At 66.7% G+C, this 113,436-nt stretch carries 98 protein-coding genes and 1 tRNA gene; 36 read left to right on the forward strand and 63 right to left on the reverse strand.

What is annotated here, in order from left to right; translation table 11 throughout:
- Nucleotides 1-661: 661 nt before the first annotated feature.
- Both rpsA and DSM100685_RS03860 read right to left on the reverse strand, forming a co-directional pair.
- Nucleotides 662-2,143: a 30S ribosomal protein S1 gene (rpsA, locus tag DSM100685_RS03855; RefSeq protein ID WP_152350046.1), complete on the reverse strand. Its 1,482-nt coding sequence runs from the start codon at nucleotides 2,141-2,143 to the stop codon at nucleotides 662-664.
- A gap of 175 nt (nucleotides 2,144-2,318) precedes the next feature.
- Complete coding sequence (locus tag DSM100685_RS03860) at nucleotides 2,319-3,197, reverse strand: bifunctional methylenetetrahydrofolate dehydrogenase/methenyltetrahydrofolate cyclohydrolase (protein ID WP_152350047.1); 879 nt, start codon at nucleotides 3,195-3,197, stop codon at nucleotides 2,319-2,321.
- Nucleotides 3,198-3,312: 115 nt separating this feature from the next.
- Between DSM100685_RS03860 and DSM100685_RS03865 the strand changes: the two genes are divergently transcribed.
- From DSM100685_RS03865 to DSM100685_RS03875, 3 genes are all read left to right on the forward strand, one after another.
- Nucleotides 3,313-4,323 carry a metal ABC transporter solute-binding protein, Zn/Mn family gene (locus tag DSM100685_RS03865; RefSeq protein ID WP_152350048.1) on the forward strand — a complete coding sequence of 337 codons (1,011 nt, stop codon included), beginning with the start codon at nucleotides 3,313-3,315 and terminating at the stop codon, nucleotides 4,321-4,323.
- A 229-nt stretch (nucleotides 4,324-4,552) separates the two neighbouring features.
- Nucleotides 4,553-5,479: an ABC transporter ATP-binding protein gene (locus DSM100685_RS03870; RefSeq protein ID WP_152350049.1), complete on the forward strand. Its 927-nt coding sequence runs from the start codon at nucleotides 4,553-4,555 to the stop codon at nucleotides 5,477-5,479.
- The gene (locus tag DSM100685_RS03875) at nucleotides 5,476-6,303 is read left to right on the forward strand and encodes a metal ABC transporter permease (RefSeq protein ID WP_152350050.1); all 828 of its coding nucleotides are present in this window, start codon (nucleotides 5,476-5,478) and stop codon (nucleotides 6,301-6,303) included. Before DSM100685_RS03870 ends, DSM100685_RS03875 begins: the two co-directional genes overlap by 4 nt.
- 37 nt (nucleotides 6,304-6,340) lie before the next feature.
- Here the strand turns inward: DSM100685_RS03875 and ispF are convergent, their stop codons facing one another.
- Together ispF and DSM100685_RS03885 are read right to left on the reverse strand one after the other, a co-directional pair.
- Nucleotides 6,341-6,826, reverse strand: coding sequence for a 2-C-methyl-D-erythritol 2,4-cyclodiphosphate synthase (ispF, locus tag DSM100685_RS03880; RefSeq protein WP_163200926.1), 486 nt, complete (start codon nucleotides 6,824-6,826; stop codon nucleotides 6,341-6,343).
- A gap of 44 nt (nucleotides 6,827-6,870) precedes the next feature.
- Nucleotides 6,871-7,458: a CarD family transcriptional regulator gene (locus DSM100685_RS03885; protein ID WP_152350051.1), complete on the reverse strand. Its 588-nt coding sequence runs from the start codon at nucleotides 7,456-7,458 to the stop codon at nucleotides 6,871-6,873.
- A 168-nt stretch (nucleotides 7,459-7,626) separates the two neighbouring features.
- Here DSM100685_RS03885 and glgB point away from each other — a divergent pair, with 168 nt between their 5' ends.
- Genes glgB through DSM100685_RS03900 form a run of 3 tightly spaced genes read left to right on the forward strand, consistent with a single transcriptional unit; the run spans nucleotide 7,627 to nucleotide 11,672 of the window.
- Complete coding sequence (gene glgB / locus DSM100685_RS03890; protein WP_152350052.1) at nucleotides 7,627-9,852, forward strand: 1,4-alpha-glucan branching protein GlgB; 2,226 nt, start codon at nucleotides 7,627-7,629, stop codon at nucleotides 9,850-9,852.
- A 30-nt stretch (nucleotides 9,853-9,882) separates the two neighbouring features.
- On the forward strand, nucleotides 9,883-10,614 hold the full coding sequence (locus DSM100685_RS03895) for a response regulator transcription factor (protein ID WP_152350053.1): 732 nt from the start codon (nucleotides 9,883-9,885) through the stop codon (nucleotides 10,612-10,614).
- Nucleotides 10,615-10,646: 32 nt separating this feature from the next.
- The gene (locus DSM100685_RS03900) at nucleotides 10,647-11,672 is read left to right on the forward strand and encodes a sensor histidine kinase (RefSeq protein ID WP_152350169.1); all 1,026 of its coding nucleotides are present in this window, start codon (nucleotides 10,647-10,649) and stop codon (nucleotides 11,670-11,672) included.
- On the opposite strand, the gene DSM100685_RS03905 is transcribed toward DSM100685_RS03900, so the two are convergent.
- Together DSM100685_RS03905 and DSM100685_RS03910 are read right to left on the reverse strand one after the other, a co-directional pair.
- Entirely contained in the window at nucleotides 11,650-12,405 is a 756-nt protein-coding gene (locus DSM100685_RS03905) for a ComF family protein (RefSeq protein ID WP_152350054.1), read from the reverse strand. The two genes, DSM100685_RS03900 and DSM100685_RS03905, sit on opposite strands and share 23 nt — an antisense overlap.
- A gap of 2 nt (nucleotides 12,406-12,407) precedes the next feature.
- Entirely contained in the window at nucleotides 12,408-13,220 is an 813-nt protein-coding gene (locus DSM100685_RS03910; RefSeq protein WP_152350055.1) for an HAD-IIB family hydrolase, read from the reverse strand.
- Nucleotides 13,221-13,306: 86 nt separating this feature from the next.
- Between DSM100685_RS03910 and DSM100685_RS03915 the strand changes: the two genes are divergently transcribed.
- Entirely contained in the window at nucleotides 13,307-13,747 is a 441-nt protein-coding gene (locus DSM100685_RS03915; protein ID WP_152350056.1) for a metallopeptidase family protein, read from the forward strand.
- 121 nt (nucleotides 13,748-13,868) lie between these two features.
- Here the strand turns inward: DSM100685_RS03915 and DSM100685_RS03920 are convergent, their stop codons facing one another.
- The 4 genes from DSM100685_RS03920 to DSM100685_RS03935 all read right to left on the reverse strand — a co-directional run bounded on the left by DSM100685_RS03920 (nucleotide 13,869) and on the right by DSM100685_RS03935 (nucleotide 20,745).
- Nucleotides 13,869-15,107 (reverse strand): Fic family protein, encoded by a 1,239-nt coding sequence (locus DSM100685_RS03920; protein ID WP_152350057.1) that lies wholly within the window; start codon nucleotides 15,105-15,107, stop codon nucleotides 13,869-13,871.
- Between the two features lie 627 nt (nucleotides 15,108-15,734).
- Entirely contained in the window at nucleotides 15,735-17,282 is a 1,548-nt protein-coding gene (locus DSM100685_RS03925) for a DUF5719 family protein (RefSeq protein WP_152350058.1), read from the reverse strand.
- Complete coding sequence (locus DSM100685_RS03930) at nucleotides 17,279-20,410, reverse strand: glycosyltransferase family 2 protein (protein ID WP_152350059.1); 3,132 nt, start codon at nucleotides 20,408-20,410, stop codon at nucleotides 17,279-17,281. The genes DSM100685_RS03925 and DSM100685_RS03930 overlap by 4 nt, the downstream gene beginning before the upstream one ends.
- A gap of 35 nt (nucleotides 20,411-20,445) precedes the next feature.
- Nucleotides 20,446-20,745, reverse strand: coding sequence for a WhiB family transcriptional regulator (locus tag DSM100685_RS03935; protein ID WP_152350060.1), 300 nt, complete (start codon nucleotides 20,743-20,745; stop codon nucleotides 20,446-20,448).
- 264 nt (nucleotides 20,746-21,009) lie between these two features.
- Here DSM100685_RS03935 and DSM100685_RS03940 point away from each other — a divergent pair, with 264 nt between their 5' ends.
- From DSM100685_RS03940 to DSM100685_RS03950, 3 genes are all read left to right on the forward strand, one after another.
- Nucleotides 21,010-22,425 (forward strand): LCP family protein, encoded by a 1,416-nt coding sequence (locus DSM100685_RS03940; protein ID WP_152350061.1) that lies wholly within the window; start codon nucleotides 21,010-21,012, stop codon nucleotides 22,423-22,425.
- Between the two features lie 76 nt (nucleotides 22,426-22,501).
- A complete protein-coding gene (locus tag DSM100685_RS03945; RefSeq protein WP_152350062.1) occupies nucleotides 22,502-24,274 on the forward strand; it encodes an FtsK/SpoIIIE domain-containing protein in 1,773 nt (590 codons plus the stop codon).
- Between the two features lie 118 nt (nucleotides 24,275-24,392).
- A complete protein-coding gene (locus tag DSM100685_RS03950; protein ID WP_033495370.1) occupies nucleotides 24,393-24,671 on the forward strand; it encodes a WhiB family transcriptional regulator in 279 nt (92 codons plus the stop codon).
- A 123-nt stretch (nucleotides 24,672-24,794) separates the two neighbouring features.
- On the opposite strand, the gene DSM100685_RS03955 is transcribed toward DSM100685_RS03950, so the two are convergent.
- Nucleotides 24,795-26,279, reverse strand: coding sequence for a sensor histidine kinase (locus tag DSM100685_RS03955; protein WP_152350063.1), 1,485 nt, complete (start codon nucleotides 26,277-26,279; stop codon nucleotides 24,795-24,797).
- A 124-nt stretch (nucleotides 26,280-26,403) separates the two neighbouring features.
- Between DSM100685_RS03955 and trhA the strand changes: the two genes are divergently transcribed.
- Nucleotides 26,404-27,288, forward strand: coding sequence for a PAQR family membrane homeostasis protein TrhA (gene trhA / locus DSM100685_RS03960; RefSeq protein ID WP_152350064.1), 885 nt, complete (start codon nucleotides 26,404-26,406; stop codon nucleotides 27,286-27,288).
- Between the two features lie 143 nt (nucleotides 27,289-27,431).
- On the opposite strand, the gene DSM100685_RS03965 is transcribed toward trhA, so the two are convergent.
- From DSM100685_RS03965 to eno, 10 genes are all read right to left on the reverse strand, one after another.
- On the reverse strand, nucleotides 27,432-27,917 hold the full coding sequence (locus DSM100685_RS03965) for a GreA/GreB family elongation factor (RefSeq protein ID WP_152350065.1): 486 nt from the start codon (nucleotides 27,915-27,917) through the stop codon (nucleotides 27,432-27,434).
- Nucleotides 27,918-28,042: 125 nt separating this feature from the next.
- Nucleotides 28,043-28,453, reverse strand: a complete 411-nt coding sequence (locus tag DSM100685_RS03970) for an FKBP-type peptidyl-prolyl cis-trans isomerase (RefSeq protein ID WP_152350066.1) — start codon at nucleotides 28,451-28,453, stop codon at nucleotides 28,043-28,045.
- 141 nt (nucleotides 28,454-28,594) lie between these two features.
- Nucleotides 28,595-29,197 carry a 4-hydroxybenzoate polyprenyltransferase gene (locus tag DSM100685_RS03975; RefSeq protein WP_152350067.1) on the reverse strand — a complete coding sequence of 201 codons (603 nt, stop codon included), beginning with the start codon at nucleotides 29,195-29,197 and terminating at the stop codon, nucleotides 28,595-28,597.
- Nucleotides 29,198-29,335: 138 nt separating this feature from the next.
- Nucleotides 29,336-29,605, reverse strand: coding sequence for a hypothetical protein (locus DSM100685_RS03980; RefSeq protein ID WP_152350068.1), 270 nt, complete (start codon nucleotides 29,603-29,605; stop codon nucleotides 29,336-29,338).
- Between the two features lie 12 nt (nucleotides 29,606-29,617).
- A complete protein-coding gene (locus DSM100685_RS03985) occupies nucleotides 29,618-29,884 on the reverse strand; it encodes a hypothetical protein (RefSeq protein ID WP_152350069.1) in 267 nt (88 codons plus the stop codon).
- A gap of 233 nt (nucleotides 29,885-30,117) precedes the next feature.
- Nucleotides 30,118-30,197, reverse strand: a tRNA-Leu gene (locus DSM100685_RS03990).
- 97 nt (nucleotides 30,198-30,294) lie between these two features.
- A complete protein-coding gene (locus DSM100685_RS03995; protein WP_152350070.1) occupies nucleotides 30,295-31,350 on the reverse strand; it encodes a Ppx/GppA phosphatase family protein in 1,056 nt (351 codons plus the stop codon).
- Complete coding sequence (locus tag DSM100685_RS04000) at nucleotides 31,350-31,973, reverse strand: DUF501 domain-containing protein (protein ID WP_152350071.1); 624 nt, start codon at nucleotides 31,971-31,973, stop codon at nucleotides 31,350-31,352. Before DSM100685_RS04000 ends, DSM100685_RS03995 begins: the two co-directional genes overlap by 1 nt.
- On the reverse strand, nucleotides 31,970-32,491 hold the full coding sequence (locus DSM100685_RS04005; protein WP_152350072.1) for an FtsB family cell division protein: 522 nt from the start codon (nucleotides 32,489-32,491) through the stop codon (nucleotides 31,970-31,972). Before DSM100685_RS04005 ends, DSM100685_RS04000 begins: the two co-directional genes overlap by 4 nt.
- Before the next feature lie 91 nt (nucleotides 32,492-32,582).
- Nucleotides 32,583-33,881, reverse strand: coding sequence for a phosphopyruvate hydratase (eno, locus tag DSM100685_RS04010; RefSeq protein WP_152350073.1), 1,299 nt, complete (start codon nucleotides 33,879-33,881; stop codon nucleotides 32,583-32,585).
- A 340-nt stretch (nucleotides 33,882-34,221) separates the two neighbouring features.
- On the opposite strand from eno, the gene DSM100685_RS04015 reads away from it, so the two are divergent.
- The 3 genes from DSM100685_RS04015 (at nucleotide 34,222) to DSM100685_RS04025 (ending at nucleotide 36,955) form a co-directional block, all read left to right on the forward strand.
- Nucleotides 34,222-35,085, forward strand: a complete 864-nt coding sequence (locus DSM100685_RS04015) for an ABC transporter permease (protein ID WP_152350074.1) — start codon at nucleotides 34,222-34,224, stop codon at nucleotides 35,083-35,085.
- A gap of 95 nt (nucleotides 35,086-35,180) precedes the next feature.
- A complete protein-coding gene (locus DSM100685_RS04020; RefSeq protein WP_152350075.1) occupies nucleotides 35,181-36,179 on the forward strand; it encodes an ABC transporter substrate-binding protein in 999 nt (332 codons plus the stop codon).
- 11 nt (nucleotides 36,180-36,190) lie between these two features.
- Nucleotides 36,191-36,955 carry an ABC transporter ATP-binding protein gene (locus DSM100685_RS04025; protein WP_152350076.1) on the forward strand — a complete coding sequence of 255 codons (765 nt, stop codon included), beginning with the start codon at nucleotides 36,191-36,193 and terminating at the stop codon, nucleotides 36,953-36,955.
- Between the two features lie 116 nt (nucleotides 36,956-37,071).
- Here DSM100685_RS04025 and DSM100685_RS04030 read toward each other — a convergent pair whose 3' ends face one another.
- The 8 genes from DSM100685_RS04030 to DSM100685_RS04065 form a co-directional block, all read right to left on the reverse strand.
- Nucleotides 37,072-37,584 carry a GNAT family N-acetyltransferase gene (locus tag DSM100685_RS04030; RefSeq protein ID WP_152350077.1) on the reverse strand — a complete coding sequence of 171 codons (513 nt, stop codon included), beginning with the start codon at nucleotides 37,582-37,584 and terminating at the stop codon, nucleotides 37,072-37,074.
- 140 nt (nucleotides 37,585-37,724) lie between these two features.
- Nucleotides 37,725-38,738: an AEC family transporter gene (locus tag DSM100685_RS04035; RefSeq protein WP_152350078.1), complete on the reverse strand. Its 1,014-nt coding sequence runs from the start codon at nucleotides 38,736-38,738 to the stop codon at nucleotides 37,725-37,727.
- Between the two features lie 58 nt (nucleotides 38,739-38,796).
- A complete protein-coding gene (gene mfd, locus DSM100685_RS04040; RefSeq protein WP_152350079.1) occupies nucleotides 38,797-42,381 on the reverse strand; it encodes a transcription-repair coupling factor in 3,585 nt (1,194 codons plus the stop codon).
- On the reverse strand, nucleotides 42,371-42,970 hold the full coding sequence (gene pth / locus DSM100685_RS04045) for an aminoacyl-tRNA hydrolase (protein ID WP_152350080.1): 600 nt from the start codon (nucleotides 42,968-42,970) through the stop codon (nucleotides 42,371-42,373). The genes mfd and pth overlap by 11 nt, the downstream gene beginning before the upstream one ends.
- 126 nt (nucleotides 42,971-43,096) lie before the next feature.
- A complete protein-coding gene (locus DSM100685_RS04050; protein ID WP_152350081.1) occupies nucleotides 43,097-44,164 on the reverse strand; it encodes a PDDEXK nuclease domain-containing protein in 1,068 nt (355 codons plus the stop codon).
- 236 nt (nucleotides 44,165-44,400) lie between these two features.
- Nucleotides 44,401-45,333: a hypothetical protein gene (locus DSM100685_RS04055; RefSeq protein WP_152350082.1), complete on the reverse strand. Its 933-nt coding sequence runs from the start codon at nucleotides 45,331-45,333 to the stop codon at nucleotides 44,401-44,403.
- A gap of 19 nt (nucleotides 45,334-45,352) precedes the next feature.
- On the reverse strand, nucleotides 45,353-45,880 hold the full coding sequence (locus DSM100685_RS04060; protein ID WP_152350083.1) for a GNAT family N-acetyltransferase: 528 nt from the start codon (nucleotides 45,878-45,880) through the stop codon (nucleotides 45,353-45,355).
- 459 nt (nucleotides 45,881-46,339) lie between these two features.
- Nucleotides 46,340-49,627 carry a UPF0182 family membrane protein gene (locus DSM100685_RS04065; protein ID WP_152350084.1) on the reverse strand — a complete coding sequence of 1,096 codons (3,288 nt, stop codon included), beginning with the start codon at nucleotides 49,625-49,627 and terminating at the stop codon, nucleotides 46,340-46,342.
- A gap of 553 nt (nucleotides 49,628-50,180) precedes the next feature.
- Between DSM100685_RS04065 and DSM100685_RS04070 the strand changes: the two genes are divergently transcribed.
- Nucleotides 50,181-51,413, forward strand: a complete 1,233-nt coding sequence (locus DSM100685_RS04070) for a glycoside hydrolase family 3 N-terminal domain-containing protein (RefSeq protein WP_204314275.1) — start codon at nucleotides 50,181-50,183, stop codon at nucleotides 51,411-51,413.
- Between the two features lie 34 nt (nucleotides 51,414-51,447).
- Here DSM100685_RS04070 and DSM100685_RS04075 read toward each other — a convergent pair whose 3' ends face one another.
- A complete protein-coding gene (locus DSM100685_RS04075) occupies nucleotides 51,448-52,299 on the reverse strand; it encodes an alpha/beta hydrolase (protein WP_152350085.1) in 852 nt (283 codons plus the stop codon).
- 193 nt (nucleotides 52,300-52,492) lie between these two features.
- On the opposite strand from DSM100685_RS04075, the gene DSM100685_RS04080 reads away from it, so the two are divergent.
- Nucleotides 52,493-54,085: an L-serine ammonia-lyase gene (locus tag DSM100685_RS04080; RefSeq protein WP_152350086.1), complete on the forward strand. Its 1,593-nt coding sequence runs from the start codon at nucleotides 52,493-52,495 to the stop codon at nucleotides 54,083-54,085.
- A gap of 89 nt (nucleotides 54,086-54,174) precedes the next feature.
- Here DSM100685_RS04080 and DSM100685_RS04085 read toward each other — a convergent pair whose 3' ends face one another.
- Nucleotides 54,175-54,771, reverse strand: a complete 597-nt coding sequence (locus tag DSM100685_RS04085; RefSeq protein ID WP_152350087.1) for a hypothetical protein — start codon at nucleotides 54,769-54,771, stop codon at nucleotides 54,175-54,177.
- A gap of 155 nt (nucleotides 54,772-54,926) precedes the next feature.
- Here DSM100685_RS04085 and DSM100685_RS04090 point away from each other — a divergent pair, with 155 nt between their 5' ends.
- Nucleotides 54,927-56,636 (forward strand): acetolactate synthase large subunit, encoded by a 1,710-nt coding sequence (locus tag DSM100685_RS04090; RefSeq protein ID WP_163200917.1) that lies wholly within the window; start codon nucleotides 54,927-54,929, stop codon nucleotides 56,634-56,636.
- Between the two features lie 512 nt (nucleotides 56,637-57,148).
- On the opposite strand, the gene DSM100685_RS11125 is transcribed toward DSM100685_RS04090, so the two are convergent.
- Both DSM100685_RS11125 and DSM100685_RS04100 read right to left on the reverse strand, forming a co-directional pair.
- The gene (locus tag DSM100685_RS11125; RefSeq protein ID WP_170284987.1) at nucleotides 57,149-57,391 is read right to left on the reverse strand and encodes a CstA-like transporter-associated (seleno)protein; all 243 of its coding nucleotides are present in this window, start codon (nucleotides 57,389-57,391) and stop codon (nucleotides 57,149-57,151) included.
- A gap of 170 nt (nucleotides 57,392-57,561) precedes the next feature.
- A complete protein-coding gene (locus tag DSM100685_RS04100) occupies nucleotides 57,562-59,937 on the reverse strand; it encodes a carbon starvation CstA family protein (protein WP_152350089.1) in 2,376 nt (791 codons plus the stop codon).
- Nucleotides 59,938-60,273: 336 nt separating this feature from the next.
- On the opposite strand from DSM100685_RS04100, the gene DSM100685_RS04105 reads away from it, so the two are divergent.
- Entirely contained in the window at nucleotides 60,274-61,359 is a 1,086-nt protein-coding gene (locus tag DSM100685_RS04105; protein ID WP_152350090.1) for a class C sortase, read from the forward strand.
- Between the two features lie 169 nt (nucleotides 61,360-61,528).
- Nucleotides 61,529-62,815, forward strand: coding sequence for an alpha-amylase family protein (locus DSM100685_RS04110; RefSeq protein WP_152350091.1), 1,287 nt, complete (start codon nucleotides 61,529-61,531; stop codon nucleotides 62,813-62,815).
- Nucleotides 62,816-62,881: 66 nt separating this feature from the next.
- Here DSM100685_RS04110 and DSM100685_RS04115 read toward each other — a convergent pair whose 3' ends face one another.
- Nucleotides 62,882-63,745 (reverse strand): DMT family transporter, encoded by an 864-nt coding sequence (locus DSM100685_RS04115; RefSeq protein ID WP_239512645.1) that lies wholly within the window; start codon nucleotides 63,743-63,745, stop codon nucleotides 62,882-62,884.
- Between the two features lie 330 nt (nucleotides 63,746-64,075).
- On the opposite strand from DSM100685_RS04115, the gene DSM100685_RS04120 reads away from it, so the two are divergent.
- The 3 genes from DSM100685_RS04120 (at nucleotide 64,076) to DSM100685_RS04130 (ending at nucleotide 66,529) form a co-directional block, all read left to right on the forward strand.
- On the forward strand, nucleotides 64,076-65,011 hold the full coding sequence (locus DSM100685_RS04120) for an isoaspartyl peptidase/L-asparaginase family protein (protein ID WP_152350093.1): 936 nt from the start codon (nucleotides 64,076-64,078) through the stop codon (nucleotides 65,009-65,011).
- A gap of 8 nt (nucleotides 65,012-65,019) precedes the next feature.
- Nucleotides 65,020-65,811, forward strand: coding sequence for an SDR family NAD(P)-dependent oxidoreductase (locus DSM100685_RS04125; protein ID WP_152350094.1), 792 nt, complete (start codon nucleotides 65,020-65,022; stop codon nucleotides 65,809-65,811).
- A 73-nt stretch (nucleotides 65,812-65,884) separates the two neighbouring features.
- Entirely contained in the window at nucleotides 65,885-66,529 is a 645-nt protein-coding gene (locus tag DSM100685_RS04130; protein WP_152350095.1) for an SGNH/GDSL hydrolase family protein, read from the forward strand.
- Between the two features lie 288 nt (nucleotides 66,530-66,817).
- On the opposite strand, the gene DSM100685_RS04135 is transcribed toward DSM100685_RS04130, so the two are convergent.
- From DSM100685_RS04135 to DSM100685_RS10705, 3 genes are all read right to left on the reverse strand, one after another.
- Nucleotides 66,818-68,782 (reverse strand): DEAD/DEAH box helicase, encoded by a 1,965-nt coding sequence (locus tag DSM100685_RS04135; protein WP_204314277.1) that lies wholly within the window; start codon nucleotides 68,780-68,782, stop codon nucleotides 66,818-66,820.
- A gap of 342 nt (nucleotides 68,783-69,124) precedes the next feature.
- Entirely contained in the window at nucleotides 69,125-69,835 is a 711-nt protein-coding gene (locus DSM100685_RS04140) for an SDR family oxidoreductase (RefSeq protein WP_152350097.1), read from the reverse strand.
- Nucleotides 69,836-69,923: 88 nt separating this feature from the next.
- Nucleotides 69,924-70,097: a hypothetical protein gene (locus DSM100685_RS10705; RefSeq protein ID WP_163200918.1), complete on the reverse strand. Its 174-nt coding sequence runs from the start codon at nucleotides 70,095-70,097 to the stop codon at nucleotides 69,924-69,926.
- Between the two features lie 185 nt (nucleotides 70,098-70,282).
- Here DSM100685_RS10705 and DSM100685_RS04145 point away from each other — a divergent pair, with 185 nt between their 5' ends.
- A complete protein-coding gene (locus tag DSM100685_RS04145) occupies nucleotides 70,283-71,245 on the forward strand; it encodes an AraC family transcriptional regulator (protein WP_152350098.1) in 963 nt (320 codons plus the stop codon).
- Nucleotides 71,246-71,379: 134 nt separating this feature from the next.
- Here DSM100685_RS04145 and DSM100685_RS04150 read toward each other — a convergent pair whose 3' ends face one another.
- From DSM100685_RS04150 to DSM100685_RS04160, 3 genes are all read right to left on the reverse strand, one after another.
- On the reverse strand, nucleotides 71,380-72,669 hold the full coding sequence (locus tag DSM100685_RS04150; protein WP_152350099.1) for a uracil-xanthine permease family protein: 1,290 nt from the start codon (nucleotides 72,667-72,669) through the stop codon (nucleotides 71,380-71,382).
- A gap of 175 nt (nucleotides 72,670-72,844) precedes the next feature.
- Nucleotides 72,845-73,663, reverse strand: a complete 819-nt coding sequence (locus tag DSM100685_RS04155; protein WP_152350100.1) for a histidine phosphatase family protein — start codon at nucleotides 73,661-73,663, stop codon at nucleotides 72,845-72,847.
- A gap of 271 nt (nucleotides 73,664-73,934) precedes the next feature.
- Nucleotides 73,935-74,681, reverse strand: a complete 747-nt coding sequence (locus tag DSM100685_RS04160) for an AraC family transcriptional regulator (protein WP_152350101.1) — start codon at nucleotides 74,679-74,681, stop codon at nucleotides 73,935-73,937.
- 151 nt (nucleotides 74,682-74,832) lie between these two features.
- Between DSM100685_RS04160 and DSM100685_RS11080 the strand changes: the two genes are divergently transcribed.
- Nucleotides 74,833-74,958, forward strand: a complete 126-nt coding sequence (locus DSM100685_RS11080; protein WP_275576224.1) for a hypothetical protein — start codon at nucleotides 74,833-74,835, stop codon at nucleotides 74,956-74,958.
- A gap of 249 nt (nucleotides 74,959-75,207) precedes the next feature.
- On the opposite strand, the gene DSM100685_RS04165 is transcribed toward DSM100685_RS11080, so the two are convergent.
- Nucleotides 75,208-75,879 carry a L,D-transpeptidase gene (locus tag DSM100685_RS04165; protein ID WP_239512639.1) on the reverse strand — a complete coding sequence of 224 codons (672 nt, stop codon included), beginning with the start codon at nucleotides 75,877-75,879 and terminating at the stop codon, nucleotides 75,208-75,210.
- Nucleotides 75,880-76,246: 367 nt separating this feature from the next.
- Between DSM100685_RS04165 and DSM100685_RS04170 the strand changes: the two genes are divergently transcribed.
- Nucleotides 76,247-77,092, forward strand: coding sequence for a sulfite exporter TauE/SafE family protein (locus DSM100685_RS04170; protein WP_152350102.1), 846 nt, complete (start codon nucleotides 76,247-76,249; stop codon nucleotides 77,090-77,092).
- A 308-nt stretch (nucleotides 77,093-77,400) separates the two neighbouring features.
- Here DSM100685_RS04170 and DSM100685_RS04175 read toward each other — a convergent pair whose 3' ends face one another.
- The 7 genes from DSM100685_RS04175 to DSM100685_RS04205 all read right to left on the reverse strand — a co-directional run bounded on the left by DSM100685_RS04175 (nucleotide 77,401) and on the right by DSM100685_RS04205 (nucleotide 83,235).
- The gene (locus DSM100685_RS04175) at nucleotides 77,401-77,817 is read right to left on the reverse strand and encodes a peptide deformylase (RefSeq protein ID WP_152350103.1); all 417 of its coding nucleotides are present in this window, start codon (nucleotides 77,815-77,817) and stop codon (nucleotides 77,401-77,403) included.
- 161 nt (nucleotides 77,818-77,978) lie between these two features.
- On the reverse strand, nucleotides 77,979-78,464 hold the full coding sequence (locus tag DSM100685_RS04180; protein WP_240811885.1) for a GNAT family N-acetyltransferase: 486 nt from the start codon (nucleotides 78,462-78,464) through the stop codon (nucleotides 77,979-77,981).
- Between the two features lie 5 nt (nucleotides 78,465-78,469).
- The gene (locus tag DSM100685_RS04185; RefSeq protein WP_152350104.1) at nucleotides 78,470-78,691 is read right to left on the reverse strand and encodes a zinc ribbon domain-containing protein; all 222 of its coding nucleotides are present in this window, start codon (nucleotides 78,689-78,691) and stop codon (nucleotides 78,470-78,472) included.
- Nucleotides 78,692-78,982: 291 nt separating this feature from the next.
- Nucleotides 78,983-79,324: a hypothetical protein gene (locus DSM100685_RS04190; protein ID WP_152350105.1), complete on the reverse strand. Its 342-nt coding sequence runs from the start codon at nucleotides 79,322-79,324 to the stop codon at nucleotides 78,983-78,985.
- A gap of 142 nt (nucleotides 79,325-79,466) precedes the next feature.
- Nucleotides 79,467-81,152, reverse strand: coding sequence for an aminopeptidase P N-terminal domain-containing protein (locus DSM100685_RS04195; protein ID WP_152350106.1), 1,686 nt, complete (start codon nucleotides 81,150-81,152; stop codon nucleotides 79,467-79,469).
- Between the two features lie 720 nt (nucleotides 81,153-81,872).
- Nucleotides 81,873-82,469: a GNAT family N-acetyltransferase gene (locus tag DSM100685_RS04200; RefSeq protein ID WP_152350107.1), complete on the reverse strand. Its 597-nt coding sequence runs from the start codon at nucleotides 82,467-82,469 to the stop codon at nucleotides 81,873-81,875.
- A 109-nt stretch (nucleotides 82,470-82,578) separates the two neighbouring features.
- Nucleotides 82,579-83,235, reverse strand: a complete 657-nt coding sequence (locus DSM100685_RS04205) for a TetR/AcrR family transcriptional regulator (RefSeq protein ID WP_152350108.1) — start codon at nucleotides 83,233-83,235, stop codon at nucleotides 82,579-82,581.
- Nucleotides 83,236-83,386: 151 nt separating this feature from the next.
- Between DSM100685_RS04205 and DSM100685_RS04210 the strand changes: the two genes are divergently transcribed.
- Nucleotides 83,387-84,904, forward strand: coding sequence for an MFS transporter (locus DSM100685_RS04210; RefSeq protein WP_152350109.1), 1,518 nt, complete (start codon nucleotides 83,387-83,389; stop codon nucleotides 84,902-84,904).
- Nucleotides 84,905-84,946: 42 nt separating this feature from the next.
- Here DSM100685_RS04210 and DSM100685_RS04215 read toward each other — a convergent pair whose 3' ends face one another.
- Together DSM100685_RS04215 and DSM100685_RS04220 are read right to left on the reverse strand one after the other, a co-directional pair.
- Nucleotides 84,947-85,258, reverse strand: a complete 312-nt coding sequence (locus tag DSM100685_RS04215) for a DUF2442 domain-containing protein (RefSeq protein WP_152350110.1) — start codon at nucleotides 85,256-85,258, stop codon at nucleotides 84,947-84,949.
- Nucleotides 85,259-85,328: 70 nt separating this feature from the next.
- A complete protein-coding gene (locus tag DSM100685_RS04220; protein WP_152350111.1) occupies nucleotides 85,329-86,183 on the reverse strand; it encodes an HAD family hydrolase in 855 nt (284 codons plus the stop codon).
- A gap of 339 nt (nucleotides 86,184-86,522) precedes the next feature.
- On the opposite strand from DSM100685_RS04220, the gene DSM100685_RS04225 reads away from it, so the two are divergent.
- The 3 genes from DSM100685_RS04225 (at nucleotide 86,523) to DSM100685_RS04235 (ending at nucleotide 88,539) form a co-directional block, all read left to right on the forward strand.
- Complete coding sequence (locus tag DSM100685_RS04225; RefSeq protein WP_152350112.1) at nucleotides 86,523-86,798, forward strand: AbrB/MazE/SpoVT family DNA-binding domain-containing protein; 276 nt, start codon at nucleotides 86,523-86,525, stop codon at nucleotides 86,796-86,798.
- Nucleotides 86,799-86,811: 13 nt separating this feature from the next.
- Nucleotides 86,812-87,207, forward strand: a complete 396-nt coding sequence (locus DSM100685_RS04230) for a putative toxin-antitoxin system toxin component, PIN family (protein ID WP_163200920.1) — start codon at nucleotides 86,812-86,814, stop codon at nucleotides 87,205-87,207.
- Between the two features lie 69 nt (nucleotides 87,208-87,276).
- Nucleotides 87,277-88,539: a 3'-5' exonuclease gene (locus tag DSM100685_RS04235; RefSeq protein WP_152350114.1), complete on the forward strand. Its 1,263-nt coding sequence runs from the start codon at nucleotides 87,277-87,279 to the stop codon at nucleotides 88,537-88,539.
- Nucleotides 88,540-88,547: 8 nt separating this feature from the next.
- Here DSM100685_RS04235 and DSM100685_RS10940 read toward each other — a convergent pair whose 3' ends face one another.
- Nucleotides 88,548-88,823, reverse strand: coding sequence for a hypothetical protein (locus DSM100685_RS10940; protein WP_239512640.1), 276 nt, complete (start codon nucleotides 88,821-88,823; stop codon nucleotides 88,548-88,550).
- A gap of 509 nt (nucleotides 88,824-89,332) precedes the next feature.
- Here DSM100685_RS10940 and DSM100685_RS04245 point away from each other — a divergent pair.
- Entirely contained in the window at nucleotides 89,333-89,995 is a 663-nt protein-coding gene (locus DSM100685_RS04245) for a TetR/AcrR family transcriptional regulator (protein WP_152350115.1), read from the forward strand.
- Nucleotides 89,996-90,144: 149 nt separating this feature from the next.
- Nucleotides 90,145-91,416, forward strand: a complete 1,272-nt coding sequence (locus tag DSM100685_RS04250; RefSeq protein ID WP_152350116.1) for an MFS transporter — start codon at nucleotides 90,145-90,147, stop codon at nucleotides 91,414-91,416.
- A 74-nt stretch (nucleotides 91,417-91,490) separates the two neighbouring features.
- Here DSM100685_RS04250 and DSM100685_RS04255 read toward each other — a convergent pair whose 3' ends face one another.
- The 3 genes from DSM100685_RS04255 to DSM100685_RS04265 form a co-directional block, all read right to left on the reverse strand.
- Nucleotides 91,491-92,753 carry a HipA family kinase gene (locus DSM100685_RS04255; protein WP_152350117.1) on the reverse strand — a complete coding sequence of 421 codons (1,263 nt, stop codon included), beginning with the start codon at nucleotides 92,751-92,753 and terminating at the stop codon, nucleotides 91,491-91,493.
- Between the two features lie 219 nt (nucleotides 92,754-92,972).
- Nucleotides 92,973-94,061 (reverse strand): glycerol dehydrogenase, encoded by a 1,089-nt coding sequence (locus tag DSM100685_RS04260; RefSeq protein ID WP_152350118.1) that lies wholly within the window; start codon nucleotides 94,059-94,061, stop codon nucleotides 92,973-92,975.
- A gap of 53 nt (nucleotides 94,062-94,114) precedes the next feature.
- Nucleotides 94,115-95,338 carry an MFS transporter gene (locus tag DSM100685_RS04265; protein ID WP_152350119.1) on the reverse strand — a complete coding sequence of 408 codons (1,224 nt, stop codon included), beginning with the start codon at nucleotides 95,336-95,338 and terminating at the stop codon, nucleotides 94,115-94,117.
- A 166-nt stretch (nucleotides 95,339-95,504) separates the two neighbouring features.
- On the opposite strand from DSM100685_RS04265, the gene DSM100685_RS04270 reads away from it, so the two are divergent.
- Nucleotides 95,505-96,518, forward strand: a complete 1,014-nt coding sequence (locus tag DSM100685_RS04270; RefSeq protein WP_152350120.1) for an AraC family transcriptional regulator — start codon at nucleotides 95,505-95,507, stop codon at nucleotides 96,516-96,518.
- A gap of 270 nt (nucleotides 96,519-96,788) precedes the next feature.
- On the opposite strand, the gene DSM100685_RS04275 is transcribed toward DSM100685_RS04270, so the two are convergent.
- Together DSM100685_RS04275 and DSM100685_RS04280 are read right to left on the reverse strand one after the other, a co-directional pair.
- Nucleotides 96,789-97,205, reverse strand: coding sequence for a tautomerase family protein (locus tag DSM100685_RS04275; protein ID WP_152350121.1), 417 nt, complete (start codon nucleotides 97,203-97,205; stop codon nucleotides 96,789-96,791).
- A 127-nt stretch (nucleotides 97,206-97,332) separates the two neighbouring features.
- Nucleotides 97,333-97,623: a hypothetical protein gene (locus tag DSM100685_RS04280; protein ID WP_152350122.1), complete on the reverse strand. Its 291-nt coding sequence runs from the start codon at nucleotides 97,621-97,623 to the stop codon at nucleotides 97,333-97,335.
- Nucleotides 97,624-98,074: 451 nt separating this feature from the next.
- Here DSM100685_RS04280 and DSM100685_RS04285 point away from each other — a divergent pair, with 451 nt between their 5' ends.
- On the forward strand, nucleotides 98,075-98,731 hold the full coding sequence (locus tag DSM100685_RS04285; protein ID WP_152350123.1) for a hypothetical protein: 657 nt from the start codon (nucleotides 98,075-98,077) through the stop codon (nucleotides 98,729-98,731).
- A gap of 11 nt (nucleotides 98,732-98,742) precedes the next feature.
- Here DSM100685_RS04285 and DSM100685_RS04290 read toward each other — a convergent pair whose 3' ends face one another.
- From DSM100685_RS04290 to DSM100685_RS04310, 6 genes are all read right to left on the reverse strand, one after another.
- Nucleotides 98,743-99,489 carry an N-acyl homoserine lactonase family protein gene (locus tag DSM100685_RS04290; protein WP_240811886.1) on the reverse strand — a complete coding sequence of 249 codons (747 nt, stop codon included), beginning with the start codon at nucleotides 99,487-99,489 and terminating at the stop codon, nucleotides 98,743-98,745.
- Between the two features lie 363 nt (nucleotides 99,490-99,852).
- Nucleotides 99,853-100,950 carry a redox-regulated ATPase YchF gene (ychF, locus tag DSM100685_RS04295; RefSeq protein WP_152350125.1) on the reverse strand — a complete coding sequence of 366 codons (1,098 nt, stop codon included), beginning with the start codon at nucleotides 100,948-100,950 and terminating at the stop codon, nucleotides 99,853-99,855.
- 202 nt (nucleotides 100,951-101,152) lie between these two features.
- Nucleotides 101,153-101,839, reverse strand: a complete 687-nt coding sequence (locus DSM100685_RS11085; RefSeq protein WP_204314271.1) for an MFS transporter — start codon at nucleotides 101,837-101,839, stop codon at nucleotides 101,153-101,155.
- A gap of 2 nt (nucleotides 101,840-101,841) precedes the next feature.
- A complete protein-coding gene (locus tag DSM100685_RS11090; RefSeq protein ID WP_204314272.1) occupies nucleotides 101,842-102,606 on the reverse strand; it encodes an MFS transporter in 765 nt (254 codons plus the stop codon).
- Nucleotides 102,607-102,984: 378 nt separating this feature from the next.
- Nucleotides 102,985-103,794, reverse strand: a complete 810-nt coding sequence (gene proC / locus DSM100685_RS04305) for a pyrroline-5-carboxylate reductase (protein WP_152350126.1) — start codon at nucleotides 103,792-103,794, stop codon at nucleotides 102,985-102,987.
- Between the two features lie 40 nt (nucleotides 103,795-103,834).
- Nucleotides 103,835-105,175, reverse strand: a complete 1,341-nt coding sequence (locus tag DSM100685_RS04310) for an alpha/beta fold hydrolase (RefSeq protein WP_152350127.1) — start codon at nucleotides 105,173-105,175, stop codon at nucleotides 103,835-103,837.
- Between the two features lie 135 nt (nucleotides 105,176-105,310).
- On the opposite strand from DSM100685_RS04310, the gene DSM100685_RS04315 reads away from it, so the two are divergent.
- From DSM100685_RS04315 to DSM100685_RS04325, 3 genes are all read left to right on the forward strand, one after another.
- The gene (locus DSM100685_RS04315; RefSeq protein ID WP_152350128.1) at nucleotides 105,311-107,824 is read left to right on the forward strand and encodes a sensor histidine kinase; all 2,514 of its coding nucleotides are present in this window, start codon (nucleotides 105,311-105,313) and stop codon (nucleotides 107,822-107,824) included.
- Between the two features lie 51 nt (nucleotides 107,825-107,875).
- Complete coding sequence (locus DSM100685_RS04320) at nucleotides 107,876-108,604, forward strand: response regulator (RefSeq protein ID WP_152350129.1); 729 nt, start codon at nucleotides 107,876-107,878, stop codon at nucleotides 108,602-108,604.
- Nucleotides 108,605-108,998: 394 nt separating this feature from the next.
- Nucleotides 108,999-110,033, forward strand: coding sequence for a bile acid:sodium symporter family protein (locus DSM100685_RS04325; protein ID WP_152350130.1), 1,035 nt, complete (start codon nucleotides 108,999-109,001; stop codon nucleotides 110,031-110,033).
- A 249-nt stretch (nucleotides 110,034-110,282) separates the two neighbouring features.
- Here DSM100685_RS04325 and DSM100685_RS04330 read toward each other — a convergent pair whose 3' ends face one another.
- A complete protein-coding gene (locus tag DSM100685_RS04330; protein WP_163200922.1) occupies nucleotides 110,283-112,976 on the reverse strand; it encodes a glycoside hydrolase family 28 protein in 2,694 nt (897 codons plus the stop codon).
- Nucleotides 112,977-113,436 lie beyond the last annotated feature (460 nt).

The raw sequence follows: 113,436 nt of genomic DNA on the forward strand, positions 1-113,436 counted from the left end.
ATGATCTCGGGCGCGTTGATGCGGTCGTCGTAGAACAGGCCGACGACCATGCGCTTGACGTCCTTGCGGTACATTGCGGACTCCAATCCGGACGCCAAAGCGTCCAACTTTTCGTCCGCACCCCCATTGCACCCTCCTGCGCACTGGATCCACTCAATCTGCCGACCCCGATGTACGGATTGAGCGAATCCGATGCGTGACGGCGAAAATCCGCCCGTCACAAACTGGATTCGCTCAATCCGTCATATTGGGTCCGCAAATTGAGCGAATCGGATGCCTTGGCGCACGAGGACTACGATTCCGCCCAATCCGTTCCCATAAATTGCAATATTGGGCAGAAACGGACGATAAGCCGGTCACACAACCCTCTCAGCCCATGTCTTTGCCCAATCCCGCACAATCGAAGCCCAGATTGGGCAAAGACGGCTTGCAGCGAGAACGCCGGCCAACGCGCGGCAGCGGCAACATGCACTCACCAGACGGCGCGTAGGCAACGGTCGGTAATGGGCCCCACACGCCATAAACACGCGAAAAGGCCCGCCCCGCATGGTAATCATGCGGAACGGGCCCTTTCAGCCGTTAGAGCTGAGCCGTTAGAGCTGGCAACCGACAGTCGTCAGTCAGCCGTCAGCCAGCGAGCCGACAAGTCAGCGAGCGAGGCTCACTTCTTGTTCTGGCCGAGCAGCTGGTCGCGCAGGGCGGCGAGCTGATCGGAGTCGGCGAGGGTGCCGGTGGAAGTGTTCTCGGAGGAGTAGTTGGACACCTCTTCGACCTTCTCTTCCTTCGGAGCCTGGCCATCCTCGGCGGCGGAGGCGGCGGCGTTCTCGAGCTCCTTGGCCACGAACTCCTTGTGCTGCTCCCACAGGTCGTGGGCGGCGGCGTACTGGGCTTCCCATTCCTCGCGCTGCTTCTCGAAGCCGGGGATCCACTCGTTGGTCTCCGGGTCGAAGCCTTCGGGGTACTTGTAGTTGCCCTGCTCGTCGTACTCGGCCGGCATGCCGTAGAGGGCCGGATCGAAGTCCTCGGAGGCCGGGTCGACGGAGTCGTTGGCCTGCTTGAGGGACAGGGAGATGCGGCGACGATCGAGATCGACGTCGATCACCTTGACGAACACCTCTTCGCCCGGCTTGACGACGGTCTCCGGGTTCTCGACGTGACGGTTGGCGAGCTCGGAGATGTGCACCAGGCCCTCGATGCCGTCCTCGACGGAGATGAACACGCCGAACTGCACGATCTTGGTGACCTTGCCCTTGACGATCTGGCCGGGGACGTGGGTGCGGGCGAAGCGCTGCCACGGATCCTCCTGAGTGGCCTTGAGCGACAGGGAGATGCGCTCGCGGTCCAGATCGACGTCCAGCACCTCGACGGTGACCTTGTCGCCGACCTTGACGACCTCGGACGGGTGGTCGATGTGCTTCCAGGACAGCTCGGAGACGTGGATGAGGCCGTCGACGCCGCCAAGGTCGACGAACGCGCCGAAGTTGACGATGGAAGACACGACGCCCTCGCGGATCTGGCCCTTCTTGAGCTGGGACAGGAAGGTCTCGCGGACCTCGGACTGGGTCTCCTCGAGGTACTGGCGACGGGAGAGGACCACGTTGTTGCGGTTCTTGTCGAGCTCGAGGATCTTGGCCTTGATCTTCTGGCCGATGTACGGGGACAGGTCGCGCACGCGACGCATCTCGACCAGGGAGGCCGGCAGGAAGCCGCGCAGACCGATGTCGACGATGAGGCCGCCCTTGACGGCTTCGATGACGGTGCCCTCAACAACGCCGTCGGCGTCCTTGATCTTCTCGATCTCGCCCCAGGCGCGCTCGTACTGGGCACGCTTCTTGGAAAGAATCAGACGGCCTTCCTTGTCCTCCTTGGTGACGACAAGGGCCTCGATGGTGTCGCCGACCTCGACGACCTCGTCCGGATCAACGTCCTTCTTGATGGAAAGCTCGCGGGAGGGGATGACGCCCTCGGTCTTGTAGCCGATATCCAGGAGGACCTCGTCGTGATCGATCTTGACGACGGTACCCTCGACCAGATCACCATCGTCGAAGTTCTTGATGGTGGAATCGACTGCCTTGATGAAGTCCTCCTCGGTGCCGATGTCGTTGATCGCGACCTTGGTGACTTCAGTGTTGTTCTCTGCCATGTAAATATATGGTTTCTCAATAGATGGATGGATATTACTCGATATTCAGTTATACGCATGCCAATATGCACGCAAAGGTCAAGAATACCGGAGGGCGTGGCCAAACCCGCTGCCCACGACACGCCCGGAATTTGCGTGCCGCGGGCGACGGACGACGGGCGACGGACGGGCCGGCTCAGCCCAGCTGGCGCTCGGCGATGCCGACGACGTTGCCCAGGAGCATGGCGCGGGTCATGGGGCCCACTCCCCCGGGGTTCGGCGTGTAGGCGGAGGCCACGTCGTAGCACGCCTTGTCCACGTCGCCCTTGATGCGGTAGCGACCGGCCCCCTCGTCCCACACGCGGCTGACGCCCACGTCCACGAGCACGGCGCCCGGCTTGACGTCCTCCGGCTTGACGAACCCGGCGGAGCCCATCGCGGCGACGATCACGTCCGCGCGGCGCATGTGCTCCTCGATGTTCCTCGTGCGCGTGTGGCACAGCGTCACGGTGGCGTTGACCTCGCGGCGCGTGAGCAGCAGGCCGATCGTGCGGCCCACGGTGATGCCGCGGCCGAGCACGCACACCTCCTTGCCCTTCAGGTCGATGTCGTAGTGGTCCAGCAGCGTGAGGACGCCGTTGGGCGTGCACGGCAGCGGCGTGGCGATTTCGCCGTGCGGGTGGAGCACCAGTTCGCCGAGGTTGTACGGGTGCATGCCGTCGGCGTCCTTCTTCGGGTCGATGAGGTCGATGATCGCGTTCTCGTCGATGCCCTCGGGCAGCGGCAGCTGGACGATGTACCCGGTGCATGCCGGATCCTCGTTGAGCCCGCGCACCGCGTCGGCGATGTCGTCGAAGCTCGCGTCCGCCGGCAGCTCGCGCCTGATCGAGGCGATGCCTACCTCCTCGCAGTCGGCGTGCTTGCCGGCCACGTACTTGACGGACCCGGGGTCGCTGCCGACCAGCAGGGTGCCGAGGCCCGGGACGATCCCCCTCGCCTTGAGCCGCTCCACGCGCCGGGCGAGATCGGACTTGATCCGCGCCGCCGTCTGCTTGCCGTCGAGTTTCAAAGACATGCTGTTTGCTCCCATTCGCTTTGCTACGCGCTATAGGCTATCGTGAAATACAGTCAATGGGGAACGCCGTTCCACATACCAAAGACGAGAAGACAACGAAACAAGAGGGAACCTTATGAAGCCAGCATTGCATCGCATCGTCCGGGTCGCCGCCGCCGTGACGGGCGTCGTGGCCCTGTCGCTCGCATCCGCCTGCGGTTCGGGTTCCGGCGGCACGGCGAGCCCCTCCCAGACGACCGATGCGACCGGCACGGGCGCCTCAAGCGAGCCGATCAGCGTCGTCGCCTCGATCAACCAGTGGGGCTCGCTGGCCAAGCAGATCGGCGGCGACTACGTGGACATCACCTCCATCCTCGCCTCCAGCAACGTCGAGGCGCACGACTTCGAGGCGCAGACCGCGGACGTCGCCAAGCTGTCCAAGGCGCAGGTCGTGGTGGCTAACGGCGCGGGCTACGACGCGTGGGCCACCAAGTCGGTCACCAAGCAGACCGCGCTCGTCACGGCGGCCGGCAACGTGGGCGCCTCGGACGGCGACAACCCGCACCTGTGGTTCTCCAAGGACGCGCGCAACGCCGTCGCGCAGGATCTGGCGGACACCTACGCCAAGCTCCAGCCGGACCACCGCGACTACTTCGACGAGCAGCTCGCCAAGTGGCAGGAGCAGGAGAAGACGCTCGAGCAGCAAATGAAGGAGTTCGCCTCCGAACACAAGGACGCCACGTACGCGGCCACCGAGTCCGTGGCCTACTACCTGCTCGCGGACCTCGGGATGAAGGACGTGACGCCGAAGGGCTACGCGCAGGCCGTGGCGAACGACAGCGAGCCGGCGCCGGCGGACCTGAGCGCCATGCAGCAGGTCCTCGAGGGGCAGCAGGCGGACGTGCTGGTGAACAACCCGCAGGAGGCGTCCGACACGACGAACATGGTCACGGGCGTGGCGCACAAGTCCGACGTGCCGGTGATCGACGTGACCGAGCAGATGCCGGAGGGGTACGACACGCTCACCGACTGGATCGGCGCGCTGGTGAAGACGTTCGGCGATTCGCTCGGCGGGTCCGCGTCGGCTTCGTCGTCCGCGCCGGCATCGCCGTCGGCGTCATCATCCGCTTCCTCGTCCGCCAGCTGAACGACGGTCGCCCGACCAACCGCAGCGGCTTTTTCATCGGCCGCCCATCGGAATTTCCGGTGGGCGGCCGACGCCGTTCAGGTGGTTTCGCGGACTCCGCGACGGTTCACGCGGCCATGACGCATGACCGATCACCCGGCCGCATTCTCAATAGCCATCCGCAATTGATAACGGTTGTCATCACCACCTGTCACAATCCCTGAGGACTTCACACGTAAGGAGCGCATGGATGACGGCAAGCATCATCTTCGACCACGCGGCGGTGACGCGCGGCGGCAGGACGATATGGCGCAACGGCTGCTTCGCCATCGAGCAGGGCACGGTGACCGCGATCGTCGGCACCAACGGCACCGGCAAGACCACCATGATGCAGGCGGAACTGGGCCTGCTCCCCCTGTCGGAGGGCAGCGTGACCGTGCTCGGCGAGCCGGCCGGCAAGGCCAACGCGCGCATCGGATACGTGCCGCAGAGCTACACCAACGACATCGACTCCAACCTCACCGCCGAGCAGTCCGTGCTGCTGGGGCTCACGGGCACGCGCTTCGGCATCCACCCGGTCACCAAGGCGCAGCGGGCCAAGGCTCGCGAGGCGCTGCGGTTCGTGAACGTGGAGGACAAGGCGTCGCTGCGCCTGAGCCAGCTGTCCGGCGGCCTGCGGCAGCGCGTGGCCATCGCGCAGGCCCTCGTGTGCGACCCGGAGCTGCTCATGCTCGACGAGCCGCTCGCCAATCTGGACCTCGCCAGCCAGCGGTCGGTGGTGCACGTGCTCTCCCGGCTCAACCGCGAGCTCGGCATGACCATCCAGGTGGTGGCGCACGACCTCAACATGCTGCTGCCCATCCTCACCGGCGCGGTGTACCTGCTCGACGGTCACCCGCACTACGCGGCCATGGACGCCGTGCTCGACTCCACGCTGCTCACCCACCTGTACGGCACCAAGGTGCAGGTGGTCACCACGCCGCAGGGCGACATGTTCGTCACCCCGAACGCACTGGACGAACGCGACGGGACCACGCCGGACACCCACGACGTGGAGGAGGTGGCGGAGTTCCACGACCACGCCGCCCATGGCCACGGCCACGCCGCAGGCGACACCGCCAACACCAGCAATGCCAACACCGCCAGCAACACCAACACCGCCAAGGAGACCGCATGATCCGCTTCGCCTTCGATCCCGACTGGATGATCACGGTCACCGCGCCGTTCATGCTCAACGCCTTCGCCGCGGGCGTGTGCATCGCCGTCGCGGCCGGCGTGATGGGCTACTTCACCATCGCGCGCCATTCCACGTTCGCGGCCCACGCGCTGGCGCACATCGGACTGCCGGGCGCCACCGGCGCGGTGCTGCTCGGTCTGCCCGTGGCCGCGGGCCTCGGCACGTTCGCGCTCGGCGGGGCGCTGGTGATCGGAGCGCTGGGCAAACGCGCCTCGCAGCGCGAGATCGCCACCGGCACCGTGCTCGCCTTCGCCACCGGTCTGGGCCTGTTCTTCGCGCGCATGTCCACGCAGGCGTCGCAGCAGATGCAGTCGATCCTCTTCGGCTCGATCATCACCATCATGGACGCGCAGATCAAGGGGTTCGCGGTCTTCGACGTGGTGCTGCTCGCGGTGCTGGCGATCGTCTACCGCCCGCTGCTGTTCAGCTCCCTCGACGAGCAGGTGGCCCGCGCCAAGGGCGTGCCCGTGGGCGCGATGAATCTGGTGTTCATGGCCATGATGGCCGGCGTAATCACCATCGCCGTGCCGGCGGTGGGCACGCTGCTCATCTTCGCGCTGGTCATCACGCCGGCCGCCACGGCGAACATCCTCACCGCGTCGCCGTTCGCCGCCATGGTGACGGCCACGCTCATCTGCCTCGTCTCGATCTGGGGCGGCCTGGTGCTGGCGGCCATGTTCCCCGTGCCGCCGAGCTTCGTAATCGTCACGCTGTCCACGCTGTTCTGGGCCGTGGCCAAGGGCGTGGACGCGCTGCGCAAGTAAGGGCGCAGGTAGCAGGCAAAGGCCGCGCGGGCCGCGATCACCGCGGACGGAACCCGACCAATGCGTTGGCGATGGCGGCGATGCCCTCGCCCGAACCGGTGAAGCCCATGCGGTCGGTGGTGGTGGCCGTGACGGACACCGGGCATCCGACCGCCCGGGACAGCGCCGCCTCGGCCTCGGCCCGGCGCTTTCCGATCTTGGGACGGTTGCCGATCACCACCACGGACGCGGAGGACGGTTCGACGCCGTGCGCGCGCAGGTGGGCGACGGTATGTTCGAGCATGGGCAGACCGTGCTGGCCGGCGCCGGCGGAATCCGATCCCACGCCGAACAGCGTGCCGATGTCCCCCAGCCGGGCCGCGGACAGCAGCGCGTCGATGAGGGCGTGCGCGGCAACGTCGCCGTCTGAGTCACCTTCGATACCCTCGCCCTGACCGTCCCATTTGAGGCCGGCCACCCACAGCTCGCGGCCGGAGCCGTCCGGCGCGAAGCGGTGGGCGTCGAAGCCCTGGCCGATGTTCATGCGGCCGATGCCGGCCACGTCGGTTGCGCCGGTCACGGACGGGCTCACTTCTTTTTCTTGGAGCTCTCGATGCGGGCAAGCGTCTCCGCCGCCGGCTCCTCGGGGGCCTGCGTGTGGTGCTTCTCGTCGCCGGGCTGCGGGGCCTCGTAGCCGAGGTTCACGTCCAGCAGGCGCTGGGCGGTCGGCTCGTCGAGGTCCTCGGACAGGGCGATCTCGGAGGTGAGGATGCTGCGCGCCTTGGTGAGCATGCGCTTCTCGCCGGCGGACAGGCCGTGCTCGTCCACGTCGCGCTGGGCGAGGTCGCGCACCACCTCGGCGATCTTGTTGACGTCGCCGGTCGCGATCTTCTCCACGTTCAGCTTGTAGCGGCGCGACCAGTTCATTTCCTTCTCGATGATCGGCGTGCGCAGGATCTCGAAGACCTTGGCCACCTCGTTGGCGTCCACGATGTCCCTGACGCCCACCTTCTTGGCGTTCTCCACCGGGACGTTGATGACCAGACCGTCGCTGGACAGGACGGACAGCTGCAGGTATTCCCGCGTCACGCCCTTGACGGTCCTTTCGGTGATGGCCTCCACCTTCGCAGCGCCGTGTCGAGGATAGACGACCATATCGCCGACTTTGTAATCCATGAGCCCTCCGCAAATACGCAATCACATGCACACAAAAACTCGAATAATTATGCCATCCGCCATGGACTTGTCCTCTTGCCTCACATATGCCGCGGGAATGCCGGCCGAATGTCCGAAAAAGGCGCGCGACTGGGCGAAATCTTACGTGTCGAGATGTAAACTCGATTTATGAGCACAACAATTCACCCTGCCAACACGAACCCGCTCCCCGTGGACTACGCCGTCCTCGATCAGGTGAGCAACGCGAAACACTACAACCCGCACGAGGTGCTGGGCGGCCATCTTATGGAAGGCAAAGACGCCGGCCAGGTGACCATCCGCGTCCTGCGTCCCATGGCCAAATCCGTCATCATCACCACGCTGGACGGCGACTGGGCCACCTACCACGAGTTCAACGGCATCTTCACCACCGTCATCCCCGCCGAGAAGACGGACGACGGCTGGACGGTGCCCGACTACCGCGTCTTCGCCGACTACGGCGACGGCCGCAGCGCCACCGAGGACGACCCGTACCGCTACCTGCCCACGCTGGGGGATCTGGACATCTACCTGTTCGGCGAGGGCCGCCACGAGCGCCTGTGGGAGATGCTCGGCGCCCGCGTGCTGCACTACGACGACCCGATGGGCGACGTGACCGGCACCGCGTTCTCCGTCTGGGCCCCGAACGCCCACGCCGTGCGCGTGGTGGGCGACTTCAACGACTGGGACGGCCGCCGCCACGCCATGCGCGAGCTGGGCACGTCCGGCGTCTGGGAGCTGTTCGTCCCCGGCGTGGGCGACGGCGCCCGCTACAAGTTCGAGATCCTCAACGCGAACAACGAGTGGAAGCAGAAGGCCGATCCGATGGAGCGCTCCCACGAGATCCCGCCGGCCACCGCGTCCATCGTCGTCGAGTCCGTGCACGAGTGGGAGGACGGCGCGTGGATGGACCGCCGCGTCAAGACCGACCCGCACGCCGGCCCGGTCTCCATCTACGAGGTGCACGCCGGCAGCTGGAAGCAGGGCCTGAGCTACCTCGACATGGCCGACGAGCTCGTGCCGTACGTCAAGAAGATGGGCTTCACGCACGTGGAGTTCCTGCCGCTCGAGGAGCACCCGTTCACCGGCTCGTGGGGATACCAGGTCACCGGCTACTACGGCGCCGACTCCCGCTTCGGCACCCCGGACGACTTCAAGGCCCTCGTGGACGCCTTCCACCGCGCCGGCATCGGCGTGATCATGGACTGGGTGCCCGCCCACTTCCCCAAGGACGACTTCGCGCTGGGCCGCTTCGACGGCACCCCGCTGTACGAGGACCCGGACCCGCTGCGCGGCGAGCACCCGGACTGGGGCACCTACGTGTTCAACTTCGGGCGCAACGAGGTGCGCAACTTCCTCGTCGCCAACGCGAGCTTCTGGCTGGACGAGTACCACATCGACGCCCTGCGCGTGGACGCCGTCTCCTCCATGCTCTACCTCGACTACAGCCGCGAGCCCGGCCAGTGGCGCCCGAACATCTACGGCGGGCGCGAGAACCTCGAGGCCATCGACTTCCTCAAGGAGGCCACGGCCACCGCGTACAAGAACAACCCGGGCATCATGATGATCGCCGAGGAGTCCACCGCGTGGCCGGGCGTCACCGCCCCCACCGACGCCGGCGGCCTCGGCTTCGGCCTCAAGTGGAACATGGGCTGGATGCACGACACGCTCGAGTACCTCCACGAGACGCCCATCAACCGCCAGTACCACCACAACGAGATCACGTTCTCCATGGTGTACGCGTACTCGGAGCACTACGTGCTGCCCATCAGCCACGACGAGGTCGTGTACGGCAAGGGCTCGCTCTACGGCAAGATGCCGGGCGACGGCTGGCAGAAGTACGCCGGCGTGCGCGCCCTGTTCGCCTACCAGTGGGCGCACCCGGGCAAGAACCTCACGTTCATGGGCAACGAGATCGCGCAGTGGGGCGAGTGGAACTACAACGAGTCCATCGACTGGGACGCGCTCAACTGGGACGACCACAAGGGCGTGCAGCATCTGGTGGCGGACCTCAACGCGTTCTACCGCGAATCGCCGGCCCTGTGGAGCCAGGACTTCGACCCGGCGGGCTTCCAGTGGCTCACCTCCGACGACAACGAGCACGACACGCTGAGCTTCATGCGCATCGGCAAGGACGGCGAGGAGCTGGTCGTGGTCGTCAACTTCGCCGGCACCGCGTGGCAGGACTATCAGGTCCCGCTGCCCAAGGGCGGCAAGTGGGTCGAGGCGCTGACCACCGACGACGAGCGCTACGGCGGCTCGGGCATCCACAATACGGACATCACCGCGGTCAAGGGCGAATACCATTCCCGCGACTGGTCCGCGAAAATCACCGTCCCGGCGCTCGGCGCACTATTCTTGAAGCCGGAACAGTGATTTCACGGAACAAGATAGGGCATCACAGGAATGATCAATAGCGCGAACACGCACCGCGACACGTACACCGTGCTGGTGGTGGAGGATGAGCCGACCCTGGCGACGGCCGTCGCCCAGCGACTGACCGCCGAAGGATGGACCGCCCGCGTGGCCTCCGACGGCGCCAGCGCCGTGCAGGCGGCCTCGACGCTCAAGCCGGATCTGGTGATCATGGACATCATGCTGCCGGTGATGGACGGGCTCGAGGCCACCAAGCGCATCGTGGCCGAGCGCCCGGTGCCGGTGCTCATCCTCACCGCGCGCGACGACGAGGCGGACAAGGTGATCGGCCTCGGCGCCGGCGCGGACGACTACATGACCAAGCCGTTCTCCATGCGCGAGCTCATCGCCCGATGCAAGGCGCTGCTGCGCCGCGTGGAGAGGGCCAAGGTGATCGCGAAGAACGCGGAGAACGAGAAGCTGCTCGACTTCGGCACCCTCGTGATCGACCCGGCGCAGCGCATGGTCACGCTGGACGGCAAGGAGATCCACCTGACGCCCACCGAGTTCGACCTGCTGGCCACTCTCGCGCGCAAGCCCAAGTCGGTGCTCACGCGTGAGAAGCTGCTCGAGGAGGTCTGGGACTGGGTGGACGCCTCCGGCACCCGCACCGTCGACTCGCACGTCAAGGCGCTGCGCCACAAGCTCGGCTCGGAAATGATCCGCACCGTGCACGGCGTGGGCTACGCGTTCGAGCCGCCGAGCGGGGCCGGCGCGCAGTGAGGAGGAACCCGGCGACCGGCGTGCGGCACGGCATGCAGGGCGAGGAGAGGCCGATCGGACGCTTCTCCTCGCTCAAGGTCGAATTGTGTCTGGTCATCGTCGTCGCCACCGCCATCGCGTTCGTCATGGCGTGGTTCCTGCTCAAGGTGGGCTGGAGCGGATGGATCGCCATGCCGCTCACGCTCGCGGTGGCGCTCGGCATCACGTACCTGTTCTCGCGCGGCATGACCGCCCCCCTGCGCCAGATCCGCGACGCGGCCAAGGCCATGGCGGACGGCGACTACACCGTGCGCGTGGACGGCACCGCCACGGAGCGCAACGACGAGATCGGCCAGCTGGCCCGGTCCTTCAACGAGATGGCGGGCGAACTGCAGCACGCCGAGCAGATGCGCCTCGACATGGTGGCCAACGTGAGCCACGAGCTGCGCACGCCGGTCTCCGCACTACAGGCCATGGTCGAGAACATGGCGGACGGCGTGACCGAGCCGACCCCGGCGAACCTCGAAAGCATCCTCAACCAGACCCACCGGCTGAGCGACCTCATCGCCTTTCTGCTCGACCTGAGCCGCATGGAGGCGGGCGCGGCCAGCCTCAACATCGAGTCCTTCAACTTCGCCGACTTCATCGACGAGACCGTCGAGCCGCTGGAGATCGCCGACGCGGGCCACGCGCACGAAATCACCATGGACATCCCCGACGGCATCGTGATGGAGGGCGACCAGGACCGTCTGCGCCAGCTGTTCACCAACATCATCGCCAACGCGCTCAAGCACTCCCCCGACGGCACGGCGGTGCTCATCGAGGCGCACGAGAACGAACAGCAGGGCACGGTCGTGACCAACGTGGTGAACTTCGGCTCGCAGATCGAGCCCTCGGCGCGCTCCGACATCTTCCGCCGCTTCGTCAAGGGCAAGACCGGGCCGGGCACCGAGTCGGGCGGCACCGGGCTGGGCCTGTCGATCGCGCGCTGGGCCGCGCAGCTGCACGGCGGCACCGTGAAGGTCGTGGACGACGAGCGCGGCGCCGACTTCGAGATCACCCTGCCGAAATACCACTGAGGGTTGGCCCGCACTCCCCCGGCGCCGGCGTGCGGGCCAAGGCGAACGCCGCCACGACCACACCGCCGGCCGCCCGCACGGCGAGCGCGCAATGCGCCAGCGTGGCGCCCGTAGTGACGATGTCGTCCACCAGCGCCACACGCCGGCCCCTCAGCGTCTCGGATCCCCTTCCTCCCCCGGCCACACGCACCCTGTCGTCCAATCGATGCGCGCGACCGCGCACGCCGCCCACCGCCACGGATTTCGCCCCCGCGCCGCCGATGCGCAGCACGTCCGCAATGCGGGGACCGGTCCCCGCGCCGCACGGCTTCAGCCCCGCCGCGACGCCCTTCGCAAGGGGACGGACGTGCGCGCGGCCGCGACGGCGTCGAGAAGCCGCGGAGGACGGCACGGGAACCACCGCGTCGACGTCCACGGCACCCACGACGCTTCCACAAGCCGCCGCGCCCAATGCCCGCATCGCATCGGCGAAGTCGGCGTCCAATTCCACGTCGTCGTGGTCCTTCCACGCCAGCACGGCGTTGCGCGCAGCACCGCGGTAGTCGGCGCACGCGAAGCACGGGACGGCGATCCCGTCGCGCCGCAGGGTCCACGCGCGTCCCGTCAGGAACAGCGCACGGCAATCCGCGCACAGCGTCTCGTCCGGCCGGTCGCATCCGGCGCACCCGCGCGGCAGCAGCAGGTCGCGCAGTTCGCGCTCCCACGCCCTCGCCGCCCGCAGCACGCCGTCCATGGCTATCCCCGCAGAATCCCGGTGAGCCGTCGCACGACCTCGAGCGTCTCCTCCGGCCCGTGCACGCGCACCGGCATCACGCCGGCCTGCGCCGCCGGATAGTCGTTGCCATTCGGGTCCATGCGGTCGCCGATAAAAATGATGTCCCCGACGCCGATGCCGAGGATCCGCGCCAGTTCGCGCACCGCGTAGCCCTTGTCGATGCCGCGGCCGGACACGTCCACGCTGGTGGCGCCGCCGGAGCGCACGAGCAGGTGCGGCAGGTCCGCGGCCACGGCCACGCGCAGCGCGTTCTTCTTCGCGTTGTCCGGGTCCCACGCCTCCTTGGCGTCGACGGGCGCCTGCTGGCCCAGCGCCGAAAACGTGACCTGGCTGCCCCGGTCCTCGATGCGCTCGCCCCACGTATGGGCCTCCCACAGGCCGAGTTCGCGCGCATGGCGTTCCAGCGACTCGCGGGCGGCCATGCGGTCGGCTTCGGGCAGGTCCTGCTCGTACTGGAGACGCCATCCGCCGTCCTCGAAGCGGTAGTAGCGCGTGCCGCTGGTGGGCATGAGGTGCAGGTTGGCGTATGCCGCGTCGCCCCGGAACGCGTCCACGGTGAGGATCTGGCGGACGAACAGCTCGTAGCGTCCGCCGGAGATGACGGCCACCTGCGTCAGATGGGTCAGGGCGGCCAGTGCGGAGGCCATGTCGTCGTGCATGGGCATTTTGGAGCGTGCCAGCGTATTGTCCAGATCAAAGCCGATCAGACGCGCCTTCGCGCCCATGGCGTCAAGATCAAGCTCGGTCCACGAATCGGCGATGGCGATGGACATGCGACCTCCTGTGGCTCATGCGGCGTACTGGCTAGAACATAGTACCATCGCGGGCTTGTTGTCCCTCGCTACTAGGGTGAGGCCTCATGAGAAGACCGTCACCTGAACCGCCCTGGATGGGCAAGACCTACCGCAACCGCCATGGCCGCGGCCTGCGCCGACCCACGTTCGGCGCCCGCCTGCCGCGCTACCGCACGCGCTCGGGCATGTTCGACGACATGGTGGCGGCCCAGCTCAAACGGCTCGGTCAGGCGTGGCCGGAACTGGTCAAGCCGCTGCAGTTCGCGGTCGAGGACGTGCCGCCGTCGGACCCGCTGCCATGGGAGGACGAGCCGGAGCTGCTGAGCAAGGCGTTCCCCGCCGGGCACGGCATCCCGCCGCGCATCGTGCTGTACCGCCTGCCGATCCAGATGCAGACGCGCGACCGCGACGAGATGCAGTTCATCATCCGCGACGAGCTCGTCTCCCGGATCGCCGACCACTACGGGCGCAGGCCGGAGGAGATCGACCCCGACTGGGGGCTGTGATCCCAAGGCTCAAGAACGGCGTTATTCCGCCGTTTCTAAGACTCGTTCCGCCGATGGAATGTTGGTAGCGTTCCCTGGTTTCAACCCTGTCGATGTTGGTAGCACCGACAGGGCTTTCCTTTTATTGCAGGAGCCGTCCGCGGGCCTTTGCCGACAGTGAATAACGTATCGGGCGTTTGCCGTGCTCCTGCAGCAGGTCAAGGGCCAGAAGTCCTTTGATGGCGGTCATGAGCTTCACACTTCCCACTTCGAGCCATGTGGAGAGCACCCTGCGGGAGATTGGACGCGGGTCGTTGTCGAACAATTCCACCTGCAGCAGGTAGAACAGGATATCCTTCTGGTCGCCGGACAGGCTTTTATCTTCGGCGTATTTGCCGAGCCGGTCATGGGCCGTCGTAAGCATGCCCCATTTGTTCCCCAAGTCGGAGATGATGTTTTTCTGCGCGGTAATGATGAATTTCACCATCCGGTAGCTGAACAGGGACACATCGGAGCAATTCAGGGGGAACTGGGTGTCGTCGAACGCCTTGTAATACTGTCCCTTGGCGTCGGCTATGACCGGGCTGAGCGATATCGCGGTGGGTACGCTCAGATGCTTACTCAGCTGCAACGCCATCAGGAACCGGCCTGTTCTGCCGTTGCCGTCGTAGAACGGGTGAATGTACTCGAAGGCGTAATGGCACATCACGGCCCGCAGGATCGGCGGTATGTTCACGTCGGTGAGCAGGGCGATCCATTTGGTGAGCTGCACCTGAATCTCCGATTCCGGGTATGCGCCGTCATGGAGTTTGCGCCCGTTGCCGTCGTCCCATACGGAGACCGTGCCTTTTCTGAACATTATGCCGTCGGGCTTGTCCTTGTCGGCTATTTCTCCGTCCGTGACCTGATCGTAAATGCTCCGGATGTCCTTGAGCTCGCGTGGCAGTTCGAGCTGCTTGCCCTCCTCGCCGGACAGTCCGAGGAACAGTTTCGCGAATTCGGTCAGCCGTTTGCGGGGGCCTTCGCTCGCGGCCGATTCCAATGCGTCGGCTATTTCCTTGCGTGTGGTGTGCACGCCTTCGATGGTGTTGGTGCTCTGCACCTCAGCTCCGATGAGGTCGAAGAGATAGGCGCGTTTCGCGATGTTCGGCAGGCCGTTCCACAGTGATTCCACCTTCCCTTCAAGTTCCCTTACGGTGTCGAGTGCGGTGCCGAGCTCCCTGAAGCATACGGCGAACATCTCATGTCCATCGAATGTGATTCCGGAACGGAACGTGGACCATCCGCCGAGCCGCGCTTCATATTCATGCTGGGCCAGTTCCGTGGGTTTCTCCGTGGATTGTGACATGTTGATGGTCTGTCTGATGCTCTTGTATTCCATTCCTACCACCTCGTTTCGTCTCATATCGATGTTTGGAATACAAATAATACCCTTCTATATGTCGAAAATGCCCATAATCGATATATAGAAAAGCAAAATAAACGTTCAACAGTTACAAAACAGAGGAAACCAAATCAAAGAAGGGCATCTCCGTCGCGCAGACATCCTCTGCAGTCGTCGATGATCTCGGGCGTGACATTGAGTGCGTCGGCCATCTGGCTTGGATCCCGTTCGGCATTGACATGCCGAACAGGGTTTTGTTTAGAGTCCCACGTGATCGCGGAGCCACATTCTGTATGCGTGGACGCCCCATGGCATAACGCCAATTCCCCCGGCCATCCGCATGTCGCCGATTTATTCGACGACGATGTAATTGGCCTGATCGATGCGCATGCGTGCGGCGTCCATGTTGGCGCGCCGGGCGGTGGCTGGGTCGGTTTGCATCCGACGTCGCGGTGACGCTGAACGGGCGATCGGCAGCCGGTTCGGACAAATCAACCGAAGAACAGTCGGATTGGTCCGTCAAGCGGTCTTCATAGTTGTCTCCGACGCCCGGATCTGCTGCTAGCTTTTCGGCGTCAGCAATAAACCCCGACTGGGGGCTGTGATCCGTTCGGCCGCAAACGCTCAGCCGACCACACCCAGCGTGGGGTGCGCGTAGACCTGCGCGCGCAGCGGCGTCAGGGCGCGCGGCTCGATCACGGCGACCGCGCCGACGTGCTTGTCGTTGAGGTCGCCGCGGGACAGCGTCACGTTCCAGCTGGCAGCGGACGACGGATCGTCCATGCGCAATGCGGCCACGCCCTGCCCCAGTTCGGATGCGGCGAATGACGCCGCACCGTTCGCCGTGAGGTCGATCTTCCGCTCGCCGAGCAGCTTGCCGTCCGCATCGTAGGCGGACACCGTCGCCGAAGCGGCATCGCGCGTCGCATTCGTCACGTTGACCGTGGCGTCCACCTGCTCGGGCACCGCGACCGCCGAGGACGCGGCCGGACTGCCGCCCGCCACCACGGCGAAATCGGCCTGCCCGCCGTCGCCGGAGCGCGTGAGCACGGCGGAGGCGGTCACCCCGGCGTCGGCCGTGACGCCCACGCCGATCGCGTCGGCCGGGGGCGCGCCCAGATCGGCGACCTGCGCCCTGCCGCCCTCGAGGGAGACGGTCTGCGCGGAGGCCAGGCCGTTGGCGGTGATCCACGACAGGTCCACCGAGGTCCCCTCCTGCGCGAGCAGCAGCACCTTGACGCCCTGGGCGCCCTGCACGCCGGCGATGGCGATGCGCTGCGCGGCGTCGGGCGAATCGAGCACATAGTCGTTGCCCTGCGGCGTCAGGCCGTTCATGGCGGTGGCGCGCACCACGGCGCTCACCGGCGTCTCCTTGCTCGTCACGGTCACATACAGCGCGTCCTGGCCGGGCGCCGCGGCGGACAGGTCGAAGACCGTTTCGGCATTGGCGCTCACGGACAGGGTGCCGGACAGGTTCAGCGACATGCGTCCCGAGGCGGAGGTGCCCCAGACCTGCACGTTCACGGTCGTCGCCTTGGCGGTGGCGTTGGACACCACGAGGCGCTCGGACCAGCCGGTCTGGGTGGCCGGCACCAGGAACTCGTGGCTCAGGCCAGCGTCCACGCAGCTGGTGGCGGCCAGGCCCCTGAGGTCGCCGGAGGACGCCCACGACACGGTGGCCGAGGAGACGCCGGTGCCGTCGGCGGCGGACAGCAGGCGCGTGGTCTGCAGGATCGAGCCGTCGTCCGCGTTGCCCGCGAGGGTGCGCACCGCGGAGGCGTCGGTGGGATCCTTGTCCTCCAGCTCGCCCTTGTCCTCGCCCGTCATGGATGCGATGCGCGAGCTGTACACCGAGCCGAAGGCCACGTAGCGCGACGAGGACGCGATGTCTCCCTCGCTGGTCTGGAAGGCGCTGTCACCGTATTGGGCGTTGTCGCTCAGCGTCATGCGCGCCGGGCAGTAGTTGACGCCCACGCGCTGGCTGACGGTCTGCCCGACGGCGGACGTGTCGCGCGAGCCGCCGAGGACGAACCCCGGCAGCGGGCGCACCACGATCATGCCGATGAGCAGGGCCACCATGGCGACGAGCGTGACGAGCCCCGTCACCGCCTTGCCGACGGTCCAGCCGGTCTTCCGATGGGTCGTTGACGTTATGCCGCGCTTGCCGCTCATGCCTGCTCCTGCTCTCGTCTGCGAATGCTGGGAAGTGCCACCAGGACGTACAGCACGACGACCACGCCGGCGCCCCACAGCCACGCCCAGCGCCATACGTTGGCCCGTGCGTCCTCCAGCCCGGTCAGGTCGACGCCCTGCGTGGCCGCGTCGGCCAGCGTGAGGCGGAAGTACGTGCCGGACGCGTTGCTCACCACGCTCTGCGTGCCCTCGCTGGCGGTGATGTTGGACACCAGCGCGTCGTACGAGGGATCGTCGGTCACGTCGCCGGAGGCCGGAGCAACGAACACGCCGCCGAATCCGAGGTCGCTCAGCGTGCGGATCGCCTCGGCGTCCCCGTTGCTCAGCAGCTGCGACGCGGCGGTGGCCATGCGCCCGGTGGCGTCGTCCTCCAGTCCGGAGACGACACGCGCGTGGACGACGGGCGTGTTGTCGATGATCTCGCCGCGCGCGGTGCGCATCACGGTGAAGTCGACGACGGTGGACGACTGGGCGCTGAGCGCGAGGATGCGGTGCGCCGGATTCTGGTCCAGATAGTCCACGGCGACCATGGGCAGCCCGCGGTCCGTGGCGGTCACGCCGCCGGCGGCGAGCGTGCGCTGTGCGCCGAGCGCGCCCCACAGGGCCACGAAGCACGCCAGCGCCACGGTCAGCGCGGTGCGGCCGATTCTGGCCCACGCGGTTTTGCCGTCGCGCTGCGCCGCGCGGCGGTCGGAGGTCATCATGCCGACCAGCGGGTTGAAGCGCTTGACCGCGCCGCCGGCCACCTGGCACACGCAGGCGATCACGCCGAGCATGGCCATGGCGAAGCCGGGCAGCACGGAGCCGGCCACCTGACCTTCGCCGTCCACGCCGACGGCGACGCGCGCGGAGACGAGCGACAGCAGCGCGCCGGCGATGATGACAACCCACATCATGCGCGACATGCGCAGCGCCATGGGCAGCAGCAGCGCCGCCACGGCCAGCGCCGCGAGGGCGAGCACCGAGACGATGGCGAGGACGCCGAGCCAGTGTTCGGCGGCGGGCACGTCGGTCCACGACGCGGGCAGCTCGAGTCCGAACGCGTGCGCGGTGATGTCAGCGAGGCTCATGGCCTGCGGGGCGCCGTTCGCCGCGGAGGACGGCAGCATGACGTCCGCGAACAGCTCGCGCCACTCGCCGGAGCCGATGTGCCGCACCGCGTTGACCAGCGTGGGCGCCAGCGTGAACGCGGCGGGCACGGGGATGAGAAGCAGCGTGGGGCGGTGGCGGCGCACCAGCATGAGGAACGCCACGAAGACGAGCAACAGCGGCAGCAGCGTCTGCGGTTCGGCGTCCACGACGGGGATGAAGCACAGCGAGGCGAGGGCCGCGCGCTGCACCGAGGCGACGGGCTTGACCGGGTCCTCCGTGAGGTACATGGCCGTGGCGCGGAAGGTGAAGGCGAACGCCGCGGGCAGGAACGCCATGAAGACGAGCATGGCGAGGTTGCCGGCGTGGTACAGGCCCATGGCGGCGGCGAGCGTGCCCCACAGCAGGCCGCACACCACGCGCACCGGGTTGGAGCGGGTGAACACGCCGGCGAGCGCCCAGAACGACAGCGCGGACAGGGGCGCGGCGGCGAGGTAGATCAGGGCCATGGCCGCGGCCACGTTGCCGCCGGTCAGCACCGCGGCGCCGGCCAGCACCAGCAGGAACGGCGACGGGGGACCCGCGAGGCCCACACCGAGGCCGAAGCTGTACGGCGTGGTGGCGGCGTCCACCAGCTGCCCGTAGGACGCCCCGGTGGGCAGCAGCGTCTCGGAGGCGAGCCGGCCGCCCGCGAACAGCCCGCGCACCACGTTCCAGCGCAGCGCGGTGACCGCGGCGGCCAGCGCGACGGCCATGACGGCGGCCCACGAGGCGCGCACGCGCCACTGGCGGCGCAGATGTGCCTTGGCGAGCGGGCTCAGCAGAGTGACGTAGCGCTGCGATTCGAAGGCGCGCATGCGCTCCCGCCACCGCTTGAGCTGCTGCCGGTTGGCCACGAGCACGCCCAGCCGGCCCAATGAGGTGACGGACTGGCGGGCGACGCGCTTTCTGGCACGGGACGCCCCGGCCACGCCGGCGAGCGCGCGCCACGGCAGGGCGAGCTCGCACGCGGCCTCGTACGGCTTCTTGGCGAACAGGAGCGCGAAGAACAGGCCGAAGGACTTGACGAGCAGCCACAGCCACTGGAGGGGCCAGCGTCCGCGGCGCACGTCGGTGATGCGGTAGCGCTGGCTCGCGGTGATGCGCTGGAGGGCCGAGTTGAGGGCGTCGTCCTCGTCCACCGCCTCGCCGGAGCGGGTGCGCACGCCCTCGAGGCGCGCGCGCCGGTGGGCGATGACCGCCTTGGGCACCACGAGCACGCGGCCGCCGTTGAGGCACACGCGGCGGCAGAAGTCCTTGGACTCGCCGAAGGAGGTGAACCAGCCGTCGGCGCCGCCCAGGGTGCGCCACACGGACAGGGGCACGAGCGCGCCGGCGAGCGACACGGCGAACACGTCCTGTCGCCCGTCGTACTGCTCCTGATCGGGTTCGCCGTCCACGACGAGGCTGGCGACCCGGTGGTGCGGGGCGGCGTAGTAGCCGACGTTGTGCAGCGCGTCGGAGTCCCAGGCGAGCTGCTTGGCGCCGATCACCGAGGCGCCGGGCACGTTGCGGTGCGCCTCGACGAGCGTTTCGAGGCACGAGGGGTCGCGCGGGCGCGAATCGTCGTGCAGCAGCCAGACGGATTCGGCCGTCTCGGGCAGACGGGCGGCGCGCAGGGCCTTGTCCACGGCGTCCCCGAACGACGCGGCCCCCTTGACGCCCACGAGCTGCACCTGCGCGGTGGCGACCTGCGGCAGGCGGTCGACGCGCGGGGCGTGCGGGCGGATGACCTCCATCGTGGAATACACGGGTTTGGGCGTCTGACCGCTGCAGTCGGCGACGATGACGACGCCGGGCAGCGTGCGCTGGGCCAGCACGGCCCTCACGGTGTCCGCGAGGAAGCGGCGGTCCTTTTCTACGGTGACGACGGCGACGACGGTCATGTCCACGTCCTGGCGCACGCCGCGGGGACGGGCTGCGAGCGCGTTCACCAGAATCTGCTGCACGCCTGCGTCCGTTGAGGTCTCGAAAGTCATGGTTCCAGTCTAAGCACAGCCCGCGGTCGGGCGCGTCACGCCCTGTTCCTGCGCTCCTTTTTGTAGCGCCGGCGCTCGCGTTCGCTCATGCCGCCCCAGATGCCGAAGCGCTCGTCGTGGTCGATGGCCCATTCGAGGCACTGCTCGCGCACCTCGCATTCGGCGCAGATGCGCTTGGCGTCGCGCGTGGAGCCGCCCTTCTCGGGGAAAAAGGCCTCGGGGTCGGTCTGCGCGCACAGGGCCTTGTGCTGCCAGGACAGGTCGCCGTCCGGTTTGAACAGGCCCCACAGGCGGGACAGCGCGTCGTCGTCGGAATCGTCGAACAGACCCCACATGCCGTCCTCCTTCGCCTAGATCCTGCCGTGGCCGTACTAGATTACACACGCGGCCCCTCGAATTTGTCAAATTGTCTCGCGTCAATGCGGCATCCCGCGCCGCGCATGTGGTATATTGCCGTGTTCGTCAACGCGCCCGCCGTTCCCGGAGCGCGTTTTGGCCCCGCGGTTGTGCCGTTCATGGGGAGAAATGCCCGCCGTCACCACCCGCTCACACATTCGCGTGTTAACAAGGCTTGCAGCGCATTGCTTTCAGGAGGGATCATGACGCAGCCATCAGGACACGAACCGCAGGACACGCCGCCGAGCTTCATTCCCTCCGGCTCGCGCAGGCGCGCCGCGCGCACGACCGGCGACCAGACGCCGCCGAGCTTCTCCCCCACGCCCGCCTCCCATGGCTCCCACGGCTCCCATGCGGGGCGCGCGCGCACGGCGGGTTCGTCGTCCGCTACCGCATCCGCCTCGGCCTCCCAGCCTCCGACCGCCGAACGGCGCTCCACGCCGCCGCTGCGCCGGCCGGCCTCGATTCCCGCCGCACGGGCCGCAACGCCGTCGCCGCAGCCCGTGCAGTTCCAGCCCAAGGCGCGTTCGCGCGGACGCGTGCCCTCCGCGCGAACCGCTTCGGAGAACGCCTCCCTGCGCCGCCAGCCGTCCCCCCGTCCCGCGGCGCCGCTTTCCGCTTCCGCCGCGCGACCGGCGAAGTCCGGCGCAGCCTCCACCGCCGTTGCCGTCCGTCGGCGCCGCAATCCCCTGCGCATCGCGTTGGCCGTATTGCTCGCGCTGATCCTGCTGGCCGGCGTGGGCGTCTTCTCCGCGTGGGGATGGGTGAACGGGCAGCTCGTCAGGCAGAACATGCTCACCGGCGCGGCCAACACGCCCGCCCAGACCTGGCTGCTGCTCGGCTCCGACGAACGCGACGCGAACGACGGCACCGGCATCAACGACGCCACCGACGGCTTCCGCACGGACACGATCCTCGTGCTCACCAAGCCTCAGCACGGCAGCAGCTCGCTCATCTCCATCCCGCGCGACTCGCTCGTCGAGGTGAACGGCCGCAAGATGAAGATCAACGCCGCGGCGGCCGCAGGCGGCTACCCGGCGCTCGTGGGCCAGGTGGAGAAAATCACCGGCATGAACGTGGACCACGTGGCCGTCATCCACTTCGGCGGACTCAAGAACGTGGTGGACGCGATCGGCGGCGTGGAGCTGTGCTACGACCGCACCGTCAACGACGTCAAGTCGGGCCTCAACTGGCAGGCCGGGTGCCACGTCGCGGACGGCGACACCGCGCTCGCGTTCTCCCGCATGCGCTATTCGGACCCCAAGGGCGACTTCGGCCGCGCCGAGCGCCAGCGGCAGGTGATCTCCGCGATCACCAAGAAGGCGGCCTCCAGGGACACACTGCTCAACTTCGGCAAGGTCAACGCGCTCATGAAGGCCGGCCTCGGCTCGATCGTCGTGGACGAGAAGGCGAGCCCGTGGAGCCTCGCGCAGATGGCGCTGGCGTTCAAGGCCGCGTCCGGAGACCGGGGCGTGACCGGCACGGTGTACTGGACCGACGCGGACTACCGCGGCGCCGGCGTCGGCTCGTCGGTGCTGCTGGACGAGACGCGCAACACGGAGCTTTTCTCGCAGCTCGCCAAGGGCACGCACGATCCCGGTACCGTCGGAAGCCTGTGATTCCGCCGTTTCCCCACATTCGACCACAGGCCGCCCGTGATTTGACCCGCGCCCGTCGGGCCTCCACACTCGGGGCATGAGGATATTCAACCGCCCGGGGAAAGAGCCGTCCGCCGCCCGTGACCCCGCCGCGCCGTGGATGGTCATGAGCATGCTCGCCCCGGCGTGCGCGCAGATCGCCATGGCGGTCATGATGGTGTTGGAGGGCCGCTGGACGTTCGCGATCATGCTGCTGCCCGGCCTGTTTGGCTGCGTCGCCTCGTTCATGGTGATGCGTTCGCGTCAGTCGGCGCGGCAACCGGGAGGGCCGCCCGGAGCCGGCGACGGAACGCGGGCCGGAATTGATGCCGACGCCGGAGGGACCGCCATCCCCGATCTGGAGTCGGTGCCATGGCCCACGCTCATGGGACTGCCGCAGGACGCCTCGCAGTGGTGGCGGGCCGTCGTGCACCGGTGGGCGCTCGCGCGGCAGCGGCGCGACGACGGCATGCCCGGCATCGGCGGGCTCGGCGCCCACGCCGGGCAGCCGGCGCCGATCGGCATGGGCGAGCATGGCCCGGCCGTCATGGATCTGGCCACGCACGGGCCGCACGCGCTGGTGGCGGGCACCACCGGTTCGGGCAAGTCGGTGCTGCTCAAGCAGTGGTGCCTGGCATTGGCGGTGAACTATCCGCCGGACATGCTCGCCATGGTGTTTCTGGACTTCAAGGGCGGGGCCACGTTCCGGGGCCTCGAGGCGCTGCCGCATGCGGTCGGCTGCGTGTCCGACCTGGACCTCGCCCATGCGGTGCGCGCGCTCAACGCCATCGAGGCGGAGCTCAAGCGGCGCGAGCGGCTGGTGGCCGAGGCGGGCGGCGCGCAGATCGACGACCTGCCCGCTCCCCCGCCGCGCCTGCTGGTGATGGTGGACGAGTTCAACGCGCTGAAGGAGCAGCTGCCGGACGCCATGGACCGGCTCACGCGACTGGCGTCGCTGGGCCGTTCGCTCGGCATGAACCTCGTGGCGTGCACCCAGCATCCCATGGGACAGGTGAGCGCGGCGATGAAGGCCAACATCGCGGTCAACCTGTGCATGCGCGTGCGCGACGACCTGCAGTCGATCAGCATGCTCGGCACCAAGGCCGCCGCGCTCATCCCCTCCACGAGCCCCGGCGTCGGATATCGCCACGACGGCGACGCGCTCGAGGCGTTCCGCTGCGCCCGACCGCAGGACGCCCTCGGGCCGGTGCGCGCGGTGTCCGACGCCGCTCGGTTCTGCGGCGTCAGGCCCGCCGAGCCGCTGTTCAGCGAGCCGCTGCCCGAATATCTGTCCGGCTCCCACGCCGCCGCGGACGGAAGCGGCGCGATCGTGGGCGCGTGGGACGACGGCGTGCGCCTCCATCCGTGCGCCATCGGATTCGATGGAGGGTGCGTGGCCGTCATCGGCGGCGCGAAACGCGGCAAGAGCACGCTGATCGCCGGGCTGGCCGCGCGGCTCGCCCAAGCGGGCGTGCCGTACGCGACCGCCCCGGAACAAGCCGACGCATCCACGCGCGTGGTTCTCGTCGACGACGCCGACGAACTGGCCGATCCGCTCGGCGGCGACCCGCGGCGCAAGGACTTCGAACGGCTGCTCGCGGACGGTTCGGTGACCGTGGTCTTCGCGCTGTCCTCCGCACGCCGCCTCGGCGACGCCTCGCGCGTCACCATGCGCATCGTCCTGCCGAGCGGGGACCGCACCGCGGACCTGCTCGCCGGCGCGCCCGCGGACGCGCTCGACCGGGCGGGAGGCGACGCCACGCGGATTCCCGGACGGGCCGTGGTCGTCGCGCGGGGGCGGGCCGATCCGGTCCAGCTGTGCGACCGCTGACGGCGAAAAAATCCTCGTCCGTTGGAGGAACACCCTTGAAAAGTCGGCTCATTCGTGCTTTCCTTCTATAAGGACTTGGAAACGAATCCGCGGACATCGACGTGAAGGAAGGCGACAGATGAGTAGTGCTTTTGATTGGCGTGCAAAGGCGGCCTGCCGGGACAAGGACCCTGAATTGTTCTTCCCCGTCGGCAACACCGGCGCCGCATACCAGCAGATCGAGGAGGCCAAGGCCGTGTGCCGCACGTGCAAGGTCATCGACGCGTGCCTCAAGTGCGCCCTCGACACGAATCAGGACTATGGCGTGTGGGGCGGCCTGAGCGAGGACGAGCGCCGCGCGCTCAAGCGCCGCGCCATGCGCGCCCGCCGCTCGCAGGCCATGCAGATGCAGGCCTGACCCGAGCGCCGCGCCATACGCACGGCAGCGCTTACGCGAAAGGGGTCGGTTCCCGGATACGAACGATATCCGGGAGCCGACCCCTTTCGCGTTGTCTTGGCCGTTGCCTCCGGCCGCCGCGCGCTACTCCTGCGCGGCGCGCAGCTTCATGTCGAGGATCACGCGCGTGCCGCCCTCGCGGCGCGGCTCCCAGCGCACGGTGCCGCCGAAGTCGTTGGTCACGAAGGTGTTGATGATCTGCGTGCCCAGGCCGGAGCCGGACGAACGCGCCATGCCCTCGTGCGATTCGGTGGCGAGGCCGTTGCCGTCGTCCTCCACCACGACGTTGAGGTTGTTGCCGCCGCGGCCCACGGAGATCGTCACGTGGCCCTCCTTGCGCCCCTCGAAGCCGTGCTCGATGGAGTTGGTGACCAGCTCGGTGAGCACCAGGCTCAGCGGGGTGGCGTCCTGCGCGGGCATCATGCCGAACTTGCCCAAATAGCTGATGTCGATGTGCTGGTCCTTGGAGACCGCCAGATCCACGCTCAGGCGCAGCAGGTTGGCGATGACCTTGTCGAAGTCCACCACCTCGTCGGCGCTCTGGCTCAGGCCCTCGTGCAGCACGGCGATGGTCTGCACGCGACGCTGCGCCTCACCGAGCTCCTTGCGGACCTCCTCGTTCTTGGTGCGGCGGGCCTGCAGGCGCAGCAATGCGGAGACGGCCTGCAGGTTGTTCTTCACGCGGTGGTGGATCTCGGAGATCGTGGCGTCCTTGGTCTGCAGCTCCTTCTCGCGCCGGCGCAGCTCGGTGACGTCGCGGCACAGCACGATGCCGCCCACGCGGCCGTTCGCGTCGTACAGGGGCAGGGAGCGCAGGGAGACGGCGGAGCGGTTGGCGTTGAGCTCGGAGTCGACCGGCGCCTTGGCGGTGAGCACGAGCGGCAGCGTCTCCGGCACGGGATCGTTCTGGTGCAGCAGCGCGGTGCCGATCTCCGACAGGTACTGGCCCTGCATGACCTGCAGCGAGCCGAGTCGGCGGAAGCAGCTGATGGCGTTCGGGGAGGCGTAGCGCACGATGCCCTCGGCGTTGAGGACGATGAAGCCGTCGGACACGCGCGCGTTGTGGCGCTGGTTGAGCACGGAGTCGCTGTACGGGAACTGGCCGCGCGGGATCATCTCGAACAGCTGCTTGCCGGCCTTGATGCTTTCGGACTCGTAGCGGCCGTTGGATTCACGGGTGGCCATGTTGGTCTCGCGCACCACCAGTCCGAGCGTCTTGCCGTTGTGGCGCACGGGCGCGTACACGTCGCAGATGGTGTTGCGGCCCTGCGTGCGCAGGCGGGTGGAGCGGAACACGCTGCTCGACTTCATGGCCTGGTCGAGTTCGGCGACCTGCTCCCCGGGCACGGCCTTGCCGACCACGTCGTCGAAGCGCAGCGACATGACGGTGGACGGGCGGCACTGCTCGGCCACCACGTATTCGCCGTCTCCGTTCTGGATGAGCAGCATGAGGTCCGCGAAGCTCAGGTCCGCGATCACCTGCCAGTCGCCCACGAGGTGGTGGAGCCATTCGCGGTCGTCGTCGGTCAGATCGGGTCGTGTTGCGAGGATATGCGTGAAATCAGCCATGTCACTTAGTGTAAGGTGCGTGGGCGCCAATGTCACGGCGGGTCGCCCCTTCACGTTCCGCCGTGGTTACGCTATCGTAGGTTACGCAAGCGTAGGTTATTGGATTCGGATGGACGGGAGCGACATGGCGAAGCGGAGCACACCCGAGATCGAGGCGAAGCGGCGGGCCGTCATCAAGGCCAGGGAGGACCATCTGCAGGCGAAGGCGGACGCGGTGAGGGCCACCGCGCAGGCCCGCGCCGAGACGATCCGCATGAAGGCCGAGGAGAAGGCCAGCAAGGTGATCGCGCGCGCCGAGGAGCGTGCGGCGAAGATCGAGGGCATCGCCCCCGCCGAGATGGCGCGCAAGGTGCGCCTCGACGTGCATGGCCGGCCCAAGCCCCTGCTGCGCGGCTGGATCCACGCCGTGGCCGCGCCGCTCGCGCTGGCCGCCGGCATCGTGCTCATCTGCCTGGCGCCGTTCGCCTCGCTCAAGTGGGCGTGCGCCGTGTTCATGACCTGCTCGCTGGTGCTGTTCACCAATTCGGCGGCCTATCATCTGGGCGACTGGAGCCCGCGCGTCACCGACGTGCTGCGCCGCATCGACCACATGAACATCTTCCTGCTCATCGCCGGCACGTACACGCCGGCGTCCTTCGCGCTCCAGCCGTTCTGGCGCAACCTCATCATCGGCGGCATGTGGGGGTGCACCGCCGTGGCGCTCGTCATCCACGTGATCTGGATCAACGCGCCGCGCTGGCTGTACACCATCACGTACATCGTGTTCGGCGTGTCCGGCGTGGCGTTCATGAGCCTGTTCTGGAACTCCCCCGTCGCCGGCCCCGCCGTGGTGATCCTGCTCGCCTCGGGCGGCGCCTGCTACATCGCGGGGGCGATCGTCTACGCGCTGCGCAAGCCCGACCCGTGGCCGCGCGTCTTCGGCTTCCACGAGATCTTCCATGTGGGCACCGTCGCGGGGTACGCCTGCCACATGGTGGCGATCTACATGGTCATCGTGCAGCTGTGGTGAGCCGGGCCACGTGCCCGACCGGCCGGCTACGGCGAAGGGCGGCGTTCCCCCATTCGGGAACGCCGCCCTTCGTCATATCAGCCGCGCCGTATTGCGCCGCCGCCGGCCGCCTCAACGCGGCAGGCCGGCGAATGGATCGGAGCTCAGGCCTCGAACGGCTTGGCCTCCTTGATCGTCACGGTGATCTCACGGCCGTTGGGGGCCTTGTAGGAGACCTCGTCGCCGGCGTGCGCGCCCAGGATGGCGGCGCCGATCGGGGACTCGGGGCTGATCACCTCGTGCTGCGTGGCCACGGCGATGTCGCGCGAGCCGAGCACATACGTCTTCTCGCGGCCGGCGAGCAGGATGGTGACCACGGAGCCGTTGCCCACGGTGCCGGCCTTGGGGGCCTGCATGATCTTCGCGTTGCGCAGCTTGACGGTGAGCTCGTTGACGCGGCCCTCGTTCTTGCCCTGCTCCTCGCGGGCGGCCTGGTAGCCGCCGTTCTCGGACAGGTCGCCCTCGGCGCGCGCCGCGGCGATGCGCTCGGCGATTTCGCTGCGGTAGTCGCCCTCGCGCCATTCGAGTTCCTTCTTGAGCTTGTCGTACGCCTCCTGCGTGAGCAGGACGACCTTTTCCTCATCTGCCATGGTGTTTCCCTTCGATGTGCATGGAACAATGTGCATGGAAAACGCCGGCGTCATGGCCATGCGACGGGGCCGCACGATGAGCCGGCGCTGAAAATCTTGTGGTGCGTGCCTGTGATCGACGCCCGTCAGCGGGTGGAGATGATGTCGATCACGAACACCAGCGTGTCGCCGCCGCCGATGCCGGCCTGCGGGACGCCGCGGGAGCCGTAGCCGTACTCCGGCGGGATGGAGACGACCAGACGGGAACCCACGTTGTGGCCCGGGACGGTCTGGTCCCAGCCCTTGATGACCTGGCCGACGCCGATGCCGAAGCTCGCCGGCTGATGGCGCGCGAAGCTCGAGTCGAACGCGGAGTCCTTGCCCCACACCACGCCGTGGTAGTTCACGGTCACGGTGTCGCCGCGGCGCACGATCGGGCCGTCGCCCTCGACCAGCTCGACGACCTTGAGGCCGGCGGGCGCGGTTTCGGACGGGAATTCGATCGTCGGGGTGGCGCCGAACTCGGCGTTGACCTTCGGCATGTTCGTATCAGCCATTGTTGTCTCCTTGTCGCTGTTCAATATCGCGCTATCCTAGCGGCTTTCGGCGCCGATCGCAACGCATGCGGCCGTTTTCGACAGGCCATTGGCCGTTGGCCGCGGCCGGCCGCGCGGCGGCGATCAGTATGATCAATACGATCAGTACAGCACGCCGTACATGCGCACGATGAAGAACAGGCCCAGCGCGGCGAACAGCACGGTCAGGGCGACCATGGCGAACACGGCGGCGCGACGGGCGGCCAGACGCGGGTAGACGACCCTGGCCACGAAGAACGCCACGAAGCCGATCACCGCGCAGTTGAAGCCCGTCGCCGCGACGTTCCCGGCCGACAGGCCGGCTAGGCCCTGCGGCTCCGCGAGGGAATCGATGATGGCCGGCAGCACGAACACGCCCCACGCGCCGAAGCCGAACAGACCCACGCCCCCGTACACGAACGGCACGGCCTTGGGGTTTTTGACGCCGTGCGACAGCGAATCGGCGGCCCACAGCAGCGCGAAGCCCACGATGTACGTGTACGCCACGGCGAGCAGGCAGGCGACCATGGCCCACGGCACGATCGCCAGATGCGCGAGGGACGCGTAGATCGGCGCGCACACGAACTCCCCCACGCACGCGACGATCGCCGCGACGACGCCCTGCACCAGCAGGCTCGGCAGACCGCCCTCGACTTCGCCGCCGTCCGCCGTGCCCGGCTCCCCGGATGCGTTGCGCGCGGACCGCTGGATGTTCCTTCCCGCCATGACTCTCCTCAACTCTGCGACGTCGGCACGCGGATCGCCGCCCGCCGGATTACAGCGGCCCAGTATACGGACCGTTTGTAAACGGGAGGGGCGGCGTCCGCATCGTTGACGGCGATCAGACCGGCGCGCCGATCGAACTCACATGGACGCGAACTCACGCACCAGCGCATGGCGCATGACGTCGTCGGCGGACACGCCGCGGCGTTTCGCGACGGCGTCCAGCATGGCAGACATATCGGCGCTCAACGAGAACGTACGGCTCACCGCATCGGCTTGGGCGACGGGAACGACCGGCCCAGAATACACGGCGCCCGGCTTGCCTCCGAACTCTCCGTCATCCGCGGCGTCCGCCCACTCGTCCAACATCTCGTCGGTGACCACACGGCCACCCTTGGCAACGAAAGCCATGGCCATCTCCTCCTACAACAGCATCAACTCGTGCAGCACCTTCGGCGTCGCCTTCATGGCATGGAACACATGCCACCGATCCGACTCGTCCAGCACCGCGACCATTTCCAGCAGCCGGCCGCGTTCGTCATAGCCGACCGCCACATACCGCAACGGATCGGTGCCCTCCCGCGGCATGAACCGCACGACGTTGCTCCATGCGACATGCACCGAATGCTCGGACACGTCGGGGTGACGTTTGCTGACGCGCGGATCGACCACAACATCTCCGAATGGCACGATCACCACCTTCCGCTAGCTTGCCTCCAGTGTATCCCGCACACTTTGGAATACGCTCGCGGAATCAATCGGCGTCACACGGACCAACCATGACGGACCGTTCACGACGAAAGCCACGGACAATGACGGGCATCGCGAGTTTCCCATTGAGAAGATTGTGACCAACATGATGCCATTTCCAAGACGGCAGATTGCTGCTGCACGCCGCCTAATAAAATCCGATTCGCGAAAAGTGCCCCCGGTGGGACTCGAACCCACAAGCCGAAGCGAAGGATTTTAAGTCCTCTGCGTATACCGATTTCGCCACGGGGGCCTGATGCGGGCTCCGAGCAAACTCGCGGAGTTCGCATCAAGTACTTGGTCATTATGCCACGTTTGCCGAGGCAACGCGTCGCACGCCACTCCGTCCGTCAGCGCGCGGCGAGCAGGCGGCGGCCGTAGTCGAGCACGATGCCGTCGAGCAGGCCGTGCTCGCTGGCCACGTAGGACGTGACGGTTCCCTCGCCGCGGGCCGCGTTGGCGCGTTCGGCCACCTTGGCGAGCACGCGGCTCCAGACAAGCGCGCCGCCGCCCACCACGTCGATGCGGCCGGGGTGGATGGTCTTGTAGGCGCGGCGGTCCTCGCGGGTCATTCTGAGGAACCGGTCGTTGACGGCGGTGATGTCCGCGATGGGCACGCGGCGGCCGTCCACGGCGGAGTGGTTGTATTCGGGCAGGCCCATGTAGAGGGCGGTCATGGTGGTGACCGTGCCGGACACGCCGATGATGGTGCCGGTGCGCTCGGCGGGCACGGTGCGGAACGCCTCCTCGATGTGTTCGTCGATGTCCGCGACGGCCTCGGCGATCTGCTCCTCGGTGGGCGGGTCGGCGAGCAGGTGGCGCTCGGTCATGCGCACGGAGCCGATGTTCATGGAGAACGCGGCGGTCACGTCGTCGGCGGGCGCGTCCACGCCGTCGCCGCCGAGCACGAGTTCGGTCGAGCCGCCGCCCAGATCGACCACCAGATACGGCGGCGCGGGCACGGTGCCGTCCTGCTCGGGGCCGAGCACGCTGGTGGCGCCGAGGAAGCTCAGGCGGGCCTCCTCGGTGCCGGGGATGACTTCGGGGCGCACGCCGAGGATCCCCTCGATGCGGTCCTCGAACTCCTCGCGGTTGGCGGCGTCGCGTGTGGCGGACGTGGCCACGAAGCGCAGGCCGTCCACATGGTGTTCGGCGAGCAGGTCCGCGAACTCCCCCGCCGCCGCGTACGCGCGCTGCAGGGCGTCGTCGGCGAAGCGGTGCGTCTTGTCCACGTCCTGGCCGAGGCGGATGACGCGCAGCACGCGCGGCAGCACGTCCGTGTAGCCGTTCGCGTCCACGCGCGAGATCTTGAGGCGGATCGAATTGGTGCCGCAGTCGATGCCGGCGACCGTCACCGCACCCGGATTCGTGGCGTTCACTGCGTTCGTTGCACTCGTGCCGGTCATCAGTCCTCGCCCTCCTTGCGATCGTTTCCTTCCGCATCGTTCGCATCATCCGCATCGTCCGCGCGCAGGCCGCACCGGCACACGGCCGGATCGAACTCGCCGCGGATGCGTTCGAGCACGCGGTCCCCGATCGGGTTCACGCCCGGTCCCATGACCAGCGACTGCGCCACGAGGGCGTGCAGGCACTTGACGCGCACGGGCATGCCGCCGGCGCTGATGCCCTCGATGTGGCTTTCGTCGTCGCCGAGCCGTTCGGCCAGCGCATGGCGGAAGCCGAGATACAGTTCGTGCGCCCGCTCGTAGGCGGCGCGCACGTCTTCGTCCTGTTCGACGAGCGCCGTGTAGGACGGCATTTCGCCGTTCGCCTCCACGTGGGAGACGGCCTTGACGACTTCGGGGCCGGTCAGGTAGCAGGTGGTGGGGAACGGGATGCCGCCCGGCAGCAGCGGCCGGGTCACCACGGCGAGCGGGTTGCCGCACACGCAGCGCGCGCCGACGGCGACCATGCCGCGCGGATAGCGGCCGAGCTGCTCCTGCACGAGGGCGATGTCCCGCTCCGCGGCGCCCTCGCTGAGCTTGGCGGCGGCCAGATCGGTCACGAACTTGAGGTCATTGGGGGTCATTGGTTGTTGTCCTTGGTGGTTTCGCTGGTGGAAGTGGAACTGGGGGTGCCGCCGGAGCCGGGGGAATCCGCGTTCGCATTGCCGTCGGCGTTGGCGTCGTCCTGCTTGTCCGCCTCCTCGAACGCGTACGAGAGCTCCTTGTACCACGGCAGGGTGTCCGCCGTGGTGCCGTCCGACGTGTTGGAGGAGTCCGAGGACGCGTCGCCGCCCACGGCCTCCGGATGGAGCACGCGGATGGCCTGTTCGCCGGGGAACACGAAGCCGAGGCGTTCGCGGGCCTGCGCGGCCACGTACGCGTCGTCCGACCAGCGGGCGATGTCGTTCTGCAGCTCCTGGTTCTTCTCGACGAGCGCGGCCTGCGTTTTCTTCAGCGCGTTGAGCTCGGCGAGGTTCGTCGCGTACGTGTGGAACGTGGAGACCAGTTGGATCAGTCCGATGACGACCAGAATGATCGACAGGAAAAACGCGATGGGTCCCGAGGGAATGCGGGATGTTGATTTTCTTCCTGAAGACGCCATGGATACGAAAATACCCGCCGCATTCGACTTGCGGAATGCGGCGGGTATTCGCAACGCCTAGCGCCGGTTAATGCGACGCAGGGCGACTAGCTCACTTGGCCAGGTACTTCTTGCAGGCCTTGAAGGCGCTGTAGCCGGCGTACTGAGCGGTGGAGCCGAGCTCCTCCTCGATCTCGAGCAGGCGGTTGTACTTGGCGACGCGCTCGCCACGGGCCGGGGCACCGGTCTTGATCTGGCGGGTGTTCTTGGCAACCGCGAGATCGGAGATGGTGGTGTCCGGGGTCTCGCCGGAGCGGTGGGAAACCATGGAAGTGTAGCCCGCGGAGGTGGCCAGCTCGATGGCGTCCAGAGTCTCGGTGACGGAGCCGATCTGGTTGAGCTTGACCAGCAGGGAGTTGGCGGCGCCCAGGTCGATGGCCTTCTGCAGGCGGGCCGGGTTGGTGACCAGCAGGTCGTCGCCGACGAACTGCAGGCGGTCGCCGAGACGACGGGTGATCTCGGCCCAGTCCTCCCAGCCTTCCTCGTTGAACGGATCCTCGATGGAGACGATCGGGTACTCGTTGATGAGGTTCTCGTAGTAGTCCAGCATGTAGGCGGACTCGCGGTCCTCACCGTCGAAGTGGTACTTGCCGGTCTCCTTGTTGTAGAACTCGGAGGAGGCGACGTCGAGGCAGATGCCGATCTGCTTGCCGGGCTCGTAGCCGGCGGCGGAGATGGCGTCCATGATGTACTTGAGGGAGTCCTCGTTGGACTTCATCTTCGGGGCGAAGCCGCCCTCGTCGCCGAGGCCGGTGTTCAGGCCTTCCTTCTTGAGGACGTTCTTCAGGGTGTGGTAGACCTCGACGCCGGCGCGCAGGGCCTCGGAGTAGGTGTCGAAGCCGTACGGGGAGATCATGTACTCCTGGATGTCGGTGGCGAAGTCGGCGTGGGCGCCGCCGTTCATGATGTTCATGTTCGGAACCGGCAGGATATGGCCGTTGGTGCCGCCGATGTAGCGGTACAGCGGCAGGCCGGCGGACTCGGCGGAGGCGTACAGGGCGGCCAGGGAGACGCCGAGGATGGCGTTGGCGCCGAGCTTGCCCTTGTTCGGGGTGCCGTCGAGCTCGATCATCAGGTCGTCGAGGGCGCGCTGGTCGGCGGCGTCCATGCCGATGATCTTCGGGGCGATGACCTCGTTCACGGCCTTGACGGCGTTGAGAACGCCCTTGCCGCCGTAAACGGACTTGTCGCCGTCGCGACGCTCCCAAGCCTCGGCCTCACCGGTGGAGGCGCCGGACGGGACCAGGCCCTTGCCCTGAGCGCCGTCTTCGGTCTCGAGGTAGACCTCGACGGTCGGGTTGCCGCGGGAATCAAGGATTTGGCGCGCGTACACGCTTTCAATAGCTGCCACAACTGCTCCTTACAGACTGTATGTTGTGATTACGGAATCTACACTAATGGGATTGATGGACGTTGCCAAGGATTTCCCCCGCATTTTCGCCGCCGCGCGTCCATCTGTCGGAACGGCCCGTTCCGCATGGCGCCCCGCGCATTGTCCCGTACATTGCCCCGCACGTTGTCCATGGCATGCGCCCACAATGAACGTTGACACGGGGTGCCCAGGCTGAGACCTCAAAACATGCTGGACGCGCCGCGCGGATCGCACGCGCGGCAAGGCGGAAAGCGGGTGGCCGGGCTGAGATCACACTCGTCGAACCTGATGTAGCCAGTACTATCGAAGGGAATGTCAGATGCGCGCATCGTCGCGCGTCGCCATCCGTTCGGCGGACCGGTCGTCCGCGCGTACCCGAACCGGGGCGCGCACGCCCGTCGGTGTGACCTCTCGTCATCTTCCGACGCGCCTGACGGCCGCCATCGCCGCATGGCTGTCGACGCTTGTATTGCTGTTGTGGTGGTACGCCGCCACCCTCTCCCCCGCCGAAACCCGGCCGCTGCCCTCCCCCGGCGAAGTCATCGCCGCGCTGGGCGACCTGGCCGAGGAGGGCCTGCTGTGGCCGTCGGTCGGCATGAGCCTCGCCCGCGTGTGCGCCGGGCTCGCGCTCGGCACGGCGCTCGCCCTGCCCGCCGCGCTCGTCGCCGGGGCGTCCCGGCTGGGACTGGCGATCATCGACAAGCCGGTGCACATGCTCAGGGCCATCCCGTTCCCGGCGCTTTCGCCGCTGCTCATCATCTGGATCGGCATCGACGAGTCCATGAAGGTCGCGCTCATCGCGATCGGCGTGTTCGGCCTCATCTACGTGAACGTGCGCGACGGCGTGCGGGCCATCGACCCGCGCCTGATCGAGCTCGCGCGCGCCTACCGCATGGACCGGCGGACCGTGTTCCTGCGCATCCTGCTGCCGGGCGCGCTGCCGAGCTTCATGACCGGCATGCGCTTCGCGATCACCGTCTCGTGGATCGCGCTGGTCACGTGCGAGACCGTGAACTCCACAGTCGGGCTGGGCTACATCCTCTCTCGCGCGCAGCAGTTCTCACGCACGGACCAGATGGTGCTGTGCGTGATCCTCTACGCCGCGCTCGGCCTCGCCTCGGAGGCGCTGGTCGGGCTCATCGAACGCGCCGCCATGCCGTACCGGGCCGTCGCCGCGCGCTGAGCCGGCCGCCCGTTCCCGCCGGTTCCGCCGGCTCCGCCACCGTGTTTTTCATTATCCATCGTTTTGTTTATTTGAGTTCTAAGGACCAATCCATCATGTTCAACTTCAACACCGCCAACCTCCGCACCCGCCTCCTCCGCCCGATCGCCGCACTGGCCGCCGCGGCGCTGCTCGCCCCGCTCGCCGCCTGCGGTTCCGCGCCCAATTCCTCCGCGTCCGCCTCCACGGACACCATCCGCGTGGCCTACCTGTCCACCGCGAACTTCCTGACGACCGTGCGCGACGAATCGTTCCTCAAGGACACCATGGCCCCGTACAAGGCCGACTTCTCCGGCCCGTACAACCCGCCGGACGACGCGTACACCGTGGTCATGTCCGGCAAGGCCGACGCGTCGAGCACCGGCACCGGCCACTACATCAACCTAGTCTCGCAGGGCGCCCCGTGGGTCGCGTTCGCCATCGAGTACTACAACGGCGACTCGCAGGGCATCGTGGCCGCGCCCGGCAGCAACGTGAACTCGCTGCAGGACCTCGTCGGCAAGCGCATCGGCATCGACAAGAAGGGCGCCACCGGCGACTACATCGTGCGCGCCGCGTTCGCCCACGCCGGACTCGACTACGACAGCGTGGAGAAGGTGGAGCTCAGCCAGACCGACTTCGCCGCCGCGTTCTCCTCCGGCAAGATCGACGCCCTCGCCACGTACGACCAGAACCTCGCCTCCGCCATCGCGACCCCGGGCTCGAAGCTGCTCGTGACCGGCAAGGACTACGACTCGAAGAACGTCTCGCTGCACATGGTGTCCAAGGCGTTCGCCACCGCGCATCCGGAGATCGTCAAGAAGCTCTACCAGGCGCTCGTCAAGGAGTCGGACCGCGCTCAGAGCGACCCGGAGTTCATCTACGACGCGTACAAGAAGTTCGGCGCCTCCGACCAGATCGTGGATCAGGTGCGCAAGTTCGACGTGCCGGAGATCCTGCCCGTGGACGACAAGGGCCGCCAGATGCTCGAGGACATCGCCCAGCAGTATGTGGACTTCGGGTTCATCAAGGCCAAGCCGGACCTGACCGACCACGTGATTGACTGCACCAAGTGAGGTTTTAAGCGATGACGTCCGCCTTTCCCGCTTCCAACTCCGCCGATTCCGCCGCCGGCTCCTCCCCGGCTCCCGCTTCCCCTGCTCCCGTGGCCTCGTTCCGCGACGTGTCCCTCGCCTTCGACGGCACGCCCGTGCTGCGCGGCGTCTCCTTCGACGTGGCGCCGGGCGAGTTCGTATGTCTCACGGGCCGCTCGGGCTCCGGCAAGTCCACGCTGCTGCGCCTCGCCGCGGGGCTGCTCGCGCCCGGTTCCGGCGCGGTGGACGTGACCGAGGACACGGCGTTCGGGTTCCAGGATTCCCGGCTCGTGCCGTGGGAGCGGCTGTGGCGCAACGTCACGCTGGGCATGCGCGGTTCGCGGGCGGAGCTGCGCGCGGTGGCCGAGCGGGCGCTCAGGGCGGTGCAGCTGGACGGGCGCGCGGACGATTGGCCCGCGGAGTTGTCCGGCGGTCAGGCGCAGCGCGTCTCGCTGGCCCGCGCTCTGGTCCGGGAGCCGCGGCTGCTGCTGCTCGACGAGCCGTTCGGGGCCCTCGACGCGCTCACCCGCCTCGACATGCAGGATCTGCTGGCCGGGCTGCGGGCGTCGCACGGCTGGTCGGTGCTCATGGTCACGCACGACGTGGCCGAGGCGGTGCGGCTCGCAGACCGGGCGCTGGTGCTGGCCGACGGGCGCATCGGCGCCGAACTCGACATCGACCGCACGCGGCTCGACCGCCACGGCCGGCCCGCGGACCACGCCGCGCTCGAGGACCGTCTGCGCGACGCGCTGCGGTAGGCGACGCCCGGGCGCATGCGATGCGCGCCCATTGACAAGAATCGCCGTTTGCATCAAGGCTCTTTCGGAGATGCAAACGGCGATTCCGTATTTGTTGACGGAGGTATGGCGGGCCGCTACAGCAGCTGTTCCATGCCGACCTTGTAAGGCTTGAGGCCCATGCGCTCGTAGAAGGCCTGCGAGCCAGGGTTGCACGACCACACGTTGAGCGTCACGTTGTGGCATCCGGCCGCGCGTGCGAAGTCGATCACGTGCCGGTACAGCGCGGCGCCCACGTGCCGCCCGCGCGCCGACTCGTCCACGCAGATGTCGTCGATGTACAGCGTGAGGACGTCGGTGAGGATGTTGCTGTTCTCGTGACGCTGGAAGATGCAGAACGCGTAGCCGAGCAGCGTGGCGTCGTCGGGGGCGAAGGCGCCGAACACCGGGGTTCGCTCGCTGGCGAGGATGCCGGCGAGCTCGTCGTTCGTGTATTTGGTCGCGCCGGTTTTGAACAGGTCCGGCCGGCCGTTGTGATGGACCTCCAGCACCTCGCGCAGGAGGCGGTGGAGCTCGGGGATGTCACGATTCTCCGCGCGGCGGATGTGGAGCTGCGTCGGCGATGATTGCGGTTGCGTTGGCGTTGTCATGGACGACAGTGTAGCCGCGCGCGGGGCGGATTGACGTCCCGGGACCGCGCAACGGCGAGGTCACGGCGTTGCCGCCACGGTCGGCCGGAACCGCCGCGGCGTCGCATGGCTTGCCACGGAATACGCCGCGGACTGGACCGTCACAGGATCACGGACGAGACGACGGCCAGCGAGACGAGCGAGAACAGGGTGCTCACCAGCACGAATCCGGTGGCGTATTCGGGCATGTTGGAGCGGCGTCCGGTGAACATGGCGATCGTGGTCATGGTGGGCAGGCCCGCGATGAGCGCGATCATGACGATCATGTCGTGCGTGGCCGGCAGCAGTCCGGCGAGCGGCGTCCACGCGAGCAGGGCGTACAGCCCGATCGGGAACAGCAGCATCTTGGCCGCGAGTCCCACGTACAGCTCGTAGCGTCTCAGCACGCTCCACCAGCGCGTGGTGGCGAACAGGCCGCCCAGGTAGATGAGCGACATGGGCGTGGCCATGCCGCCGATGGTGTGCAGGGGCTTGAGGATGAGGCCCGGCACGCGCACGCCGGCGAGGATGAGCGCGAGGGCGATCATGACGCCGATGAACGCGGGGTTGACGAACCGGCGCAGCAGTCCGGCCGCGCGGCTGGCGAACGACGGGCGCGGCACGGCGGTTTTGCTCCCGTTTCCAGCTTCGCCTCCGGCCCCGGGCGACGGCTTGGCGATCGGCTCGCACAGATACACGCCGTACGTCCACAGAATCGCCTGATCGACGATCGACATGAGCGCCACGTAGATCGCGCCGCGGTCGGGGAACAGCGCCATGATGAGCGGGATGCCGAGGAAGCCGGCGTTGCCGAAGATGAGCGCCGCCTGAAAGACACGGCCGCGTTCGGCCCTGAGGCGCAACGCCCAGGCGAGGACGAAGAACGCGAGCGCGAGCAGGGCGTACATGACGGCGGTGAGCAGCATCACGCCCCAGTTGGCCGCGAGGTCCGCGCGGTCGGTGCCATCCACCGCGTTGGAGAACACGAGCACGGGGATGAGCACGTTGAGCAGCAGCGAGCACATGCCGTTGAGCGCCACGGTGCCGTAGAACTTGAGGCGCACGCACCCGTAGCCGACCATGAGCATGATGAGGAAGCCCACGAGCTGCCCCACCACGACGCCGAACTGTCCCATACGTTCCTTCCTTTCCCGCCCCGACGACGCGCACTCCGCGCGATCCGCCGAGTCACCCCTACTTGCGCGGCTGCGGCTTCCAGGCGAGATCGTTGAGCAGGTCGCTCGTCCAGTCCATCACCTGTTCGCCGCTCATCGGTCCGGAGCCGAGCGAGCCGGCGAACGGCGCGGGGATGAGGTACGTGTGCGTGACGGGCCGGTACTGGGCGCCCTTGTAGATGCGGTTGATGCGCATCTGCATGGATTCGGGCGGGTCGATCTTGGCGATGCGCACGTTTTTGCCCTGAGCGATGATCTCCGAGATGCCGAGCTCGCGGGCCTTGGCGCGCAGCCGGGCCACGCCGAACAGCATTTCGAACTCCTCGGGCAGTTTGCCGTAACGGTCCGTGAGCTCCTCGGCGAGATCCTTCAGATCCTGTTCGGTGCGCGCGGCGGCGAGCTTGCGGTACGCCTCGAGGCGCAGCTTGTCCGAGTCGATGTAGTCGACCGGGATGGACGCCTCGATGGGCAGGTCGATGCTCACGGCGACCGGCTCGTGGCGCTCGGGCTCCTTGTACTGTTCCACGGCCTCGGAGACCATGCGGATGTACAGGTCGAAGCCGACGCCCTCGATGTGCCCGGACTGCTCGTCGCCCAGCAGGTTGCCGGTGCCGCGCAGCTCCAGATCCTTCATGGCCACGTCGAAGCCGGAGCCGAGGGCCGTGTTCTGCGCGATGGTGGCGAGACGGTCGTGCGACTGCTGGGTCATGGGCTTGGTCGGGTCGTACAGGAAGTACGCGTACGCGCGTTCGCGGCCGCGGCCCACGCGCCCTCGCAGCTGGTGGAGCTGGGAGAGGCCGAAGCGGTCGGCGTGGTCGACGATCAGCGTGTTGGCGTTGGAGATATCCAGTCCGGTCTCGATGATCGTGGTGCACACGAGCACGTCGATGTCGCGGTGCCAGAAGTCGCGGATGATCTGGTCGAGCTGCTTCTCGCCCATCTTGCCGTGCGCGATGCCGACGCGCGCCTCGGGCACGAGCTCGTGGATCTTCGCGGCGATCTTGGAGATGTCCTGCACGCGGTTGTGCACGTAGAACACCTGTCCGCCGCGCAGCAGCTCGCGCCGTACGGCCGCGGTGACCTGCGCGTCCTCGTAGGCGCCCACGTAGGTGAGCACGGGCAGGCGGTCCTCGGGCGGGGTGGCGAGCGTGGACATTTCGCGGATGCCGGTCACGGCCATCTCCAGCGTGCGCGGGATTGGCGTGGCGGACAGGCTCAGCACGTCCACGTTGGTGCGGAGCGCCTTGAGGGTCTCCTTGTGCTCGACGCCGAAGCGCTGCTCCTCGTCGATGATCACGAGGCCCAGATCCTTGAACTTGATCTTGGGGTTCAGCAGCTTGTGCGTGCCGATCACCACGTCCACGCCGCCGGAGGCGAGCCCCTCGATGGTCTCGTTGATCTCCTTGGTCGTCTGGAAGCGGCTCATGGCGGCCACGGTGACCGGGAAGCCCTCATAGCGTTCGGTGAACGTCTCGTAGTGCTGCTGCACCAGCAGCGTGGTGGGCACGAGCACGGCCACCTGCTTGCCGTCCTGGATGGCCTTGAACGCGGCGCGCACGGCGATCTCCGTCTTGCCGAAGCCCACGTCGCCGCAGATGAGGCGGTCCATGGGCACGGGCTTCTCCATGTCCGCCTTGACCTCGTCGATGGTGGTGAGCTGGTCGGCCGTCTCCTGGTACGGGAAGGCGTCCTCGAGCTCCTTCTGCCACGGGGTGTCCGGGCTGAACGCGAAGCCGGGCGTGCGCTGGCGGGCCGAGTACAGCTTGACCAGATCCTCGGCGATCTCGTGCACGTGCTTGCGCGCCTTGGCCTTGGTGGCCGCCCAGTCGGAGCCGCCGAGCTTGTTGAGCTTGGGCACCTCCGCGCCGATGTACTTGCTCACCTGGTCGAGCTGGTCGGTGGGGATGAACAGCTTGTCCGCGGGGGCGCCGCGCTTGGACGGCGCGTACTCGATGATGAGGTACTCGCGCGTGGTCTGGTTCGCGCCTGCGCCGATGGTGCGCTGGCGCATGCCGACGAACCGGCCGATGCCGTGCTGCTCGTGCACCACGAAGTCGCCGGGCTTCAGCTCCATGAGGTCGATGGCCTTGCGACGGCGCTTGGGCGTCTTGGCCTGTCCGGCGGCGGACGTGTGGCCGGTGAGGTCGCGTTCGGTCAGGAGCGCGAGCTTGGCGGCCCGGTCGACGAATCCGTCGATGGCCCGCGAACGGATCGGGGTGATGGATGCGATGCCGGTTTCGTGGATCGCGCGGCTGAGCCTAGCGAGCGTGCCCTGCGCGGCGGCGGTGACGACGACCTCGTAGCCCTTGTCCACGAGTCCGGCGATGCCGGCGTGGGCCTTGTCCTCGTTGCCGCGGAACGATTCGGGCGCCTCGGCGGCGAGCTGGACGTGCCCCGCGCGTTCCGGGTCCACGCCGAAGCTCGTGAGCTTCCACACGTCGTGTTCGCTGAAGGACAATGCGCTGATGGTCTCCCCGTAGTCGAGGAAGCTGGCCTCGTCGAAGCTGATGGGCGCGCCGGCGCCGTGCCCCGAGGCGGCCACATGCCAGCTGGCGGCGAGGAACTCGTTGGCGGTCTTGGCCAGGTCCTCGGCGGAACGGCGCAGCTTCTCCGGGTCGGAGAGCATGACGACCGCGTGCTTCGAAAGCATGCCGGCCACGGGCTCCAGCCTGTCCACGAGCGCGGGCAGCAGGGATTCCATGCCCTCCACGGGAATGGCGTTGGCGATGGATTCGAGCATGTCCTCGGCGTTCGGGATGGAGCCGATGAGCGCCTTGGCGCGCTTGCGGATCGCGTCGGTGAGCTGCAGCTCGCGACAGGGCGTGGCCCAGATGGTGTTGATCCCGTCGCCGTAGGTGCGCTGGTCGGAGGCGTGGAATTCGCGGATGGAATCGATCTCGTCGCCGAAGAACTCGATGCGCACCGGATGCGGCGCGGTGGGCGGGAACACGTCGAGGATGCCGCCGCGCACCGCGAACTCGCCGCGGTCCATCACGAGGTCCGCGCGCGTGTACGCGTTCTCCACGAGTCGTTTGCCGGCCTCGTCGAGCGCCAGCTCCTCTCCCACGGTGAACACGAGCGGCTCCACGTCGCCCAATCCGGCCACGACCGGCTGGATGAGCGAACGGATGGGCATGACGAGGATGCGGATGGGGCCGAACATGGGGTTGCTCGCGTCCGGGTGCCTGAGACGGCGGAACACGGCCATGCGGCTCGCGACGGTGTCCGCGCGCGGGCTCAGCCGCTCGTGCGGCAGCGTCTCCCACGCCTCGAGCTGGGCGATGCCGTTGGGGTCGCCGTCGTACCACGAGCGCAGGGCGTCCACGGTTTCCTCGGCCTCGCGCCCGGAGGCGACCACGAGCACCACGGGCGCGCGCTTGGCCGTGGCGGCGGCGAGCGCCGGGCGCAGACCTTCGGGAACGCCGACGGTGAGCGTCGGATCCACGTCGGATTCGGGCACGTCGATGCGGCCTTCGGCGAGGTCTCGGAAGCTCGGATCGGTTTCAAGCCCGTCGAGCAGATGCGCGAGCGTGCCGTGGCCGACCGGCGCGTTCAGGGCCTTGCCCGCGGCCTTGCCCGGCGACGGAACTGGTTCAGCGGCCATTGAAGTGCTCCTGCGTCTTGGCGAGTCCGTCGAAGATGATCATTTCGGCGGCGTCGGCGCCGTCGGCGAGGAAGTCGGGCAGCTGCTTGCGCTGGTCGGGGCCGAAGCCGCCGAGCACCCAGTTGACGGTGTTGTCGTGCGCGCGGGGCCCGCGGGCCGCGTGCCCGACGCCCATGCGCACGCGCGCGTACTTGGGCGTGCCGAGCGAACGGTCAATGGACTTGATGCCGTTGTGTCCGCCGGCGGATCCGCCGGCCTTGACCTTGATGCGGCCGAAGTCGAGGTCCATGTCGTCATGAATCACCACGATATGATCCGGCTCGATCTGGTAGTACGCGCTGATGGAGGCGACCGCGTTGCCGGAGTCGTTCATGTACGTGAGCGGCTTGGCGAGGAAGAACTTCACGTTGCGCCCCTCGAGGTTCATGACGCCCTTGCCGAGCTTGGCGAGCCCCTTGTGGTCCGCGAAGGCGACCGACCAGCGCTCCGCCAGCACGTCCGCCGTCATGAATCCCATGTTGTGCCGGGTGTTCTCGTACTTCGCGCCGGGGTTGCCCAATCCCACGACCAGCCAGAAATCAGATGCCATCGTTGCGTTCCTCCGCTTGTTGCCGTTGCCTCGTCCTTCGCGCGCACGCAGCCGCGCCGCGCCCAAACCGAGGAGATTCTACCCGCCCGGCCCGATTTTGCGCTCCGCGCCCGTTGTCCATCCGCATCATGCCTCCCCTTCCGCGCGCTGGATCTCGAAAATCTCCTTCTGCCGCTCAATTTCACGGCGCAGATCCTCCTCGCTGGGCAGATACAGCTGGTACTTCGCCGCGAACAACTGCTCGTTGCCCTTGAGCACCGAATACCGGGCTATGTCCTCGTCCGTGTCCGTGCACAGCACGACGCCCAAGGTGGGGCCGTCCCCCGGCGAGCGTTTCAACTCGTCGTACATGCGCACGTACATGTCCATCTGTCCCACGTCCTGATGCGTGATGCGCGAGGTCTTCAAATCAATCAGCACGAAGCACTTGAGTATGTAGTTGTAGAACACCAGATCGATGAAGTAATCCTGTTTCTCCGTATGGATGTGCTGCTGCCTGGCGACGAAGGCATACCCCTTGCCCAGTTCCATCATGAACCGCTGTAGATTGGCGATGATGCTGGATTCCAGCTTCGTCTCCGTCAGATCGGCATTCGGGGCGAGGCCGAGGAACTCGGCGACGACCGGGTTCTTCACGAACTCGAGCCTGTCACCCTGCAGCGGTTTGGTGATCCGCTCCATTTCGGCCTTGACGGCTTCCGGTCTCTGCGACAACAGCATGCGCTCGTAATACTGCGAGGAGACGTTGCGCTGCAGCGTGCGCACGCTCCATGTCTGCTCGGCGGCCTCTTTGACATACCAATCGCGTGCGGCCTTGTCGGCAACCTGCAGCAGAACCCGGTAATGGGTCCATGAAAGCAGCGGATGGGATTTTCCACTCGGTGAGTGGAAAATCTCGGGGAAATATTCGTAGAACTGAACGAATTGATACAAGTTGGTCTTCGTGAACCCTTTCCCGTACCGCTTTGTCAATTCCGCACTGAGCCGCTTGACCACCGCCTCACCGTATTCGGCGCGTTTGCCGCCCCGCAGTTCCTCCCGTGCGATGCGCTCGCCAAGCAGCCAGTTGCGCCGCACCAGCGCGGTGTTGACCGCACGGTACGCCGCGTGGCGCGCCTCCTCGATGATGCCGATGCTGTCCTCCAGCACGTCTCCCCGCGTGAGACCAACGGCATCCGTCACCCGTTCCGACATGACGATGCCCCTTTCCGAAAACATAAAAGGGCGCATCCCGCGAACTTGGGAGCGCCCTTAACCGAATTGCCGTGTTTTCAATTGTGGCTACCATCATACGCAATCATGCGGACAAATGTTCGAATCACCGGCCGTCGGCGCGTCGCGCAATTCCTCTGGAACGAACCGACAATCGGCACAATCCGCCGTCGTCCATCGACGTCACGCATCGCCCGCCGTGCGTGACGCACAGCCCGTTACAGCAGCACCCTCACGACGGCGACGACGACAATCACCGCGACCCATCCGACCGCCCGCAGCAGCAGTCTCCGTTCGCGTCGGCGGTTCACCTGCGACATGCCCACGCCGTCCAGCGCATGTTGGGGCTCCTGGTCCGCCATGCGGTCGAGATCCGCCCGGATGCGCTCGCGCTGCGGCGTGAACTGCCCCGGCCGACGAAGCGATTCCAACGCCACCTTTCCCAGCGCGGAGGTCGAAGCGGAGATCAGCGCGCCCATCCCCGCAAACGCCACAAGCGGAGCCGTGGCGTCCTCTCCGGCGCCAACGGCGATCCAGCCGAGCACGATGAGGGCGAACGCCATATAGAAGAGGCACGCCCATCGCACGCGGGAGAACCAGTCCGCGGCCCTAGCGGACGGATGCGAGAGAAAGGCAAAGCACGTGGCCCCGACGGCGAGCGGCGGAACCGCGGACAGAAGCGTCACGGCCGCGTACAGCGGTCCGAGGCCGCGCGCGAACCACCAGCCCACGGCGTACGCGGCGGCCAGCGCGAGCATCAACGCGCCCATGAGCCGCAATTTGAGCCGGCCCGGATTGCGGCGGCGGGGCGGCGCCGTCCACCACCATTCGATCGAGCCGAACACCGGCCCCTCGAGCGTATAGCGCACCGCCAGTTCGTCGCCCTCGTCCGCCAGCCGCAGTTGGCGGGAGCCGCGCGCCCAGCCCACCAGATACGCGCCCGCGGCGATCAGCATGATCCACGCCGCGCACGCGAACCACGGGTATACCGGCCCCATATACGTCGCCAGGGCCCCTGCGAGCGAGACGGCGAAGCCCGCCGTGCTCGCCACCGCCTTGAGGCGGATGCGCCGCAGCATCGCCCGGTCGCGGTCGCCCACCACGCCGTTGGGCCGCGCCTGCGCGTCGAAGGGATTGGCCTGCTGCATCATGCCTCAAGCATATGGCCGTTTACAGATTCAAATACCAGTACGACATGTCGTGCATCGCGCCCGTGGCGTCCGTGGCGGCGGCGGGCAGCAGGCCGAAGCGGGTGAATCCGAAGCGGCGCATGAGGGCCGTGGAGCCGGCATTGTCGGCGAAGATGATGCCGATGGCCTTGCGCATGCGGCGTTCGCGGGCCGCGTCGAGCAGCCAGTCGAGCATGGCGGCGCCCGCTCCCCTGCCCTGCGCGTCCGGGGCGATGTAGTAGGCGAGGTCCGTCACGCCGTCGTAGCCGGGCCGGTCGTAGAACACGGACAGCGCGCCGAAGCCGACGACGCGCCCGCCGAGCGATTCGTCCTCGATCACTGCGACCACGTACGGCGGCTTGTGGGATTCGACCCACGCGCGGCGTTGGCCGAGGGTCTGCGGCTCAAGATCCGCGGTGGAGCCGCCAGCCATGACGGCCGCGTTGTAGATGTCGGTGATGGCCCGCACCGCGTGCCCGTCGTCGGCGGCGACGGGGCGGATGCGGTAACGGGACGTGTTGATCTCCATGCCGCGCATCGTAGCGCAGCGTCGGCGACAAGCCCGCGGCGCATTCGTCCCAACCTGCAAGTCTCCCGGCGCAGATTGGAACATTCGATTGGCTGTCGCGCCTCCCGCGGGATCATTTCGACGCCATATGTTCCAACCTGCGAGGAGCCTGATGCGGATTGGAACGTTCGGCCGATTCCGAGGGCCTTCCGAGGCGAGTTTCGCGGTCGTTCGTTCCAGCCTGCGCAGCAACGGGCGCAGCTTGGAACGAATGACGCGAACGGCTCGATTCCGCATGAATTCCATATGAGAAAGCGGCTTCCCCGGAAGCGAGGAAGCCGCTTTGCGCACGGGCCGCGGACTCGTCACGGTGCACTCGCCGTGTCCGATGCGCCCCGGCGATGCGGCCCGGCGATGCGGCCAAAACCGCAATCGGAATTCAAACCGACTGGAGGCGCGGGACCGCGGTTGGCCGCCGGACTACTGCTGGGCGGCGAGGGCCTTGTTCAGCGCGTCCTGCAGCTGCTTCTGGGCTTCGCCGTAGGCCGCCCAGTCGCCCTTCTTCATGGCCGCGTCGGAGTCCTTCATGGCCTGGGAGGCGTCCTGCAGGGCCTGCTTCAGGTCCGCGGAGGAGGAGCCGGACGAGGAGCCGTCCGAGCCGGACTGCGCCCCGGACGAGGAGCCGCCCGTCTGACCGGTCGAATCACCCGAGCCGCCCGAACCGGAGCCGTTCGCGCCGCCGTTGGCGGACCCGCCCACCTGCGGCTTCGTGGTCTCCTTGCCGTCGGAGTTCGCCGCGTCGCCGGCCGCCGCGCCCGAGTCGCCGCCGAACACCTGGTCGAGCGCCTCGTCGAGCGTGTCCGCGAAGCCGACCTGATCGCCGAACGCCACGAGCACCTTCTTCATGAGCGGGAAGCTCGTGGAGCCGCTGGACTGCACGTACACGGGCTGCACGTACACCAGACCGCCGCCGATGGGCAGGGTGAGCAGGTTGCCGCGCACCACGTTCGTGGATCCGGACTGCAGGAGGTTCAGCTCCTTGGACACGTCCGCGTTGGCGTTGAAGTTGTTCTGCGCCTGGCCGGGGCCGGGCACGTTGGTGTTCTTGGGCAGCTCCATGAGCCTGAGCGTGCCGTAGTTCGCGCCGATCACGCCCTTCTCGCTGCCCGCGTCGGAGTCGACGGACAGGAAGCCCGTGAGGATTTCGCGCGTGGACGTGCCGGCGGGGATGTACGTGGAGGTCAGCGAGAAGATGGGCTCCTTGCTGCCGCCGGTCTGGAGGGTCAGGTAGTACGGCGGCTGCTTGACGCCCTGCGCGCGCTGCGTGTCCGGCTCGGTCGGGTCGGTGGGCGTCTGCCAGAAGTCCTCGCCGGAGAAGAACTGGCTGGCGCTCTGCACGTGGTACTTGGCGAGCAGCTCGCGCTGCACCTTGAACAGGCTCTCCGGGTAGCGCATGTGGCTCATGAGGTCGCCGGAGATCTCCGAGATCGGGTGGTACTGGCCGGGGAAGATCTGCTCCCACGCCTTCAGGACCGGGTCGTCGGCGTCCCACGCGTACAGGTCCACCGAACCGTCGTACGCGTCCACGGTGGCCTTGACGGAGTTGCGGATGTAGTTGGCCTTCTGCGAGTTGAGGCTCTTGATGGTCGCGGAGGTCTCCGTGGTGGAGTCCTCGGTGGCTTCCGCGAGGTCCACGGTCTGCGAGTACGGGTAGTTCGCGGACGTGGTGTAGCCGTCCACGATCCACTTGACGCGGCCGTCCACCACCGCCGGGTAGACGCGGCCGTCGAGCGTGAGGTAGGGCGCCACCTTGGCGACGCGCTCCTTGGGGCTGCGGTCGTAGAGGATCTGCGAGTCCGAGGTCACGCGGTCGGAGAACAGGATCTGGTCAGAGCCGAAGCGCACCGCGTACAGCAGGCGGGCGAAGATGTTGCCGATCGAGGGGCCGCCGTCGCCGTTGAACGTGGTGGTGGCGCCCTGCGAGCCGGTCGGGTAGTCGAACTCCCACGAGGCGGTGCCCTCCGGCGCGCCGACGATCGAGTATTCGGGCGCGTTGGGCGAGAAGTAGATGCGCGGCTCGTACTTCTCCGACTCGGTGAGCGCGCCGGAGGTGGGGATGTCCTTTTCGAAGAACTCCGGCTGGCCGTCCGAGGTCACCTTGTTGCCGTACGCGGCCACGATGCCGTAGCCGTGCGTGTACACGGTGTGGTCGTTGACCCAGTTGCGGTTGTCGTTGCCGGCGAGGTTGATCTCGCGCGCGGCGATGACGGTGTCCTGGCTTTCGCCGTTGACGTCGTACTTGTCGACCGCGAGCGTGTCCGCGAAGGTGTAGTACTGCTTGGACTGCTGGAGCTGCTTGAACGTGGCGGAGACGACCTGCGGGTCGAGCAGGCGGATCTGCGCGGTGGTGTCCGCGTTCTCGGCGAGCGCGCCGGTCTTGCCCTGCGTGGTCGCGTTATACTCCTCCACCTTGATGTTGTTCAGGCCGTACGCGGCCGTGGTGGCGTCGATGTTGCGCTGGATGTACGTGGATTCGAGCTCCTGCGCGTTCGGGTTGACCTTGAAGCGCTGGAGCAGCACGGGCCACGCGACGTTGAGGATCAGGGCCGCGACCACGACGATCGCGACGGACACGACCGGGGTGCGCCACACGCGGAACGCCTCGCCGACGGAGGCCGAGGGCGCGCCGCCGAGCGCCTTGGTGGTCATGATCCACGCGGCGAGCACCACGCCGAGGATGGCGATGAGCGCGGCGGTGACGATGGTCATGGGGATGGTGGCGTGCACGGAGACGTAGGTGGCGCCGGTGACGCGGTCGCCCGCGGCGGTGAGCTGGTCGAACATGCCGAGGACCATGCGGAAGGCGACCATGAGGAAGTTGAGCACGAGCCACACGCCGAGCTGGCGGCGGGCGCGCGCGGTGACGTTGAGGATGGACTTGCCGTGCAGCGGCATCTGCAGGCGGATGCCGCCCATGAGGAAGTGGGTGACCAGCGAGGCGACGATCGCCACGACGAGCAGCAGGGACACGGCCCCGGCCACGAGTTGCAGGCCGGGCAGCACGAACACGTAGAAGCCGTTGTCGATGCCGAACTGCGGGTCCTTCACGCCGAACGACTGGTTGTGGAACATGAGCAGGATCTCGGACCAGTTGGCGTTGAACTGGGAGCCGAAGACCACGCCGATGACGAGCGAGACGACCACGGCCACGCGCACGGCGGTCCTGGAGCTCACGCCCTTGCCGATCTCGATCACGTCGCCGTTGACGCGGATGGTGGAGCCGTCCGCCGCGTCGGGGCGGGCGCGGATGGCGAGCCACGCGGACAGGAAGGTCATGAGCCCCATGACCAGCGCGTAGGCGACCCACAGGCCCACCTTGACGCCGAGCTGCGTCCAGACCACGGACGCGAAGCCGAGCTGGCCGTACCACATGAGGTCGGTGATGAAGCGCGACAGGCCGAAGAACACGCCGACCACGACCACCACGGCCACGAGGACGCCCCACAGGATGCGGCTGCCGCGGTTGGAGCCGGACGGGCGCTGGGGGCGACGCGTGATGCGCGGGGCCCGGGGGCCGCGCGGCGGCATGCCGGAGCCGCGTCCCGGCCCGCCCGCGCCGCCGTTCGCACCGGGCTCGTCGCCGTCGGACTCGACGTTGATGATGATCGGATCGTCGTCGTTCCGCCGGGCGTTGGGGCCACGGCTTCCCCTCTTGCGCGGATCGTAGTCCGGGTCGAATATTCCACCAAAGGCATCAAAGAAAGACATGCAGCCAGCCTACCGGGATACGGGGAGATTCCACTCGCGGTGGGCGTAATCCCGCCGGCGGCGGAACAGGAGGAAACAGGGAATGGGATATGCAACATTCGATAGTTCTGGCCGCATAATGCCGATTTCATGCGCAAACTACGCGTTTCGACGTTTTTCGAGGCGATATCGGCCACCCGCCCGCACGGTATTTCCGATTTGTGCGGTCGATTTCGGCGTCCCGCCGAGTAGCGCCGTTGCAATCTGGCCGGAACCGCGCGGCGGCTATCCGGCCGACCCCGGAAAAACCACCACACGAATCGGAAGTACGCGACGGGCGGCCGCTACGTAGCCGGCATTGTGGCCATTCGCAGCCACTCGCGACCGTCCGCATCCGCTTCGACGGCTGCCGCGGCGCGGCCGGGGCGCGGTAGCCGTCTCCAACCTGTTTCGCCCGCCGTCCAGCCGATTGTGGACACTTGCGGCCCATTGCCCTTCCGGCCGGCACCCGGGCATAATCGGGGATATGACCGTCTTTCATCGTCTCCACAGCATTTCCAGCCTTCGCCGCATGATGTCCGTCTCGCTGCCCGCCTCGCTGTGCGCGATCGTCCTGTGCCTTGCCGCTGGCTGCGGGTGGCCGGGATCCGCGCCCGCCGGCAACTCGTCATCCGCGGCGACGGACGCCGCCGGCGCCAGCGCCTCCCGCGAGGCCTCCTCCGCGCCGTCGTCACCGTCCACGCCGGCGGCACCGTCCACGCCCGCCACGGCGCAGGACCGGGCCCGCGCGCTGGTGGACGCAATGAGCCTCGAGGAGCGCGTGGGCCAGCTGGTCATGGCCCCGCTGTTCGCCGGTTCGGACGCGTCGAGCCTCGCGCCGGCCATCCGCGACCGGCACGTAGGTTCGGTGCTCGTCATCGGCAAGTGGACGGGCGGCGTGGACGCCGTGGCGAAGGAGACGGCGGCGCTACAGGCCTATGCGCCGGAGGGCGACGGGCTCATCGTCGCCACCGATCAGGAGGGCGGCAGCGTGCAGCACCTGACCGGCGAGGGGTTCGACGCGATGCCGAGCGGCGTCAAGCAGGGCGCGATGGACGCGGCCGCGCTGCGCTCATCGGCGGCCCGCTGGGGCTCGCAGCTCAAGGAGGCCGGCGTGAACGTCGATCTGGCGCCGGTGACCGACACCGTGCGCGGCGCGCGCAAGTCGAACGCTCCGATCGGCGCGCTGAACCGAGACTTCGGGCTCGACGCGGACGGCAACGCCGAGCATGCGATCGCGTTCGTGAACGGCATGCGCGACTCCGGCGTGATGGGCGCGGTCAAGCACTACCCCGGTCTGGGCGCGGTGACGGGCAACACGGACTTCACGGCGGACGGCATCGAGGATTCCACAACCACGCTGGACGGCCCGGAGGTCGCCGCGTTCGACCGGACGATCCGCGAGGGACGGCCGGCCATGGTGATGATGGCCCTCGCCACGTACCGGGCCGTCGACGCCTCCGCGCCGGCAGCGTTCTCGTCCGCCATCATCGACGGGCATCTGCGCGGGACGCTGGGGTATCAGGGCGTGGTGATCTCCGATTCGCTGTCCGCCGAGGCGTTGGGCGGCGTGCCGACCGACCAGTTGGGGGTCCGGCTGATCGAGGCCGGCGGCGACTTGGCGTGCATCGGCAATTCCTCCTATGTCACGCCGATCCTCGACGGGCTCGTAGCGAAGGCCAAGGCGGACCCGGCGTTCGCCGAGCGGGTGGCCGAATCCGCCGCGCGCGTCATGGCGCTCAAGATCGAAATGGGGCTGGCCGACTAGGCCTCGGAGCCGTTCCCGGTTCCCGCCGTACGCCCTACTTCCACGCGGTGGCGGCGGGGAACCGGCCGCGCACCCACGCGTCGAAGAGGTCGGGCCAGACCTGCACGCACGTGAGGTCGCCGATCCAGTGGCCTGGATTGTCGGTCTCGCGGGTGCCGAGGCTGGAGCCGTGGTTGCCCTCGGGGAAGATGTGGAGCTCCACGTTCACGCCGGCGCCGATGAGGGCGTTGGCGAACAGGAGGCTGTTCTGCACGGGCACGTCGCGGTCGGTCACCGTGGACCAGATGAACGTGGGCGGCACGTCCGCGCTCGCGTGACGTTCCAGCGAGACGTAGTCCAGCCATTGCGGGTCGTCCCTGCGCGCGGGACCGAGCAGGTTGTCGATCGAGCCGCGGTGGGCGAACGGGCCGGACGTGATGACCGGGTAGCCGAGCATAAGGCCGTTGGGGCGGATCTCTTGGGGCTCGAAGCCGCGGCTGCGCAGCTCGTCGCCGTTCCATCGCTCGCAGAAGAACGCCGCCGCGTGGCCGCCCGCGGAGAAGCCGCCGATCACGATCGCGTCCGGGTCGACGTGCCATTCGGCGGCGTGGGCGCGGATGCGGCGCATGGCCTCGGCGGTCTGGAGCAATGCCACCGGGTATTGGGCCGGCGCGCACGCGTAGTCGAGGATGAACGCCTGATAGCCGTAGCCGAGCATCTTGAGGGCTATCGGCTCGGCCTCGCGCTCGGACGTGCGCCGATAGCCGCCGCCGGGCAGGATGAGCACGGCCGGCCGCACGCGGGCGGGGTCCATCTCCTCGGAATTGTCGATCACATAGCCGCGGAAGCGCGCCTCGGCGTCCCCGGTGCCGTCAATGCCGCTGATCGTCTCGTCGAAAAACCGCATGTTCCTCCTTGAATGGCACGGTTTGGCAGTCGTCAGCGTCCAGTATCCCGCAGCGCCCCGGACGTTCGGGACGCGGTCCCACATGTTGGCTCCTTCGGTTCCGCGGCCCGCCGGCGCGCGTGGCGGACGGACGGGCACGCGCCTACGCTGGTGCGTGTTGGTCTCACCCGTCCCGCAAACCGGAGGTCCGCGAATGCTCAGCGTGTTGGATATGTTCTCGATCGGCGTCGGTCCGTCGTCGTCGCACACGGTGGGGCCCATGCGCGCGGCGGCGGCCTTCGCATGCGCACTGCGAGGGAACGGCATCCTCGACGACGTGGCGCGCGTGAAGGTCACGCTGTACGGCTCGCTTGCCTCGACCGGGCTCGGCCACGGCACGGACCGGGCGGTGATGGCCGGATTGGAGGGTTCGCTGCCGGTCACCGTGGACACCGACGACCTGCTGCGCATCCGCGAGCGCGTGGCCCGCTACGGCGCGCTCCGGCTGGCCGGCTCGCACGACGTGCCGTTCGACTATGACCGCGACATCGTGTTCGAACGGTGGATCACCCCGCGACGGCATCCGAACGGCATGCGCTTCGAGGCGAGCGCCGCGGACGGGCGGCCGCTGGCGGACGATGTGTGGTTCTCCGTGGGCGGCGGGTTCATCCAGCAGGGCGTGCCGGCGGATCTGGAGCCGGCCGGTGACGACGACGGAGACGCCGGGCGCGGGGACGCGCATGGCGAGACGTCGGGCGCGTCCGAAGCGGGCAAGGCGGCCGACCCGGGCGACACAGCCAATCCGGGCAATGCGGCCGATCCGGTCAACGCGGCTGCCATGGCCAACGGCACGGCCAAAATCGACCTGCAGAGCGTCCCCGTCCCCTACCCGTTCGACTCCGCCGAGGAGATGCTCGCGATCTGCGCGCGCGAGGGCATTTCGATCGCCGAGCTGGTGCGGCGCAACGAGGTCGCCATGCTCATGGCGCTGGGCGCCGACGCCGAAGGCGCCGATCAGGAGCTGCGCGCCGATCTGCTCACGGTGTGGCGGGTCATGCGCGAGTGCGTGCACAACGGCTGCACGAGCGGCCAAAGGACGCTGCCGGGCGGCCTCGACGTACCCCGCCGCGCGCCGAAGCTGTACGCGCGCTTCACCGCCGATCCGCTCGACCCGCGCGGTCCGTCCGGCCCCGGCCATTCGCTTTCGGACCGCGCGTCGGCCGTGGAGTGGGTGGACCTGTTCGCCCTCGCGGTGAGCGAGGAGAACGCCGGCGGCGGCAGGATCGTCACCGCGCCCACGAACGGCTCGGCCGGCATCATCCCCGCGGTGCTGCACTACTACTGGCTGTTCGCCGACAACGCGAGCGAGGACGGCGTGATCCGCTTCCTGCTCACGGCCGGCGCGGTGGGCATGCTGTTCAAGCGCAACGCGTCCATCTCCGGCGCGGAGGTGGGATGCCAGGGCGAGGTCGGCTCGGCCTGCTCCATGGCCGCGGCGGGCATGTGCGCGGTGCTGGGCGGCACGCCGGAGCAGGTGGAGAACGCGGCGGAGATCGGCATCGAGCACAATCTGGGGCTCACCTGCGACCCGATCGGCGGACTCGTGCAGATCCCGTGCATCGAGCGCAACGCCATGGCCGCGAACACGGCGATCAACGCGGCCCGCATGGCCATGCTCGGCGACGGCTCGCACGTCGTCTCGCTCGACCAGGCCATCCGCACCATGAAGCAGACCGGCGCGGACATGATGAGCAAGTACAAGGAGACCTCGCAGGGCGGCCTCGCCGTCAACGTGGTGGAGTGCTGATCGTGGGGTGCTGATCGTGTGACACTGACGCGGCGGGCGGTCGTCGGGAGCCGGCGGTCCGGAGCCGGCGGAATCAGGAATCGGCGGCGTCAGGGGACGAACACGCTGTCCTTGACGACGCGCATGTCCGGATCCATGGCGTAGCGGTCCTCCCCGGGGCCCGCGTTTTCGTCGCCGTCGTAGCGGATTTGGCCCTGCGAGACGGCGAAGCGGGCGCGCACGACGCGGTCGCCGTCCTGTTTGGGCAGCGTGAAGGCGCGGTCCACGCCGGAAACGAACATGATGGCCGAGATGCGGCGGGGGCACATGTCGCCTTCATCGTCCTTGTAGTCGGGCCCGTAGCGCAGGTCCAGCCCGAAGCGTTCCGGTTCAACGGCCACCAGATCGTCCGGCATGTTCCGGCCGCTGGCCCATGAGTTGTAGGTCATCATCAGCGTGAACAGCGCGACGATCGCGCCGAACAGCATGAACAGGCCCTCGTCGCCGTCCGGCAGGCCGATGCGCGCGACGAGCTCGTCCGCCGGTCCCCTGCCGACCAGGAGGACGAAGAGGGCCACGAGCACCGTCGAAAACACCAGGACGATCGGGAACATCGCCCACGGCGGCGGCATGCCCCGCCACGCCCGCCGTGCCAGCTTCGGGTCCGCGGTGACCCATACGCCTCTTTCCACCGTCTCCTGCGACATACGGCCAGTATGGCATCCGCGCGTGAACGGCGGTCGAACGCATGGCGAACGGCGCGCGAACGGGGACGGGTGGGCGGACCGGCGGACGGGACGGCAAACGCAACGGCGCGGGGCGGAAACACCGTCGTCATACGGTGGTGCGATGCTAGCGGCCCGTGAGTGAAGCATCGAAGAATCCCAGCAACCAGATCGAAACCGACGGCCACGTGAGGACCACGGCGGACCTGTTCGTCGAATGCCTCGTCAACGAGGGCGTCAAGGTGATGTTCGGCATCCCGGGCGAGGAGAACATCCCGCTCATGGAGGCCATCGAGCGCGACGGGCGCATCCGGTTCGTGCTGACCCGCCACGAGCAGGGCGCCGGCTTCATGGCCGCCACGCACGGCCACCTGACGGGAGAGCCCGGCGTGTGCCTGGCCACGCTCGGCCCCGGCGCGCTCAACCTCACGCTGCCGGTCGCGCAGGCCAACGCGAGCACCACGCCGCTGGTCGCCATCTGCGCGCAGGGCAACGTGGGACGACTGTACAAGGAGTCGCACCAGATCATCGACCTCGAATCCGTGTTCCGCCCGCTCACCCAGTGGACGAGCATGGTCATGACCCCGGAGGCCGTGCCGGAGATGATCCGCAAGGCGTTCTCCATCGCCACGCGCAAGCGCCCGGGCGCCACCTGCCTGATCCTGCCCGAGGACGTGGCGGAGATGCCGGCCCCCGAGGGCGCGCGTCCCCTCCCCCTGCCCAAGCCGGTGCAGATCGTGCCCACGGACGCCACGATCGCCGAGGCCGTGTCCGTGATCGAGCAGGCCGAGCACCCCATCATCCTCGCCGGCAACGGCGTGGCGCGCGGGCACGCGGAGAACCGTCTGCTGGCGCTGGCCGAGCAGCTCGACGTGCCGGTGGCCACCACGTTCGAGGGCAAGGGCGTGATCTCCGACCGCATCCCCAACGCGCTCGGCGTGGTGGGCTTCATGCGCCACGACTACGAGAACTTCGCGTTCGACCAGGCGGACCTCATCATCGCGGTGGGCTTCTCGATCCAGCAGTTCGACCCGAAGAAGATCAACCCGAACGACGACAAGACGATCATCCACATCAACACGTTCGCCGAGGACACCGACGCGCACTATTCGACGGCCCTGAACATCATGGGCGACATCGACGCGACGCTGGCCGCGCTGATCGCCAAGCTCAAGGAGCGCGGCGTGCGCTTCGACGAGTCCCACCCGAAGATCCACGAGCTGCTCACGGACGAGTACACGTCGCACGCCCACGACGACTCGTTCCCCATGAAGCCGCAGCGCGTGGTGTACGACACCCGCCGCGCCATGGAGAACGACACGGACGTGACACTCGTGGATACCGGCGCCCTCAAGATGTGGATGGCGCGCCTGTACCCCGCGTACTACTCGAACACGTGCGTGATCGACAATTCGCTGTCCACCATGGCGTGGACGCTGCCCGGCGCGGTGGCGGCCTCGCTCGAACGCCCGGGACGCCCGGTGCTCGCGGTGATGGGCGACGGCAGCTTCATGATGAACGTGCAGGAGCTCGAGACGGCCGTGCGCGTGGGCGCGCGCATGGTGGTGCTCGTGTGGGTGGACGAGGCGTACGGCCTGATCAAGTGGAAGATGGACATCCACGACGGCAGCCACGAGTACGTGGACTTCGGCAATCCGGACGTGGTGGAGCTCGCCTCCAGCTTCGGCGCGAAGGGCCACGAGATCACGTCGGCGGACGAGCTGTACCCGGTGCTGCGGCAGGCGCTGCGCTCCGGCTCGGGCGTGGACATCATCGCCTGCCCGGTGGACTACCGCGAGAACATGAAGCTCATCGACAAGCTGGGCGACATCGACTTCGGCAGCTGAGGCCCGGCTCCTGCCGCTTTCCTCCCTCCGCGTCATCCTGAGCGAACTCGGCGGGCCGATGGATTTTTCGGTTCCGGATTGCACGCTTCGCTCGGGATGATGCGGGGAGAAGCGGCGGTCCGACCGACAACGGAAGGGCGACTTTTCCGGGACATCCGCATGACCGCCATGCATGCCCCGGAAAAGTCGCCCTTCCGTTGTCCCGGCGCCCAGCCCGGTATTACAAAGTCCGGCGTCACAAGTCTGACGCCACAGGTCCGACACCGCAGTCCGACACTCGATCCGCTCAATGTGGGGAGCTAAACGCACGGATTGAGCGGATCGAATGCGCTGGAGCCCGTTTGACGCCGCCACCGCACTGGATTCGCTCAATCCTTCGTAATCGGGTCGCGGATTGGGCGGATCGAGTGCGGGGCGGGCGCGAGAGCAGATACGGACGGAGGATGCGAGGAGGGGCGGGGAGAGCGCGGTCGCGGGAACCGGACGGAAGGGAATCCAACGACGACGGCCGCTCAGCAGCAGCAACCCGTGTTGGGGTGCGTACGGTCGTACTCCTCGCGCCGGCGCAGGTACTCCGCCTCCGTGAGCGGCGTTTCGTCGGGATGCTCGGCGGCGAAGCGCTCGAGGTAGTGGTCGTACCGTGCCTCGCCGCTCACCTCGCGGGCGTACCAGACGACGGCGCGCCACGCGGCGGAGAGACCGGCGGCAAGGCGGCCGAATCGTGCGGTGAAATAACCAGCGAGACGCCCAACGATGTGCCTTGCCGGACGCCCAACGAGGTGCCCCGCAGGACGTCCGGCAGAACGGCCAGCGGGACGCTCGATGGAACGACCGGCAGAACGGCCAGCATGCGCATCGCCGCCCCGACCGCCCTCATTCCGCCCATTCCGTTCCGCCGCCGCGCCGGCCGTCACGCCTGCGACCGTCATTCGGCGGCCTCCGCCTTGAGCGCGTGCAGCTTGGCCGCGTACTCGCGCTGCACCTTCTTCTCAAGGCCCGTGGCCACGAGCCCGGACGGCGCGAACCACTGCGACTCGGCGAACAGTTCCTCGCTGGTGGTCTTGGCGCCGAACCTGCCGGCGGCCAGCGTGCGCACGACCACCACGACGCCCACGACCACGAACGCGGCCATCATCACGAGGAAGAACACGGAGAGCACACCGTCGAGGTACGCATTGCTCAGGCCCGCCTGCGCGTTTTCGAGCGCCTTGCCCTCCAGCGATCCGGACGCGATCTGCGCCTGGTACTTCCGCGCCACGGCGAAGTAGCTCAGCGGCCCGAAGATCTTCTGCACGTCCGCGGTGAAGGTCACGGCCACGTCCCACACGAGCGGCACGATGGTCACCCACGCGTACTTGACATAGCCCATCTTCACCACGCACACTGTGACGAGCACGAAGCAAGCGGCGGCGAGCAACTGGTTGGAGATGCCGAAGATCGGGACCATGGAGTTGATGCCGCCGTTAGCGTCGGCCACGCCCATCCACAGCAGGCCGCCCCACAGGGCGGTGGCGATGAGCGTGGTGACGATGTTGCCGGGCTTCCACGTCGGGTCGGCGAACTTCCTGAGTTTGCGCACGTTGCCGAGCAGCTCGCCGATCTGGTAGCGGGCCACGCGCGTGCCGTTGTCCACGGTGGTGAGGATGAACAGGGCCTCGAACATAATGGCGAAGTGGTACCAGAAGGCCATGGCGCCCTGCCCGCCCAAGTAGGACTTGAGGAAGTTGGCCATGCCCATGGCGAACGTGGTGGCGCCGCCGGTGCGCGAGACGATGGTCTTCTCACCGAGGTCGGCGGCCGCACGGGTCAGCGCCTCCTCCCCCTCGTAGGTCCTGGGGTTGCCGGCCTCGTCGGTCGACTCCCACGTGGTCGCAAGGTGGTTGCCCTCGATGTCGGAGACCTTGAGCCCGTCCACGGCGGCGACGGCGTTGGTCTCGGCTGACGCGGACGCGGAGTAGGACTGGCCCGCGGCGGCCTGGATCTGCGCGGCGGACATGTTGGTGGAGAAGTACAGGCCCTGGCTCAGGGTCACGGCGGCGATGAGCGCGATGATGGCGGTGAACGACTCGACGAGCATGGAGCCGTAGCCGATCATGCGGATCTGGTTCTCCTTCTCCACGGCCTTCGGGGTGAGGCCGGAGGCGACGGCGCCGTGGAATCCGGACAGCGCTCCGCACGCGATGGTGATGAACAGGAACGGGAACAGGCTGCCGGAGAACGTCGGTCCGTTGGAGACGAACGCGAGCTCGGAGACGGCCGGGAACCGCACGGACGGGTTGGCGATCACGATGCCGACGACGAGCAGGGCGAGCGTGCCGATCTTCATGAGCGTGGACAGGTAGTCGCGCGGGGTGACGAGCAGCCAGTGCGGCAGCGCGGCGGCGGCGAACGAGTAGATCACCAGGGCGATCACCAGCGCCGGCTTGGACAGGGTGAACACGGAGGCGAGGGAGGATTCGGCGATCCAGCCGCCGGCCACGATGTCGAGGATGAGCAGCGCGAAGCCGAGGATGGTGGTCTCGATCACGCGGCCGGGGCGCAGGAAACGCTGGTAGCAGCCCATGACGAGGGCGATCGGGATGGTCATGGCGATGGAGAACACGGCCCACGGCGAGGAGGCCATGGCGTTGATGGCCACGAGCGCGAGGAAGGCCATGGCGATGGCGGTCATGACGACGAGGAAGATCGACAGGATCATGCCGCCGAACTTGCCCATCTCGTCGGTGGCCATCTGGCCGAACGAGCGGCCGCGGCGCCTGGCGGAGATCCACAGCATCATCATGTCCTGCACGGCGCCGGCGAAGATCACGCCGAGGATGATCCACAGCGTGGAGGGCAGGTAGCCCATCTGTGCGGCGAGGATGGGGCCGACGAGCGGGCCGGCGCCGGAGATGGCGGCGAAGTGCTGGCCGAAGAGCACGCGGCGGTCGGTGCGCTCGAAGTTGGCGCCGTCGTGCACGCGCTCGGCCGGGGTGGCGTTCGCGTCGTCGGTGCGCATGATCTTGATCTGGATGTAGTACGCGTAGAAGCGGTAGGCGATGGCGTAGGAGCTCAGCGCCACCACGATGAACCAGATCGCGGAGATTTGCTCGCCGCGCGAGACGGCCAGCACGGACCACGCGACCGCGCAGACCACGGCGATGGCGGCCCACAGCGCGATCTTGGCCGGCGTCCAGACCAGTTTGGGCCTGACGCCGACGGGCAGGCCCTTTGAGTTGCGGATCACGCGCGCAGCTTCGGCCGGCGTGTAGTCGTCCTTGAATTCCAATGCGCCCGGTGCGGGTGCGGCGGCATTCGTCATTTGGATGCTCTCTCTTCTTGTTTCCGGCCTTCCGAGGCAGCGCGGCGACGCGCCCGCCGGCCGGTTTGGGCGTCCCCGCGACGCATCGTCGTGCGGCGGGCGGCCCGAATCCCTCTATGGATGTGCTTTTGGCATTGCCCTCACCCTATGGCCCGTCCGTTGCGTCCATGTGACATCGCTCACAATATGAACGGGGCGTGAACGGGTGCGGGACGCGGAGCGCGGGACACGGCATGCGGACCGGACCGGCGCCCACCCGATCATGCGCCGGGCGAACGGGGGTGCGGGTCCGCCGGGCGCGCACGGTACAATGGGGCCGATCGAAAGGGTGGCGGCATGGTGGTTCGACATGCGGGAAGGAACGCGCGGCGCGGCGGCGCCGGACGCGGGAAGGCGGGGCTCGCGGCGGGACGCGGGACGGAGGTCCCCCGCGAAGACCGCGAGGACAAGGTCTGGACGCCCACGCCGTTCGACGAGGCGACCGACGTCACGGACGTGGCGCGCACGCAGCGTTCCCTCAAACGCCAGCTCGTCGCCATGCGCATCCTCACCGCGCTGCTCCTCGTCGCCGCCGTGACCGTGGGCGGGTTCCCGCTCGCGCTGCAGTACCAGTCGCAAATGAAGCTCGCCGAAACCTCGCAGCAGGCCGAGAACAAGGTGATGGGCTGGCCGTACCCGCAGGCGGAGCTCGCCTTCCAGGCCGCGCAGGCGTACAACCGCAGGCTCGCCGAGTCGGGCCAGCCGGTCATGGGCGAGGCGATCGACCCGTTCACCGCGGCCTCCGGCGGCTCGCAGGCGCACGAGGAGGACTCGCAGGCCAGCAAGGACACCGAATACCAGAGCCTGCTCGACGCGGGCAACGGGGTGATGGGCTCGATCGTGATCCCCAAGATCTCCGTGGACCTGCCCATCTACCACGGCACGTCCGAACGCGTGCTCGCCTCCGGCTCCGGTCACCTGTACGGTTCGAGCCTGCCGGTGGGCGGCGCGGACACGCACGCCGTCCTCACGGGCCACCGCGGGCTCGTGGAGGCGCTCATGTTCACGCGCCTCGACGAGATGCAGGTGGGCGACTACTTCTACGTGAAGGTGATGGGCGAGACGCTCGGCTACAAGGTGGACCGCATCACCGTGATCGAGCCGGACGACACGAGCCAGCTCAAGATCGTGCCCGGCGAGGACCGCGTCACGCTCATGACGTGCACGCCCTACGGCGTCAACACCCACCGTCTGCTCGTCTCCGGCGTGCGCGAGGACATCCCCGCCATGATGCCGGACATCGCCGAGGCCCCGAAGGACGCGCGCCTGTGGACCACGGTGGCCGTGACCGTGCCGCTCGCGCTCGGGCTGCTCGTCCTGTGGTTCCGCCGCCGGCCGTGGAGGCGCATGCGCCACGGCGCGTGGTGGCCCCGCCGGCTGTAGATCCGACGGTTCGGACCGGCGGTTCGGACCGGCGGTTCGGACCGGCGGCTCGGACCGGCGGCTCGGACTGACAGCCGCGCGGCGTGGCGTCGGATGCTCGGCCGCGCGATTCCTGCCACAATGGAGGTGGTTCGGCTCCGTTCCATGAGCTTGTGACGAGGAGGTTCCCATGGTTCCCGAGGCTGGTTCGCTTCCTTCGCTTCCCGACTGGGTGCGCTACGGCATCTGGTGGCACATTTATCCCCTGGGCTTCGTGGGCGCGGACATCCGCCCCTCGGGTCCGCGCGAATTCCACGGACGCGGCCTCGACTCGATCGCCGACTGGCTGGACTACACGCGGGACATGGGCGTCTCCGGCCTGCTGCTCGGCCCGATCTTCGAATCCTCCACCCACGGCTACGACACGCTCGACCACATGCACGTGGACGTGCGGCTCGGCGGCGACGCGGCCTTCGACCGGCTCGCCGAGGCCTGCCGCGACCACGGCATGAGCCTTGTGCTCGATGGCGTGTTCAACCATGTGGGCTGGCACCACCCCGCCGTGCAGGAGGCGCTGTCCGGGCGGGCGGACGGCCCGTGGGCGGGGCTCGTGGCCACGCATCCCGGCGCGGGCGGACGGCCCGAGCTGGACGTGTTCGAGGGCCACGGCGGGCTCGTGGACCTGAACCACGCCGACCCGCGCACCGCCGCGTACGTGACGCGCGTGATGAACCACTGGCTCGACCGCGGCGCCTCAGGCTGGCGGCTCGACGCGGCCTACGCCACCGATCCCGCGTTCTGGCGGCACGTGCTGCCGGCCGTGCGCGCCGCCCATCCGCACACGTGGATCTTCGGCGAGGTGATCCACGGCGACTACGCGGCGATCGTGCGCGAATCCGGCATGGACTCGGTCACGCAGTACGAACTGTGGAAGTCGATCCGCCACAGCATCCAGACCGACAACTTCTTCGAGCTGGACTGGAACCTCACGCGCCACAACGCGTTTCTGGACGCGTTCACGCCACAGACGTTCATCGGCAACCACGACGTGACGCGCATCGCCTCCGAAATCGGCGCGCACCGGGCCGTGCTCGCGCTCGCCGCGCTCATGACGGTGGGCGGCGTGCCGAGCGTCTACTACGGCGACGAGCAGGCGTACGCGGGCGTCAAGGAGGACCGGCTCGGAGGGGACGACGACGTCCGGCCCAAGTTCCCCCGCTCCCCCGGCGAGCTTTCGCATCTGGGCGCATGGATGTACCGGGCGCATCAGGCGCTCATCGCGCTGCGCCGGCAGCACCCGTGGCTCGTCAACGCGCGCACGGAAAAACTGCTGCTCGAGAACCGGCGCTACCGCTACCGGTCGGCGAGCGCGGACGGACGCGAGGCGATCGTGGTGGAGCTGGCGCTGGAGCCGGGACCGAGCGTGACCGTCACCGATCCGGCGGACGGGCGCACGCTGTACCACTACGCGGGGTGAGCGCGGGCGCAGGCCAACGTACCGGGACGCCCAGCGCGTCAGAAACGCTCAGCGCACCAAAAACACTCAGCGCACCAAAAACACCATGAGGATGATGAGCGCGAAGCCCGTCAGGTCCGTCGGCGTGAACACGGCGGACGTCCACAGCACCGCGGACACGGTGGCCATGACCGGCTCGGACGTGCCCAGCATGGTGGCGCGCATGGGGCCGGCCTTCATGGAACCGGTGAGGAACAGCCAGAACGCGCCGAACGTGCCGCCGACCACGGTGAACGCCATGAGTCCCCATCCGGCGGCGTCGAGCGGCGGCATGTTCTGCCACGGGCGCACGAACGGCAGCATGGCCGCGCCGGAGATGAGGAACATGATGCCGTTTGCGGTCATGCCTCCCCAACGGGCCATGAGCTTCAGGGGCATGACGGCGAACGCGGCGGTGACGAGCGCGTTGAGCATGCCCCACGCGAGGCCGTCGACGGGCAGGCTCAGCGAGGAGAGGTTGCCGCCGGTGGCGATGAGCACCACGCCCACGAACGCGAGCGCCACGCCGGCAGCCTCGCGCCTCTGCGGCAGTCTGCGCCCGCGCACGCACGTGTAGAGCAGGAGCAGCAGCAGGTTGAGCGACTGCAGGACGGTCGCGGTGCCGGAGTTCGTGGCGTTGATGGACTGCAGATAGGCGACCTGCACGAAGAACACGCACACGAGCGCGTTGAGCAGGAACGACGGCCAGGAGCCGCGGTCCTTCACGGCGCCGGCGAGCTGACGCGGCGTGGTGGCCGCGGCGCAGACGACGAAGATCACGCCGGCGGCGAGCTGGCGCACGCACGCGATCCACAGCGGGCTGCACTGGTAGTCGTCCATGAGGATTTTGGAGACGGTGCCGTTGACGCCCCACAGCGTGCCGCCGAGCAGGGCCAGCACCGAGCCGATCATGATGTCCTTGGGCGTGTGCGCCAGCGTGGCCGTGCGGCCGTCGTGCGCGCCGTCCCCGTCGCCCGCCTTGTTCCGCCCGCCGTGATGCGCATCCTCGCGCACGCCGTCGCCCGCCATGGCCCGTTCCGCTCCTCTTGTCGCCCTGTCCGTCGTCGCGCTTCGCAAAGCGCCGATTGGCCATTATACGGCCGCAACCCCGTCCGACGCGGCCGACCGGGACGCCCGACCGACGTCGAACGGCAGACATCGAAGGGCAGACACGAACGCCCCCGCGCGGCGGCCCGACGCTAGACTGTCGTCCAGATTGATTCCCATCCGCAAAGGAGCATCATGACGCACACGCAATCGTCGATCGCAATCCGGGAAACCGTCGGCTCGGCGTCCGGTCCGCTGCTGCTGGTGCACGGCGGCGCCGGATCGTACGGCCCCTCCTCCACGCCCGAACGCCGGGCGCGGGTGGCCGCCGACCTGCGGCGCGCGCTGGAGGCCGGCTGGTCGCTGCTGGAGGCCGGCGCCTCCGCGGCGGACGCGGTGTGCGCGGCGGTGCGCGTGATGGAGGACGCCGAGGAGTTCAACGCGGGACGCGGCGCGGCGCTCACCAGCGAGGGCAAGGCGCAGATGGATGCCTGCCTCATGACCGGCGAGGACGGCGAGGTGGGCTCGGTGGCCGGCGTCACGGCCGCGCGGCATCCGATCGACGCGGCGCGCGCGGTCAAGGAGCAGACCAAGCACGTGCTGTTCGCGCATCCGGACGCCGACCAGCTGCGGCATTGGGGCGTCGAGACCGAGGATCCGTCATACTTCGTCACCGAGGCGCGGCGCCAATCGCTGGAGCGCGCGCGGCTCGAGGGCGACGAATGGGAGAAGCACGGCACGGTCGGCGCCGTGGCGCGGGACGCGGACGGTCATGTGGCGGCGGCCACGTCCATCGGCGGCATCACCAACCAGCTGCCCGGGCGCGTGGGCGACTCCCCGCTGCCCGGCTGCGGCACGTATGCGGCGGACGACGCGGCGGCGGTCTCGTGCACGGGCATCGGCGAGGCATTCGTCAAGGAGGTGGCGGCGCACGAGGTGGCCGACCGGATGCGCTTCGCCGGCCAGTCCGCGTCCGACGCCGCCGCGGCCGCGTTGGACGGCGTGGCCTCGCACCACGGCGACGGCGGCATGATCGTCGTGCCCGCGAAGGGTTCCGGCGTGTTCGCGTTCAACAGCGAGATGATGAACCGCGGCTGGATGGACGCGTCCGGCTCGGGCGTGGAAGCGTGAGGCCCGCCATGGCAACGGCTCTGATCACCGGCGCGACGGGCGGCATCGGCCGCGAACTGGCGCTGCTCGCCGCACGGGACGGATTCGACCTCGTGCTCACGGCGCGCAACGAGGCCCGGCTGGAGACATTGGCCGACGCGATCGGGCGCCGCACGCGCGTGCGCGTCACGACCGTCGCGCTGGACCTCGCCGAACCGGACGCGGCGGCGCTGCTGCACGAGCGCACCGAACGTCTCGGCATCGCCGTGGACGTGCTCGCCAACAACGCCGGGTTCGCCGACTGGACCGGCTACCTCGACGCCGACTGGGTGCGCCAGAGCGCGATGATGCAGGTGAACATGCACGCGCTGGCCGAGCTTGCCTACCGTTATGGGCGGGACATGCGCAAGCGGGGCCATGGGCGGATCCTCAACATCGCCTCGGTGGCCGCCACCATGCCCGGGCCGTACATGGCCATGTACTTCGCCTCGAAGGCGTTCGTGCGCTCGCTCGGCGAGGCGCTCTCATACGAGCTGAAGGGCACGGGCGTCACCGTGACGACCGTCTGCCCGGGCCCCACGACCACCGGGTTCGAGCAGGTGGCGCGCATGTCCGGCCGCAACTTCTTCACCATGACCCGCCCGGCCTCCGCGGCCTCGCTCGCCCGGTTCGCGTGGCGGAGGACTATGCGCGGCTCCACTCTCGCCTATCACGGGACGACCGCGCTGGCCGGCGCCCTCGCCGAACGGCTCCTGCCGCGCGCGCTCAACGCCCGCATCGCCGCGTTCATGAACGGGGACGACCCCTCCGCCCGGCGCTGAGCGGGCCGGGAGTACAATCGGCCACGGAGCGTAATCGTTTACCAAACCAACCGCATCAAGGAGATCAACGACGATGAAGAACGTACTGTGCTTCGGCGATTCCAACACCTTCGGCACCAACCCCGCCCGCCCCGGCACGCGGCACCCGTTCGACGTGCGCTGGACCGGCCGCCTCACCGGCCTGCTCGGCCCCGACTGGCGCGTGATCGAGGAGGGCATGGGCGGGCGCACCACCGTGTTCGTCAACCCGCTCGAACCCAAGCGCGACGGCATCGGCGCCCTGCCGATCGCCCTGCAGTCGCACCGCCCGCTGGACTATGCGATCGTAAGCCTCGGCACCAACGACCTGAAGGAGATCTTCAATGCCTCCCCGCGTACCATCGCGGCCGGCGCGGCCATGGTGTGCGACGCGGTCCTCAACTACAACTACGGCGGTTGCGGCCCCGCCCCGAAGGTGCTGCTCGTCTCCCCCATCTGGGTCAAGCCGGGCATCTCGGAAAGCCCGTACGTGGGCTTCGCCGAGGACGCCGTGGATCGCTCGCACCGTCTGTCCCCCTACTACCGAGAGGTGGCCGAGGAACGCGGACTGCTGTTCCTCGACGCCTCCACGGTGGCCGAGGCGTCCGACCGCGACAAGCTGCACATGGAGGCGGACAGCCACGCCCGTCTGGCGCAGGCCATCGCGGACGTGCTGCTCGCCGACGCGGCCGCCGAATAGCCCTTACCAGCAGCCTTCGGACAGCCGCAACCCGGATATTCATCACCGGCTTGGTGGTTTCATCTGTCCACGGAAGCCACTTGCCCTTCCGAGGGCAGATCCAGCGGGATGCGGACATCTACTTGCTCTTCCGAGGGCATTCCAGTTCGCGCAGTGGCGTCGATTTCCTTGGATTTGCGCCGTCATTGCGGCATAACAACGGGCATTGCGCGCAATGAGGTGCCCTCGGAAGGGCAAGTGGATGTTCGCAATGCCCGAAATCCGCCCTCGGAAGGGCAAGTGGGCGGTTCACCGCATGCGGAACGGGGCGCGCTTGGCGGCCTTGCCGTGGTGGCGGCGCGGACCGGCCGGATTGCCGTGGCCATGCTCGCCGTCGGTGCCGTGGCCGGAACCGTATTTGGCGTTCATGCGGCGCTCGTGGCGCTTGACCATTTCGGAACGCTCGTCGCGCACGATGCGGTTCTCGTCGCGGCGGTGGATGCGCTTGCCGCCGCGCGGGGCATCGTCCTCGCGCCATGCACGGTCGTCGCGCCCGCGACGACCGCTTTTCTCGCCTTCGGCGGCACGCATATCGTCCCGATGACGCCGGTGCGGGGCCTTCCATGAGGACTTGCGCTCATTGCCGGCGTCGGGCGCGGCGGCGGCACGGTCGCGCTTGTCGTGACGGTGGCGCTTCCTGGACGGGGTCAGCGCGCGGTCGTCGTCCTGCGGCATGTGGCGGAACGCCGCGGAGTCTCCGGCGTTCGCCGGCTCCGCGGTCGCATCCGCGGTCGCATTCACGGTCGCATCCACGGCATCGTCCCGATCGCGGTTCCGGCGCGTCTTGCCGCCCTTCTTGAACGGCTTGTCGGCCTTGTCGAATTTGCCGGACTTGCCTGATTTCCCGGACTTGCCGCCCTTGCCGCCGTTCTTGCCCTTGCCGCCGTTCTGCGGCTCGGGGAGGGTCCAGCCCTCCACCTTCTCGGCCCGCTCCCCCACGAGCTCAAGCACCTCGGGCGAATCGGCGCGCACCTTGACCGGCTTGACCGTGATGCCGGCCTCGCGCAGCATGCGGCGGGCCTTGCGGCGCACGTCGGGGGTCACGAGCGTGACCACGTCGCCGGAGTTGCCGGCGCGCGCGGTGCGGCCGGAGCGGTGCACGAACGACTTCGGGTCCTCCGGCGGATCGACCTGCACCACGAGCTCCACGTTGCTCACGTCGATGCCGCGCGCGGCCACGTCGGTGGCGACCATCACGTTCACCTCGCCGGATTCGAATGCGGCGAGGTTGCGGTCGCGCTGGTTCTGCGACAGGTTGCCGTGCAGCTCGGCCGCGGGGATGCCGTGGCGCGTCAGGCTCGCGGCGAGCTTCTTGGCCTGGAACTTGGTGCGAGTGAACAGGATGCGGCGGCCCTTGCCGGACGCGAGCGCGCGCACGATCTCCGGCTTCTCGGACTTCTCGACCTCGAAGACGTGCTGGGTCATCGCGCCGTCCACGGCGGTCGGCTCGTCCACGCTGTGGGTCTTCGGGTCGCGCAGGAACTCGCGCACCAGCTCGTCGATGCCGTGGTCGAGCGTGGCGGAGAACAGCATGTGCTGCGCGTCGGGGCGGATCTGCGCGAGCAGGCGGCGCACCGGCGGCAGGAAGCCCATGTCGGCCATTTCGTCGGCCTCGTCGATCACCACGATCTCGACGTCCGAGAGCGTGAGGAGCTTCTGGCGCAGCAGGTCCTCAAGGCGGCCCGGGCAGGCCACCACGATCTCCGCGCCGGCCTTGAGCTCGCGCACCTGACGGTTCTGCCTCACGCCGCCGTAGACGACGGTGGTGGTCATGCCGGCCATGCGGGCGAGCGGGGAAAGGACCTCGTTGATCTGGTTGGCGAGCTCGCGCGTGGGGGCGAGGATGAGTCCGCGCGGGTGCGGCGTGAAGTCGCGGCCGGCGTCCACGCGTTCCTCGAGCTGGCGGCGGTACGCGTGCTTGAGGCGCTTGCGGTATTCGGGCATGGGCAGGTCGGGCGTGACGGTGACCGGGCACAGGCGGGCGGCGAGCGGGATGCAGAAGGCGAGCGTCTTGCCGGAGCCGGTGCGTCCGCGGCCAAGGATGTCGCGGCCGTTCAGGGAGTCGGGCAGGGTGTCGGCCTGGATGGGGAACGCCTCGGTCTTGCCGTCCGCGGCGAGGACGCGCAGCAGCGGGGCGGGCACGCCGAGTTCGGCGAAGGTGACGGACGGCTCGTCGTCATAGGGGTCGTAGGAGTTGTTCAGCGATTCGTTCAACGGTTCGGTAGTGGGCACATCGGCCTTTCATGTCAGCAATTTCGCGCGCGTTGCGCAAACTTGTCGATCATAGCGTGTCCCCTCGATGAGGGGCCGTATCCGCTCCGCGCCGATGACGTTCCCAAAGCGCATCCCGCCGCCGGACGGTGTTCCCCACCGGACAGGGCGTTTCACCGGACAGGGAGCGCCCACTCCCCGTCCACAGCGCGCTGAACCGTTGAAAAATCAAGGATTTGCAGATCGTTGGACGGGGAGTGGGCGCTCCCTGTCCGGTGGCGGGGGAACATCGTTTAAATCCGATGCCCGGGCACCCGGGCGCCCATACCAGCGGCGTCGTCCGCCCTACCGGTAGTTGCGCTCGATGAGGATGTCCGAGACGGTGAGGTTGGCCTCGTTGACGAGGTTGAACAGGATCACCCCGGCCAGTTCGGCGGGGCTCATGAAGGTGTGCTGCTTCTCGAGCGGCACGTAGTCGTGGCTGTCGCGGTAGAAGTCGGTGTCGATGCCGCCGGGGTACACGCCCACGATCTTGACGCTCGAGCCCTTGTACGCGGCCTTGAGGCTCTGCGTGTAGCCCTTTTCGCCCCACTTGGTCGCGCAGTAGACGGACTCGTCCGGGTTGCCGCGCGTGGCGGCGGTGCTCATCACGTTGGCGATCTTGAGGTCCTGTTCGCCGCAGGCCTTGAGCGTCTCGACGCTCCACAGGATCATGCCCTTGAGGCCCTTGAAGCAGCGGTCCACGTCCGCGGCCCCGTAGGCGGTGGGCTTCCTGAACGACGGCTGCCCGGCGTTGTTGATCAGCAAATCGATGTGGCCGATCCGCGCGAGGTCGGCGACCGTGCTCTTGACGAAGATCTCGTCGGACACGTCGCCCACGAACGCCTTGTACGAGTCGGCGGGGAACTCCTTGGCGAGTTCGAGCTGGCGCTCCTCGTTGAAGTCGACGCCCGCCACAAACCAGCCCTTGGCGATGAGCTGGCGCGCGAGCTCGTAGCCGAGCCCCATCGCGCTGCCCGTCACGATCGCGATCGCCTTGCCGTCCGAATACCTCATGCCCGCCTCCCTGCGTGTGCGTATGCCTTGGGAGACAGCCTATCGAACCGGTACGACGCGAAGCCCGCGCCCGGGGCGGCGATGGGCGCTAGGCGCGCGCGGCGGACGGGTACCAGACGGCGAACCAGTCGAAGCCATCGGAGCCGTCGTTTCCGGCTGCGGCCGCGCACCGGGCAGCCCGATCGGCCATCCAACGGCGGCACGCGGTCAGGTACGCGCCGAGCAGACGATCAACGATATGCGAAAAACGTGCGTTCATCATGATGCAACCTCCCAGTCGCCATCTTCCACTGACACCTGCGATGATAGGGATTCGTACCGTGCGACACCCGTACCGTCGTAACGGCAACATGCGCACTAATATCAGAATCGTACGGAAGAACCGTACGGAGGAACCCCATGCGTTCCCCGTCCACCCCCGAGGAATCCCGAGGAAAGGCGCCCGCCATGCCGGAAACCCGCAAAAGCATCGCCATGCTGTCCGACCTGTCCGAACGGGTGCCGTACAACGTGCCGGAGCTGCCCATCTACGCACACCGCGACCCGCTGTCCTCCTACACCGACTACCGCTGCCCCTGCCACTGGCACCGCGATCTGGAATTCATCCACGTGATCGCGGGCCGGATGGACTATTTCGTCAACGGCGTCGTCACGCCGCTTGCGGCCGGCGAGGGGCTTGTGGTCAATTCCAGCCGCCTGCACTACGGGTTCTCGCCCGAAGGCACGCCCCCGGACAAGCGCGAATGCCTGTTCTCCTGCGCACTGGTGAGCCCCGCGCTGTTCGAGGGCCTGACCACGGCCGCCGCCGAGCGATGCGAGCGGGCCTTCGATCAGGGCATGGACGATTTTCTCACGCTCTCCCCCGCCGTCGATTGGCAGCGCGACGCGATGGCGGCGATCGACCGGCTGGTCGGGCGTATGGACGACGCCGCGCGCAATCCCCTGCCCGCGGTCTCCGCTGCCCTCGACCTGTGCGACGGGGTGCTCGACCGGTTCCGGCCCGCCGACAAGACGGCCGCCGCCGAAGACCCCAACGCCCCCAACGCCCCCAACGCCGCCGGGGACCGCCGCGACCGCATGGACGTGCTCGCCATGACAGGCCTCATCCAGCGCAGGTTCGCCGACCCGCTGACCCTCGCGGACATTGCCGCGGCCGGGCGCATGGGACGCACGCGCTGCTGCGCCCTGTTCCGCCGGTACGTGAACCTCACGCCGAACGAATACCTGACCGACCGCCGCGTCCGCGAGGCCAAACGGCTGCTGGACGCCACGGCCGCGTCGGTGGCGGAGATCGCGCGGGCGTGCGGGTTCTCGTCGCCGAGCTACTTCATCAGCGTGTTCCGCCGGCGCACGGGCCTCACACCGGGCGAATTCCGCGAACGCGCCCTTCCCTCGCCCAGATCGGACTGAATCCCGGTAGCCCCGACGAGGCCGCATGACGGCCGGGACCGCATACGGGAAATCCCCGGCCACGCACGCACGCGCATGGCCGGGGACCCTGCATTGACAACGCCGAAGCCGAAACCGGATCCACGGATCCGCGGCTACAGGATGTCCGGATCGTCCTTCTCGATGGTGCCGGTGGCCTTGCCGACGGCCTTGAGCCCGTGGTAGGCGACGAGCACCACCACGGTGCCGATGGCGATGCCGTTGAACTGCACGCCCTGCACGGCGAAGGTGAAGTCGGCGATGCCGATGATCATCACGATGGCCGCGACCATGATGTTGAGCGGCTTGTCGAAGTTGACCTTGTTCTCCACCCAGATGCGCACGCCGATCATGCCGATCATGCCGTAGAGCAGGGTGGTCACGCCGCCGAGCACCCCGGAGGGGATGGTGTTGATGACCGCGCCGAACTTCGGGCACAGGCTCAGGAGCAGCGCGAAGCCGGCCGCGCACCAGTAGGCGGCGGTGGAGTAGACCTTGGTGGCCGCCATCACGCCGATGTTCTCGCCGTAGGTGGTGGTGCCGGAGCCGCCGCCGAAGCCGGCGATCGCGGTGCCGAGGCCGTCGGCGAGCAGCGCGGTGCCCATCTGGGAGTCGTAGTCGCGGCCGGTCATCTGCGCCACGGACTTGACGTGGCCCACGTTCTCGGCCACGAGCACGAGCACCACGGGGATGAACATGGGCAGGATCGAGAAGTCGGTCTGCGGGGTGTGGAACTTCGGCAGGCCGATCCACGCCGCCTCGCCGATCGCGGAGAAGTCGACCTGGCCGCGGATGCACGCGTACACGTAGCCGACGAGCACGCCGAGCAGGATGTTGAGTCGGCCGATCAGGCCCTTGAACAGCACGGCGATGAGCAGCACGGCGAGCAGGGTCACCAGCGCGGTGTCCATGCCCTTCTGCCAGTTGGTCCACACGCTGGGCGCGAGGTTGAAGCCGATGATCGCCACGATGGCGCCGTTGACGACCGGCGGCATGATGATGTCGATCCACTTGGCGCCGGCGTAGTGCACGGCCACGCCCACGAGCGCGAGCAGCAGGCCGGTGACCATGATGCCGAAGCTCGCGACCGCGAGGCCCTTGCCCGCGGTGGCCACGGCGGTGATCGGCGCGATGAAGCCGAACGACGAACCGAGGTAGCTGGGTAGCTTGTTTTTGTTGATGAGCAGGAACAGGGCGGTCGACATGGCCGTGAAGAACAGGGTGGTCGACGGGTCGAAGCCGGTGAGGATCGGGACCAGGAAGGTCGCGCCGAACATGGCGATCACGTGCTGCGCGCCGATGCCGGCCGTGCGACCCCACGTCAGGCGCTCGTCGGGCTCGACGACCTCGCCGGGCGCCAGGGTCTTGCCGTCGCCGTGCAGGCCCCAGGAAAACAGATTGGACAACTTCGTCTCCTTCACTCCCGCGCGGATCCGCGTACGCTTCGCCATTCCGCGCATTCGGAGACATTCTACCCGGCCGGGTTCACAGCGAGATCACACGTTTGCGATTTCCGCCCTTTCACGCGCGCCTGAAAGCGATTTCAGCACTTCTCAGAGGACGAAAACGGCAAATCTGCGATTACAGGTCGAGGTGCGGGTCGACGGCGTGCACCACGTCCACCAGATCGCCGTTGGACATCACCGGGCGCTGGAACTCGCGCCACGGCTCCACCTTGACCTCCCAGCGGCCGGTCTCCTCCACGTACACGGGCCGCGCGGTCTGCTCCCAGCGCACGCGCTTGGACGTGCGCCCGGTGTTGGGGTCGCGGCGGGAGTAGTGCAGGCACGTGCAGTTGGTGATCCGCCATTCCGGGGCGTCGGCGCGGCGCAGGAACTCCTCGTCGGACAGGTCCTCGAGGGTGAGCATGAGCGCGAGCATGAAGTCGCCGTGCGTCACGGCCACCACGGATTCGGCGTCCGACTTGCGGTTCAGGGAGGTGAGCATGTTGTGCACGCGGTTCTCCGACACGTCCGCGATCGACTCGCCCGCCGGCGGGCGCCAGTACAGCGGGTCGGTGGCCTTGAACATCCAGTTGCGGCTGTAGTTGTTCTTGAACTCGTCCTTGGTGATGGTGTTGATCTCGCCCCACGAGCGCTCGCGCAGGGCGCGCGTCTCCTCCCACCGGGCCTTGGGCAGGGCCATGGTGGCGGCGGTCTCGCGCGTGCGCACGTACGGCGAGACGAGGTAGCGGTCGAACAGCTGCTGCTGCGCCACAAGCCAGCGGCCGATGCAGTCGGCCTGCTTGCGCCCGGTGGCGGTGAGCCTCCAGGAGCGGTCCGGCACGGTGACGTTGTCCTGCGTGTACAGGGAGTTGTCGCCCTGCTCGCCGGCCTGGACGATCACGTTCGCTTCCGATTCGCCGTGCCTGATCACATACAGGTCAAGGGGCATGCCCATGTGGATGGTCCTCCGTTCGTCATTGTTCAGATGTTCGTCGCCTGTTCGTTGCCGTGGCCGTTCCGCCAATCGTCATTGCGTCGCCATCGCACAACATCGCTACCAGACAACGTAGTCCATGGCGCCGCCCGCCCGCGCCCGTCGCGACGAGAATTCACCGAGGGGACGCACGGCCGTCACCGCGCGGCCACCGCAGGCGCACGTCGCCCCGGCCGTCCGGCCAGCCGGTTCGCCCGCCCGGCAGCGGCTCCGCGGCTCACTCCGCCGCCGGTCACTCCGGCCACATGCCGGTCTTGGCGAACCGGTCGCGGTACTCCTTGGGCGTCATGCCCTCCGCCTTGCCGAACACCTTGGTGAAGTGGCTCTGCGAACGGTACGCGAGAATCTGCGCGATCTCGGCGAGCGAGTACTTGGAGTACTTGAGCATGTTGCACGCCGCCTCCATGCGCCGGTCGGTGATGTACTGCGAGATGGATGATCCGGTCTCCTTCTTGAACAGCTCGGACAGGTACGTGGGGTTGAGGCCCACGTGCGCGGCGAGCATGGCCACGGTGATCTTCTCGTGCAGGTGGTAGTGGATGTAGTCGAGGCACTCCACCACGGGACGCGACTGCACGTCCTGCTTGGCGAGGTCGGCCATGGCCCACGTGAAGAACGTCATCATGTCGGTGTGCAGGCGGCGCACCTCGTCCACGCTCTGGCAGTGGTCCATGTCCTGGATGTACAGGTCGGAGGCGTTGTAGGCGTCCTCCTCGTCCATGCCGCCCTCGATGGCGAAGCGCGTGACGAGCGTGATCGACGTGACGAACAGGTACTTGGCGTTGCGCACCGGGTCGTCGGACACGTGCCCGTACAGGCCGGAGTCCCACATGCGCACGCTTTCGCGGATCGCCTCGGGGTCGCCGGCCTTCATGAGGTCGTACTGGCGCATCTCCTGCACGTAGGTGTGGTGCCGCACGCGGTCCTCGCGCTGGATGAACTCCAGATACCGCAGCTTGGAATCGTCCACGACCGCCATGCGTCAACCTCCCGTACACATGTTTGTTACATTATTCATTGACCACCCAATGATTATACAAAAGATGAGAGCAAATCGGTATCCCATTCGCGCGGCGCGTTTTCTATCATGACAACTGTCAACGAAAACAAATGAGGAAAGGACAGAGATCATGTCTGATGATGAAATGATGGACGCCATTCTTCGCTCTCGCGTCTCGATGACCGACCCGAGCGTCGCCACCTACGTTATGGCGCGTGGCATCTCCAAGGCCATCAAGCGCATGCTGCGCAAGTAATACGGCGAACAACCTATTAAGACTTCTCCCGCGATCGGGCGGTCGGCATACCGGCCCGTTCGCACCCATTGATTGAATTGTGTTTCCCGCGGCCCGCACCGATTTCCCCGGTGCAGGCCGCTTTGCATGTTCGGCTCGTGACGATCACGGCGGTCGCCGCGGTACGGGCAAGGCGGGGATGCCCGGACACGGGCGGCCCAGCTCCCGCCCCGTTCTCGGTCTGTTCCGACGACGTCGGACGACGCCGGCCTATTCGATGGTGACCGGCGTGCCCTTGGGCAGCTGTTCGTGGACCCACTTCGCGTCCGCCACCGTGAGGCGCACGCAGCCGTGCGATGCGGGCTCCCCCAGCTTGACCGCCTCGGAGACGATGTAGTCGCCGGCCTCCTCGTTGGTCGGCACCGAATGGAACAGGTACACGCCGGTGATGCGCGTCCAGTAGTCGCCGCCCATGTGGTCGCGCGGGGTGTAGAAGTGGTCGCCGCCCTGGCCGTTCGTCCTGAACGTGCCGTGCGGCGTGGTGTCGTTGATGCCGGTGCTCGCCACCATCTCGTAGATGACCTTGCCCGCGGACTTCACGTACACCATCTGGTCTTTGAGGCTCACGTCGACGGAGATGTCCGGGTACCGGCTCAGGTCCGGCTGCTCGCCGGTCGCGTCCCGCCAGTTCGCGCGCACGCGCTCCACCAGCGCCTGACGGTTCGCGAGCGTCTCGTTCACCGCCGGCGTGGCGCGGCGCTCCATCGACGGCGTCACGTCGATCGTTTGCGATTCGGCGCCTTGAGCGACTTGGGCGGCGTCGGCGTCGCGGGCCGAAAGCCACGAGGTGAGCGACAGGCACACCACGATCACCACCACCGCGCCGACCATCACCGCCAGCAGCGTGCGGTACGTTTCCAGAAACTTCCGGACATCCTTCATCGTGTGCGCTCTCCCATTGCCCCGTCTCGAATACGTCCCCATGGTAGCGCGGCGCCCGTCCATCGCGGCCAGCCGTTACGCCCTGCGCGTCACCGCTGCGTCGGGCTGCGCTCCCGTTCCGCTCCCGTCCCGCGGCGATGGCACTCGACGCCCCGCCGCCCGCCGTCTTCCGCCGCATCGAACCGAACGCACGGTCATTCCGCCACCGGCTCCCCCACAGCCGCGTTCCCTGACCACCGTTCGGAAACTTCCCCTCCGCCGCTGTCCCAAGTCGGTATGCTCGCATGCGGTTCCGCGGCGCGCGGCGGTCCGGAACCGGGAACGTCCCCCGAACCCGCCGCGACCGAACCGCAATCGAGGCGCGCCCATGACCATCGCCGGCATTTCCATCGTCACCCTGCTGCTGGTCCTGCTGGCCGGTATCGGAGCCGGATTCGTGGGCTACGCGGTGGGCGCCTCCTCACTGGTCTCCTACCCCGCGCTGCTCGCGCTGGGCATTCCGCCGGTGCTGGCGAACACCACGAACACCGTGGGCGTGGTGGGCACCGGCGTGGGCGGCTGCATCTCCGCGCGCAGGGAGCTCACCGGGCACCGCACGCGCGTGATCCTCTACGCCACGATCGGCGTGCTCGGCGGCATCGTCGGCGGACTGCTGCTGCTCGAACTGCCCGCCGCCGTGTTCGAATACCTCGTGCCGCCGCTCATCCTGTTCAGCGCGCTCATCATCGCGCTGAACCCGCGCGAGCGCGCCCACGCCCGCGACGCGGTGGGCAAGGCGCTCGGCCCGGATTCCGCGCAGGCGCGCGACGCCGCGGCCGTCGCGGCCTCCCGCCCGAAGGACGACGTGCGCCGCGACCCGTGGTGGATGTGGCTCGGCGTGAGCTTCGTGGGCATCTACAGCGGCTACTTCGGCGCGGGCGCCGGCACGCTCGCGCTGGCGATGCTCGACGTGGGCAAAATCGGCCCGTTCCACGAGATCAACGCGCTGAAGACCGTGGTCGGCTTCGGCGCGAACATCACCGCCTCGATCATGTTCATCGTGCGCGGATCGGTCAACTGGCCGTTCGCCGTCGCCCTGTGCGCGGGCTGCTTCATCGGCAGCTACATCGCGCCGCCCATCACCCGCCGCATCCCGGCGCGCATCATGCGCGCGGCCGCGGTGCTCGCCGGCGTGATTCTGGCCGTCAAGCTCGGCTGGAGCACGTACTTCTAAGTCTGCCGATGTAGCTACCCGCCATAATACGGTTTCTACGTCGTTGCGGAGGCACAACGGCGCTCATACGCCGTCGGCCGACGTTGGATTTCCGATTTGTGCGGTCGATTTTTCGGATTGGCCGGATAGCCTCTACGCCATCCCGCCGATTTTCCGGGGATGATATCCGAGGTATTCCTGCGATTCGACCGCACAAATCGGAAGTACGTCCCTCCGCATCCCCGCTGACGCGCACTTAAGCGGGATACACGGGATATGGGGGCGCGCATGGGCGTCCCGACCCCAAACGCACGCCAAAAAGGTCCGCCTCAGACCAGCACGCCGTCGCAGTGGTCGACCTCGTGCTGGATGATCTGCGCGGTGAAGCCGTCGAATTTCGCGGTGTGCTCGCGCATGCGCCGGTCCTGGTACGTGACGGTGATGCGCTGGTAGCGCGTGACCTCGCGCATGCCAGTGAGCGAGAGGCACCCCTCCTCGATGCGGTACGGCTCGGCCTGCGCGATGATGCGCGGATTGAACATGGTCATGGTCCGTCCGGTCTCCTCGTCGGCGAAGACGATGATGCGCTTGGACACGCCGATCATGTTCGCGGCCATGCCCACGCATCGGTCGGCGTGCGCGGCAAGCGTGTCCGCGAGGTCGGCAGCGACGGGCAGGTCGGCTTCGGACGCGGGCGACGACGGCACGCGCAGGAACGCCGGCGAGGTCATGATGGGTCGTTGCATGGGAGGTCCTTTCTTTCGGTCTGACAATGGCGGACGATGATGGCGGAATCGACTGGGTTGACGCCATTCCACCATATTCGCGAAACAACGCGCGACGGCGGAGGGCACGCGGCCCATGGCCGGTCCCATGTCATCCGGTTCCTCCGGCCGGGCCGTCCCGCTCAGTCCAGCGCCTTGGCGAGCCAGCCGTGCGAACCGCCGTCGTACATGTCCGCGGTGGGCGCATAGCCGAGCCGTTCATAGTACGGGAACATGTCCCGCGCGGCGTGCACCGCGGCGACGCGGCCGCCAACCCGGCGAATCCGCGACTCGGCGTCGGCGAGCAGGCGCGTGCCGATGCCATGCCCCTGAAGGGTCGGCTCCACGGCAAGCCGTGCGATCACGTAGCGCCCGGACCGGTCACCGCGCACGGAATCAGAACCGGAATCGGAGCCGGTTCCGGAATCGGCGTAGAACCGGCATGTGGCGGCCGGCCGGGAGCCGTCGGAGAGCCGCAGGAACGCCAGCAGATGCACGGCTCCGGAGCCCGGCCCATCCCACCGGTCAAACTCCGGCCGCACATCTGCGAGCGCGGTGAACGCCGCGAGGCGGATCGCGCGCGCATCCTCCGGTGCATGGTCGTACGCGCGGATTTCCAGCGGTTCCACGCCGGTCAGGCTCCGATGAGGAAGTCGAGCACGTTCATGCCCGTGCTGGTCTCGGCGCGGTACAGTTCGGTGAAACCGCAGTTGCGGCAGCTGATGGTGATGAACCGCTTGTTCTGGATGTCGAAGACCTTGGCGAAGCCGCCGCCGGTCGCCTGGAACTGGTCGCTGTCGAACGAGGTGCACCCGCACTTGGGGCACACGTACTGCTGCTGGCTGGGCTGGCTCATGGCATTCTCCTTGGCTTCGGATTTCCGCCATCCGGCGTCCATGCCGGAACGACTGTCTTCATTGTGGCACACCGATGGCGCATGGCGACGCGGCGACACCGGAATCCCGTTCATCCGCACGATGCCGCACGATGGCACGATGAGGAGCCAAAGCATGCCATACGGCCACGGCCCGGCGACGCGGCGATCGTCCGACCGACCGCGACATGGCCCGCCCGGACCTGCCGGACGCGGCGGATGGACGGCATCCGGCCTCCACGTCCGCCGTGCACCGACACGAAATAGCATGAATCAGCCCAGTCGGTCGAGCCAGCCCGCTTGGTTCGCCCGCGCCGACGCCGCCTGGGTCATCTGGCTGATCGTCGCGCCGAACCGCTCCTCGAGCCGCCCGTACGCCTGATTGAGGATCAGGTTGCCCGGCACGGTGCCGATGAGGAACGCGAGCACGGCGGCGATCACCGCGTGCAGCACGGTTTTGACGATGCGGATGACCACCTTGAACGCCACGTAGGCCAGCACCGCGCCGACCACCAGCGTGATCGCGGATTTCGCCGCACCCGGCAGCGTGCCGTACCACACGACGATCTGGTCGAAACCCGATAGTTGGTCCTTGATCTGGCTCAGCTGGTCCATGCGCGTTCTCCTTTACGACTGTCCTGCGGTTCTCGCGGCTGCCGCGGTTCCGCATCCATCGTTCATGTTCCGAAGTCCCCTCACCTTGCCGCATGCGCGCGACAACGCGACCAAAGGACGGCAGACACGGCCCACGCACCCCTCACGCGCACTCGGCCTCGTGCTCGAGGAAGCTCGCCAGATAGTCCTCGGGCCTGTGCGCGGCGAGCCACGCCTCCACCTCGTCGGGCGTGCGGGCGAATGTGGACAGCAGGCGGGTCACGCCGTCCTCCCCCACGAGCAGGTCGTCCTCGATGCGCACACCGATGCCGCGGTAGCGTTCGGGCACGAGCTCGTCGGCCGCGTCGAAGTACAGGCCGGGTTCGAGCGTGAAGACCATGCCGGGGCGCAGCGGAGCGTCGGCGTAGAGCTCGTTGCGCGACCGGTAGGCGTCGTGCACGTCGATGCCCAGATGGTGGCCGGTGCCGTGGTAGAGCCAGCGGTAGTGCTGGTGGCCGTCGGGACGCAGCGCCTCCTCGACGCTCACGGGCAGTATGCCGAGCTTTGCCAGCGACCGCGCGGTGGATTCGAGCGCCGCGGCGAGCATGTCATGGTATACGGCGCCGGGCTTGTTGGCGGCCGCGATCGCCGCGTTCGAGGCGTCGAGCACGGCCTGGTAGATTTCTCGCTGCGGCTCGGTGAACCGCCCGTTGACGGGCATGGTGCGCGTGATGTCCGCGGCGTACAGCGAGTCGAGCTCGACGCCGGCGTCGAGCAGGAACAGGTCGCCGTCCTTCAGGGCGTGGTCGTTGGCGTGGTAGTCGAGGATGGTGGCGCGCGGGCCGGACGCGGCGTTGGTGCCGAACGCGATGCCGTTGCCCTCGTAGCGGCACGAATGCGTGAACGTGGCCTCGAGCAGGCGTTCGCCTCGCTTGACCTTGCGCGCGATGGGCAGCACGTCGGCCACGCGGTCGAAGCCTCGCTCGGTGGCTGCCACCGCCCGTTTGATTTCGTTGATCTCGCGAGGCGTCTTGATGATGCGGCATTCGTCGGAGCTTTGCTCGAGCACGGCGTCGAGGCCGCGGTTGGCCGCCGCGTCGCCGAGGCCGGTCTCCTCGCGCACGCGGTCCACGAGCGCGTCGATCCTCGGATCGTAGCCGCGCAGCACGCGGATGCGGATGCCGTCCGGACCGGCGCCTTGACGAAGGGCATTCTCGAATTCGGTCATGTCTCGAATGTCGAGGCCGGTCATGACGTGGAAGTCCGCGGGCAGCGGGCGCGGTCCCACCCAGAATTCGCCGTGCTTGGAGTCGGAGAAGAACCGCGGGTTGGTGCGGTCGATGGCCGGCTCGAGGAAGATGGCCGCATGGTGGCCCACCGTGCCGTCCGCGTTCACGGTCGGATCGATGACCAGCGCCGCGTCGGCCTCCAGATCGCGCCCGAGACCGGTCATATGGGCGAACGCGGTGCCCGTGCGGAACGGGAAATCGGTGTCCCACGTACGGTGACGGACAGCCCCGGCGGGGATGACGAGCCGCTCCCCCGGCAGTTTGGCCGCGAGTTCGGCGCAGTGTTTGGCGGCGTCGTCCGCGAGCGGGCTGCGCTCGGCCGGCTTCTTGTTCGGGTTCGGTCCCCAGTGGCTGAAGATGATGTCCTCGAAGCCCCTGCCCTCGAGCCGCAGACCGCCTCCGCGGCGGCCCGGCTCCGGCTCGACGTCGTTGGAGGACGACGCCTCGCGCAGTCGCCGCAGCGTTGCGGGGGCATACGCTTCACCGGCTGCTTTGATTTCCTGAACGTCCTTGTTGGTTTCCCCGACTTCCCCCGACCGGCTTTCCGCCCGTTCGCCCATGATGCGCCTTCCTTCCCGATCGTTCGGCTATCGCAAACGACTCCACCTTAGGACGCATTCATTTCGACTGGCCATTGGACGACGGACGCGCCGAGTTTCCCGCCGTTGGCAGCCCGAGCCGTTCACTCAACCCGCTCACTCGACCCGTCCACTCCGCTCGGGTCCCGGCCGACGGATCATTGCATTGATCGATCATCGGATGAGACGGGCAGCCGACCAGTCGGGGCATTCCTCCGAACCGTCGCGGCCTCCCAATCGGCGCAACCGCCCGAGTCGGCGTATTCATCCGCGCCGGTGATCCGCCCGCACCGACAACGGAATGCCGGTATTCCCACGCCGATTCGCGGAATCCCGCCGATCAGCTCGAGAGTATCCGCACTCCGTTGTCGAAAGGCATGTACAGTCCGCATCCACCAGCGTCCAACAGCATCCGCGGCACCGGCCAACCGACGGTTGCGTTGAGATCCACCGGCAATACATCCATGCACTACGTGCCTTGCACTCAAACTACGGCCGTCCGCCAGCGGTCCCGAATCATAAATCCGATTTGTGCGGTTGATTTCGGCTCCGCGCCAAGTAGCCGCCACGTCATTCCGCCGAAATGCCAACGCCGATACCCGCGCATCCCCGCATTTTGACCGCACAAATCGGATTTATGCATGTAGTTTTCGTCCGACACCCCATTTTCGCGGTGTCGGCGTGCCGCGCGAACACCAGTCGCTATGCGGCGCGCCATTCCTCGGCGGTGACGATACGGAAAAACTCATCGTGATATTCGTCGATGAGGCTGAAATAGTCGTGCTTTGACCCGCCCGCCATCCTCATGCCGCACTTCTCCATCACACGGCCGGACCGCGCATTCTCCGTATAATGGGCGCCCCACACCGCATCCACGTGCAACGCATCGAACGCGTAATCGATCACGGCCCGCAGCGCCTCGGACATGTAGCCGAGCCCCCAGAACGGCCGTCCGAGCCAATAGCCGAGTTCCAGCGCGTTGCCGCCGAGATACCGTTCGCAATCCGAACGGATGGAACCGGTGACGTGCCTCAGGGGTTTGAGCTCGATGCATCCGATCGGCCCATCGTCGCCGTCGGAAGCCGCCCCGCCCTTCACGGTGACGGCCCAATTGTTCTCGACCGCGAAGACGGTGCCGATGACGTTCCGGCTTTCCTCGACGCTCGTGTGCGGCGGCCATCCGCACAGCGGTCCGATCTCCGGGTCGGACGCGTACCGGAACAGCGAGGCCGCGTCGGCCGCGTCGTCAGGCTTCCATGGGCGCAGCAGCAGCCGCCCGGTTTCGATCGTTTTGGCCATTCCGCCTCCAATCCTTCAAGGCCGCAAAATCGGCATCCGCGGATCAACACTACAGCGGCGTGCATTCGGATACGGGCAGCCAACTCCGCCCGTCACGCCCGCCGTTGCATTACTTGCCGACCGCGGCCAGCGCCCGGCGCTCGTAATAATCGACGAGCGGGAGAAACAGCTCGTCGACCGTGGCGACGATGTCCGCTTCGGACAGGGGCCGCATGTCGCGCAGGATGGCCGCGCGACCGAGTTCCCCGGGCATGCGCAGCAGCGATTCCGGCAGTTCGCAGGTGATGTCGCCGCGCGCCCGCGCGTTTTCGATGGCCATCATGATGCTGGGCCGGTCGCTGATCATCGTGCGCTCGTACAGTTCGTGCGCGCTCACGCCGAGCCAGTCGGCGTAGACGCCGAACTTGGCCAGCACCATCACCGCGTCGGACTGCTTGCGGTTGAGCTGCAGGAGGATGGAGATGACGTCGCCCCTGAGCGTGCCGGTGTTCGGGCGCTCGATGACGGCGCGGCCGCGATGCCGTCTCATGGCGGCCACGAACAGTTCCGTGCGGTTCGGCCATCGGCGGTACAGCACCGGTTTGCTGGTGTGCGCCCTCGCGGCCACGTTGTCGAAGGTGAACTCCTCGGCGCTGCATGCGGACAGCTGCTCCCACGCGGCCTCCAGAATGGCCTCTTCCAGGGCCTTGCCCCGGCGGCGCGTCCGCTTTGGTCCGTTGCTCGCTTTGCTCGCTTTGTTCGCTTCGTTCGATTCGTTCGCTTCCATGGGTTCGCCTCCATACGCGGCATGGGCGCCGTGTCCAACAGCCACCCTTCATGCCTTCCTCTACAAGATACCATGGCGTTTCTTATTACCAAGCGTCTATAATCATCCATGGTTTTTAAGAAACGAATTAGTATCTTAAAAGGATGGATTCATGGATGTCGATGAGGAACGGCAACGGAGCCTGAAACGCTCGCTGCTCTGCCTGTGCGCGGCCGAACTGGTGATGATGGTCAACACCACCGCGTTCAACGTGGCCCTGCCGAACATCGCCGAGTCGCTCGGGGCGGGCATGGCGGAGCAGCAGTGGATCGTCTCCAGCTACAACCTCGTGTTCGCGGCCGTGGTGCTGCTGGCCGGATTCATGGGCGACCGGCTCGGCCATCTCAGGACCATGATCGCCGGATTGGGCATGTTCGTCGTCGCGTCCGCGATCGGTCTTGCAGCCGGGAACGTGCCTGTGCTGCTCGTTTCGCGGTCGATCATGGGCGCCGGCGCGGGCGTGGTCATCCCGATGGGGCAGGCGCTGCTCGGCATCCTGTTCCGGGGCCCCGCGCTGTCCCGCGCCATGACCGCATGGGCGATAGCCGGCACCCTGGGCGTGCCGTTCGGCCCGCTCGTCGGCGGGGCGCTCACCGCGACGCTGGGCTGGCGCGGCATCTTCGGGTTCGACGGCGTGGTGTTCCTCGCCGTGATCGCGGTCATCCGCATGAACGTCCCGCGGACGGGCGGATCGCGCAAGTCCCGGTCGCTGCATGTGCCGTGGGCGTCGGTGGCGATGATGTTCGCCGGATTCACCCTGTTCTCCGCCGGCTTGGTCAACGCCCAGCACGGCGTTCTGACTGCGGGAGCCTGGATGCCGATGGCGGTCGGCGCCGCGCTGATCACGGGATTCGTGCTGCATGACCGCGCGTCCCGCAACCCGCTGATGGAGCTCGGCCTGATGCGGGACCCGTCGTTCGCGGCCTGCGCGCCGGCGCTGATGATGCTGAACTTCTCGATGTACGGCATCATCTTCATCATGCCCGCCTATCTGGAGACGGTGCTGCGTCACGGCGCGCTGATCGGCGGCATGCTGCTGATGCCGCTGGTCGTCGCGTCCATCGCGGGGGCGCGGATGAACGACCGGATCGTCTCCCGGATCGGCCCGCGCGGCACGAGCCTGCTCGCCTTGGGGTGCCTGGCCGCCGGCATGCTGACGATCGGCGCCGCCATGTGGTGGCCGGACGGGATGATGAGGCAATCGACGGTGCTGGTCGGCCAGCTCATGGCCGGCCTCGGGCTGGGCGCCGGCCAGCCGGCGATGCTGACCTGGGCTATGGGCCGTGTGCCGATCGGGCAATCCGGCGCCGGATCCAGCCTGCTGACCGTGTTCCGCCAATTCGGGTCCATCATCGGCGTGGGAATCTTCGGCAGCATACAGAGCGGACTGTATACGGCGGAATTCCACGATCTCGCGCAATCCGCCGGCTTGGCCCCGCAATCCGCCGGTTCCGTGACGCTGGACTTCCAGCGGGCGGCCGACATGACAGGCATGACGGGCGATCTCATGCGGCAGGCGGCCTCCCGCGCCTACGAATCCGCGATGACCGGCAGCTTCGCCGCGGCCGCCGCGGTCATCGCCGCCACCCTCGGAGTCGTCGCGCTGATCTCCCGCAGGACGCCGCGGTGAGGATCGGGTGAGGACCATACCTCTTTCCACAAGCAAACGGGCTCACGCCGAAACCAGTTCGCCGTGGGCGGTGTATTCGTATGAGTGTTCGTACAGATACGTGGGAGAAATGTCGATGTCACCGTCACACCAAGTCAGAATCCCGTGATCGATATGGAAGTCCTCAAACGTCTTCTCATCCCGCAGCGGGGCGAAGGCGGGGACATCGTCGTACATTTCGGTGAAATCGCACAGGCGCGTCTCGCCTGTGGAGAATGTCACCAGCATGACGTGGTCATCCGTGACGCGAGCCGACCGGACCTCCAACTCCCGAACAGGTTCATCCGCATACAGGATGCCGTTCACTTCAAACATGACAGGCTCCTTCCGATATCTCATATGAGAAAGACCATATTCCGAGCATATTCCCGCAGCAGGAGCGCCGTCACCGGCAATCGGCGGGCGCATGGTCATGGTCACACAAAAGACCCTCATCCCTTAATAAGTCGGCAAGGAAAACCCCTACCCCATTCTGCTGGTTGGACGGAGCGATAGCATCAGCGGCAGCTTTGATCCGCTCATCGGCGTTTGCCATAGCGACGCCCATCCCCGCCGCGCGCAGCAATGGAACATCATTGAGCCCATCACCAAAAGCGATGACATTCCCCAAACCAGCGCCCAGGCTTTTTGCCCAGATCTGCGAAGCATGCGCCTTGTTCGCATGAGCGTTTGAGATTTCCATAACACCGCCGCTGGAATCGGTAACCGTAAAGTCCCCGCCAATCAACTCATGGCAACCGTCAATATACCGGTCCGCTTGGTAGCCGGGCGTTGCCATGACAAGTTCAAGAACCGGAGCATTCGGAACTGACGATATGCGTTGAGGATCCGGATCGCGCAGTATTCCTCCATGCGCGCGCAGGTCCCAAAATGCTTGATCGCAACCGAATCCTTCCCTGTCCTCCCACCCGAATCCAGCCTGCGGATATCTATTCTTCAGCATGGCGATAATGCCAGCGCACTGTCCCTCATCAAGCAGTTCGGAATGAATAACCTGGCATGTGGCCGTATCCACAATCTGCGCACCGTTGGATACAAACAAAGCGGAGAATAAAGGCAATACCGGTCCCAGTACTTGCTTTGCCAAGCGAAGCGGACGCGCTGACGCCGCGGCGAAAAGAACGCCGGCATTATTAGCTCGGCCAAGCATGTCTTGCAGTCGAGAGGAGACCTGCCCATGCTCATTGAGTAACGTGCCATCAAGATCGGTGACAACGAGAATTGGCAACCTAAGACTCATAACGGACCCCTATTCGCGCATTACAGCGATGCGCATAATCGAATCTGGCAAGAAGGGCAATTGTAACAGGAGCAACCGAGGGCCTTGGAATCGTTGGATCCTGAGGCCCTCGGCGCTATACGGCAATCACTTCTTAAACGTTGGGGAGAACTTGAATGTCGCGGCCTTTTCGTCTTTCCATTGTTTCCCGGGCATCCCGCTCCATGCCGGGCACTCTATGGGCACTCTATTTGGTTGTCCGTTCCATTGCATACGCCGCGCCGGTGCAGGCTTGTCCTTCCCCCGGTCGGCGCGGTAAAATAATGATTGTAATGATTTCATTACTTAGGGAGGTGCATCATGAGCGTGGTGATGGACGTGGCGAAGGTGACGGCCAAGGGGCAGATCACCATCCCCGCCGACGTACGCGAGGCCGTTGGCATCCGAGAGGGCGACAAGGTCGTGTTCGTGCGCATGGACGACGGCAGCGTGTCGTTGCGCAGCTCGAACCTCGAGGCGCTGACGAGGGCGCAGACCGGCTTCGAGGGCGCGGCCGAGGAGGCCGGACTGCAAGGTGAGGATGACCTGACCGACCTCATCAGATCGGTGCGCCGGGACCATGCCACCGGGAGGTAGCCGAATGCGCGTGATGATCGACACCAACGTGCTATTGTCCGCCGTGATCTTCCGGTCGTCCAACTCCGTCGGTGTGATCGTCGACGCGGGGCGCGGCGACAACACGCTGCTGCTGTCCACCTACACGATCGACGAGGCGCGAGAAGTGGTCGCCCGCAAATGGCCAGCCCGCACAGGCGTGCTCGAACAATATCTGTTCGAACTGAGCTTCGAGACCGTCGTCACGCCGCTGACGCCAAAGCCCGGACTGTTCGAGATACGCGACCCGCTCGACTATCCGGTGCTCTACTCGGCGATCGCCGGTGCGGCGGACGTGTTCGTGACCGGCGACAAGGACTTCGACGACGTGACGGTGTCCAGCCCTTCGATAGTCACCCCGAGCGAGTACATGAGCCTATTCGCCAGATAAAACGACGAAAAGCCCTCGAATCTGCCGCATTCGCGGTGTGGCTCGGTTTGTTGTTTGAGGAGGTTGGTTATGTCGAAGGCCGCATATAAGCGTGGGCGGAATAAGCTGCATGGCACGGTCGTGTTCAACGTTGGTGTCAATGCGGTGGTGGTGCCCAATGATCCTTCCCGCAGCCAGCGTTTCGGCGTGTGTAGCGTGGAGAGCGTTCCTCAGCCCAAGGGTCGTAAGCCTCATCTGGTTTTGCGTGACGGCAAGGGCGTGGTCGTGCTCGAGGTCGGGGCGCAGGCTCGTGCCGCGTATGCGGCCTTGCAGCCACTGGAGGGTTGTAAGGTACGGTCGTTCTCATGGGAGCGGAAGGCGTCGGATATCGGCGCGGGTGCCTATCTCAGCTGCAGGATCGTCGAGGGCAAGCGGAAGATTGCGGCGGAAGAACCGATCGAGCAAATCATCTTGGACACTGAGACCACGGGTTTGCAGCCGCAGTACGACGAGATTCTGCAACTGTCCATCATCGACGGGTGCGGCAATGCGCTGCTCAACAATCTGTACCGGCCGAAATACCACGATTCATGGCCGGAGGCGCAACGTATCCACGGCATCAGCCCCACGCAGGTGGCCGGCAAGCCGCTCATAGAGGATGATCTGCAAACGGTTCAGGACATTTTCGACCGGGCACAGCAGGTATGCGTGTACAACGCCGACTTCGATCTCGCGTTTCTCGGCGAGCTGGGTTTGCGGCTGGACAGAAGCAAAGTCGTGGACACCATGCGCGAGTACGGACGCCGATATCATTCCACGCCCTACTACAAGCTGGAGAAAGCGGCGGCGGAATGCGGCTACCGGTATCACGCGCACGACGCTCTGGAGGACTGCCGTGCGACATTGGCGGTGCAGTCGAAGCTCGACGTCAAGCCCTTACCGTGGCGTACCGCCCGGACATCTCTTCATTCGTCCCACACCGCCATGTCCGAAGAGGATCGCGCGCGAATGGAATCGGTCGTCAAGACAGCGCGTGCATATGACGCCACACGGTCGGACGAAACGCCAGCGAGCGTCGATGCAAGGAAACCGCCGGAAGTCGGTCAGTCGGCCAAGCCGATGCCGAAGATGGTCGAGGCGGATGCCACCAAGCCGGTCTCGCGGTTCTACTATTGGTCGTTCGTGGCGCTGGTATGCATATTGGGTACGTTGTCCGCAGTGCTGGCGCTTGTCTGCATCGTTGCCCCGTACATGCTCATCATGACGGTTCCGGCCGTCCTGTTCACCATTTGGGGAATCAGAAAGTGCAGGAGCATGAAGAATCAGATACGCACGAAGCGCCGCAGACATTAGCGTCGTCCTCATCGTGAGCGCAGGGGCTTTCGTGCTGAAGAAATGTGATCGACGACTTCGGCATCGATCATGCCGGTGGCACCGGGCAATAGTCCGAATACGTTCCATCTCCGCGATCCTCGCGTTGGAGCGTCGCGGGCGTCGGCCTCGGCGCGCCCCTTGGCCGAGATGTAGCGGCATTGGCCTGTTGCGGGGTCGCGGTCGATCTCGTGACGGAATTCCCATCTTCCGTCCGCGCGTTGAATGATGCTGTCCGCGCCCTTCGCGCGTCGTCTGCCGGCCATTGCCGTGACGTTCCTCCTTTTTGAGAGCTCCTTCGAGCATCCGCCGCCAGCACCCCTCAAAGGGCACTCTATGGGCGCACTATCGCGGTCACAAAACGGTCAGATACGGGGCATAATCAGCTATTTCCGCGAATCGAAAAAGGCGGTTTTCGCACGCTCCGAGACATCGAAAACGTTGGAAAACCGCCGTTTTAAGTCACTTTCTATGATCAGCTACTTGCCTTTCGACACGTTGAACTTGAACTCGACCGACTTGCCGTACCGCAACAGCCGTCCATGCCCTCACACTTACGCAGTCGACGGATGGTCATCCAGACAGTGAAATCATGTCATGCCAAAAGTCATGTATTTGTCCTCAGACACGTTGAATTGAAGCTCGCTGTTTGTCGGTCTTTTTTCATCCTGCCGCGTTGCGGATATTCAAGCACAGCGCGTGATAGTCTATTCGACCATTTGACAGACCGACCGACGGTCTGTATGCTCTGGGGAAGAAAAGAAAGGAGGAGGTCATGGCGCACCATACGCACCACGAGGACACTGAACGGCGAATCCTCGATTCCGCACGAAGGCTCTTCGCCAAAAAGGGCTACGAGAAGACATCCATCCAGGACATCCTGAACGACTTGAGGCTGTCCAAGGGCGGACTCTATCACCATTTCAAATCGAAGGAGGCGATTCTCGACCAGCTGAACGCCGATGAGTGGGCCGTCACCTCGCGTCTCCTCGACGAACTCATCGAGCGTGATGACATGCGCGCGTTGGAGAAGTTGCGCGCACTCGTCATTTCCGCCGTGGACGCCCCCGACCACCTGGATCTCGTTCGGTCCCAGCTCGCACTTCTCAAGGATCCCGCGTTCTTCACCGCGAATATGCGCTTCTGGTCAACGAGGCTGCCGGAGTCCTTCCGCTCGCTCATCGACCTGGGCGTGCAGGACGGTTCGATTCCCACAGCATATCCCGAGGAGGCGGCGCAACTGCTCTCGCTCCTCGGCAACTATTGGCTCATGCCCTGCTTCTATCCCGCCGACCGCACCGACATGGAACGGCGTATCCGCTGCCTCGCCACGATGCTTGACGCCATCGGCGTACCGGTCTTCGACGAGACGCTCATCCTGCGAGCGGTCAAGGGCCTCACAGCCCTGATGCCAGAGGGGGAAGCGGCGTCCGCGTAGACCGTCCCCGGGCATGCTGGTTTGCACATTATGGCGCCCAAGTGAAAGGACGTTTGCACGTCCTTTGCCGTGGCGCATTTTTATCACCATAACAGACCGACGGTCGGTCTGAATGAATATCCCTGAATACCAAGGAAAGGAACTCGATAATGACGAACACGTCCGAATACACGACTCAACCGCAAAGCAGCCAAGTTGTAGACCCTCTTCGCATACGCGACTTCTATCTGCTTGTCGCAGGTCTCGGCATATCGCTCTTCGCCAACCTCATGTTGCGGTTCGCCATGTCCATGTGGGTGCTTGACGAGACCGGCTCGGCCGCGGCGTTCGCGTCCATCCTCACGGCGAGCATCCTGCCCACGATCCTGCTCTCACCCCTTGGCGGTGTGGTGGCAGACCGCACGAACCGCCGGACTGTCATGGTGGCGCTCGACACGCTCTCCGCTGCAACGGTGCTCGTCTGCGCCACCATCTTTTCGGTCATCGGTTTCAATTTGGCGGCGATTGCCGTGATGCAGGTGGTGCTCGCCGTGCTCGATGCCATGGAAACGCCCACGGTGCAGGCGGCGTTGCCGCAGATGTTCCGATCCCACGGCGAGGACGTGATGCGTCGCGCCATGTCCGTGGTGAACGTGGTGAACCAGACGAGCACGCTCGTGCCGGCCGTGCTCGGCGGTGTGCTCTATGCGGCGGTGGGCGCCATGCCCATGATGGGCATCACCATCACGGGGTTCGGCACGGCCGCTGTCGTGGAGTGCTTCATCCGGCTCGGTGCCCCCGAACGCGGTGACGATGGGCGCACCTCGGCCCTCGATGACCTTGCGCGCGCCGGACGTTTCCTCACTCGCGAGCGCCCCCATGTACTGTATCTGGTGCTGCTTTGTGCTGCGCTCAACTTTCTGGTGACGGGCTATGCGGAGGTCGGTTTCCCCTACATGGTGCGGACCGTGCTGGGGTTCGGCTCCACGGCGTACGGTCTCGCATATGGTCTCGTGGGAGCATCCGGACTGCTTGGCGCACTCGTCGGAGGACGGGCCGCGAAGTCGCTTTCCAAGCGACGATTCCCGACGGCAATCGCCGCCTTCTCGCTCACCATCCTGTCCCAGGCGCTCGTCATGGCGCTTCCCGCCGGCGATGGAGTGCGCCTTGCGACGCTCACGGCGAGCACCTGCGGAACCATGGTCGCCATCACCCTCGCGAACCTCATCGCCGTGCCGGCGATCCAGATGAGCTGCCCCGAGGACATGACCGGCAAGGTGATGTCGCTCGCGCTCTCCACGAGCATGTGCGCCCAGCCTCTCGGGCAGATCGCATACGGCTGGGCGTACAGCATTTATCCAGCGGGAGCGGTTCTGGCGATGACGTTCATGCTGGCCGCTGCCATGTTGCCATTGGTCGCACACGTAGCGCGGCGGTTCTAGGACATGCCCCGTCCAAGACCACGACGCTAGCCGGCATTCGCTTCTTAGACATTGGGGAGATTGAACTCGTCCGATTATCTCTTCTCAAGCAGTCTGTCGTTGAGAATCGCGGGCGCGTTTTCGATGGCGGGCTGCAGTGCGTCGAGCTGCGCGGCGAGCTTCGCCTCGTTCACCACGGGGATGTCGAGCAGCGTGCGGGCCGTGGCGTGCAGATAGTCGTTCAATGCCTCGATGCGGCCGTCCTCAAGCGGATACGTCGGATCGTTCTCCAACGTGACGTCCAACGCCTTGCGCAGCATCTCATGCTGCACAACCCCCATGATGGCCGCACACTGGTCTCGGAACGTCATGCGCGAATTCGACGGCTGACGTTCCTCCAGTACCTTCGGCGTCCACATGCCACGCTCCCAATCGGCACGCATGTCGTTCTTGAACAACGACATGTTGTGATCGAACAGGGGTGCCGGGCCGAGGATGCGTCCGGTATGGTTGTCACGTAGGAACCCGTGGTTGTTGGCATGACGATCCTGGTTGACGATGAGCGCATCGAAGACGAGCATCGTGCGCATCGCCTCGAACGATGGTTCCGACACAGCACGGGCGGCCGCGAGAATCTCCGGGAACGAAGCAAGCTGCGTGGCCGCGTAGAACGGCACGAACGACACGTCCTTCGAGTTCATGGACGGACACACCGACGCCAGCTTGCCCTTCCAACGGGCCATCCGGTAATCGACCGCGTTCACGCCGATCTTGTGCGCCAGCTGCGAGGCGAGATACTCGGAATACGGTTCCAGCCCGGCGTTCACATAACCCTCGGAACCGGCCTTCCATAATTCCAGCCCATTGCCCGTATGCCGCCACGCCTTCGGGAACTGCCCGTCCGTCGTCCACTCGCTCGACAGGCCGATCGCATGCTTCTCGCTCGACGTGTACCCCGTGTACGCCACGATCGCGAGCGTCTCGTCCAGCGGATTGTCATACAGGTTGATGTCCGCGAACCTCAGATCCTCATCGGACCGTTCCACCCAGAACGAATCGTTGACCGACAGTCCCTTGCACAAGTCGATGATGCCGAGCGTATCCGCGATGTTCAGCCCGGCCTGCGCGAGGATCTGGACCGCGAACTCACGATTCTTCGGAATGGTCCGCCGCTCCAACCAGGCGGTGAGCTTCGCGTCGTCCGGTTCCGGGGCCAACGGGAACGGCAGCAGCGTCCGCTTCGACTCGTCGAACCAACGGATACGGGCCTCGACTTTGCCGGCCAGCAGCCCTTCGCCGTATGCTGCATCAAACTGGAGCAGCGGGGTGTCATACAGACGCAACACATAACCGGTCATATCCGCTCCCTCCAATCAGGCACGTACGGAACTCATGCCGACGCTATTCCTAACAACTGAGCACAGTATAGCTGAAGGCCTTGGAATCACTGGAATTCCAAGGCCCTCGATGCTACGGAGCAATCACTTCTTGCTCACATTAAATTTGAACTCGACGAAGTCGCTATACGGCATCAGGCTGTTTCTCCAGCAACAGGCCGTTCATACGAACAAGTCCCACTATCTGACTACGGCGTCGAGCGAGTCCACTGCACGCAGGGCGGTGGCCACGTCGGACGGAGTGACCTCGAACGGCATGTTGCCCATCGTGTCGTCCGGTGAGCAGGCCAGTTTGCCCACGCGCAGCAGGTCGGCGTCCGTGGCGTCTGCAATGCCGATGCCGGCCAAGGTGGTTGGTAAGCCGACCGCGCGGAAGAATCCGAACGCTTCCTCGAAATCAGCCATCGGCCGGTCCTCCAGCACGAACTGCGTGAGGGTGCCGTACGCCACCTTCTCGCCGTGCAGATACTTATGCGTGCCTTCCAGCGCGGTCAGGCCGTTATGCACGGCGTGCGCCGCCGCCAATCCGCTCGACTCGAAACCGATGCCGCTGAGCAGCGTGTTCGCTTCGACCACCTGTTCCAAGGCACGGGTGCGCAGACCCTTATGCGCCGCCGCCAAGGCTTTCACGCCGTCGGCGATGAGCAGATCATGGCATAGGCGTGCCATCGCTTCGGCGGCATTGGTGGCATGGCCGCCGGCCATGGTGACCGCGTTCGATTTGATGCAGGCAAGAGCCTCGAAATAGGTGGCGTAGGCGTCGCCGAAGCCGGCCGTCAGGAGTCTGGCAGGTGCCTTAGCGATGACGTCCGTGTCCATGATCACCTTGTCCGGGTTCTTGGGCAAGGGCAGATACTTGTCGAATTGCCCGTCGTCGGTGTACAGCACCGAAAGCCGCGAGCATGGCGCGTCCGAGGACGCGGCCGTCGGCACGATGATGACCGGCAGCTCGGCGAAATACGCCACGGCTTTGGCCGTATCGAGCGCCTTGCCGCCTCCGATACCGAGCACCACATCGCATTTGTCCAGCAGTTTCTGATGACGGTGGACCTCAGTCATCGAGCATTCACCGGCGAACGCCTCGTAATGATATGGGGTGTTCGTAGCATCGAAACTCGAAGTGATTCGATCGTGGTACATCCGGTCGATGAACGGGTCGACGATCAGATACGCGCCTGTTGAACCGAGTTCCACGTATTCCGAGGCGAGCGAGCCAAGCGCACCCTCCTGTTGGATGTAGCTGCCGGGTGAGCACAGCACTGTTCTCATGGTTACTCCTTACTTCATTGTTGGGTTGAGTGTTGTTGAAACAGCAGTCGAAGCTAGCATGCGACGCCGCGTGATTCCGCGCGCTTGAGCAGCATCAGCACGCCGACCGAACCCAGTGCCAGCACCGCGCCGAAGAGGCCGAACCAACGCAGTCCCAGATGCGTCATGGCCAGTCCGCTGATGGCTGACCCCAAGGTTATGCCGATGTTGAATGCCATCGCGTTCATCGAAGAGGCCAATGTCATGGACGAGGGGAACCGTTCGGCAGCGATGGCGGTATGCAGTACCTGCGACGGCGAATTCTGCAGGTACATGAGACAGGCCAGTGCGAGCAGATCCACGGCCCCGAGCGCCGGAATCATACTTGCGAACGGCAGCACGGCCAGACAGACAGCCTGCAACAGGTACAGCGGAATCAGACCGATGATCGGCTGCGAGCCGGTGCCACGAGCCGCCAACTTGCCGCTGTACAAATTGGACCACAATGCCGCAAGACCGATCGCGGTCAACGCAAGACTCAGGTACCGCTCGGGGACGCCGATTTCCTCGGTGAGGATAGGGGAAAGATATGTATAGAAGGAGTATGTCGCCGCTGCGCCGAAGACGACCGCCAGCATGCCATACCAGACCCGCACGTCGGTAAAGAGACGGAACTGTGGTAGGAAACGCGTGGCTCCAGTTGTATATGAGGCGCGTGGCAGGCAGTGCAGCATCGATATGATGACGATCACGGTCAGCAGATTGATCAGATGGAATGACCATCGCCAGCCGAACTGCTGTGCGATGAACGTACCGATCGGCACGCCGAAGACCGCGGCGATGGAGATGCCGGAGAAGATCCAGGACATGAACCGGGGCCGATCAGATGCGCCGACCAGATCCGGTGCGAACGTCATGGGCACGGCCACGAGTGGTCCGCTCACCGTGGCGATGACGATGCGCCCCACCAGCAGCATCGGATAATTCAGGGCAAAGGCGCACAGGACATTGCCGGCCAAGAAGATGCCCGTCATCGCCATCAAGGCATGGAATCGATTGAATTTGGCGGATACGGCCGCTCCGATTGGAGTCATCGGCGCGTATACGAGCGCGAAGGCAGAGACCAATGAACCGATGGCCGCCAACGAAACGCGCATGTCCGAGGCAATCGGCTGCATGACGCCAACTACGATGAACTCGCTCAGTCCCAGCAAAAACGTCAACGCGATAAGCGTGACGACCGGCACAGTGAAGAACCGGGATCCACTTCGCGTCCTCGTGACATCCACTATCAGCATCCTTTCTTGGACGACATGATTAACTATCGAAATAAGGTGAACATGACTATTGATATATGTTCACATCATTCGCTTAAAAACTACTGTTATGATAGCGATACGAACTCGATGAGATACGAGACGAACCATCACTATAGTTTCCATTACTATAGAAATCGTGATAACAATGACTGCCGAGCGAACGATTGATCAGAGTTCTCCGAAGAGTTCCAATCCTCTGACCATTTTCTCCGACCTTTCGGAAACCCCGCACTACAATCTGCCGGGATTGCCGATGTACGCAAGACGTGACTCCATGCATCGTTATGGCTTCCGCATGGCGTGTCATTGGCATCGCGACTTGGAATTCATCCATGTTCTCAACGGCCATCCACGCGTATTCGTCAACGGCGCGCTCATTCCGTTGCATGCAGGCGAAGGCATCTTCATCAACTCGCGTCGCATGCACTATCTGATATGCGACGACGGCGACGATGCCGGATTCGTCTCGGCGGTAATCGATGCTTCACTGCTAGGCGCGATGTACGCGCCACTGGCAGCCGCCATGCTCAAACGCATGGATGACACCGCTCCTGATTACGTCGTACTCGACTCAACCCGCGAACGGGACCGCACGTTGCTGTTCGGTATCGACGAGCTCGAACGACTGTTGTCCCGGTGCGAAAGTCAACAGGAGACAGGCGACGCACTGACGGTGTTGCCGGCAGTCGCCCAGTCCGCACACTTGTGCTTTCTGACGTTGGAAAGAATCAACGAAGGAACCATTACCGCCGAACCCAAGACGGTGGACCAAAGAACCTCGGAATATCCAACTCCTTCATCGGCACATGCCGCGGCAAACGATCCGGGGCCTGAGTTCAGATCTTTCCTGCTTATGATGGCCTTCATCCGCGCCAACGCATCGCAAAAGATCACCCTTGACGACATCGCGCGAGCCGGCATAGTCGGCCGTCGCGTCTGCTGCGAACTGTTTCGCACATATGCCGGGCAGACGCCAATCGACTACCTCACCGATTATCGCCTTGGCAAGGCCCGTGAGTTGTTGTCCGAGGGAACCATGTCCATCAAGGAGATTTCGCAGGTCTGCGGATTCTCATCACCCGCTTATTTCAGTTACGTGTTCCGGCAGCACATGGACACCACCCCACGCCAGTGGCGAGACCGAGAAATGACGAACTGAGGAGAGCATAAGTGGTTGGTCAGCGTTGCTCCGTTATTCGCTTCTTTGCATCGGAAAACGGAATAGGCGGAAGCGCTCCTTACCATTACAGACGCAACGGCTGACCGTTATCCGCGACCAACGGCGGCAAAGCTATCTCACATGCCATTACAAAATCAGGATCTTGGAATCACTAGGACTCCAAGACCCTCGGCACTACTCAGCAATCACTACTTGGATTCGGCTGACTTGCCTTCCTTCCCCCGCGTACCGGCTGGTACGGTCAATGAATCAGTCATCAGTCTTGGCGGCGAGCCTGCCGGCAATGTACCGATATTCCTGCGTGAGACCGGCGAAACCCCACGAGTCCGGACGCACGTCCTGAACCACGATGTAGCTGGCTTCGGACACCGTTCCGAGAATCGCCGCCATGCCATCGAACGCACGCCGAACGAACAACGCCTTATCACCTTTGGCGTTGGTGCCCTCGGTGATCTTGATCTCCACATAGAATGTGCCCTCGCCACGATCCGGCACAGACCGCCCGCCGACGAACCAGCACGCAGGATCCGCGAAGTCCACGGACACGGACACCACGTCACGCTGCTTCCCGAGAACGTCCACCGCCAGACCGGTGAGCAAATCCGCAACCTTGGCTGCGATTTCCGTTGATCCATCTCCCGCAACACGAGCCCTGATGTACGGCATATCCGTCTCCTTCAATACAAGATATTGCATTGCGGAGTATACGGTACAACATCTACCGCCGCCTCCGGCCGGTGGCTGTGTTTGGATCCCTCGTAACGACAGGGACGATGCGAATCGGCCATGACCATCAACCCCGACTTACGGCACCGCCAGACCTGAGACTGGTGACGCGCACGGCCAACGTGGTCGGCACCAGCTTGGCGAACACATGGTACAGCTTGTAGAACGTCAGCGGCGTGTAGTTCGCGCATCCGCGTTCGGCCTTCGCCAACGCCTTCGCCGTTTCCCTGCGCAAATCAAGGTACGGCAGCCGAACCAGTTTACCGGATGCGGCGCCGCGCACGTTCATTTCGGTGTCCATGTTGCCGGGGCTGAACAGCAGTACATTGACGCCGCGCGCACGTTCCTCCTCATGCAACACACGCCATCGCACGGCGGAAGAAGCCTGGGGTGAGGCCACAAGTTCAAACCCACTTTGATGAAAGCGTGCCCATGCGCAGACCTCGAATACGTCATTCCCGACACGGCACACACATGCGACCATTGATTCCACATATGACAGGGGGTCTTGGAATTACCGAAATTCCAAGACCCCCTGTCACTCTACCCGACAATCACTGCTTAGACGTTGGGGAGAACTTGAACTCGACCGGCTTGCTCTTCTGCAACAGTCGCTCGTTTCCACGCATTGATCTCAGTCATCCGCCGTGACAGCGAGTCTAATGGCAATGTACTGGTATTCCTGAGTAAGACCACGCGAAACCCCACGAGTCGGGATGCACGCCGGATGAACAACGCCTTATCACCCTTGGTGTTGGCGCCCTCGGCGATGGGGTCGCCTGTCCGGAATGGCGGATATGAGTTGAGACATGGAGACCTCACATGCCGATCCGCCGCCCGTTGCGTCTAAGCCGCGGGACGACGTCGAGTCTGCCATCGAGCGCGCGCTCATCGATCTGTTCAACGAAGGCGCCGATCCATCCGGCCCGGCGGGACGCGTCGAGCTGCCATCGGTCAAGACGCTATGCGCGAAAGCGTTCGTGGCGCGCAGCACGTTCTATGCGCACTACCACCACGTTGGCGAGGTGCTCGAGACGTTGGAACGTCGACTGGTGAGGGACCTCGAGGAGCTGAACGAGCCGCTGACCGTCAGGGATGCCGATGGCGGGGATGCGCACGGAGCAGCGCGCGTCACGCTCATGCCCACGCTGGACTACATCCGGGCCAACGAGAATGCGTTCCGCGCGCTGCTCGTCTCGGCGCCCGACGTTCGGTTCACTGAACGATGGAAGGACGCCATCAAGCGGCAATGCAGACTGCGGATGACCGACGGCGGTGAGGCGCCACGGGCGGAAGGTCCGCGTCGTCCCACCGTCAACCGCGAGTTGATTCTGGAGATCGTCGCCTCATCGATGGTGTCGGCCACCACGTTCTGGCTGCACGACCCATCCAAGGTACACGAGCAGGGAGTGGACGGAATCGTCAACACGGTGTTCGGCGCGCTGGACGCACTGATCGTGCCGTGACGTGCGCCGTTTCAGCTCAGCAGGATCGTCTCGGGACGATTCGCCGTGTCGTGGCAGGCGATCGACCGCACGCATAGCGGCGACAGGCTCTGCTCGCGTATCCATTCGAGCGAGGAGCGCTGCGCGTGACGGTCGTAGACGATGCCTGACGTAACCATGTCCCTCCATGATCGCGTGGCGTAGCCGCCGTCGGCGAACAGCAGTACGTACCGACCCGACGGCGCCGTGATCTTCATGGCCACCTGACCGTCGGTGTGGCCGGGGATGTTGATGAGCTGCACGCTGCGGTCGCCGAACAGGTCGTAGGATCGTCCGGCGGGGCCCTCATGGTCGTTCCAGTCGTACAGGTCGAGGTCGATTCCCCTCCACCACGAGGCATTGAAGCGCACGAGGCTGTTCGGGAACCGCGTGGCGCACCGCATCTCGTCCCTGGATACCATGATGCGCCGGGCGTTCCTCACGCCGCGCAGTCCATTCGCGTGGTCGCAATCGAGATGGGAGATCGCCACCACGTCGAGATCAGCCGGGGACAGGCCCTGCGCGGCCAGCTGCTCAGGCACGGTCATCCCCGTACCCACTACACCCTGGTTGACCCGGTACAGGGACCATGAGCCGAGAGAGCGGATCTGCGCCCCACGGTCGTAGACGCCGTCCGGGCTCATGTCCCGGCCCCAGCCGGTGTCGAACAGGATACAGCCGTGCGGCGTGGTGACGAGGAACGCGCACACGGGCAGCCATATGCGCTTGGACGCGGGCACGAAAAAGCCCGAACCGCGGACCAATCCGCACCCGTTGCCGAAAGGCAGATCCGGTGAGACACAAACACGGCCGGCCACCATAACCTGAATGGAGATTGCTGAGTTGTTGGCACTGTTGTTGGTCATGGCTCCATTACAGAACGCCGCGTGATGGAGAGGCTTCGTTTCGCGCTACACAAAACGCGATTATGTCCACGATTGGCACCTGTGGCTTTCTCTCCGATCCAATCGTCCGTCACACCGGGCGCAGACCCCGGCGATGCACCGTTCCCAACACAGACCACGCCGCAACGGCCAGCGCTCCCCATTTGACGAGGGCCTTGGAATCGCTTGGATTCCAAGGCCCTCAGCGCTATGCGGCAATCACTTCTTGCTCACGTTGAACTTGAACTCGACGATGTCGCCGTCCTGCATCACGTAGTCGCGGCCCTCCTGGCGGAGCTTGCCCTCCTCCTTGATCTGCACCATGGAGCCGTTCGCGGCCACGAAGTCGTCGTAGGAGACGATGTCGGCCTTGATGAAGCCCTTCTCGAAGTCGGTGTGGATCACGCCGGCGGCCTGCGGGGCGGTCCAGCCCTTGTGGATCTGCCAGGCGCGCACTTCCTTCTCTCCGGCGGTGAGGAAGGTCTGCAGGCCGAGGATGTCGAAGCCCACGCGGGCGAGCTGGTCGAGGCCGGATTCCTTCAAGCCGGCGTCGGCGAGCATTTCGCGCGCGTCGGCCTCGTCCAGATCGGTGAGATCGGCCTCGAACTGGGCGTTGAGGAACACGGCGGGCGCGGGGGCCACGGAGGCGGCGAGCTTGGCCTTGAGGTCGTCGTTGGCCAGCTCGTCGTCGTCCACGTTGAACACGTAGATGAACGGCTTGGCGGTCATGAGGTGCAGGTCGTACACGGATTCCTTGTCGAAGCGGCCCTCGCGCGCGGCCTTGTCGAGCGTCTCGCCGTTCTCGAGGATCGTCTTGGCCTTCTTCACGGCGTCCATGTACGCGGGCTCGATCTTCTTGCCCCTCAGGTCCTTCTCGAGCTTGGGCAGCGCGTTCTCGATGGTCTGCAGGTCGGCGAGGATGAGCTCGGTGTTGATGGTGTCGATGTCGTCGGACGGGTCGACCTTGCCGTTGACGTGCACGATGTCGTCGTCCTTGAAGGCGCGCACGACCTCGCAGATCGCGTCGGCCTCGCGGATGTTGGCGAGGAACTTGTTGCCCAGGCCCTCGCCTTCGGAGGCGCCCTTGACGATGCCGGCGATGTCCACGAACGTCACCGTGGCGGGCACGATCTTCTCGGTGTGCACGAGCTTGGCGAGCACGGGCAGGCGGTCGTCCGGCAGGGGCACGATGCCGGTGTTCGGCTCGATGGTGGCGAACGGGTAGTTCTCCGCCAGCACGTTGTTGCGGGTCAATGCGTTGAACATGGTGGACTTGCCCACGTTCGGCAGGCCCACGATTCCGATAGTAAGAGACATGGTTCACAGCCTAGCGCGACGGCTCCACCTTGCCCGTGGGCGATTCGGGCGCCACCGAGCACAGGGCGGAGCCGTCATTCAACCGTCATTCAACCGGCGTTGCGGGCCGCGCGCCGCGGATGGCATGCTGCGGACCGCGGACGGCCGGGGCGATCGGCGGGCCGGCGGGCGGAGCCGAGGGACGGGCGCCCGCCGGGCCGGATCACACGCCGGCCCGCACCTTGCGTTCGCCCTCCGCCTTGGCGCGGTCGGATGCGAGGACGGCCTCGGTCTCGGCGATCTCCTTCCTGCCGAGCGGGTACCAGAACAGGAGGATGAGCGCGGCGGCGCCGAGGCAGACGACCGGCAGCAGCGTGGCGAGCGCGTACACGCCGTTAACGGTGCCGGCGGACTGGGCGACCGCGTGGCCGGCGCTGGACTGGTAGCCGATCACGCCGAGCAGGATGCCGCTGATGCCGTTGGACGCGGCCTGCCCCATCTTGCGGGCCCACGAGTTGAGGCCGTAGATGGTGCCGTCCTCGCGCATCTTGGTGATGGCCTGATGGTGGTCGATCACGTCGGTGATGAACGCCCAGACCATGAGGTTGAAGTAGCCGGCGCCGATCGCGCCGAAGAACATGAGCGCCAGGTACACGCGCCAGTCGGTGATGTGCATGAAGTACATGGCGCCGTACACGGCCACGGCGAACAGCATGGTGGCCACGGAGGTCTCGCGCTTGCCGAAGCGGCGGGCGAACTTGGTGGCGAACGGGGCGAGCGCCAGCACGGTGATGTAGTTGAACATCACGGCGATGGCCATGCCGGTCTTGCTGTGGAAGTAGGTGTCGAACAGGTAGGTCTGGTTGATGGAGGCGAGCTGCTGGTTGATCACCACGAAGAAGTCGGCCACGATCAGGCGAGCAGGGCGCGGTCCCGGAACAGGGAGGTGACCATCTTCCCGGCGTCGAGCTTGCGGCCGGCCTGCACGTTGGTGCGCTCGGTGGTCAGACCCACGGTGATGCCGTAGGAGCAGAAGGCCAGGGCGCCGCAGACGATCGCGATGACGAAGAAGTTCGTGGCGGAGACGGACTGGGTGCCGTCGGCCGCGGTGGAGAACATGAAGATCGGGATCATGTAGCCGGTGATCACGTTCGGGATGGCGGCGCCCACAGAACGATAGGTGGACAGCGACGCGCGCTCGTCGGACTTGGCGCTCAGCGCGGAGGCGAGGGCGCCGTACGGGATGTTCACGGTGGATAGGAACACGTTGAACAGCACGTAGGTGACGGCGATGTAGGCGACCTTGGCCTCGAGCGGCCAGACGGACACGACGGGCAGGAACAGCAGGATCGTCACGATCACGAACGGGTAGCGGAAGCGGCGGATCCACGGGCGGAAGCGGCCCTCGCCGGGCTTGGCGTCGCTTTCGTCGGCCCTGTTGCCCACGTAGACGTCCACAAAGGCGTCGAGGAACTTGGTGAGCATCATGGTGATGCCCACGATGGCGGCCGGCACGCCCAGGCCGTCGGTGTAGAACTTCAGGACGAAGCCGTTGACGAGGCTCAGGATGAAGCAGTTGCCGACATCGCCGAACGCGTATCCGATTTTGTCCCTGATGCCGAACGCGGGCACCTTCGCCTTCGCCGTCATCGCCGGCGCAGTCTGTGCTGTGGCCATTCCCTCTCCCCTGACCGATTCGCCGCCGCGGCGTCCGGTCCGGTCGCCACGCTGCGAATCCAATTGCTTGATTGAATATGTGTTTCATGTTCCATTGCGTGCGATTTTCGTGACGTTTTGGAACTCAGGGAGAATCTACCGCGGAAAAAACGGCGTACACACTGCAAGAATTATCAATACACAGACAAAGGCTATCGATTTTTGAGGTCCGACCGAAGTTGATAGTCCGATAGCAATAAAAGATAGCTTTTCACGATTAGCTATCTGTGATGAATTTCACATTGGCGGGTGCCGCCGCGCAGCCGCGCATGAAAAAGGCGGCGTCCCCGCCGCTCGGCAGGGGCGCCGCCAGTGCAGGGGTCCGCCGCCCGCGGACCGTCAGCCGGCGATGGCGTCCACGGCGTCGATCACCGCGCCGCGGAACCCGTCCTTCTCGAGCTGGGCGACGCCGCGGATGGTGGTGCCGCCGGGCGAGCAGACCGCGTCCTTCATGGCGCCGGGGTGCGTCTCGGTGGCCATGTACAGCGCGCCCACGCCCTCGACCATCTTGGCGGCGAGGCGGTAGGCGGCCGCGCGCTGCAGGCCGTACTTCACGCCCGCGTCGGCAAGCGCCTCCAGGTACATGTCGGTGAAGGCGGGCGCGCAGCCGGCGATGGTCATGGCGATGGTCATGTGCGCGGTGTCCACGCGCTCGATCAGGCTGATTGGCTCGAACAGCGCCTCGAACGCCTCCGTCTGCTCCACCGTGAGCGTGTTGTCCGTCTCGGTGACGAGCACGCCCTTGCCGACGGCCATCGGCGTGTTCGGGATGGTGCACTGGACGTGGATCGCGTCCGCCTGCTCGCCGAACAGCGCGCGGTACTTCGCCAGATCCCAGCCGGCGGCGATCGAGACCACGAACTTGCCGGGCTTGGCGAGTTCGGCGGCGAGCGGGCCCACCACGGCCTCGATCTGGTACGGCTTGATTGCCACGACCACCACGTCCGCGGCAGCGGCCACCTCGACGGCGGACTTCAGGGGACGAACCCCGAGCTCCGCCGTGGTGCGTCTGAGCTTGTCCCAGTGCGCGGCGCACGCGACGATGTGCCCGCCGGTGACCACGCCGGCGTCCACGAGCCCCCGCGCGATGGCCTGGGCCATGTTGCCGTATCCGATGAATCCGATGGTGAGATCGCTCACGTCAGCCATGATTGCGTCCTTTCCTCAGTGCGGCCGGTTCAGTGCCGGTTCAGTACAGCGCCTCGAGGTCGCCGCGGTTGAGCGCCTCGTCGAACAGGTGCTTGAACACGAGGGAGCCGTGCAGGCCGTCGTGCTCGAACTCGTTGGTGGTCCAGTAGTGGGAGTTGCCCACGCGCGACAGGGTGTCGAGCTGCATGCCGGAGTCGACGTACAGGTCGTCGAAGTACACGGCGGACTGCAGCGGCACCTCGTTGCGGGCGAGCTGGTCCTCGTCGTAGATATGGCCCCACGAGGTGTCCTCCATGAGCAGGTCCATGGCCGGGCCGAACGGGCGCAGCGCCGCCTCCTTCTCGAACATCCACGGGAACATGGCCTCGCCGGTGAACAGCAGCAGGCGGGCGGCGGGATCGAACTCGGGCTTGGTGTCGCGCACGCGCTGGGCGGCCCAGCGGATCGGCTCGTCCATCTCGCCGTCGGCGTAGATGAACTCCTGCAATGGCCAGTACAGCGGGCGGGACGACGTGGCGGCGGCCACGGAGGCGAGGAACGGCTCGCTCAGCGGCGAATCCTTGGACGCGGAGCCGTCGCCGTCGAGGAACGCCTGGTCGAGGATCCAGTGCACGCGCTCGAAGCTGGGCTTCATGCCGAAGTCGGAGCCGAGCATCTGGAAGCGCTCCACGGTGAGCTGGTCGCCGTTGGGCAGCGTCACGTCGCCGGCGGCGAGGATGTCCGCCACGGCGGCGGCGCGCTCCGCGTCCTGCGGGTAGCGCTCGTAGAACTGCGCGGTCTTGCGGGCCATGCGCGGGAACGTGTGCTCGTACACCTCGGTCGCGTTGGCGGGCACGTGCGGGATGCCGCCGCAGGTGAAGCTCGCGGTGACGCCCTCCGGGAAGAACGACAGGTAGGTGAGCGTGAGGAATCCGCCGTAGCTCTGGCCGAGCGTGACCCATTGGCGGCCGCAGAACACGGTGCGGCGCAGGTGCTCGAAGTCCTTGACGATCGAATCGGCGAGGAAGTGCTTGAGGTAGGCGGCCTGCGCGGCGGGGTCGCCGATGCGGCGCATCACGGTGCCGTCCACGCGGTTGGAGCGGCCGGTGCCGCGCTGGTCGGGCAGGACGACGCGGAAGTGCTTGACGGCCTCCTCGATCCAGCCGTCGCTCGACGGGCTCAGCGGGCGCGGGCCCTCGCCGCCGGGGCCGCCCTGCAGGAAGACGAGCAGCGGCAGATCGTCGTGCACGTGCTCGGGCGCGGTGACCACGCGGTAGAACAGGCGGATCGACTCGCCGTCGAAGCCCTCGCCGGGCTGCTTGCCCGACCAGTCGAGCGGCACGTCGATCGCATGGTCCTCCACATGCAGGCCGGGTACGTAATACTGCGCAAGCAACGTCATCGCGTTTGTCCTTTCTCTTCCGCCGGTGGATGGGCGACATCTGGAATCCATCTCACCCACACCGCCCGACAATCCGGCGGAATCATCCCCGCGCACGATGCCGCCGCCGCGCCGGCATCGGCTAGCCTTGGTTCCATGGCACGCAATGGATGGACGAAACGGATAGGCGCATGGCTCGGCAGGCACCCGACGCTCGCCGACGCCCTCCTGCCGCTGGGCGTTCTGTTCCTGATGAACCTGTCCGGCGGCGCGAGCGGCATGTACTCGCCCGGACTGCTGTTCACCCCGCAGTGGTCGTGGTCGGCGGAGCTGACGTGCATGGCGCTGCTCGGCCTGCCGGTGGCGTTCCGCCGTTCGCATCCCAAGGCCGCCGCACTGTCGTTCGTCGGCATCGCGCTCGCGCAGATCATTCTGGGCCCGGTGGCCACGACCGGCGACCTGTTCGCGCTGGTGATGCTGTACTCCGCGCTGGTGTACGGCGCCCCGAAGGACACCGCGCTGTATGCGGCGCTCGCGTTCGCGATGGGCACACTGGACGGCGTCGCCATCGCGCTGGCCACGAACGCCGGGTCGGTCGTCAATACGCTACGCGACGAGATCGGCGTGGGCATGCCTCAGCACGCCCCCCAGTGCGCCACGATGTATCGAACCGGTTTGACCGAGGATTGCGCGCGGGTGCTGCTGCGCGACGGCGGCATCACCACGGCCATGATCTGGCTTGTGCTGGGCAGCGTCGTCATCATCGCGCTGTGGAACCGGGCCCGGCGCGCCACCGTTCTGGCCATGCAGGAGCGCAACGCCGCGCTCGAGGCGAGCGAGGCCGAGGAGCGCCGCATCGCCGCGTCCGCCGAACGCGCCCGCATCGCGCGGGACATGCACGACGTGGTGGCGCACACCCTGTCGATCATCATCATCCAGTCCGACGGCGGCCGGTACGCGGGCGCGCACGACCCGGCCGTCGCGCGCTCCACCATGGAGACCATCCGGCGCGAATCCGAACGCGCGCTCAACGACATGAAGCGCCTGCTCGGCGTGTTCGGCGGGTCCGCGCACGCCGGGTACGCCGACATCGACTCGCTGGTCGCCACGGCGGACGCGGCGTTGGAGGCGTCCGGCGGCGGGAGCGTCGCGCGTCGCGTCACCGGCACGGCGAATCCGACCGCGTTGGGCGCGCAGGCCGGCGTGGCGGTGTACCGGCTGGTGCAGGAGGCGCTCACCAACGCGCGCAAGTACGCCGGGCCGGGCGCGCGCGTGAGCGTCGAGGAGCGGTGGGACGCGAACGGGCTTGCAGTCGCCGTCACCGACGACGGGCGCGGCGCCGCGGCGGCCATGGACGGGCACCAGCCGGGCTACGGGCTGATCGGCATGCACGAGCGCATCGCAGCCGTGGGCGGCACGGTGAGCGCCGGCCCGCGCATCGGCGGCGGCTACGAGGTGCGCGCGTGGGTGCCGTTCGGGACGGACGCTCCGCAAACCGCGCCCATTTCCCTCGCCGGTTCCGCCGGTTCCGCCGGTTCCGCCGAACCGGCCGGTTCCACGGCACCGACCGCGGTCAGCTCCCCCGCCGTCCCCGTGGCGTTCACCGCGCGAATCCGGGAAACACTCGCATCCCTGCGGTCGAAGCCGATCAACAGCGGGTCCGACGCGGGGGGCGGCGCATCGGACCGGCGATCGAACATCATCGAACGCCTGTCGCGCTGGACCGAACGGCATTATCTGCTCATGGACTCCGTGGCGGCGCTGGCGCTGTTTCTGCTGTGCATGCGTACCAGCGTGCATGACCTGAGCTTATTCGGAAACTGGATTCAGAATCCGGAACTCTCCACGCTCATCATCACCGTCATGACGGGTGCGTTGGCGTTCCGCCGGCGGTTCCCGGAGGGCTCCGCGGCCGTGGTGGCGGGATTCGCCGCCCTGCAGCTGCTCGTCATGCCGGACATCCTCTATGCGGACCTGTTCGCGCTGGGCTCGCTGTACGCGGCGATCGTCTACGGGCGCGAGCAGTCGTGGCGCTGGATCACGGCGGCCGCCATGGCGGATTCGCTGCTGGCCGGCGTCAAGTTCGGCGCGCAGATGAACGGCTACGACACGCTGGCCGGCATGCTGTGGCACACCGCGGCGAACCTCGACGTTCGCGGATCCGTCCGCATCAGCGGAATCGCCATCTCCTACGGCATCATGGTGGCCGTGCTGTGCGCCGGCACGATCGCCCTCGGCCGCTGGACGCGTTCCAGGGGTTCGAACGCGCTGGTGCTGCAAATGCGCGAGGACGCCCTGCGCGCCGAACAGGCCAAGCAGAAGGTGCTCGCGGCGAACATGGAGCGCAACCGCATCGGCGCGGCCATCCAGGCCGAGGTGACCACCACGCTCACCGGCGTGATCAATCAGGCGGACGCGGGCCTCGCCATGCTGGACACCGCCGCAAGCCGGGGCGAGACGCCTTCGCCCGAAGCGATCTCGAACGCGTTCGACACCATCGGCAAGCAGGGCCGTTCCGCCCTCGCTCACATGCGCCAGCTGCTGGGCGTGCTGCGCGAGACCGGTTCCACCGACGAGGCGCACCGTGGCGGCATCGACGCCATGCGGCTCGCCCCGGCCGCCTCGTTGGACGAGCAGATGAGCGAGCGGATGAGCCATGCGGGACGATAGCCCTCCGTCCGCGACGGCGATCGGCCTCGGGCACCGGCTATGGTGGGAACCATGAGTGAAACGCAGGGAATCAGGGTGGTCATCGCGGACGATCAGGAGCTGGTGCGCGCCGGCTTCGCCATGGTGATCAATTCGCAACCCGACATGCAGGTGGTCGGTCAGGCCGGCGACGGCGGCGAGGCCGTGGCGCTGGCGGAGGGATTGCACCCGGACGTGGTGCTCATGGACGTGCGCATGCCCGGCATGGACGGGCTCGAGGCCACGCGGCGCATCACCGCGCTGGGCGTCGCGACCGCGGCCGATGCCCCGCAGGCGCGTCCGGTGCGCGTGATCATCCTGACCACCTTCGACCTCGACGAGTACGTCATGGCCGCGATCAACGCCGGCGCCTCGGGCTTCCTGCTCAAGGACACCGAGCCGGAGACGCTGCTCAGCTCCATCCGCACGGTGTTCAACGGCAACGCGATCATCGCCCCGTCCGCCACGAAGCGGCTCATCAAGAAGATGATGGAGGGCGGGTTCGCGCAGCCGGACGGGACCGAACCCGCTCCCGAGGAGCCCGCGGAGCCGTACACCGACCCGGAGCTCGAACTGCTCACCGACCGCGAGCGCGAGGTGCTCGTCGAGATCGCGCACGGCCTGTCGAACCAGGAGATCGCGGACAGGCTCGTCGTCTCCCTGCCCACGGTGAAGACCCACGTGGCGCACATCCTCGCCAAGATCAACGCGCGCGACCGCGTGCAGGCCGTGGTGTTCGCCTACGAGAACCACTTGGTGTGAGCCGTCCGCGCGGATCCGCCCTCCGCACGGCACGCGCCCCGCACGCGCAACACATCCGAAACGAAGTGTTCACATAGTGGCCATCACATGGCGCCCGCCCGGCGGCGCGTCCTATGGTGTGCACCAGTTCGGGTCGGAACAACGATCCGGTACGGAAACGATGCGAAAGGAGGTTCGCCATGATGACGGAAAACAACACTGTTGGCAAGAAGATTCTGCTGCTGTCCGTTCGAATTATTATCACGTCATCGCTGGCGGACTGAACAGCATCCTTTGAAGCTGTGCCCCGCCAGCGAGCGGCGGGACCAGCGGACAAAATCTCGACGGGCCCTGCCGGATGCGGCGGGGCTTTTTGCTTATCACAGCAAACAATAGAGAGGAAGAAGACCTACTCATGGAAAAGGTCAAGAAATTCGCCGACTGGCTCACCAAGTGGTTCACGGCGATCGTCGTCATCTGGGCCGTGTTCAACTACTTCGTGCCCGCCACCAGCGTGTGGGCCAAGAGCTACACCGGCTACCTGCTGGGCATCGTGCTGTTCGGCATGGGCCTGACCCTGTCGCTGGACGACTTCGCCCGCATCGTTAAGCAGCCGCTCATGGTGATCGTCGGCACCGTCGCGCACTTCGTGATCATGCCGCTCGTGGCCGTGCTGCTGTGCTGGATCTTCCGCCTCGACGGCCCGCTGGCCGTGGGCGTGATCCTCGTGGGCTGCTGCCCGTCCGGCACCTCCTCCAACGTGATGAGCTACCTGTCCCGCGGCGACGTGGCGCTTGACGTCTCGATCGGCATCCTGTCCACCCTGTGCGCCCCGTTCATGATCCCGCTGCTCATGCAGTGGCTCGCCTCCCAGTACGTGTCCGTGCCGGCCGAGTCCCTGTTCATCAACGCCCTCAAGGTCGTGCTCTTCCCGATCGCCCTCGGCGTGGTGTGCCACATGATCTTCGGCAAGAAGATCGAAAAGGTCACGGTCGCGCTGCCGATCGTCTCCCAGGTCGCCATCCTGCTCATCATCGGCGTGGTCGTGGCCGCCAACCAGCCCAAGCTGTTCTCCGCCGCCACCCTGCTCGCCATCCCGGTGGTCATGCTCCACAACCTCTCCGGCTACGCGCTCGGCTTCGGCTTCTCCAAGCTCATGTACAAGATCTACCCGAAGGGCTTCCGCTACGCCCAGCAGAAGGCCATCACCTTCGAGGTGGGCATGCAGGACTCCGCCCTCGGCGCCACGCTGGCCCTGACCTCCTTCGCCGCCACCCCGCTCGCGGCCGTGCCGTCCACGTTCTTCTCCGTGTGGCACAACATCTCCGGCTCGGTGCTCTCCAGCTGGTGGCGCAACCACGATGACAAGCACGCCATCGCGCACGACTCCGACAACGGCGAGAAGGGTTCCGCCAAGGTCGTCGCCGAGAACGCGGCCACCGCGGCCTGATCGGTTCGTCGCAACTGACTGAATCCAAATACATTCAGCTCAAGGGGCTCGTCTTCCCAATGCGGAAGGCGAGCCCCTTTCTTGTATGGCTCTTATATGGCGACGGCGATGGCCCCGCTCCCCTTGGATGGGAGACGGGTCATCGCCGGTGACGCCGGTGACACTTACCGAGCCGTTTCGCCCGCGGCCGCACGGGATCATTCCGCGCGTCTCAATTCGCACGCCAACCGCGCGTCACCTTCATGCGGCTCATCCCACGCTGATCGCGATCGTCTTGGACACGGCGAACGCGCCGGCCTCCACGCGCAGCGTCACGTGATGCACGCCCTCGTCGCCCGGCTTCGGCGTCCAGACCAGTTCGGCGGTTTCGCCGGTTCCTTCACCGGTTTCGCGACCGTCGCCCGCGCCCGCGACGATGCCGAACGAAGCCCCGTCCGGCAGCCCGTCCGCCGTCACGTCGCGCACGCCGACCTGACCGAGCGGGTCGCGCACGATCACCGGCAGCCGCAGTTCCTCCCCCACGCGCGCCCGCGGCGACGCCTCGGCGAGGAAGTACGGCAGGTGCACGCTCCTCGGCAGCGGCTTGCGGTCGTTCGGCACGTCGTAGCGGTAGCCGTTGGCGAGGCTTGGGACGGTGGGCAGCGCGTACCGTTCGTCCGGCGGGGTCATCGGCTCGGGCGCACGCAGCACGGCCTGCTCCACCGCGAGGTCGCCGGGCAGGGCCACGTCGCGCACGGTGGTGGTGAGGTACGGCTCGCCGGGCACGAACTCGAAGCCCGTGCGGCGCTTGAACGGGTGGGTCACCTCCACCACGTGGCTCACGCCGTCCGCCACGGCCGCGTGCACGTGCGCGAAGGTGCCGCCGCTGACGTCGTCGAGCACGATGGCCGGCCGCGCGTCCTCAGTCTCGAAGCCCAGCGCGAGGCCCTCCACGGTGAGTCCGTCCACATGCCGCGCATACAGGCCGTAGGCGGGCAGAATGCCGAACTGCACCGGCTCGGGGTACGTGCGCACGCTCTCGGCCACGTTGTACGGGTCAGGAACCCACGAGCCGCCGACGCTGTCCGCCGTCCCGCCGTCCGCTCCCGGTTTGCCCGATGCGCTCGGTTTGTCCGGCGCGCTTGGCTCGAACCGCACGCGCGGCATCACGTCCGCATTGTCGCGCTGCACGAGCCACGGCAGGTCCTGCGTCTCCGGCGCGATGTCCCATTCGCGGAACGTCCACGGCGTGTTGACGAACCGCTGCTCGGTCGCGTCCGCGAGGCTGAGTCCGCCGCGGTACGTCACGTCGATGTTCCTCATGCGCAGGTCCTCGATGCGCCCGTCGAGCGTGCCGGCCACGATGATCGGATAGCGCGGGTCCACGTTGCACGCCCGCACGTTCGTGATCTCGATGTGCGCGGCACGTGCCACATGGTCGGCGCCCACCGCGTTGCCCATGCTCTTCACGTCCTGATCGCCCAGCGCGGCGTCCATGTCCGGGCGGTATCCACCGGCGGCCTCGTCCCACACGTACGGATGCCTCACGCCGTCGATCTCCGCCCAGTTCGCGGGGTTGAGGCGCACGGGGTCGGCCGGGTCCACCACGCGCAGGATGCGCCCGCCGTCGAGCTCCGCCTGCGTGTAGTTGTAGGACGGAATGTAGCGGCGGACCGGGTATCGGTCATATCCGGGCAAATTCGGCAGAATCCAGCGCCGGTCGTCCAGCCGCACGTCGCCGTCGGGCTCGGTGAGCGGCTCGGTCGTGCGCCCGGTGACGGGGAACCGTCCGCGGTCGCCGGTACGGATGAAGATCGGACAGGTGAGCACGTCCTCCATGTCGAGGTTCTCGACCACCACGTTGGTCATGTCGGAGCCGTCCACCGCCTCAAGCGCAAGGCCCATGCAGTGCTCGAAACGGATGTTGCGGATGGTGACGAGATCATAGCCGGCGGTGGCCTCGGTGCCGAGCTTGACGCGCCCGATGCCGGGGATGCCCGGGTAGCCCATGATGCGGTCGGAGGACGGGTTGCCGGCGAGCACGCTGCCGGTATCGTAGCCGGAGACCGTGCAGTTCTCCACGAGGACGTTGCGCGCGGGGGCGAAGCGTTCGGCGCCGTAGGAGGATTTGACGACGATCGCGTCGTCGTGCAGCGTGTTGAACGTGCAGCCGCGCACGGTGCAGTCCCGCACGGAGTCGATGTCGATGCCGTCGCGGTTCGAGTCCACGAGCAGGTTCTCCACGAGCAGGTCCGTCACGTCGGTGGCGATGATGGCGAAGTGCCCGCCGTAGAGCATGCGGAAGTCGCGGAGCACCACGTGAGCGCCGCCCCTCAGCGCGATGCCCTTGTTGCCGAACCATTCGGTGGTGTGGCCGGGCAGGTCGCGCCGCGGCGGGTCCTGCGGGTCGGAATAGACCAGCGCGGTGTGGCGCACGCCGTGCTCGTCCACCCAGCTGCCGTCGATGAGGCCCGGGCCGTGGATCATGACGTTCTCGACGTGGTCGCCCCAGATGAGGCAATTGCGCAGGTACGAGTGCGCGTGGTCCTGCAATCCCACGTACGGGTTGACCTCCGGCTCGAGGCTGTTGCCGGCGCCATCCCCGTTTCCGGCGTTCCCGGCGTCCGCTCCCCCATCCGCGGTGAACGCCTCGCCGGTCACGTCGCTCACGCCGTCCCGGATGGAGTACCTCCCGGAGGCGAGCGTCGCGCCCTGCGACAGATACAGGTTGACGTTGCTTCTGAGCTCGATGGTATAGGTGACGAACCGGCCCGCGGGGATGACGACCGTGCCCCCGCCCGGGCGCCCGGCGGCGTGCGCGACGGCCGCGTTGATGGCCCTCGCGTTCTCCTGCGGCGTCGCCCCGGGGGACGCGCCGAAGTCGGTGACGTCGAACGAGTCGTCCTTGCCGGTTTTCGTCAAATCGTCCGCGCGAACCGCGCAGCCTGTGGCGCGAGGGATCATGCCAGCCTCCATTGGTGTCATGCGATGTTCTTCACTGTACATGGTGAGTCGCGGCGGGCCCGTTCCGGCATTCCTTTGCCTCGAGTTGCAGCTTGCGGCCGCCATGTAGTTTTGTATTTCCGATTTGTGTGGTCGATTGTGCGGGGTGGACTGAGTAGCCCCATTGCGATTCCGGCGTTATTTCAAGGGGCATATCCGGCCATGCGCCAAAATCGACCACACAAATCGGAAATACAACTGACGAAAAGCGGAAGGAACAGCGGGAACCCGCCAATCACGCGTTATTTGCCTTCAACCTACGACTTTCACGGATGAACGACCCCATACGCGTGACTGCGGCGCCAGCACGGCCCATGGCGGGGACTCCGCGCGCCGAACAATCCCCTCAGCGCGGCGGCGCCTCCCGCCTCCGCGTCCGCGGCGCATTCGGAACCTTCGACGCTGGTGGCGACGCCAGGAG

The organism is Bifidobacterium avesanii (assembly GCF_009299475.1).
GTDB classification, from domain to species: domain Bacteria; phylum Actinomycetota; class Actinomycetes; order Actinomycetales; family Bifidobacteriaceae; genus Bifidobacterium; species Bifidobacterium avesanii.

What these genes read in the sequence shown, in the direction of transcription:
- rpsA (WP_152350046.1), bottom strand. Translation starts at nt 2,143, where the DNA reads ATGGCAGAGAACAACACTGAAGTCACCAAGGTCGCGATCAACGACATC.
- DSM100685_RS03860 (WP_152350047.1), bottom strand. Translation starts at nt 3,197, where the DNA reads ATGTCTTTGAAACTCGACGGCAAGCAGACGGCGGCGCGGATCAAGTCC.
- DSM100685_RS03865 (WP_152350048.1), top strand. Translation starts at nt 3,313, where the DNA reads ATGAAGCCAGCATTGCATCGCATCGTCCGGGTCGCCGCCGCCGTGACG.
- DSM100685_RS03870 (WP_152350049.1), top strand. Translation starts at nt 4,553, where the DNA reads ATGACGGCAAGCATCATCTTCGACCACGCGGCGGTGACGCGCGGCGGC.
- DSM100685_RS03875 (WP_152350050.1), top strand. Translation starts at nt 5,476, where the DNA reads ATGATCCGCTTCGCCTTCGATCCCGACTGGATGATCACGGTCACCGCG.
- ispF (WP_163200926.1), bottom strand. Translation starts at nt 6,826, where the DNA reads ATGAACATCGGCCAGGGCTTCGACGCCCACCGCTTCGCGCCGGACGGC.
- DSM100685_RS03885 (WP_152350051.1), bottom strand. Translation starts at nt 7,458, where the DNA reads ATGGATTACAAAGTCGGCGATATGGTCGTCTATCCTCGACACGGCGCT.
- glgB (WP_152350052.1), top strand. Translation starts at nt 7,627, where the DNA reads ATGAGCACAACAATTCACCCTGCCAACACGAACCCGCTCCCCGTGGAC.
- DSM100685_RS03895 (WP_152350053.1), top strand. Translation starts at nt 9,883, where the DNA reads ATGATCAATAGCGCGAACACGCACCGCGACACGTACACCGTGCTGGTG.
- DSM100685_RS03900 (WP_152350169.1), top strand. Translation starts at nt 10,647, where the DNA reads ATGCAGGGCGAGGAGAGGCCGATCGGACGCTTCTCCTCGCTCAAGGTC.
- DSM100685_RS03905 (WP_152350054.1), bottom strand. Translation starts at nt 12,405, where the DNA reads ATGGACGGCGTGCTGCGGGCGGCGAGGGCGTGGGAGCGCGAACTGCGC.
- DSM100685_RS03910 (WP_152350055.1), bottom strand. Translation starts at nt 13,220, where the DNA reads ATGTCCATCGCCATCGCCGATTCGTGGACCGAGCTTGATCTTGACGCC.
- DSM100685_RS03915 (WP_152350056.1), top strand. Translation starts at nt 13,307, where the DNA reads ATGAGAAGACCGTCACCTGAACCGCCCTGGATGGGCAAGACCTACCGC.
- DSM100685_RS03920 (WP_152350057.1), bottom strand. Translation starts at nt 15,107, where the DNA reads ATGGAATACAAGAGCATCAGACAGACCATCAACATGTCACAATCCACG.
- DSM100685_RS03925 (WP_152350058.1), bottom strand. Translation starts at nt 17,282, where the DNA reads ATGAGCGGCAAGCGCGGCATAACGTCAACGACCCATCGGAAGACCGGC.
- DSM100685_RS03930 (WP_152350059.1), bottom strand. Translation starts at nt 20,410, where the DNA reads ATGACTTTCGAGACCTCAACGGACGCAGGCGTGCAGCAGATTCTGGTG.
- DSM100685_RS03935 (WP_152350060.1), bottom strand. Translation starts at nt 20,745, where the DNA reads ATGTGGGGTCTGTTCGACGATTCCGACGACGACGCGCTGTCCCGCCTG.
- DSM100685_RS03940 (WP_152350061.1), top strand. Translation starts at nt 21,010, where the DNA reads ATGACGCAGCCATCAGGACACGAACCGCAGGACACGCCGCCGAGCTTC.
- DSM100685_RS03945 (WP_152350062.1), top strand. Translation starts at nt 22,502, where the DNA reads ATGAGGATATTCAACCGCCCGGGGAAAGAGCCGTCCGCCGCCCGTGAC.
- DSM100685_RS03950 (WP_033495370.1), top strand. Translation starts at nt 24,393, where the DNA reads ATGAGTAGTGCTTTTGATTGGCGTGCAAAGGCGGCCTGCCGGGACAAG.
- DSM100685_RS03955 (WP_152350063.1), bottom strand. Translation starts at nt 26,279, where the DNA reads ATGGCTGATTTCACGCATATCCTCGCAACACGACCCGATCTGACCGAC.
- trhA (WP_152350064.1), top strand. Translation starts at nt 26,404, where the DNA reads ATGGCGAAGCGGAGCACACCCGAGATCGAGGCGAAGCGGCGGGCCGTC.
- DSM100685_RS03965 (WP_152350065.1), bottom strand. Translation starts at nt 27,917, where the DNA reads ATGGCAGATGAGGAAAAGGTCGTCCTGCTCACGCAGGAGGCGTACGAC.
- DSM100685_RS03970 (WP_152350066.1), bottom strand. Translation starts at nt 28,453, where the DNA reads ATGGCTGATACGAACATGCCGAAGGTCAACGCCGAGTTCGGCGCCACC.
- DSM100685_RS03975 (WP_152350067.1), bottom strand. Translation starts at nt 29,197, where the DNA reads ATGGCGGGAAGGAACATCCAGCGGTCCGCGCGCAACGCATCCGGGGAG.
- DSM100685_RS03980 (WP_152350068.1), bottom strand. Translation starts at nt 29,605, where the DNA reads ATGGCTTTCGTTGCCAAGGGTGGCCGTGTGGTCACCGACGAGATGTTG.
- DSM100685_RS03995 (WP_152350070.1), bottom strand. Translation starts at nt 31,350, where the DNA reads ATGACCGGCACGAGTGCAACGAACGCAGTGAACGCCACGAATCCGGGT.
- DSM100685_RS04000 (WP_152350071.1), bottom strand. Translation starts at nt 31,973, where the DNA reads ATGACCCCCAATGACCTCAAGTTCGTGACCGATCTGGCCGCCGCCAAG.
- DSM100685_RS04005 (WP_152350072.1), bottom strand. Translation starts at nt 32,491, where the DNA reads ATGGCGTCTTCAGGAAGAAAATCAACATCCCGCATTCCCTCGGGACCC.
- DSM100685_RS04015 (WP_152350074.1), top strand. Translation starts at nt 34,222, where the DNA reads ATGCGCGCATCGTCGCGCGTCGCCATCCGTTCGGCGGACCGGTCGTCC.
- DSM100685_RS04020 (WP_152350075.1), top strand. Translation starts at nt 35,181, where the DNA reads ATGTTCAACTTCAACACCGCCAACCTCCGCACCCGCCTCCTCCGCCCG.
- DSM100685_RS04025 (WP_152350076.1), top strand. Translation starts at nt 36,191, where the DNA reads ATGACGTCCGCCTTTCCCGCTTCCAACTCCGCCGATTCCGCCGCCGGC.
- DSM100685_RS04030 (WP_152350077.1), bottom strand. Translation starts at nt 37,584, where the DNA reads ATGACAACGCCAACGCAACCGCAATCATCGCCGACGCAGCTCCACATC.
- DSM100685_RS04035 (WP_152350078.1), bottom strand. Translation starts at nt 38,738, where the DNA reads ATGGGACAGTTCGGCGTCGTGGTGGGGCAGCTCGTGGGCTTCCTCATC.
- mfd (WP_152350079.1), bottom strand. Translation starts at nt 42,381, where the DNA reads ATGGCCGCTGAACCAGTTCCGTCGCCGGGCAAGGCCGCGGGCAAGGCC.
- pth (WP_152350080.1), bottom strand. Translation starts at nt 42,970, where the DNA reads ATGGCATCTGATTTCTGGCTGGTCGTGGGATTGGGCAACCCCGGCGCG.
- DSM100685_RS04050 (WP_152350081.1), bottom strand. Translation starts at nt 44,164, where the DNA reads ATGTCGGAACGGGTGACGGATGCCGTTGGTCTCACGCGGGGAGACGTG.
- DSM100685_RS04055 (WP_152350082.1), bottom strand. Translation starts at nt 45,333, where the DNA reads ATGATGCAGCAGGCCAATCCCTTCGACGCGCAGGCGCGGCCCAACGGC.
- DSM100685_RS04060 (WP_152350083.1), bottom strand. Translation starts at nt 45,880, where the DNA reads ATGGAGATCAACACGTCCCGTTACCGCATCCGCCCCGTCGCCGCCGAC.
- DSM100685_RS04065 (WP_152350084.1), bottom strand. Translation starts at nt 49,627, where the DNA reads ATGTCTTTCTTTGATGCCTTTGGTGGAATATTCGACCCGGACTACGAT.
- DSM100685_RS04070 (WP_204314275.1), top strand. Translation starts at nt 50,181, where the DNA reads ATGTCCGTCTCGCTGCCCGCCTCGCTGTGCGCGATCGTCCTGTGCCTT.
- DSM100685_RS04075 (WP_152350085.1), bottom strand. Translation starts at nt 52,299, where the DNA reads ATGCGGTTTTTCGACGAGACGATCAGCGGCATTGACGGCACCGGGGAC.
- DSM100685_RS04080 (WP_152350086.1), top strand. Translation starts at nt 52,493, where the DNA reads ATGCTCAGCGTGTTGGATATGTTCTCGATCGGCGTCGGTCCGTCGTCG.
- DSM100685_RS04085 (WP_152350087.1), bottom strand. Translation starts at nt 54,771, where the DNA reads ATGTCGCAGGAGACGGTGGAAAGAGGCGTATGGGTCACCGCGGACCCG.
- DSM100685_RS04100 (WP_152350089.1), bottom strand. Translation starts at nt 59,937, where the DNA reads ATGACGAATGCCGCCGCACCCGCACCGGGCGCATTGGAATTCAAGGAC.
- DSM100685_RS04105 (WP_152350090.1), top strand. Translation starts at nt 60,274, where the DNA reads ATGGTGGTTCGACATGCGGGAAGGAACGCGCGGCGCGGCGGCGCCGGA.
- DSM100685_RS04110 (WP_152350091.1), top strand. Translation starts at nt 61,529, where the DNA reads ATGGTTCCCGAGGCTGGTTCGCTTCCTTCGCTTCCCGACTGGGTGCGC.
- DSM100685_RS04115 (WP_239512645.1), bottom strand. Translation starts at nt 63,745, where the DNA reads ATGATCGGCTCGGTGCTGGCCCTGCTCGGCGGCACGCTGTGGGGCGTC.
- DSM100685_RS04120 (WP_152350093.1), top strand. Translation starts at nt 64,076, where the DNA reads ATGACGCACACGCAATCGTCGATCGCAATCCGGGAAACCGTCGGCTCG.
- DSM100685_RS04125 (WP_152350094.1), top strand. Translation starts at nt 65,020, where the DNA reads ATGGCAACGGCTCTGATCACCGGCGCGACGGGCGGCATCGGCCGCGAA.
- DSM100685_RS04130 (WP_152350095.1), top strand. Translation starts at nt 65,885, where the DNA reads ATGAAGAACGTACTGTGCTTCGGCGATTCCAACACCTTCGGCACCAAC.
- DSM100685_RS04140 (WP_152350097.1), bottom strand. Translation starts at nt 69,835, where the DNA reads ATGAGGTATTCGGACGGCAAGGCGATCGCGATCGTGACGGGCAGCGCG.
- DSM100685_RS10705 (WP_163200918.1), bottom strand. Translation starts at nt 70,097, where the DNA reads ATGATGAACGCACGTTTTTCGCATATCGTTGATCGTCTGCTCGGCGCG.
- DSM100685_RS04145 (WP_152350098.1), top strand. Translation starts at nt 70,283, where the DNA reads ATGCCGGAAACCCGCAAAAGCATCGCCATGCTGTCCGACCTGTCCGAA.
- DSM100685_RS04155 (WP_152350100.1), bottom strand. Translation starts at nt 73,663, where the DNA reads ATGGGCATGCCCCTTGACCTGTATGTGATCAGGCACGGCGAATCGGAA.
- DSM100685_RS04160 (WP_152350101.1), bottom strand. Translation starts at nt 74,681, where the DNA reads ATGGCGGTCGTGGACGATTCCAAGCTGCGGTATCTGGAGTTCATCCAG.
- DSM100685_RS11080 (WP_275576224.1), top strand. Translation starts at nt 74,833, where the DNA reads ATGTCTGATGATGAAATGATGGACGCCATTCTTCGCTCTCGCGTCTCG.
- DSM100685_RS04165 (WP_239512639.1), bottom strand. Translation starts at nt 75,879, where the DNA reads ATGAAGGATGTCCGGAAGTTTCTGGAAACGTACCGCACGCTGCTGGCG.
- DSM100685_RS04170 (WP_152350102.1), top strand. Translation starts at nt 76,247, where the DNA reads ATGACCATCGCCGGCATTTCCATCGTCACCCTGCTGCTGGTCCTGCTG.
- DSM100685_RS04175 (WP_152350103.1), bottom strand. Translation starts at nt 77,817, where the DNA reads ATGCAACGACCCATCATGACCTCGCCGGCGTTCCTGCGCGTGCCGTCG.
- DSM100685_RS04185 (WP_152350104.1), bottom strand. Translation starts at nt 78,691, where the DNA reads ATGAGCCAGCCCAGCCAGCAGCAGTACGTGTGCCCCAAGTGCGGGTGC.
- DSM100685_RS04190 (WP_152350105.1), bottom strand. Translation starts at nt 79,324, where the DNA reads ATGGACCAGCTGAGCCAGATCAAGGACCAACTATCGGGTTTCGACCAG.
- DSM100685_RS04195 (WP_152350106.1), bottom strand. Translation starts at nt 81,152, where the DNA reads ATGGGCGAACGGGCGGAAAGCCGGTCGGGGGAAGTCGGGGAAACCAAC.
- DSM100685_RS04200 (WP_152350107.1), bottom strand. Translation starts at nt 82,469, where the DNA reads ATGGCCAAAACGATCGAAACCGGGCGGCTGCTGCTGCGCCCATGGAAG.
- DSM100685_RS04205 (WP_152350108.1), bottom strand. Translation starts at nt 83,235, where the DNA reads ATGGAAGCGAACGAATCGAACGAAGCGAACAAAGCGAGCAAAGCGAGC.
- DSM100685_RS04210 (WP_152350109.1), top strand. Translation starts at nt 83,387, where the DNA reads ATGGATGTCGATGAGGAACGGCAACGGAGCCTGAAACGCTCGCTGCTC.
- DSM100685_RS04215 (WP_152350110.1), bottom strand. Translation starts at nt 85,258, where the DNA reads ATGTTTGAAGTGAACGGCATCCTGTATGCGGATGAACCTGTTCGGGAG.
- DSM100685_RS04220 (WP_152350111.1), bottom strand. Translation starts at nt 86,183, where the DNA reads ATGAGTCTTAGGTTGCCAATTCTCGTTGTCACCGATCTTGATGGCACG.
- DSM100685_RS04225 (WP_152350112.1), top strand. Translation starts at nt 86,523, where the DNA reads ATGAGCGTGGTGATGGACGTGGCGAAGGTGACGGCCAAGGGGCAGATC.
- DSM100685_RS04230 (WP_163200920.1), top strand. Translation starts at nt 86,812, where the DNA reads ATGATCGACACCAACGTGCTATTGTCCGCCGTGATCTTCCGGTCGTCC.
- DSM100685_RS04235 (WP_152350114.1), top strand. Translation starts at nt 87,277, where the DNA reads ATGTCGAAGGCCGCATATAAGCGTGGGCGGAATAAGCTGCATGGCACG.
- DSM100685_RS10940 (WP_239512640.1), bottom strand. Translation starts at nt 88,823, where the DNA reads ATGGCCGGCAGACGACGCGCGAAGGGCGCGGACAGCATCATTCAACGC.
- DSM100685_RS04245 (WP_152350115.1), top strand. Translation starts at nt 89,333, where the DNA reads ATGGCGCACCATACGCACCACGAGGACACTGAACGGCGAATCCTCGAT.
- DSM100685_RS04250 (WP_152350116.1), top strand. Translation starts at nt 90,145, where the DNA reads ATGACGAACACGTCCGAATACACGACTCAACCGCAAAGCAGCCAAGTT.
- DSM100685_RS04255 (WP_152350117.1), bottom strand. Translation starts at nt 92,753, where the DNA reads ATGACCGGTTATGTGTTGCGTCTGTATGACACCCCGCTGCTCCAGTTT.
- DSM100685_RS04260 (WP_152350118.1), bottom strand. Translation starts at nt 94,061, where the DNA reads ATGAGAACAGTGCTGTGCTCACCCGGCAGCTACATCCAACAGGAGGGT.
- DSM100685_RS04265 (WP_152350119.1), bottom strand. Translation starts at nt 95,338, where the DNA reads ATGCTGATAGTGGATGTCACGAGGACGCGAAGTGGATCCCGGTTCTTC.
- DSM100685_RS04270 (WP_152350120.1), top strand. Translation starts at nt 95,505, where the DNA reads ATGACTGCCGAGCGAACGATTGATCAGAGTTCTCCGAAGAGTTCCAAT.
- DSM100685_RS04275 (WP_152350121.1), bottom strand. Translation starts at nt 97,205, where the DNA reads ATGCCGTACATCAGGGCTCGTGTTGCGGGAGATGGATCAACGGAAATC.
- DSM100685_RS04285 (WP_152350123.1), top strand. Translation starts at nt 98,075, where the DNA reads ATGGAGACCTCACATGCCGATCCGCCGCCCGTTGCGTCTAAGCCGCGG.
- ychF (WP_152350125.1), bottom strand. Translation starts at nt 100,950, where the DNA reads ATGTCTCTTACTATCGGAATCGTGGGCCTGCCGAACGTGGGCAAGTCC.
- DSM100685_RS11090 (WP_204314272.1), bottom strand. Translation starts at nt 102,606, where the DNA reads ATGGCCACAGCACAGACTGCGCCGGCGATGACGGCGAAGGCGAAGGTG.
- proC (WP_152350126.1), bottom strand. Translation starts at nt 103,794, where the DNA reads ATGGCTGACGTGAGCGATCTCACCATCGGATTCATCGGATACGGCAAC.
- DSM100685_RS04310 (WP_152350127.1), bottom strand. Translation starts at nt 105,175, where the DNA reads ATGACGTTGCTTGCGCAGTATTACGTACCCGGCCTGCATGTGGAGGAC.
- DSM100685_RS04315 (WP_152350128.1), top strand. Translation starts at nt 105,311, where the DNA reads ATGGCACGCAATGGATGGACGAAACGGATAGGCGCATGGCTCGGCAGG.
- DSM100685_RS04320 (WP_152350129.1), top strand. Translation starts at nt 107,876, where the DNA reads ATGAGTGAAACGCAGGGAATCAGGGTGGTCATCGCGGACGATCAGGAG.
- DSM100685_RS04325 (WP_152350130.1), top strand. Translation starts at nt 108,999, where the DNA reads ATGGAAAAGGTCAAGAAATTCGCCGACTGGCTCACCAAGTGGTTCACG.
- DSM100685_RS04330 (WP_163200922.1), bottom strand. Translation starts at nt 112,976, where the DNA reads ATGATCCCTCGCGCCACAGGCTGCGCGGTTCGCGCGGACGATTTGACG.